Here is a 115,343-nt window from a genome sequence, read left to right on the forward strand (position 1 = left end):
CCGCACCCACCACCAATACCCAATCCCCAACTCGTCTGAGTTGGGGATTTTTTTCGTCCGTTGGTGCGAGTTGCCCCGTGTTGTTGCGGGTTCGTGCGGAAACTTGCGGACTTCGCCCTCTGCGCGGTCAGACCGGTTCTGCGCCTGACTCTCTCTCTTCCGGCCATTTCTCTCAGTACCCCAGGCCCCCGGAAATGGGCCGAAGTCCACAAGGCTCTTTGTCTATGGCCAAGAAGATCAACAACTTACGAGTGGACGAATCGATCGGTTTATTTGCGGCATTGGTAGGTGACCAAAAATCACAACCAAGCGGTTTCGGATGTGGTGGACTGAGAAAGGCAGGAGCCGGCCAGAAGCAGACGCCCACTGACACATTTTTAATGTCGCCTTTGGGTTGGCGGAATGGGTACTTGTGAACGGCCCCGGGTATCAAGGAGGCTGGTTGGCTTAAGTTGATACCTCTGTCGAGGTGCTGGCAGCAGCAAGCTGGCGCCAGTAGTTTGCCTCAGCTTCTGCCGGAGGGATGCCCCCAATCGGCTTGAGCAGTCGGATGTGGTTGAACCAGTGCACCCACTGCAGGTTGGCCAGTTCCACGGATTCCCTGTTTTTCCAGGGTCCCCGGCGGTGAATCAACTCGGCCTTGTACAGCCCGTTGATGGTTTCGGCCAGCGCGTTGTCGTAGGAATCGCCCTTGCTGCCGACCGATGGTTTGATACCGGACTGGTCCAGTCGCTCGGTGTAGCGGATGCTCACGTATTGCGAGCCCCTGTCCGAATGGTGGATCAAATCGTTGGCTGCAGGCTGGCGTTCGTACAAAGCCTGCTCCAGCGCATCCAAAACAAAGTCAGTCTGCATGGTGCGGCTGACTCGCCAGCCCACGATGCGGCGGGCAAACACATCGATGACAAAGGCCACGTACAGCCAGCCCTGCCAAGTACTCACGTAGGTGAAGTCCGACACCCACAGCTGATTGGGTCTGTCGGCCTTGAAGACCCGGTTGACCCGATCGAGCGGGCACGGCACCGAAGCATCCGGTGTCGTGGTCCGCACCGATTTGCCCCTGCGCACGCCTTGCAGCCCCGCCTTGCGCATCAGCCTTTCGACGGTGCAGCGCGCCACCTGGATGCCTTCACGGTTCATTTGCAACCAGACCTTGTCGGCACCATAGACCTGCCAGTTGGCATGCCAGACACGCTGGACGTCAGCCATGAGCTGCTCGTCTCGCTTGGCTCTGGCACTGCGCAACCCAGGATTGCACTTGCGCGCTGCGTGGCGCCAGTAACACGATGGGGCCATCTGCAGCACCTTGCAGATGGTCTCGACCCCGTAGGTGTCACGGTGCAGGTCCACGAATCGTTTCAGTTCTTCAAACGGCGGTCGAGCTCCGCCTGGGCAAAAAACGCACTGGCCAGCTTGAGGATTTCATTGGCCTTGCGCAGCTCGCGATTCTCACGTTCAAGTTCCTTGAGCCGATCTTTGTCTACCGTGGTCGTGCCTTGACGTACCCCGCTGTCAACCTCGTGCTTGCGCATCCATTCGTACAGCGTATGGGGCACACATCCGATCTTGGGTGCCAGCGATTCCACCGCCGCCCACAACGATGGGTATTCCTCTCGGTGCTCCTGCACCATGCGAACGGCCCGCTCGCGGACTTCTGGTGAAAACTTGGGTGACTTGTTCATGGCTCCATTCTCTTAAAGGTTGGAGCCTCCTCGATTCCCGGGGCCGTTCACAGCGCTGTGGAATTGAAACGGCAAGTTTGTTCCACCCGGCACTGTGGCCATGGGACTGGCCCCTTTTTCGGCTTCCTCGGAACTCAGGACAAATCCCCCACCGACCGAGTAGTAGGTCTTCTCAAGTAGTGTGCTTCCGCTAGCATCGAAGGCAGTGAACCTCATTCCATTTGAGTGAAACGCCAGCGTCTGGAGACCACTGAGCATCAGGTCCGCTTCTTCGTCAAGAGCGATTCGATGCGCTCCCTGGAGGAGCAGGGAACTTGAGCCTCGTATGCCCTCCAGAATTGCGGGTACCTGGTCGACATCGACGGTATCGGGCTCGTGACCCGAAAGTCCGAGCAACACCGCCGAGTCAGTGCCATGGCCCTTACCAGTGGCACCCAGCGATCCGAACATCTCGGAAAGGACGCGCGTGACCGAAGTCATAACTCCCTGCTAGGCCAGAGCAAGGGTGAACATGCGTGCCGCGCGCATCGGCCCCACCGTATGTGAACTGGAGGGACCAATACCTACTTTGAAAATTTCGAGAACACTGACTGCCACTTTGATTCCAAGGCTTGAATGACTGCTGACGATCGATCCCGTCGGATCTACACGGACAAGCGCCGAACACCTGTCATGTTCGCCGCCTCGTCGTCAACCATCTGCTGGATGATCTTTGTATCGACCTGATGCCCATCGTTCATCATGCGATGGTGGACTGTTCCTACCAGCTGGCTGCGGATACGCTGATCGTAGGTCAGGGCCATGGCCGCAAGTTGACGCCTCATGTCTTGGGGCCAGACTTGGTCTTGCCGCAAGCGCTCATCGCAGAAAGTGAATTCCGGAGTGTCCGCCCTGGTTCTCTCCCGTCGCCTGGCGGCAGTCGCCACCTCGTCGATCTGGCCATGCTCATCAAAAACAACCGCATAGACCTGACTGGCCCGTTCGGTTGACAGCATCCCGTTGCGGATTTCGCTGGCAATCGCAGCAAGGTCTCGTTCCATCGGGTCACCGAATCCACCGCCCGTCGGGCTTGTGATCTGGATCACATCACCTCGATTGAGTTCGAGCACGGAGATCTTGCCGATGGAACGTTCATCAGGACGGCCTGGGTTCAGGACAGCAGTGCCTTTGACGCCGTGTTCTCCGCCTCTGAAGCCCCAGGCCGAAAAGACAAAGCGATTCATGTTGCGCACAGTCATGACTGCGCGGTGGGCGGTATTTTCAATCTCCATCTGGAGGGCGGCGCCGCTGACATAGCGACCCGCACGCCGGCTGTCGGGAACGATCCGAATGGCCCGCATGATCATCGCAGTCTCCACCTCAATGATTTCCACAGGAACGCTGCGCTGCGAGTACCGGACTGCTGTTCCATCGACGCCGTCGCGACTGCGACGCGCTCCGCCACCGCCATGAATCGTGTTGATGACGTTCACGCGATCACGCCCGGTGCGCGGATCTGGGGCTGCGACGACAATCACGCCCGCATTGCCCGAGTCGGCGGCAGCGAGTCCCTCCGGCAGGGCCTGGTTGATGCACCCCAGGAGAACGTCGTAGGCACGCGTTGCAGATGCCGCGCGGGATCCGCCGGATGCAGGGAAAACGGCATTCAATACCGTACCGCGCGGCGTGTACGAATAGATGGCACGCAGGATTCCGGCGTTGCGTGGGGTTAACGGGTCCATCGTCAGGATGAACGCGTAAAGGCATTGAACAACATAGGGGTGCGTTGATGCGCCGCTCACCAGGTTGTACGCAGCCGGAAGTTGTGGGTCTGTCCCTGAGAAATCGAGGTGGATCTCTCCCTTGCTTACGGTCATCCGCGCCGAGAAGAAAGCAATCTGGCGGTCATTGATTCCCTCCAAGTAGTCGGAGAAGTCGTAGACGCCGTCCGGGATGGATGCAATGGCTGTGCGAGCCTTGGATTCCGCGTAGGAAATGACATCCTGCATCGCCTGCTCAACGGCTTGACCGCCATATCGGCCACACAACTCATTGACTCGACGGTCAATGCTCTTGAGGCCGGAGATCATGGCCTGGATGTCTCCCCATACTTCGCCGGGGATGCGACTGTTGTCGGCAAGAATCGCCTTGACCGTGGTGTTGAGCACGCCGCCCTCATAGAGCTTGACGGGCCTGAGTCTGAGCCCCTCCTGGAATACTTCAGTGAAGGCGGGAGAAATGCTGCCCGGCACGGCTCCGCCGATATCCGACGCATGCACGAAGGCCCAGCCAATGGCAATCAACCGATCATCCCGAAAAATCGGATAAAGCAGCGTGATGTCCATCAGGTGCGTAACCAGGCCGTCTGTTGTGAACGGGTCATTGGTGATCACGATGTCGCCCGGCTTCAGGTTTTCTCGCCCGATGGCGTCAAGGGTCGGCTTCAGAGGCGAGCCGACAAAGACATTCACCCCCGAGAGCATGGGATAGGCAAACATGTCGCCATCGACGGTCGCGACTGCGCACTGATAGTCTTGGACAAGCTTGACGAACGTTGTATGAGCGGTGCGGTACACCGCTGCAGACGCTTCTTCAACAATCGCGTTAAAGCGATTGCTCATAATGGCGGTACGAACTGCATCCATGGGTCAACTCCGGGTCATGAGAATGGTGCCGTAGGCGCCCACGCGGGCCACAAAGCCGGGTGGCACTACGAGGGTGGCGTCAGATTGCTCGATCACGGCGGGACCGGGCACTTCGTCGGAATGGGTGAGGCGAGACCTCTCAAAGACAGGCGCCTCAGGAAAAATCTCTCCCTGGAAACGCATCGACCGCGAGCCCTTGAATGCATCCCCGACGGCCGATGAAGATGGTGCAGCGGGCTCTGGTATCGACATGGCCCCCCGGATCCGGACGCGCAGGTCGACAAATTCAACTGGCGCTTCGGGATCGCAGTGGTTGTAAATTCGCTCGTGCTCCTTATGGAAGATCGCATGCATTGCGCTGAGGTCTGCAGACTCGACCGCAGAATCCGGCAAGCGCACATCGACCTGGAAGGACTGGCCGGTGTAGCGCATCTCGGCCCAGCACTCGAAGCCGGTCGATACCAAGCGCTCAGGCGGTGCCTGCCGGGACAGCCATTCACCTGCCTCCTGGCGAAGTGCTTTGTACTTTTCGGAGAGTGCGGTCCCATCCACACGTTGCCCATGCACCGTTTCCATCACGTCGTGACTGAGTTCGGAGACAAGCCCGCCGAATGCGCAGAATGTTGAAGGGCTTGTGGGCACAAGCACGCGATTGATGCCGAGTTCAGCGGCAAGGAGGGGGCCGTGAATGCCGCCACCGCCGCCGTACACGAGCAGTGTCAGGTCTTCGGGGTCGACCCCCTGGCGCGCCAGGTAGGGAAGCACGCCAGCCACCATGTTTGAACTCGCTACCGCCACGCACATATCGGCCGCGCCGAATACATCAGCCTTCAGCCCACTGGCGACGGGAGCCATCGCACGCTCAGAGGCAGTTCGATCAAGCCCCATCTTCCCGCCCAGGAGAGCTTCAGGAAGATATCCGGCTAGCAGGTAGGCATCAGTCAGCGTGGGTGCCGTTCCGCCGCGAGAAAAACAGGCTGGCCCCGGATACGAACCCGCGCTTTGCGGCCCAATCCGCAGCACACCATCATCGATCATGGCGATGGATCCTCCGCCCGCACCGATAGCCTCGATGCCTGTGACCGGCATCACGACAGGGAAGTCGCCGACCTCGGCGGCATTCGATGTCATGGCTTGGCCATCTCGCAGCAGCGAGATATCGGTACTCGTACCGCCCATGTCCATCGTGAGGATGTTGCGCTCACCAGCCGCTCGGGCTAGGTATTGGACGGCGGTGACGCCAGAGGCCGGACCGGAAAGCAGCGTGTGCACCGGGAAGCGCCGCGCTTCAGCGGCCGCCATGGCGCCGCCGTTGGAGCGCGTGACAAACAACTGCGAACCCGGCAGCCGGCTCTCAACATACCGCTCAACGGCGCCGATGTATTCATTCATGCGCTTTCTAACAAACGCGTTGAGCACGCTCACGATCGCCCGCTCATACTCACCGACACGCGGCCAGATTTCGCTGGAAAGACTGACTTCCGCATCGGCACCCACCACGGTGCGAATGGCTTCTTCGACAGCCCGTTCGTGCGCTGGATTGGCGTAGCTGTGAAGCAGTGCCACCGCGTAACCGTTCGCGCCTGCATCCTTGGCCTGCTTGACCAGTTCCTGAATCGCCTCTTGACGAATTGGGGTTCGAACCGTCCCCCCGTGCAAAAGCCGCTCGTCCACCTCAAAGACCATCGCGCGTTCCACCAGTGGCTTGGTCCGCGTCTCAAAGATGTTCAGCGGATTGCGAACCCCCATTCGCTGTAGCTCCAGCAGGTCGCGGTAGCCTTTGGTCACGATGAAAGCGACCTTCGGCCCCTTGCGCTCGATCACGGCATTCGTGCTCACGGTCGTGCCGTGCATGACGACCGCCGGCTCGCCGTCCTGGGGTCCCAATCGCTCTAGCAATAACTCGAAGCCCTGGCGAAAGCCCTCCTCGAAAGCCGGAGGCGTAGAGGGAACCTTCAAGCTGATGACTTCAGTGCCACTGCCTTCTCGCCACCCACAGAAGTCTGTGAAGGTGCCGCCTATGTCAACGCCGATGCGAATCATTGTAAAAATCCTTTAGTCGTTTCTCAGTGCAGAAGCTCTAACGCCAGGCTACGCAAGGGATCTTTGCCAGGCCGTTGATATCACCGGAACCTGAAGATCTATTGCGGCCATAGCCCATGCTCATGACTCGGTCGTGTTGATGTAGTTCTCCCAGTAAGGAGCGCGATTCACGCCGATCAATCAAGCAGGTCTGATTTTTCCTGCCGCCATCCCATCAAGCAAATCAATATTCAAGACCGGCCAATAAGTCACATTTATTTGCATGACGACCTCTCACTGCGGGAAAGAGACGCAAGCAGACAATCTGCCTACGTTGGTTGAGCAAAGGTGATGAGGTTGCGGCGTCTACGCCCAACAGATCAGCTTAGGAGATTGGCACGACCATGTGCCTGGAAGGCTGCATGCCGCCTGACGCTGCAAGGTGGGCCGGAGGCATTCGCTTGGCCTTCTGGAGCCATCGGCGGCATGCGCCCCAATATCTCCAGAAACCAGCAAGTAGGCTCAAGCTGTGTGATCAGCCTTGCATGCCATGAGCACTTCCGGCTTCACTACACAAACGATCACTCCATGGTCTTTGCCGCGCCTGCGGCATCAACTGCAGCCTTCCAGCGGGCCGACTCGGTCTGGAGGAAAGTGGCAAAGCGCTCCCGCGGCAAATCCATCGGGGTCAGCCCCATCTCAAGCAGACGCTTGCGCACATCTGATTCTTTGACGATAGAGTCCATCGCATTCCTCAGGCGGAAGACGATCTGGTCCGGTGTCTTGGCCGGCACCACCAACAAGATGTAGCCCTGCAGGTTGAAGTCTTTGACGCCTTGCTCCTGGAGAGTCGGAACGTCCGGAAGCGATGGAATCCGCTCGGCTGTACTCACACCCAACGCCTTGATCGTGCCTTCGGCAATCATGCCCCTCACAACGGGCACGGTGTCCGACATGAAGTCGATGACGCCGCCTCGCAGATCAGTGATTGCCGCCGCACCGCCTCGGTAGGGGACGTGTTCGGCCTTGACACCCGTTTGCTTCAGCATTTGGGCCACGATGAGTTGCGGCACCGTTCCCACGCCGGATGAGCCGTAACTCAGTGTGGCGCCGGGCTTCTTGGCGTAGGCCAGAAACTCCTGGAAGTTCTTGACAGGCAGGTCCTTTTTCGCGACGAGCACCTGCGGCGCCCAGGCGATGGCGCCGACCACCACGAAATCGTTAACCGGGTCATACGGGAGGGGTCTCACAGTTGTCCAGGGACCAACACTGAGGGGGCCGGGCGCACCGATGGCCAGGGTGTAACCGTCTGCAGGCTGTTTGGCCGCATAGGCGGTGCCGAGTGTCCCGCTTGCACCCGCACGGTTTTCGACGATCACCGGTTGACCAAGCTGCGCTGCCAGTTTTTCACCGATCAGTCGAGCTGCAACGTCTGAGGAGTTTGCTGCTGGGTAAGGCACCACGATCTTGATGGCGCGATCCGGCCATTGCGCATGTGCGCTAAAGACGGCGCCAACAGCTATGCAAATTCCCAGAAGATTTTTGAGATACCGATTCATTCATTTCTCCGATTCATTTGGACACCCCGCTGATGTCACCCTTTATGCCGCAACCAACTGCTTTTTTGGGGTAATTTCAGTGGACTTGGAAGCCGAATCGATTGTCTTTCGAAACCGTGAAATAAGCCCATCAAAAGATCCGGCCGGTCTATAAGTCCCTTTGATAGGGCAGTCCTGTCTGCCGGCACAGGCTAGTTTTTTAGGCTGACCCGAAGGGATTCGACAAGGGCTTGCGCCGCTCGATTTGGGTGCTGCATCAACGGAACAATGGCTCCGATTTCAAAATTTTGTATGGGATCGAGAGGTAGCGTAATCAGACCTGCCCGTTGATGTTCAGGCAAGCTGATGCTGGTGACGATCGTCACACCCAGGCCAGCACGAACCAGCTCGATGGCAGCCCCCGCATCACCGACCTCAATCACGAACTTTGGACTGACGCCCGCCGTGGCAAACCAGTTTTCGACCATCGGCCGGATCACGCCCCCAGGTTTGATCCCGACGACAGGTATGCCATCAAGGTCAGCGGGCGAGACATTCACTCCGCCATGAAGGAAGCCAGGCGCGGACGCGACACACAGGAGCTCGCTGTCGAATAGCTTCGTCGCAATAGCCCCTTCCATTACCGGCGGCAACGAAAGAATACCCAAATCCGCTTGGGCAGAGCTGATCCGATGCATGATGGTCAGCCGATGGTCCACATCGACATCCAGTTTTAGCCCCGGATGAGCGACTGCAAATTGCCCGATCGCATTCATGATGCGGCCGCTCGCAAGAGCCTGTGTGAGGAGGACGCGAACAGTAGCCCGCTCATGGTTGGCGATCTGTTGCGCGGCAGCCTTGATGCCATCCAGGCCGTCGTAGAGCCTGTTGACCTCTGCCATGAGTTGCAGAGCCTCCGGCGTCGGTGTCAGCTTGCCACCGCGTCGACTGAAAAGCTCGAACCCCACCTCTTTTTCGAGACCACTGATCAGGTAGCTAATAGCGGGTTGCGTGATCGCCATCGCCGAACTGGCGCGCACCATGCTTCCCTCGCGCATGACGGAGCGGAACGCCTCGATTTGTCTCAACTTGAGTACCACGGCATTGCCCCGACAATGAATTCAAATTACGACGCTAGAGACTCGCACACGAGACAGGAGTCCTTCGACGGACGATGATGCGAGTTCCAGATGAACGACCAAATCATTGCCCGCTAGAAAATCCTCTCCAACGATCAGTTCTGCCATGCTGATCATGGCCTGCGTGTAGGGCATATTGACGTTGGCCACACGTCCAAGTGCCAGGAGGAATACGAGCCCATATGGCACGTCTTCCGACAGGTATCGGGTATCGATCCGGGTCGGCCCGGGCGGTCCGCCACGCTTCTTATGCAGCTCGGCGGCTATGTCCTCTAGACGATCCCCTTCGGCCTTGAACGATTGCGAGAAGTGTTTCTTGACGCTGCGCACCTCGATACCGAATGCACCGGCAACGGCCAGGCGTTCAGCGTCGATGGCCTCAATGGCGGAGGACACGCGAGGCGTCATGTAGTGATACTGGGGCCAGTTTTCTGCTCGCTCAATCCTCGTCCAATTGAACAATGCGAGCGGCACGTGTGTGATAGCGCTGGTATTCGCAAGGCTTGAGACAAGCGGGTCTTTTTCCTCGTTGAACCCGTCGCCAAACAGCGCCTCACAAGCAGCGAGCGCCTGAGGTGCGGCCGTCTGTGGCAGACATGAGATCGCGACCTGGCTACGCCGAGTCATGATGTTCACCTGAGTCGGCCCCTTGCGCCGCGCCGTGAGAGCGGTCGTGCCGAAGCTCGCAACACAAAGGTCAATGCCGCGCGCGACGGCGCGCTCATACAAGTACAGCGACGACAACGATCCCATTGAGCTGACAATCACCAGATGTCCGGAACGCAGATTCGGCAACAGTGCGTCCATCACTGCCTTATGGGCATTGAGTGGAACAGCAATCAGGATCACGTCGGCCTGATCCGCCAGCGTCTGCGCGCTATCGGAGACCCCCACGGCAAGCGTCGCTTCCAATGCGCCCGTTGCGCTCAACGGCTCGTTTCGCAGCGCATTTGCGCTACCACTAGGTGCCCACACTGAAACCCCATGACCGCGATGGGCGGCCCAGGCCGCACTCGCCAAGCCAATGCCCCCGGCACCTACAATTCCTACTTTGATCCGATTCACTTTTCTTCCATCTTCGTTTCGCATACGCTCAGCCCTTTCGGCTTTTAGGGATTCACCCACCGAGCGGCACAAGAAAATCCCGAGCCAGCGCCGTGTGCCGTGCCCCGGATGAAAACAGCGGCAGCGGGAGATGATGGGGCCCCCGACTTGCCTGCATCAGTCTGCTGTGATGTTGTTTTGACGGACAACGGCGCCCCAGCGCGCGTTTTCCGACTGGACCAGGCGGTCGAAGTTTTCCATAGTCGTCGGGTCGACATCGCACCCGATATCGGCAAGCTGTTTGATGACCTTCGGGTCCTTCACTGCGGCAGTGAACTCCTCATGGATCTTCTTGGCAATGGCAGGCGGCAGCTTCGCAGGCGCCATCACGCCAATCCAGGTCGTGACCTCGGCGGCAGGAATGCCGGCTTCGGCCATCGTCGGCACGTTGGGCAACAGGGGCGAGCGCTTGGGGCTGGTGATGGCGAGCGCACGAATCTTGCCGGACTGCACATGGGTGGCCATCGTGGCGAAGTTGCCGATCATCATTTGGATCTGGCCGCCAATCAGGTCCATCTCCGATGCCGGAACGCTCTTGTAGGGCACGTGGGTGATCTTGATGCCCGCGCTCGAGCGGAAAAGCTCCGTCGCCACATGCAGGGCTGATCCGTTACCGGAGGAACCATAGTTCAACTCGGTGGGCCGGGCCTTGGCGCGGGCGACCAGTTCGGACACCGAGTTCACCGGCAGGCTCTGCGTCACCCCCAGGAGGTAAGGGCTGGTGCACAGCTTGGCGATGTTGGTGAAATCTTCTGCGGGTTTGTAGGGAAGGCGGGGAAGCACATGGTTGGACATCACGTAGGTCGACATGGTCGCCTGACCCAAGGTGTAACCGTCCGGTGTGGCTTTCGCCGTCGCGTCATTGGCGATCGTCCCGGTGGCCCCCGGACGGTTATCGATGACGATCGGCTGTCCCCAGCGCGCGCTCACCGCATTGGCAACGATGCGGGCGATGGCATCGGCCGCGCCGCCCGCAGCCCCCGGGATGATCCATCGGACGGGCTTTTCAGGGTACGCCGCGTGCACCGTCTGGAGCGTACCGGCGAAGCAAAGTACCAGCAAGGCGCTCTTACGTCGCATGGTCGAGATGTTCAGTCGCATAAATATTTCCTTTACGAATGGTGAGGGACAAGCCCCTCTTGTCTTGATACCCGCCCTGAAGCCTTGGGCCTGTGCAGCAGGCCCTCACTGAGACGACCACGTGGTTTGCCGTGTTCATGCCTATTGCTCGTCCATGTTCAACGTTGCCAGTTCCGCAAGCGTCACCGGCTTGAGCGGCGGCCGGATGCGATAAAACCCCACCTCGGCGACCGTTCGGCCTTGCTCCTGGGCAAGGATGTGCGCGACGGTGTAGCCGCATTGACGGCCTTGGCAGGGTCCCATGCCCGCACGGGTATATGCCTTAAGCTGGTTCGGACCGGGCTGACCGATGGCAGCGGCTTTGCGGATGTCGCCGGCCGTTAGTTCCTCGCACCGGCAGACGATGGTGTCGTCGGTTGGCGTGGCGATGTTTGCGCGCGGTGGGTACAGGGCGTCCAGCATGGGGCGCAGTCGCAATAACTTCTTCAGTTTTTCGCGAAGGGGGGCCGCTTGCACCGACGCTGCCTCTCCCGACAGGCGGCCAGCTCGCTGAGCTACTCCAAGCGCCACCAGCTCCCCGCGTACACAGGCTGCATAGGCGCCGCCAATCCCGGCGCCGTCGCCAGCCACGTAAATGCCTGGCTTGTCGGTTTGCCCCCATTCGTCGAGAACCGGCGCCAGACACGCCTGCTGCGAGCTCCACTCGTGGGCACACCCGAGCGCCTGCGTCATGTGAATCGAAGGCACGACGCCTTCATGGGACAGAAGCAAGCTGGCCGGCACGCGCATGGTTTTGCCATTGGCCTGGATGTATTCAATCTCCTGCAGGCGATCCTGGCCCAGGGCACGGACAGCCGTGACGCCGCGCACGCGCTTGACTCCGGCGGCTTGAATTTCCCGCATCCAGGCCAACCCCTTGAGGAGGTCCTTAGAGCTGGCCATGGCCGCACCGATCCAGGGCAACGCACGGCGCCAGCCGCCAGCGGGCGACGTATCCAACCACCCGGCGATCTTGCCGCCAGCTCGGACCAATTGAGCCATGTAAAGCAGGGGTAGTGGCCCGCTGCCAACGACCCAGACGGGCTCCGAGGGGATTTGTCGCGATGTCTTGAGCAGAATCTGGGCCGATCCGACGGTCATGACACCAGGCAAAGTCCAACCCGGGAATGGCGCGGGTCGCTCCTGCGCGCCCATTGTCAAGATCACGTGGCCGGCGGCCACCGATTCCGCCTGACCGCTGCGGGTCATGTAGACCTTCCATTCGGGCTCAACCTGCCAAACCCTGGTCTCAGGCTCATAGCTGGCGCCACAGGATCGAAAGCGCGAGGTGAGATCAGCACCGGCAAGGTACTCCTTGCCCAACAGGGCGCCAGTTGTTGTCGGTGCCACCGCCTCCACTGCACGCCAGATCTGCCCGCCAGGCGTCGGCTGCTCGTCCACGACCAGAACGGACAGGCCCTGAGCCCGCAGTCCAATCGCTGCGCTCATTCCGGCCGGGCCCGCGCCCACCACCACCGCATTAAAGGATCTCATGACGCCACCTTCGGCCGGCCGAGTTGACGCTCAACGCACATGCCTTCGGCGACCGGGACCAGACAGGTCTGGGTTGACGACGCACCGTCGACGATTGCCAGGCAGTCGAAGCACACGCCCATCATGCAAAACGGTGCACGCGAACTGCCGTGAACGGGCGTGTGGCGGCAGCTGGGATCCGCCTGACGCATCATCACGGATGCCACCGTTTCACCGCGCTCGGCAGTGACTGACTTCCCATCAATGGAGAGCGTCAGCGGTGGTGTGCTGGGGGGACTGATTTTTCGAAACATTGAATCGCTCGAGAGGAAAGGCATTGAGAGTCTGGAGATGACGGCCGCTGGCCAGTGCCTGCGCGTAGGGGCCAGCGTGGAATGACGCGAGCGTCACCCCAGAGTGGCAAGTTGCGATCTCCGCGCCTGGGTACATCTGGGAGCTGGCATAGACGGGGTACCCATCCGGCGTCATCACTCGCAGGCAGGACCATTGGCGCACCAGGCGCGCTTTGCCCAATTCAGGGAGGATGCGAAGTGCTTTTCGGGTCATCCTCACAGCTGCGGCGGAAGTGGTACTTAGGTCATACCCCACGTCCTCCTGAGTCACGCCGATCATCACTGTGCCCTCGCCGGTTTGACGCAGCCCGCTTGCGGGTACAGGCAGAACAGGCGCCAGGCGCTCGGTCACGAGGATCTGTCCTCGCTCGGGATGCAAGGGGACGTCCAGTCCGATCATTCTCCCGAGCGCCACCGACCCAAGGCCGGCAGCGATCACGACACGTTCGGCTCGGGCCGTTTGCTCACTGGTCTTAACCTCAAAGCCGCCGCCTGCCAAGGGCTTGATCGAGGTCACAGGGTGCCCGTTGCGCACCATGCCGCCCCGGCGCTGGAAGGCGGCTTGGAGCGCAGCCAGGAGTCGAAGCGGGTTCGCCTGACCGTCCTGCTCCCCCAGGCTCGCGCCCACGACGTCAGGGCCGAGTCGCATCGTGGGGTAACGACGCGCCAGTTCGCTGCGATCAAGAATCCGCACGGAGGGGGCCAGTTCTGGCGTCTCAGCTTCCCAAGCATCCAGCATCTTGGCGCGAGCAGACAACTCGTCGTCGCTCAGGCAGAACTTCAGACCGGAGCCGGTTTGGTAGTCAAGTGAAATTCCCGTCTCTGCCTCCAGTCCCGCAGCAAACTCCGGCCATGCATCAGCTGCCGCCGCCGACAGCCGGTGGTACTCGGGGTAGCGGTAACCCTTTCCTTGGACCCAGACCAAGCCGAAGTTGGCCTTTGCCGCCCGGTAGTCCCTGTCGGCCCCATCGAGCATCAAGACCCGCTTGTCGTACCCGGCCAGGCCGTATGCAATGGCGGCACCCACGATTCCGGCGCCCGCAACGATCACGTCATATTCACGCTGCATGTTCAAAGACCTTTCTTCTTCGGGGCGATGCGCAGGCTGCGCGCGGTCCCCGCAGTGCCAGAACCACCAGGGTTCAGCAGCGCCGTCAAGTGGATCGCCTGGGGTGAATGGAAATGAGGATTCATTGACCGAGAGGTGAGTTGCGATGGCTGCGAACCGTCTGACGTTTGCTTCAACATAGCCTTCATCGTAAGCAAGATCACCTCAGGTCGCCAGGGTAAAAACCATAGTCAATGTTTTTATGCAATACCTCTTTGCTTCGATGCTAAATCATTGTTTTTATTTAACATTTTATCTAGAAAATGTCATTAAAATAGCATCTTGAAATAAAACCATGTCTAAATACTATGAGCATGAAAATCACGCTGCGCCACTTGGAGGCTTTTCGGGCGGTCATGGTGCGCAGGACCGTCACCGGTGCCGCCGAGATGCTTGGGGTGACTCAACCCGTCGTCACCCGCCTGATTGCCGACCTGGAGCAGCGCATCGCGATTGCGCTGTTTACCCGAGACAAGGGACGCCTCGCTCCAACGCCAGAGGCCACACTGCTTTTTGCCGACGTCAATCAGTCATTGATGGAGATCGAGCGGATCGCGAATGCGGCAAGCGGCATCAAGGCACTGAAGCTGGGCCACCTGGAGATCGCCGCGGCCCCCAACATGGCCTTGTCCTTCCTGCCACGCGCCATCGCCAGCTTCAGCCTGGAGCGTCCAGAGACCTTAATCACAATGCACATGCATAGCTCTTCAACCGTTCTGGATATGGTCCAGAGCGGACGCTGCCATCTGGGATTCGCCATGGTGCCCGTTCATGCGACGAGGCATGGCAATAGTGAGACCCTTGTTTCGGCCAAGATGGTTGGAGTGATTCCTGTCGGGCATCGACTGGCGACCCGCAAGGTCCTGAACCCGGAAGATTTCGAGGGAGAAAGCTTCATCTCCATGGCGCCGCTGATGGAGACACGCATGAAGATCGACTCCTTGATGCTTTCCTACGGCGTGAACAGAAGGATCAATGTCGAAACGCAAATCTCGTCAGTCGTGATCCGATTAGTCGAAGCGGGCGCAGGAATTTCTATCATCGATCCGCTGACGGCCACTGGCTACACCGGTGACCAGGTCAGGTTCATCCCCTTCAAGCCAGATATCGTGACCGATTACTCGATGGTCATCTCACCGAGAAACTCCTCGACCCTGGTTCTCAAGCCTTTCATCGACCACGCGCGGCGTGAGATCCGCAAGATGGTGCCCACGCATCTGATCGTCCGAGGTTGACGAGCCGCACTTCGTGCAATTGCGTGATTTCCAGCTTGCTGAGAGCGGCTTGGCCGTCCGGTCTTCAGGTGCTTTCTCTGGTTGACTACAGCGCGTACCGCTGCACAACGTTCATTGCGAAGACATACCGATTTACGGGCGGGAGGGGGCAGGTCAAACGGGCGAGACCATCAACAAAGTCAGCGACGACATCAGCATTTCCTCGAAAGGGACCACTTACACGAGAACTGGCTCCACGGTGGTCGGTAGCGATGGGAGCTTGTTTACCAGTATGGGAGGTTCAACGAGTTCCGACGGCAGCTTCCGCATGGGAGACTTTGCGACCGGTAGAGGCGCCACTTTCGAAGATGACGACTCGAAATGGTGACTTGAACGGATTCGGAATCCTGCGGACAAATGAGGGTGAGACCTAAACAGGTCCAGACTTCCGCTACTATCCGCAGGACTTGGATGCGTCAGGTAAGGTTTAGCAGGCCTACACTTGCACGGAATTGAACCCGGGTCCGCAGCCACCACCACATACCCGAAGGGTCAAATTCATTTCGAATTTGACCCTTTTTTTGAATCAAGGCAGTAATTTCTCACACCCTGTGCCATTGAACAAACACCTCAATTCATGATGGACATCCGCCGGCAATGAAATAGCTTCTCGTCGCAATAGTTCAAGGCATTTAGCTTGGTAAGGAAACACGGGCTGAGCCCATGCTTGTCCATCGATGAGCGTTTCAAATTCTTCGCGTCCCTCTTGAATGGCTTTTGCATTGGCGATCAAAAACGGCACATAGACACGTCCAATTTCTTGAATCAATTCACCTAGATGAATGCGAAGTTCAGAGCGAGGCAGCCATTGATGACCCTGATGGCCAGACAGATCGTCGGTTCGATCAATCCAAGCACGCAAACGGGGTGAATGCTTTGCCACAAAACGCGCCGGCGTGGGATCGACCCAAACGAGTTGCGTCAATTGACCATAGATAGCAAAGTCGCCGGCTGAAGGGCGAGTTCCCAACACAAAGCCTTGACGCTCAATGATGCGGTCCATGATGCCCACCAAGCGCTCAAAGCTGGACTCAATGATGCGTGCTGTTTGGTGGCTCGAACCCACCACATAAAGCCGAGAAATTTGCCTTGAAGCAAAGGCTTGACTTGAAGCCCTGGCCGGTCCTTCCTCCAGGTGCAGGTTTTGCCAGAATGCCAGCAAAGGACCTGCATTGGCAGCATCTTCGGAGAAATGCCAACGGTAGTGAAACATCGCCTTGGTGACCCACTCATCTGCAAAGTCTTCGATCAAGTGGGTCAGAAAGCGTAGCAAAGGATCGTCGGGCACGACATTTCTGTCGGCATGCTCACGTTCCAATCGCTGAATGATGGGGGTAGAGTCAACGACAGCTTCTTTGCCATTGGCGGTAGGAAAGTAAAACGTCGGTAAAAGCTTGACCTTGGGCGCGGGGTAGTTGGCAAGCGGCTCAAAATGAGACCCCCAAATCATTCGATGGGGTATGCGGCGGTATCGAAGCAGCGCCAGCATCTTGCGGGTGTAGGGAGAGCCTGGCACACCCAGCAGTTCGAGTTCTTGCATGATGCAATCTCCAAGACGGTGGTTACAAGTTTTTCAATTGCGGCTCGAAGCAGTCCAGCAAGTCTGAAGGCGCTTGAGGGGCTTTATTTGAAATGTATTGTCGAACAAAATCAAATGTCTCCACGACCTGCCTGAATCAACAACTCCAAAAACCGCAATGACAAGGGTGAATGCTTCATCTCTTTCAGTAACGTAATGCCAACGGCTCTGCGCACTCGCGCTTGTGGCAGAGGTAAAACGGCAAGCCCCTCACCTGACTCACCCGCCAACATCGATTCACTCATCAAGGAAACCAAATCGGTTTCACGCAATATTTGTCGCATTTGTCCGGCAGCATTGCTTACCTCTAGAGCAATGCGTGGCGCCGGCAATCCCGCTTGTGCCAAACGCGCTTCAACATGGCGTCGGGCCATTACATCGGGTCCCGGCAACATCCATTGAACCTCTTTCAAATCGGCCAATTTCACACGCTTGCCGCTTTGCAGTGGATGACCCTCTCGTGTCACCATGCACAAATCGTCTTGCATCAACTCGATGGTTTGCAAGTCATCAGGCACGACACTGGGCAATGAGCTCAATGTCATGTCCAACTCCCCTTGCCGAAGCAGTCGCCACAGCTCATCATTCAAATGCACGGAAGCACGGACTGTGGCAGCCGGGCGTTGTTGATGCAACTGAACGAAGGCGGGCACAAACAGCTTTTGCGCATAGAGAGGCGACACCCCCACCCGCAGCAAGCCCAAAGCACCCAAGTGCATGTCTGTGGCTTCTTTCACCGCGTCTCGCAACACGCCTCGCAAAACACTGGTGCGCTGGCGAAACTGCTCAGCCACTTTGGTGGGCACCATGCCCTTGACGCTTCGCTCAAATAGCTCAAAGCCCAAAGATTTTTCTAAGCGCTGAAGGGCTTTGGTCACGGCGGGTTGCGAGATGCCCAAACGCTGAGCAGCTTTGCGCACCTGCCCCTCCTCCACCACGGCCAAAAAGTAATCAATGTCGTCTAACTGGATGCCCATATTTTTGCCTTTTATTGAATAACCAAAAGTTATCAAGATAGCCTTTTCGATTATCCAACAGATTGGACAGGGTTCCTATACTGACCTTCGTTCTCAATGGAGAAGACATGAACTTTGGCATTTACACCGCACGCAGTGCCCTGCACTGGCCTGACAAACCCGCTGTCATTTTTCGCGATCAGCGCTTGAGTTTCAGGGAATTGGAAACACAGTCCAACCAAATGGCCCATGCACTTCAAGCCTTGGGCTTGAAGAAAGGTGATCGCGTGGCCATCGTTTCGCCCAACCGTCCCGACATCGTGGTAGCCGAATGCGCGTTTTACAAACTCGGCTTGGTCAAAGTGGCACTGAACTCTCGGCTGTCGGCCCAAGAACTGGAAGACGCACTGACCAATGCAGAGCCTATAGCCTGTCTGGTTGCACCCACGCACCGCACCATGGTTCAAGGCATGCGTCAACGACTGCCCAGCTTGCAACACGCCATTGCATGGGAATGCACGCCAGTCGATCAAGCAGAGGGATGGCTTGATGCCCAAGCACTGCTGGCCAACGCATCCATTGAACACATTCACATCGATCTCACACCAGACGATTTGGCTGTGTTGCATTACACATCGGGTTCAACCGGCAAGCTCAAAGCTGCAATGCAAACCATGGGTAACCGCATGACCTCATTGCGCAAGGTCATCATGGGTCGAATGCAAAGCAACGGCGACGATGTGATGCTTTTAGTCGGGCCCATCACGCACGCCAGTGGTATGTTCATTCAAGCCTTGTTGTACCAAGGTGTGAGTATTTTGTTACTGGACCGATTTCATCCTGCAGAGCTGTTGCAAGCCATCGAGAAGCACCGCGTTACCATGACATTCATGGTGCCCGCCATGATCCATGCGCTGCTGGCCGAACCCAGCTTGAAATCCCGTGACCTCTCTAGTCTTCGCTTAGTGAGTTACGGCGCGGCCCCCATGTCACCGGCTCGCATTCGAGAAGCTTGGGAAGCATTTGGTCCTGTTCTGGCACAAGGTTATGGCGCAGGAGAAACCACGGGTGGCGTGATCAGCCTGTCGATTGCCGACCATGCACGCGCCATCAGCGGCGAGAAACCTGAACTGCTGTCTTCGTGTGGGCGCGTCACATGCGAGTCTGAAGTGCAAGTACTGGACGATCAAGGACAACCCGTGCAAGGCGAGGCCATTGGCGAGATTTGCGTGCGTGGTCCTGATGTGTTTGCAGGCTATTGGCGCGCCCCCGACTTGAGTGCAGCAGCCATCGATTCACAGGGTTGGCTCAGAACAGGCGATCTGGCTCGCATTGACAATGAGGGCTACATCTACATCGTCGATAGAAGAAAAGAGATGTTGGTTTCTGGTGGCTTCAATATCTATCCCAGTGAAATTGAAGCGGTGTTGTCACAACACCCTGCCATTTACGAAGTGTGTGTCATTGGTGTTCCCGATGATCGCTGGGGTGAGGTGGTCAAGGCGGTGGTAGTTTTACGCCAAGGTGCACAAGTTCAAGCGCAAGACATCATTGATTTTTGCAAAGAACGTCTGGCCGATTTCAAAAAACCGCGATCAGTGGACTTTGTGAAAGAACTTCCGAAAAACAGCAACGGCAAACTCTCACGCAAAGAAGTGCGTGAAAGGTATTGGCAAGGCCGTGACAGAAAGGTCAATTGAGCATGAATACCACCACAACACCTAACGCTTTTGAAGGCTCCGACAAAGCCCGCGACTTCATCGCTCGCCTCGATGAATTCATTCAACAAGAACTTCACCCTATGGCGCAAGAGCATGGTATTGATCATGACCATTCACCTTCTAAAGAATTGCTGCAACAAGTTTGGAAACGCTCACAAGCCAAGGGCTTCTACGGCATGACTTTGCCCGAACCCATGGGCGGTGCAGGTTTTTCCGTGCACGACCATGCGTTGGTGAAAGAGTTTATTTATGCCAGTGGCACGCCCTTTGCACCCCATATTCTGGGTGAGCTGACCGGCCCACCTAGACTGGGCGCCTTGGTACGTCAATCTACGCCTGCACAGATGCAGCGCTTCATCTTGCCTGTAGCGCGCGCAGAGAAAGCCGTCTGCTTTGCCATCACTGAACCCGACGCAGGGTCTGATGCGGGGGCATTGCAAACCTCAGCCGTGCAACAAGGTGACAACTTTGTTTTGAATGGCACCAAAAAGTTCATTTCAGGCTCACCTTTCTGTGACTTTGCCGTCATCATTGCCTCGACCAGCGAGGATCCTGCGGTGCGCGAGACCACCGCTTTCTTTGTTGAACGCAACCGACCAGGCTTCTCGATTGAAGGTGGCTACAAAACCATGGCAGGTCAGTCGCACACGGCCAATATTGTGTTGAAAGATTGCGTCATACCCGCCAGCAACCAAATTGGCGAACGTGGCAAAGGCTTAGGTTTGGCCTTGGGCCGCATCACGGTCAACCGCTTATTGCACTGCCCTGCCATGTTGGGCTTGGCACAGTTGGCTTTGCAAGACAGTTTGGACTATGCAAGACAGCGGCAACAGTTTGGCAAACCCATTGGCGCGTTTCAAGCCATTCAACACATGTTGGCCGACATGGCCACAGAATTGGCCGCAGCACGCGCGCTGATGCTGTCTGTGGCACGCAGCCTTGACCTGGGTATTGATGCCCGCGCGCAGGCCTCCATGGCCAAGTTGTATTGCTCTGAAACGGCCTTCCGCATCGCAGACCGTGCCGTTCAAATTCATGGTGGTGAAGGCATTGTGCAAGGACGTCGCGTTGAGTTTTTATTCCGCATGCTTCGCATGTACCGCATCCTCACGGGCACCAGCGAAATTCAACGCAACACGATCGCCAAAGAACTGCTGCAAGCAACTGGCCGTTAACAAACTATTTGGATTCGGAGACAAAAATGAACTCACATCAAATCATTTTGAGCACATTGACACTGGTGTTGTCTTGCTTCGCCTTCAGCGCTCAAGCGCAAGATTACCCAACCCGCGCCATTCGTTGGGTGGTTCCCTACCTTGCCGGCACGGCACCCGACAACACCGTGCGTGTGGTGGCAGACGCCATGAGTGGCATTCTTAAGCAGCCCGTGATCGTTGACAACAAACCTGGTGCAGCCGGCAACTTAGGGGCTCAATTGGTTGCTCGTGCACCTGCAGATGGCTATACCTGGATCTATTCGGCCACGCCCATGGCTGCCAACATGCGCATGTACAAAAAGCCGGGCTTCGATGTGATGAAAGATTTCACACATGTGGGCCGCATTGCCATCTCCGATTTAACCGTCGTGGTGAGTCCAGATTCAGGCTTTAAATCTGTCAAGGACTTAATAGAGCGTGCACGCAAAGAGCCTGGCAAACTGAGTTATGCCTCAGGCGGCGTAGGTTCCCCCGCACACATGGGTGCTGAGTTAATGCTGAGCATGGGCAATGGCAATGCACTGCATGTCCCCTACAAAGGCGCTTCAGAATCATCCACAGCCGTCATTGGTAAACAAGTCGACTTTGCATTGGCCATCAGTTCAGTGGCTATCCCACACATTACTGCGGGTCGTTTGCAAGCATTGGCAGTGACCGGCGCACATCGCAACAGCAGGCTACCCAATACGCCAACGCTGGCAGAGTCTGGCTGGACAGGCTTGCATGTCAGCTCCTTTGGCGGTTTGTCAGTACCTGCGGCCACCCCTGCACCTATCGTCAAACGTTTGTCAGATGCACTGACACAAGCTTTAGGCATGCCCGAAGTTCGTACCAAATTAGAGGCACAAGGCGGCATGGTGGCAACATCGACGTCCGATGAGTATCGTGATACTCTTTTTGCCGAGATTGGCATCACAGAGCGAATGATGAAATCGGCCAAACTTGAAGCCCAATGAGTTCGCTGAACGATCCTGCGTTTTCAGGAAAACACCTGCGCGAGGTCTTGCGCAAGCGACCTGAGCTGTGCGAGGCACCACATTATCAAGACGGCTTGGTGGTGGTGCACGATCCAGGTGTTCAATTGGCATTTGAAGGGGATCACCCCGATGTGCCAGCACAGCTGGCAGCACATGCAAAGCGAATGCGCCAACGCATTTACCGAGCAGGCGAGCGGGTGTACTGCGCAGTTGGATATGCCCTGGCCAATGTGATCATCGTGAAAGGTGATCAGGCCTTGGTGGTATTGGACACGACGGAATCGCACCAAAGTGCCGCGCAAATTTTGCAAGACTTCAGAGTCGCTGTACCAGAGTGCGCCAATTGGCCCATAGAAGCATTGATATACACCCACAATCACAGCGATCACATCAATGGCGCACGCGCGTTTGTGGACGAAGATGAGTTGCACAGTGGCAAGGTTCAAATCATTGCGCACAGCACCTTGATGAAGGCGATCAGTGACAATGCCTCTGTGGTGGCGCCCATTCTGGCCACACGCAGCGCCTACTCTTTTGGTGCATTGCTGCCACAAGGTCCTAAGGGCAGTGTGAATGCGGGAATCGGTCCACGCATCATCAACAGCAGCGTTAGTTTTTTACCTCCCACACTGACTTTTGACAATCAACTCGACATCACCTTGGCTGGTGTGCGTTTTGAACTCAGGCATGCACCCAGCGAGACGGACGATGAGATCATTGCTTGGCTACCCGATGAAAAAACTCTGCTCAGTGCTGAGGTCATTCAAGGCGAATGTTTGGCGAACGTTCACACCATTCGGGGCACCCGATACCGTGATCCAACTCAATGGGTCGACACCTTGGATGAGATGCGACGCAAGCATTCTGCACAAGCTGTTGAATGGCTGGTTCCCGCGCATGGTCGCCCAGTGGGCGGTGCACACGCCATCTCAGAATTGCTAACAGCCTACCGCGATGCAATTGCCTTCATACACGATCAAGCAGTGCGATTCATCAACCATGGTGCCACACCCGATGAATTGGCAGACTGGCTGCCTGCCCTGCCACCGCATTTGGCGCAACATGCTTGGCTGGGAGAATACTACGGCACTGTGAAACACAGTGTTCGTCAAGTCTTTGCGGGATTGCTCGGTTGGTTCGACGGTGACCCAACCACACTCGATCCACTTTCGCCTCGAAAACGGGCTGAACGCTGGGTTCGACTGGCAGGGGGTCGAGAAGTCGTTCTGTCAGAACTTAAAGAATGTGAAGCACGTGCGCAGTCACCAGAAACAGTCACGATTGATGCACTTGATGATTACCGTTGGATAGCTGAATTGGCGGGCCAGTTATTGCGACTGGATTCCAAGGACGAAAAAGCACTGAAATTCAAAGCAAATGCTTTACGACAGCTGGGTTTTCACACATTGAATACCAATTGGCGACATTGGTACCTCAGTTCAGCACTGGAACTTGAAGGTCGCTATGCGAATTTACCCTTCAAAGGCAACGGCTTGGCAGTGCGCGATATTTGGATGGCCGTTGAACCCAAACAATTGCTCAGAAACTTGGGTGTGAGATTGAAAGCTGAATGTTGCCTGTCGACTCACAAAACCCTGACCTTGGAATTGACAGACCGTCAAATGTTTGTAGCCCTTGAAGTCCGTCAGGGTGTCCTTCAAATCTCAATGAGCAGCAGTGTGTTTGAGGGCAATTCAGTAACGATTCACTTGCGGACCAATTGGTCTATCTGGGTACGACAAATGGCCTTGGGTTGGCCGGACATGACGGCTCTTTTAGAACGAGGTGAAATACAGTTATTGAAAGGTCAGTTAACGGAACTGTTCGACTTTCTTGGTTATTTTGAATTGCCTCTTGAATACATGCCGCGATTGGCAACGCGGTAGTTTCAGTTTTATACAGATAAGCTTGACCTTCAATGATGCGACCAACCAAGAAGGTGCTTACAATTTTTTCAATTGTGGCTCGAAGCAGTCCAACAAGTCTGAAGGCGCTTGAGGGGCTTTGCTTGAAATGTATTGTCGAACAAAAGGCGCAGGTCGCCAAGGGTGGGTTTCACCACTCCAAATGGCATTGGGCACAATTTGAGGTGGCTGAACTGTTTGGTCGATAAGCACCACAGCGGGTAGCAAGTCTTTGAATTTGACCTCAACCAAGGTCCAATTCCCCGTCGTGGCCGCTTGGATGACATGCGCTGTTTCGGAAGCCGGCGGACTGTAGTCTCGAATCAATTGCAGCAAAGTTAAAAGCTCAGGTGTCTGTGCATCGACAGACCTGACACGGCTGCAGTTTCGCGTCAGTTTCACCCACTTGTCTTGGGCGACGCCAATGGCATCCACTTCTCGACCGTCCACCATCAGCAGGTAGCCGTTTTCTTTGTGCTCAAGCGAAAAGTGGTTGAGGAAGACACCCAAAGTGACCAGCAACAGCACGTAAATTGAAATTCTTTGGGGCATAGAGATGGTGTGGCGATCTTCTGCAGATAAGTTTGCCATTCTGCTTGTCAGCCAATTACCTTACTGAGGTTCGTGTCTTCGGTCTTTTCTGATAATGGGTTTTTGACGAACTTTGCATCAAATGGACAGTGGACACCTGACCCAAAATGTTCTTGGCAGTGGTGATGGCTCAACTTGGCGGTGGCACCTGAAAAGGAACATCTCCATGGCGCCGTCTCAAATTGCGCGCATTTTTGGGGTCTTGGGCCTGGTGACGCTGCTGATTGGAACCGCCTTCTTTTGGGCGGGCGCCCATTACATCCTGCCTTTTTCGATGGTTGAAATTGCGGCTCTGCTCATCGCATTCATCTACAACGCCATTCATGCCAACGACTACGAGTCCTTGATTTTGTCTGACAACTTTGTTCACATCGAAAGCAAAATAGGACTTCAAACCAAACAAGTTCAGATGGCAAGGTACTTAACCCGTGTGGACACTGACAGTCTCAAAAATGAACTGATTGAGTTGCGGCAAGGCCAACAATCCACGTATTTTGGTCAATTCATTCACGCCAATTTACGGCCTTTGCTGGCCCAACAAATTTCTAGCCGCATGCAATTTCCTCAAACTGTCCATCAAGCGGTGATGTCTGTCTAAGCCTTCCAGTTTCATGCTGGTGGGTGTCAGGCCATTGAAACGCACACTGCCGTTCACTGAACCCAAGACGGCATCCATGCGCGCATCGCCAAACATGCGGCGAAAGTTGTGTTCGTAGTTGGCCATTTCAAGGTCTGGGTCCAGAGACACTTCTAGCGCCACATTCAGGGCTTGGTAAAACAGCTTGCGTTCAACGGTGTTGTCGTTGTACTGCAAGAAAGCACCCACCAACTCCTGCGCGGCATCCAGTTGTTTCAAGGCCAAGTTGATCAGCAGCTTTAGCTCCAGCACCGTCAGCTGACCCCATTCAGTGTTTTCATCAAACTCAATGCCAATGAGCGTGGCAATGTCGGCGTACTCGTCCAGCTCGTTGTTTTCCAAACGGTCTAGCAGCGCAGCCAAGCTTTTGTCGCTCAAGCGGTGCAGGTTCAAAATATCTTCACGAAACAACAAGGCTTTGTTGGTGTTGTCCCAAATCAAATCCTCGATGGGATAGATTTCAGAATACCCTGGCACCAAAATTCGACACGCCATCGAGCCCAGTTGATCATGCACGGTGGTGTAAACCTCTTTGCCCATGCTTTGCAAGATGCCAAACAAGCTGGCAGCTTCGTCGGCATTGGCTGTGGCGCCCTGGCCTGCAAAGTTCCACTCTACAAATTCGTAATCTGGCTTAGCACTAAAGAAGCGCCAAGACACAATGCCGCTAGAGTCGATGAAGTGCTCTACAAAGTTGTAGGGCTCGGTCACGGCATTGCTCTCAAAGGTGGGCGGTGGCAAATCGTTCAAGCCTTCAAAGCTGCGGCCTTGAAGGAGCTCTGTCAGACTGCGCTCCAAGGCCACTTCCATGCTGGGATGTGCGCCAAAGGAGGCAAACACACCGCCTGTGCGAGGGTTCATCAAAGTAACGCACATCACGGGATACACACCGCCCAGTGAGGCGTCTTTCACCAACACGGGAAAGCCTTGCGCTTCAAGGCCTTGAATGCCCGCCATGATGCTGGGATATTTGGCCAGCACTTCAGGGGGCACATCGGGCAAGCAAATTTCGCCTTCCAAAATTTCTTTCTTCACCGCGCGTTCAATAATTTCCGACAAGCATTGCACTTGCGCTTCGGCCAAAGTGTTGCCTGCGCTCATGCCGTTGCTGACAAACAGGTTCTCGACCAAGTTGGATGGGAAGTACACCATTTGCTGGTCTGATTGCCTAACGAAAGGCAGCGAACAAATACCGCGCGCCACATTGCCAGAATTGGTGTCGATCAAGTGCGAGCCCTTGAGTTCGCCATCGGGGTTGTAAATGCTGAGACAGTACGGGTCCAGAATTTCTTTGGGCAGCGCATCCTTCTTACCGGGTTTGAACCATTTCTCGTTCGGGTAATGCACAAACTCTGCATTGGCCAATTCTTCGCCCCAAAAAGCACCCGCGTAAAAATGGTTGTTGTTCAGACGCTCGATGTACTCGCCCAAGGCAGAAGCCAATGCGCTTTCTTTGGTAGCGCCTTTGCCATTGGTAAAGCACATAGGTGAATGCGCATCGCGAATGTGCAACGACCACACATTGGGAATGATGTTGCGCCACGAGGCAATTTCAATCTTGATGCCGAGGTCGGCCAAGACGCCCGACATGTTGGCAATGGTTTGCTCCAAGGGCAGATCTTTGCCCAAAATGAAGGTGCAGCTTTGGGCATCAGGCTTGAGGCTGAGCAAGGCTTGAGCGTCTTCATCCAAGTTGGCCACTTCTTCGATGACAAATTCAGGGCCTTCTTGCACCACTTTTTTAACGGTACAGCGCTCAATGGAATTAAGGATGCCACGTCGGTCTACTTCCGAAATGTCAGGTGGCAGCTGCACCTGAATTTTGAAGATTTGCTTGTAGCGGTTTTCGGGATCAACAATGTTGTTTTGCGAAAGTCGCATGTGCTCAGTGGAAATGTTGCGGGTGTCGCAATACAGCTTCACAAAGTAGGCAGCGCACAAAGCAGAGGAAGCCAGAAAGTAGTCGAACGGGCCAGGTGCTGAGCCATCACCTTTGTAGCGAATGGGCTGGTCGGCGATGACCGTGAAATCATCAAACTTGGCTTCTAGGCGAAGTTTGTCGAGAAAATTGACCTTGATTTCCATGGCGAGAGAGGCGTTGGCAGCATTTGCACTTGTCTGTAAATATGAAGAACAAGAGCGAACTTTCTCCTCCACGCGGACCTTGAGTATAGGCAAAGGGGCCCTGTTGAAGGGGGGAAAAGTCCATTTAATAAGCATGCTTACTATCTTGACAGAAATTAATAAGCACAGTTATTATTTCGGCTGTGGCCTCGACTGGCCAGACAAATTTGCAATTTAGGAGCACCAGAATGCAGTTTTACAAAGATGGTTTCAGAGGCGGCAGCCCCGATATCAAGCAAGCAGCCCCCAACCGCCGAAACCGAGGTGCTAACGAGCCCATGCCGGAAAAAGTCGATGTGCTGATTTCTGGCACCGGCCCTGCAGGCCTCTGCTTGGCCGCCCAACTGGCCCAGTTCCCTGAAATTGACACCATGATTGTGGAGCGCATGCCCGCCAACATCATCAAGGGCAAAGCCGACGGCATCAACACGCGCACCATGGAAATGTTCCAAGCCTTTGGCTTTGCCGACAAGGTCAAGCGCGAAACTTATTGGGTCAATCAGACGGCTTTCTGGATGCCCGACCCTGCCAACCCTGCGCACATCAAGCGCGTAGGGCGCGTGCAAGACGTGGCCGATGACAGCTCGGAAATGCCCCACATCTTGATCAACCAAGCGCGTTTGCACGAGTTGTTTTTAGAAGTGATGCAAAACTCACCCTCTCGCTTGGCGCCCGACTATGGCTGGGAAGTTTTAAGCTTGACCGTAGACCCCACCACAGAAGACCACCCCGTCACGGTTGTGCTGAAAGATTCTACCGGCCTGAATTGGGGCGCCACCAAAACTGTCCGCGCCAACTATGTGGTGGGCTGCGACGGCGCACACTCTTCTGTGCGCAAAGCCATTGGCGGTGTGTTGCATGGCGATGCGGCGCACCAAGCTTGGGGCGTGATGGACATTCTGGCCAATACCGATTTTCCGGACATCCGTCAAAAGTGTTTGATCTCTTCTGCCAACGAAGGCAATATTTTGGTCTTGCCACGCGAAGGTGGCTATGTGTTCCGCATGTATGTAGAGCTCGACAAATTGCGCCCTGACGAAAAAGCAGCGCAGAAAAAATTCACGCAAGACGACATGATTGCTGCGGCCAATCGCATCATCAAGCCTTACTCACTGGACGTGAAAGAAGTGGTGTGGTGGTCAATTTATGACATTGGCCACAGCCTGACCGATAAATTTGACGATGTTGGCGATGACACTGGCCGCAACCCCCACGTGTTTGTGGCGGGTGACGCATGCCACACCCACTCCCCCAAAGCAGGTCAAGGCATGAACGTGTCGATGCAAGACACGTTCAACCTGGGATGGAAACTGATTCATGTGTTGCAGGGCCGTGCGAATCCAAGCTTGTTGCGCAGCTACTCCTATGAACGCATGACCGAAGCCAAGCGCTTGGTCGATACCGATCACAAATGGTCGCGCGTGATGTCGGCGCCCACCACACAAGCCGAACGTGATGGCACGGAAGAGCCACGCATCATTCGCCAGTTCAAGGACAACTTGGAGTTCACAGGCGGCACAGCGGTGAAGTACGACAAGTCATATCTCTTTGCCGACAGCCCGCACCAAGCGCTGGCCACCGGCGAGGAAATTGGCCGTCGCTTTCACTCAGCACCTGTGGTGCGCGTGTCCGATGCCAAGCAAATGCAATTGGGCCACGTGGCGGAAGCCGATGCGCGTTGGCGCATTTACGCGTTTGCAGGCAAGGCAGACACATCCACTGCAGGTTCGGCCATTCACAAATTGTCAGATTGGCTAGAAACCAATCCCAATTCGCCTGTACTGAAGCACACCCGCAAAGGGGAAGACATTGACGCCGTGATTGATTTCCGCGCAGTGTTTCAACAAACCTTTGACCAAATGGCTTACGAAAAGATGCCTTCTTTGCTGAAGCCCAAAACAGGCAAGCTGGGTTTGCAAGACTACGAAAAAGTCTTCTGTGTGGACCACAAAGGACTGGGCGACATCTTTGACATGCGCGGCATCAACCGTGAAAAAGGCTGCATGATTGTGGTGCGGCCTGACCAATATGTGGCGAACGTTTTACCACTCGATGCGTATGACGAGCTGTCGGCCTACTTTGCAGGCATTCTCAGTTAAGTCATTTGCAATCGCACGCTAAACTCTTCGGATGAACACAACACATCCGGAAGTAACTTCAGAGGCACCACAAGCCGTGAGCTTTTGGCAGGCTCTGAGGTTCTGGTTCAAGTTGGGCTTCATCAGCTTTGGCGGGCCAGCAGGCCAAATAGCCATCATGCACGAAGAGCTGGTGGTACGCAGGCGTTGGTTGTCAGAAAAACGCTTTCTGCACGCCCTCAACTACTGCATGGTCCTGCCCGGCCCCGAAGCTCAACAGCTGGCCACCTACATCGGCTGGTTGATGCACAAGACACGCGGTGGCATCGCTGCCGGCGCGTTGTTTGTTTTGCCTTCGCTGTTCATGATGATCGGCTTGTCTTGGCTCTATATTGCGTTTGGCCACGTCACGTGGGTGGCAGGTATGTTCTACGGTATCAAGCCTGCTGTGACGGCCATCGTGGTGCAGGCGGCGCATCGCATTGGTTCAAGAGCCTTGAAAAATAATTTTTTAATTGCCATTGCGGCTGCCAGCTTTGTGGCCATCTTTGCACTGAATGTACCCTTCCCAATCATCGTTTTATTTGCAGCGCTTGTTGGCTTGATCGGCGGTCGCATGTCTCCCACTTCTTTCAGTGCAAGTGGTGGACACGCCACCGTGCAATCATCCTTTGGCCCTGCCTTGATTGACGATGACACGCCCACACCACCACATGCGTTGTTCACTTGGAATCGCCTGATGAAGGTGATGTGGGTCGGTGCTGCGCTGTGGGCATTGCCCATGGCTTTTATGGCGATGCAACACGGTTGGGATCACACCTGGACGCAGATGAGTTGGTTCTTCACCAAAGCCGCCCTGCTGACATTTGGCGGTGCCTATGCAGTACTACCGTATGTGTACCAAGGTGCCGTCGAACAGTTTGGCTGGGTGACTGCCACGCAAATGATGGATGGCTTGGCCTTAGGTGAAACCACCCCGGGGCCGCTCATCATGGTGGTGGCTTTCGTAGGTTTTGTGGGCGGCTATGTCAAAGCAATCTTAGGGCCCGACAGTTTGTTCTTAGCAGGTGCACTGGCCGCAACACTGGTCACATGGTTTACGTTTTTGCCCTCCTTCGTTTTCATTTTGGCGGGTGGCCCTTTTGTGGAAAGTACGCACAACGATTTGAAATTCACCGCACCATTGACGGCCATCACAGCCGCAGTGGTGGGTGTGATCTTGAATTTAGCCTTGTTCTTTGGCTATCACACGTTGTGGCAGCAAGGATTTGCTGGATCACTGGACATTGCTTCTGCGCTCATTGCACTGGTTGCCGCCATTGCGCTTTTTAAATACAAACGCAATGTGATGCATGTCATTGGTGTTTGTGGCCTTCTTGGTATTCTCATCAAACTGTGGTTATAGGATACATCTCCAAGGCGACAGCAAACTCTCGATTCCAGCGTTAATCTCTGCCGTTTTCCCCTACAGGTATCGCATGACCAAAGAATTTGACATCGTGGTGCACGGCGCCACTGGCTTTACAGGCCGCCTCATCGCCGAGTATTTGTTAACCCGCGCTGAAACAGGTCTCACGTGGGCCATGGGCGGTCGCAGTTTAGACAAGCTTCAAGCCGTGCGCGACGAAATTGGCGCACCCGCTTCCACGCCTTTGGTGGTGATTGAAAGCAGCGACGAAGCGTCTTTGAAATCACTGATGTCTCGCACGCGTTTGGTCATCTCTGCTGTCGGCCCCTACCAACTGTATGGCAACGAATTGGTCAAAGCCTGCGCCGAATCGGGGGTGGACTATGTCGACTTGTGCGGCGAGCCTGCATGGATGCGTCACATGATTGACCAGTACCAAGCAGCTGCCGAAAAAAGTGGCGCACGACTGGTCTTCTCTTGCGGCTTCGACTCCAGCCCTTTCGACTTGGGTGTGTTCATGGCGCAAGACGAAATGACCAAACGCTTTGGTAAACCTGCACCGCGTGTGCGCGGCCGTGTTCGCAAAATGAAGGGCACATTCTCCGGCGGTACGGCAGCCAGCTTCAAGGCCACCATGGCTGCTGCTGCCACACAGCCTGGCGTCATTGACTTGCTCAAGAACCCATTCTCACTCACGCCTGGTTTTGAAGGTCCTAAACAACCCACTGGTCACAAGCCTATGTTGGACGAAGTGATGGGCGTATGGGTTGCGCCCTTCATCATGGCCACCATCAACACCCGCAACGTGCACCGCTCCAACTTTTTGTTGAACCATGTGTGGGGCTCCGACTTTGTGTACGACGAAATGATCGTGACGGGCCCTGGCGAAAAAGGCGAAGCCATTGCCAACGCCATTGCGCAAGACAAGAGCATGAGCGAAGACAAACTCAAACCCGGCGAAGGCCCGTCCAAAGCCGAGCGCGAAGCAGGCAGCTACGACGTGTTGTTCATTGCCACCAACGAACAAGGCCAATCGGTGCAGGTTGGCGTGAAAGGCGACCGTGACCCCGGCTACGGTAGCACCTCCAAAATGATTGCTGAGGCCGCCATCTGTTTGTTGAAAGATGCCACTGAAACCAAGGGCGGATTCTGGACGCCCGCATCAGCGATGGGGCACGCACTCATCGCACGTTTGCAGTCGCATGCGGGCCTGACATTTAGCGTGGAATAAGCGCCACACCACAAGGACTTGCGTGATGAGGTCACGCATATTCTGCTTAAGGGTTGAGTTCCATGGCCGAAGGTAAAAATCCCTTCAAGCTGTGAACGCCTGTGGCAAACAAGATGGCATTGACAGTGGCTTGGGCCGTGGCCTCAGCCGCCATCACTGTCAGCAGCATCATGTCGGCGGGACCAGTTTCTGCGCAAGTGGCCATGGCGAACAAGGTGTCGCCATCCAAGGTGGTGTGGGCTGGCCTGATGCTTCGGGCAAAGCCGTCGTGGGCACTCATGGCCAAACGCTTGGCTTGGGCTTTGGTCAACGTGGCATTGGTGGCCACGATGCCAATGCTGGTGTTGGTGCCGGGCATGGGCGTGGCGGCTGTTTGACCCGCCAACAAGGCTTGCTGCGTGTTCAACAAACGGGTGCCATCTGCAGTTCTAGCGCCTGCCAATACTTGTCCTGTTGCAGGATCGATCACATCGCCCACCGCATTGCAGGCCACCATGGCACCCACTTGCCAAGGCCCCACCCGCACCAGCGCATGACCGATGCCGCCTTTCATGGCACGCTGTAATCCAAACAACTTTCCCACTGCTGCGCCCGCGCCCGCGCCCACATTGCCCGACATAGGCGGCACCATGGAACGCATGGCGCTGGCTGTCAAAGGTTTTTGATACAGGGCGTCTTCACAAGCGGCATAGCCTGCCGCCGCATCAGGTCGAATTTTGGCGTTGTCACCTTCGCGCACCATGGGCAAATCGAACAACACCGCAGCCGGCACAATGGGCACACAGCCATGACCCGTTTGAAAGCCCATGTTGCGCTCATCTAGCCAGCGCATGACACCACTGGCTGCGTCCAAACCAAAGGCACTGCCGCCCGACAGCAAGACCGCATGCACTTTGTCGACCAGGTTGCTGGGGTCGAGTAAATCGGTTTCGCGGGTGCCGGGTGCCGCACCGCGCACGTCCACCCCCCCAATGGCACCTTGCGGCGCCAGAACCACGGAACAACCCGTTAAGCGCTGGCCGGAGGTAAAGTGGCCAATGTGCAATCCGGCAATGTCTGCAATGCTGCCGTAATGCGGGTTGGCTCTTTCACTCAAACGGGTGATTACAATGTTCTGAGATGTCATTTGAAACCCTTTTATCAATGCCCCTGTTCTTGCTTGCCGACACGGCAAATGAAACACAGACTCTGAAGACACAAGGATAACGCGTGTCGTCATTTGTGCTCCAACGCTTGCTCAGTTTTTTCGTCACGTTGGCGGTTACCTCGGTCGTGGTGTTCGGGGTGCTGGAATGGTTGCCCGGCAATGCGGCACAGGTCATTTTGGGCGAAACAGCCACCCCCGAATCTTTGGCGGCCATGGAAGAAAAGTTGGGATTGAACCAACCCGCCCTCAACCGCTATCTGCAATGGACAGGCGGTTTGCTGCAAGGCCAATCAGGCATCAGCATTTCCTACGACACACCCACCGCCGTGCTCATGATGGAGCGCATGCACGTCACTTTGCCCTTGGCCGTGATGGCCATGAGCCTGACGGTGCTGATGGCTTTGTGCCTGGGACTTTATGCCGCCTCCAAACAAAACACCGCGGGTGATGTGGGCGTGATGACCCTCAGCCAAATCGGTTTGGCTTTGCCCAATTTTTGGTTGGCCATTTTGCTCATCTTGCTGTTTGCGGTGCAATTGCAATGGGTCAGTGCTGGCGGATTTCCGGGATGGTCGGAAGAAGATGGCGGAGGTTTGTGGGCTGGATTTTCTGCATTGCTTTTGCCCGCCATGGCGCTGGCCGCAGTGCAAACCGCCATTCTGACGCGCGTGACCCGTTCGGCCGTGATTGAGGCCATGTCGGAAGACTATGTCCGCACTGCAAGGGCCAAAGGCTTGTCCAAACAACAAGTTCTGTGGGGCCATGTGCTGCGCAATGCCATGATTCCCGTGGTCACCGTGATGGGTTTGCAGTTTGGCAACCTGATCACCAGCGCCATCGTGATTGAAAACGTGTTTGTGTTGCCAGGTATTGGCCGCTTGATTTTCCAAGCCATTGCCAACCGCGATTTGATTGTGGTGCGCGATGTGGTCATGCTGCTATCGGCCATGGTCATCTTGATCAATTTTTTAATTGACTTGTTGTATGCCTGGATTGATCCGCGTTTGAAGTCAGGCGGGGCTGACGCATGAAGCGTGCATTCAAGCATCCCAGCTTTGTGGCAGGCGCCATTTTGGTCACGCTCTTGGTGACGAGCGCCATCGTTTCTTTGTTCTGGTCGCCCTACCCGGTGGGCGACATCGACATTCCCAACAAATTGGCCAAAGCCAGCGCGCAGCATTGGTTTGGCACAGACAGCTTAGGCCGCGACATCGCTTCGCTGTTGTTGGTGGGCAGTCAAAACTCTTTGTTGGTGGGTTTCATCGCCGTGGGCATTGGCCTGGGTTTTGGCGTTCCACTGGGCCTTTTGGCCTCTGCCAAGCGCGGCTGGACTGAAGAAGTGGTGATGCGCGCTGCCGACTTTACGTTTGCATTTCCCGCCTTGCTTTCGGCCATTTTGCTAACGTCCATTTATGGCCCAGGCTTGGTGGTCAGCATCACAGCCATCGGCATCTTCAACATTCCAGTGTTTGCACGCATCACGCGCGGTGCTGCCAACGCAGTGTGGTCACGCGACTACACCTTGGCCGCTAGAGCCGCCGGCAAAACCAAATGGGCCATCACGTGGGAGCATGTGCTGCCCAATGTGGCCAGCGTGCTGATTGTGCAAGTCACGGTGCAATTTGCCATCGCCATCTTGGCCGAAGCGGCTTTGTCGTATTTGGGTTTGGGCACGCAGCCCCCCAATCCCAGCTGGGGTCGCATGCTGAACGAAGCGCAATCGCAAATGTTCCAAGCCCCCATGTTGGCGGTGTACCCAGGCGTGGCCATTGCCTTGGCCGTGTTGGGTCTGAACTTGATGGGCGACGGTCTGCGTGACCTGCTCGATCCACGTTTGTCGAGGGCGCGATAAGCCATTCACATGAACATGTCTCGCAACGCCCCCCCTTTGCTGTCTGTCCGCGATTTGCGCGTGGCCCTGCAAACCTCGCATGGCCATGTCGAAGCTTTGCGCGGTGTAAATTTTGAAATGCAAAGGGGCGACACGCTCGGTTTGATTGGCGAGAGCGGCTGCGGAAAATCGCTCACCGCCTTGGCGGTGATGGGCTTGTTGCCAGAGCGCGCCAAAGTTTCGGGCGCCATCCATTTGAATGGCACCGACCTCACACAACTGAACGAATCCGACTTGTGCGAAATGCGCGGTGCGCGCATGGCCATGATTTTTCAGGAGCCCATGACAGCGCTCAATCCATTGCATCCCATTTGGAAGCAAATTGCCGAGCCCCTTCAATTACATCAAGGCATGGACTTAAGCCGCGCGAAAGCACGTGCCCTTGAATTGCTAGAACGTGTGCAATTGCCACGCGCCAAAGAGCGGCTCGACGCTTACCCGCACCAACTCTCGGGTGGCCAGCGGCAACGCGTGATGATTTCCATTGCACTCGCATGTCAACCCGATCTCTTGATTGCCGACGAACCCACCACAGCACTTGATGTCACAGTGCAAAAAGAAGTGCTGAATTTGATTCGCCAACTGGTGGCTGAAGACGGTATGGGCTTGCTGTTGATCAGCCACGACTTGGGCCTCATGCGTGATCAAGTGGACCGTGTCATGGTGATGTATGGCGGTGCGGTGGTTGAAAGCGCCAGCACGGAGGCTCTGTTTGAAAAACGTGCGCATCCCTACACGCAAGGTCTGTTTGCAGCACGTCCGCAGCTGGGCTTAAAACGCGGCACAAGGCTTCAAACCATTCCAGGCAATGTGCCTGATATTTTCAATTGGCCGCAAGGCTGTGCATTTGCAGACCGTTGCCCTTATGTGCAAACCAGCTGCCGCCAGTCGTTGCCGCAGCTTGAACAGGTCCCCAACCCAACGCAAGCAGAAGGTTTGCCTGCTGCGTCTGCACACTGGGTGCGCTGCCCCCAATGGCAACACTTGGAGGTGGCCGTATGAGCAACCCGTCATCCTTGTTGTTAGACGTTCAACACGTCAGCCAACAATACACATTGCCCAAGCCTTCTTTGTTTGCCAAAGCGGGCCACATTCAAGCCTTGAACGATGTGAGTTTTCAACTCCGGGCTGGCCAAAGTTTGGGCATTGTGGGCGAGTCGGGTTCTGGCAAATCGACGCTGGCCCGTTTGGTCATGGCCTTGGAAAAACCAACGCAGGGCAAGGTGGTCTTCAAAGGGCAAGATCTGAACGCCTTGAGTGCCGATCAATTGCGCGCAGCGCGCAGTGATTTTCAAATGGTCTTTCAAGACCCCTATGGCTCGCTCGATCCACGTCAAAAGGTTTTGCGCATTGTGTCCGAGCCGCTGCACAGCACCTTGAACAGCGGCTCAGGGAAATCACTGAGCTCGCAAGATTTGAAAGACCGGGCGGCGCAAGCACTGACCGAAGTGGGTTTGCGCGCCTCTGACCTCGACAAATACCCCCATGAATTCTCGGGCGGCCAGCGTCAACGCATTGCCATTGCCCGGGCACTCATCACCAGGCCCTCTTTGATTGTGGCCGACGAACCGGTCAGCGCCTTGGACGTGTCCGTGCAAGCCCAGGTTTTGAACCTCATGATGGACCTGCAAGACCGGCTTGGTTTGAGTTACCTATTTGTCAGCCATGATCTTGCGGTTGTGAACCTGATGTGCGACGATGTGCTCGTTTTGCAGCACGGTCACGTGGTGGAAGCCGGTGCATCCGAAGCCATCTTTCAACATGCACAGCATCCCTACACGCAAGCATTGCTTGCGGCCATCCCTGGCCATGCAGCATCCGCCCATTTGCATTCCGCCTAATTTTTGATGAAGGAGTTTTTCATGACACAAGCACCTCGTTCAACGCGTCGTCAGTTGGGCCAATTTGGCCTGGCCCTGATTGCTGCGGCCAGCATGATTCTCGTCAACCCTGCGGCACAGGCCCAGTCCAAAAAAGACAGCGCCGTGATTGGCATGATTTTGGAGCCCACCAGCCTTGACCCCACCACTGCGCCTGCTGCGGCCATTGGTGAAGTGGTGCACTACAACATCTTGGAAGGCCTCACCAAAATCAATGTCGACGGTTCCGTCACGCCATTACTGGCCGAAAGTTGGACGATGGACGCTGACGGCAAAGCCTTCACCTTCAAATTGCGCAAAGGCGTCAAGTTTCAAGACGGCTCACCCTTTGATTCATCGGCTGTGAAATTCAGCTTTGAGCGCGCCAAAGCCGAAAAGAGCACCAACAAAGCCAAGGGTGCTGTCTTTAACAACATTTCGCACATTTCTACACCCGATGCCCACACGGTAGTGTTAGTTCTCACCAATCCCGATGGCAATTTCTTGTTCCGCATGGGCGAGAATACTGCCGTCATCTTGCACCCCAACTCAGCCGATGCGGCGGCCACCAAGCCCATCGGCACTGGCCCTTACAAATTGGACAACTGGGCCAAGGGCACTGCTGTGACTTTGACCAAGTGGGATGGCTACCGCGATGCGGCCAACGTCAAACTGAAAAAAGTCACCTTCCGTTTCATCAACGATTCGTCTGCACAAGTGGCTGCTTTGTTGGCCGGTGACATCGATGGCATGCCCCGCTTCCAATCGCCCCAAAGCTTGAAGCAGTTCCAAACCGACAAGCGCTTTGTGGTCGAGTTGGGCAGCACGGCCGGCAAGGGCATCATGACCATCAACAACAAAAAGAAACCGTTTGATGATGTGCGTGTTCGTCGCGCCTTGTCACATGCCATCGACAAGAAGGCATTCATTGACGGCGTGTTCGAAGGCTTGGCCAAACCCATTGGCAGCCACATGGCACCCACCGATGCGGGTTATGTGGACCTCACAGGCCAATATGCTTTCGATCCAGAAAAAGCCAAGGCTTTGCTGAAAGAAGCTGGCGTTCAAACGCCTCTGAACGTCACACTCACCCTGCCTCCCCCACCCTACGCCCGTAAAGGCGGCGAAATCTTGGCCGCCCAACTGGCCAAGGTGGGCATCGTGGCCAAAATTGAAAACGTGGAATGGGCACAGTGGCTTGGCGGCACCTTCAAAGGCAACTTTGACCTCACCGTCATCAACCACGTCGAGCCGCTCGATTACATGGCCTATGCCAACCCCAATTACTACTGGGGCTACGACAGCAAGGCCTTCCGTGACTTGGCTGCCAAGCACTCCGCCACCACAGGCGCCAAAGACCGTACCAAGTTGTTTGGCGACATGCAGCGCATGATTGCCAACGACGCTGTCAACGTCTTCTTGTTCAACGCCACCAACACCGCGGTGTACAAAAAAGGCTTGAAGGGCTTGTGGTCCAGCTCGCCTATTTTTGCCAACGACATGGCGGCTGTTTCCTGGAATTGATGCATGAAGATTTTGGTGACGGGTGGCACCGGTTACATTGGCAGCCACACTTGCGTGCAGTTGATCGACAAAGGCTGGCAACCCGTCATCTTGGATTCACTGGTCAATTCCAAAGTCAGTGTCATTGATCGAATTGAAAGCATCACTGGGCATCGCCCGCCCTTCATTCAGGGCGATGTGCGTGATGCTGACTTGCTCGGCAAGCTTCTTTTAGAACACGGCATCGAGGCTGTGATTCACTTCGCTGGTTTGAAAGCCGTTGGTGAATCTGTTGCGCAACCCCTGCGCTATTACGACAACAATGTGCACGGCAGCGTGGTGCTGATGCAAGTCATGCAACAGTGCGGCGTTAAAACGATGGTCTTCAGTTCATCGGCCACGGTCTATGGCCATTCATCTGCGCCACCTTGGAACGAACAAGTGCCCACCTCGCCAGCCAATCCGTATGGCCGAAGCAAACTCATGGTGGACCACATCATGGCCGATGTGGCTGCGGCTGACGCAACATGCGCCATGACTTCTTTACGGTATTTCAATCCAGTAGGGGCCCATCCCAGTGGGCAAATGGGCGAAGACCCGCAAGGTGTTCCCAACAACCTCATGCCCTATTTGTCACAAGTGGCCGTTGGCCGCCGTGAGGCGCTCCAAATTTATGGCAAGGACTACAACACCCCAGATGGCACTGGCGTACGTGATTACATTCACGTGAACGATTTGGCAAAAGGCCATGTGGCAGCCTTGGCCTATTCGCATGAACGCCCTGGCCATCACGTGTTCAACTTGGGCAGTGGCATCGGCCACAGTGTGTTGGACATGTTGCATGCCTTTGGAAAAGCTTGTGGCCGGGATTTGCCTTACAACTTCGCGCCGCGTAGGTCGGGCGACCTCGATGCCTATTGGGCGGACCCGCAACACGCGCTCAACACGCTGGGTTGGCAAGTTGAAAAAACCATCGACGACATGTGCCAAGACACCTGGCGTTGGCAATCACAAAATCCCAACGGTTACCCTTAAAGACAGTCTTGCGGGGCTATGTGCAATGCACTCGCAACAAAGCTTTTTTTCAAACCCGGCAAGTTGAACCTCGAATGATCAAATCGGTGCTGACCACTTCAGAGTCGGAGTGACCTTCGCTGAACACTCGCATGAGGTTTTGCACCAAGGCAGCCCCCGCCAAATCCATCGGCTGACGAATAGTGGTGAGTGGCGGGTAGGTGTGCTCGGCCATGCCAATGTCGTCATAGCCCACCACGCTCACATCTTGCGGAATGCGCAGGCCCGCTTGGGTGAAGGCGCCCATGGCGGTGATCGCCAACAAATCACTGGCTGCGAACAGCGCATCAAAGGCTAATTTCTTTTGCAAGAAAACTTTGATGTCTTCTCTGGCCTCCGCCACTGTGAAGGGGGATGGAATGTAGAGCTCTGGCGCGATGGGCACTTTGTGCGCTTGATGAGCCTGCACATAGCCCGCATAGCGTTGCTGCGTTTCTGTTGCATGTTTGTCGCCCATGAAAACAATTCGTTTGCGGCCCAGACTCAGCAAATGGTTGGCGGCCAAAAAGCCGCCGTTGAAATTGTCGCCACCCACCGTGCAATACAACTGCCTTGGCAACTGACCGCCCCACACCACGAAGGGAATTTGTCGGCGCGCCAGCTCATTGAGTTTTTCGTGTTGGTCCCACTGGCCCACCACAATCAAACCGCCCACGCGGCCTGATTCATAAAGCTGTGCCAAGTCTTCCAAGTGATCTGCTGAAATGCGGGAGAAAAGCAAATCAAAATTTTGCTTGGTCAGTTGGTCCGCCAAATGACCGAGCATGGTCATGAAGAACGGATCGGTCACATCTTGGCGAATTTGGTCTTGGTAAGGAATCACCACACCAATGGTTCGATTCTCGCCAGAGCGTAAATTTTTAGCGCTCAGGTTGATGGTGTAGCTGAGCGACTTGGCCAAGTCGGCAATGCGTTGGCGCGTTTCTTCATTGATCAGTGGGCTGCCATTGAGCGCGCGCGAGACCGTCGAGGTCGACACACCCGCCAATCGGGCAATGTCGACCATCTGAATCTTCTTGTTGTCTGCGTCTGCTTTGGCCATAAAAACTGCAATGACTCCGGTTGCTTGACCCAAGTATAAGAAATGAATGCAAACGTTTGAAAAACTTCAATCGCCATGAAATCGACATGGTTTTTAACGCACCAACCTAGGGAAAGCACCTAAAGAAGGCTTTTTTTCAAAAGATTCAATGACTTAGCTATGCGGAACGGGTCTCGTATGGCGGTCAGTGCCCCAATTTGAGGAAATTCCAATTGCAAACGATTGCAATTTTTCAGAGAATCTAGGCATTCGGGATTGCCAAGAAGTATCCATTCTCGAATTTTATTGAAAATATTCAATAAATTCATACACTTAAGTAATTCAATATTTTTTCTGGAGACTTTCAATGTCCAAACGAATGAATGCAATCGTTCCCAATGCAGTTGCATTGGCCTGCGCCTTAACAGTTGCCCACATGGGCAGCGCATGGGCGCAAACAGCCGCTAACAACGACACTTTGAAGTTGGACGAATTGGTGGTGACTGGCACCGCTTCTGGCGCCAGCAAAATGAAGCAATCCAACTCCATTTCAACCGTGGGTGTGGATCAAATTTTGCAAGCACAGCCCACCAACTCTTCTGACATTCTGCGCACCATTCCTGGTGTTCGCGCTGAATCCAGCGGCGGCGGCGGTAACGCCAACGTGACCGTTCGTGGCTTGCCCATCTCTGCTGGTGGCGCACGCTATGTGCAATTCCAAGAAGACGGTCTGCCCGTTTTGCTGTTCGGCGATGTGGCCTTCGCGACACCCGACATGTTCTTGCGCGCCGATGGCAGCCTGGAGCGGTTGGAAGTGGTTCGTGGTGGCTCTGCCTCCACATTGGGCACCAACGCACCTGGCGGCATCATCAACTTCATCTCCAAAACAGGTGAAGAACCAGGCGGCTCTATGGGTGTGACCACCGGTTTGGGCTACGACGAAAAGCGTTTCGACTTTGACTACAGCGGCAAATTGGGCGAGAAGACTCGCTTCTTCGTGGGCGGTTACGCCAACATGGGCCAAGGTCCCCGCAATGCATCTGCCAACGGCGTGCAAGGTCACCAGATCAAAGCCAACATCACACAAGACGTTGACAATGGTTTTGTTCGCTTGAACTTCAAGACATTGGACGACAAGTCGCCTTTGTTCATGCCCGCACCCGTCAGCATCAAGAACGGCGTGTTGAGCGAGTTGCCTGGCATTGACCCCCGCAAAGCGACTTTCTACTCACCTTACTGGGTGCAAGATGCCACGCTGTCTAAGAACAACACCCTCGTGAACTCCAACGTGAACGATGGTTTGCGCGTGAAGAGCGATTCATTCGGTGTTGAAACCGAATTGAAATTGGCAGGTGGCTGGAAATTGAGCGAAAAGTTCCGCACTTCAGAAAACAGCGGCCGCTTCATCAGCATCTTCCCTGGCGACGATGTGGCCAACGCTGCATCTGGCACCAAGTACGCAACTGGCCCCAAGAAAGGCCAAGCCTACACAGGCAAGTCTTTCACAGCGACCGTGTTCAACACGTCCATGGATGACATGGGTTCAACCACCAACGACGTTAAATTGAGCAAAACATTTGCGCAAGCCGATGGTTCCAAGATCACCACCACAGCTGGTTTGTTTGTGAACGTGCAAAAAGTAGCGCTGACATGGAACTTCAACCAGTACTTGATGGAAGCCACAGACAACAACCCCGCGTTGTTGGCCAATTCCAAAACCAATTCTTATGGCGCCATTGATTTGGGCACCAACGTTTGGGGCGGTTGCTGCACACGTGCCATCGATGGCACCTACCGTACAACATCTCCCTACGCTGTTTTGGGTTGGGAAAAAGGTGCTTTGAGCTTGGACGGTAGCTTGCGCGCCGACCAACAAGTGGCCACAGGTTCTTACAACCAAGCTTCGAACAACCAGTTCAAGCCAGAGAACACACAAGCCATCAACTACACCAAGAACTTCAATTCTTATTCATTCGGTGGTAACTACCAGTTGGACAAAGACACTGCCTTGTTCGCACGTGTCAGCAAAGGTGCTGCCTTCAATGCAGACCGCATCATGTTCGACCCTAAGAAAATGCCTTTGGACGGTTCAGGTGTGGTGCCCATCAACGAAGTTAAACAAGTTGAAGGTGGCGTGAAATTGCGCAACGGCAACTTGAGCACATTCGTGACATTGTTCAACGCTAAAACTGACGAGAGCAACTACGACGCAACCACACAAAAGAGCACATCCAACAAATACGATGCCTCCGGTGTGGAAGTGGAAGCCGGTTACAAAATGGGCGCGTTCCGTATCAACGGTGGCGTGACCGTGACCGATGCCAAAATTGTGGCCACCGGTTTGACACCTAACCGTCAAGCCAAAGTGGTTTACCAATTGAGCCCCTCTTATGTTTTGGGTGACGCCACAATCGGTGCCGCCATCGTTGGAACTTCGAGCTCGAAAGATGCTCAAGGTTCTGGCTATGACGTGACATTGCCTGCCTACACAGTGATCAATGCATTTGCCAACTTCAACATCGGCAAAAACGCAGTGGCATCTTTGGGTGTGAACAACCTGACCAATGTTTTGGGCTACACAGAGAGCAACGACGGCCGCATGGCTGCACGTGCCATCAATGGTCGCTCCATCAAAGCAGGTCTGAAGTACAACTTCTAATCTGAGGTTTGGGCTGCCGACTTCGGTCGGCAGCCTTTTTTTTGGTTTTTTATGTCCCTTACACTGTCCCCGATGCCAACCATGTCAAGCTCAGTCTCTGTGCCAAAAGCTTCAGCTTGGCGCAGGGCATTGATGAATGCATCGCCAGATCGTGCAGACGAATTGGCCAAGCGTATTGCCCAACAACTTCCCATCCTTCAAAACCGTTTAAGTCGCACCTACGGCGAAGGGCATCAAGTCGAAGAACTGACCGAGCAATTGCTTGCAGCAGCAGTCGATATCGCACTGAAACGCTCCCAAGCACTTTGGGATTTGGATTTATCACGTCAATCACAGCCGCATTGGCACCAACAAGGTGCTGTGGGTTACACCGCTTACGTGGATCACTTTGCAGGTAATCTGCGAGGTGTGGTGGATCGCATTGATTACTTGAAGTCACTGGGTGTGACTTACTTGCACCTGTTGCCTTTTTTCAAAGCAGCGGAAGGCCCCAACGATGGTGGCTTTGCAGTGGCCAACTTCGAAGTTGTTGAGCCGCGCTTGGGCACGCAGGCCGATCTGCAATTGTTAACGCAAGCCCTGCGAGCAGCAGGCATCAGTTTGTGCAGCGACTTTGTTTTGAACCATGTGGCACACGACCACGAATGGGCCGTCGAAGCGCGCAATGGCAATCCAGAATTTCAGAATTTTTTCTGCATGGCGCACAGCCAAGCAGAGGTCGATGGCTGGGAAAAAAACCTGCCTCATATTTTTCCTGACACAGCGCCAGGCAATTTCACCTACCAGCCCAGTTTGAAAGCTTGGGTCTGGACCACTTTCTACCCTTACCAATGGGATTTGAACTACGCCAATCCCAAAGTGTTTTTTGAAGTGGTCAGCGCCATGATGCGCGTGGCCAACATGGGGGTTGAGGCATTCCGCTTGGACTCCACGGGCTTCTTGTGGAAACGCGAAGGCACCAACTGTCAAAACCAACCGGAAGTGCATTGGCTTTTGCAGGCCATGCGCGCGCTGATGGAAATTGCCTGCCCAGGCGTGCTCTTGAAGGCCGAGGCCATCATGCCCACGCATCAGCTGCCCCCCTATTTCGGCTTGGGCGAAACGCCAGGACCCGAGTGTCACTTGGCGTATCACTCCAGCATGATGGCCGCCAGTTGGGTGGCCCTGGCAGAAGAGAATGTCAGCATTCTTCAAGCCGTCATGCAAAACACACCCGCCGTACCCCAAGGCAGCTCTTGGTTAACTTATGTGCGATGCCACGACGACATCGGCTGGAACGTCTTGCGTCCCGAAGCGCAAGCACTGGGTGATACCCGCTATCAACGACTGCTAAACGCTTCGCATTTCTTTGCAGGCATTGCGCCTGGCAGTTATGCGCAAGGGGCGTCATTTCAAACCACCGACTTGCAAACCGCACACGGCACCAATGGCATGGCCTCTGCGCTGGTAGGCATGTACTCGGCCTCAACGCCTGCCGATTCCCAGCTCGCACTGGATCGCTTGCTCTTGTTGCAAAGCTTGTCTTATTTCACCGGTGGCTTACCGCTTCTGTACATGGGCGATGAATTGGGCATGGGCAACACCTCCGCAGAGGTACTTGCAGCCCGTCAAGGCCCAGATGGCCGCGAGTTGCACCGCCCCAATTGGCAAGAGGCCCTGGCGCAATTGCGCAAGCAAGAGGGCTCGGTTCAACACCGCATCTTCTCCAAGCTGCAGGCCTTTGCGCAACTGCGAAAGTCACTGACAGCCTTTCATGGTGATGTACCGGTCAATGCCATTGAGTCGAAACATCCCACCGTCTTGGCATTGCAACGCGGTGCAGAATTGAAGGGCTTCTTCAATTTCTCACGCCTGCCTGTTGATCAAGATGTAGGCAATGGTCAAACCCTTGCGATAAAACCCTATGGCTTTGTTTGGCTGCAAAGCAGTTCCAGCGCCCCACTTCGCACATTGATTGACTGACTCGTTTGTCATTGATTGGACAACCCATGAACTTGCTGAAACCACACCTGTCGCTCTGGCAAATCTTGCAAATGAATTTTGGGTTCTTCGGAATTCAATACAGCTTTGGCTTGCAACAAGCCAACATGAGTCCCATCTATCAGTACTTGGGCGCAGATGAAGCCAGCTTGCCTTACCTGTGGCTGGCAGGGCCAATGACAGGTTTGTTGGTCCAGCCTTTGATTGGCGCCATGAGCGATCGAACGCTGAGCAAATGGGGACGCCGAACACCTTACTTCTTGATTGGGGCGTTGCTGTGCAGCATTTGTTTGTTGGTCATGCCCTTCAGCCCTGCACTCTGGTTTGCCGCCAGTCTGCTTTGGATTTTGGACGCTGCCAATAACGTCACGATGGAGCCTTACCGCGCTTACGTGAGCGATCGACTCAACAAGGATCAACATGCATTGGGATTTTTAACGCAAAGTGCTTTCACGGGTCTGGCGCAAACATTTGCCTACCTCACGCCTACGCTGCTGTTCTTGATGGGCATTGACAAAGACGCCGTCAACAGCAGCAACATCCCGCATCTCACCGTCATTGCGTTCATGATTGGCGCTGTGTTCTCCATCAGCACGGTGGCATGGTCCGTGAAATCAACCCCCGAATTGCCTCTGACGGAGGAAGAGATTGCGCACATCAAGTCGCAAAAGACAGGCATCCAAGCAACGCTGGCTGAAATTGTGGATGCGATTCGCAACATGCCAAGCACCATGCGCCAACTTTGGTGGATGAAGCTGTTTCAGTGGTACGCCATGATGTGCTACTGGATTTACATCGTGCCTGCTCTGGCCTTGTCGATCTTTGGCACCCGCGACCCCAATACCAGTGCCTTCAGAGATGCCAGTTTGTTGAATGGCCAAATTGGTGGCTTCTACAATTTCGTGGCCTTCATTGCTGCGTTTGCATTGATGCCCTTGATTCGCAAATGGGGCCCTAAATACGTTCATGCCTTGTGCCTCAGCTTGGCAGGCATCAGCATGATGCTCTTGCCCTCGGTGCAACAAACTTGGCTGCTGTTTGTGCCCATGGTGGGTGTTGGCTTGGCTTGGGCCAGCATCATGGGCAACCCCTACATTTTGCTGGCCGGTAGCATTCCCAAAGAGCGGGCGGGTGTTTACATGGGCATCTTCAACATGTTCATTGTGTTGCCCATGATTTTCCAAATGATCACCTTGCCCTTCATCTACACCCATTGGCTGGACAGCAACCCAACGAATGTCATTGTTTTTGCTGGTGTTTTGCTGTGCATTGCGGCTTTGTTAACGCTTCGAATTCAAGAAGCGGCCGTAGAAAATTCCTGAGCGGCTTTGAAGGAGAAAGGCATCATTGGCAGGCTGCTAGGGCGGCCTGCCATTTTGTCGGCCAACAAATCGGCCGATCCGGCAGCCAAGGTTAGCCCCAGGGTGCCATGCCCGATGTTGGCATACACGTTTTCGCAAACAGTTTGATCAACGATCGGACGCCCCGATGGTGTTGCAGGGCGCAGACCCGCCCAAGTTTGGACTTTGCTGTAGTCCCCTGCCTCAGGAAAATTGTCTTGTGATTGCTTGATCAAAGCCGCAATGCGAGGGGCCTCGATGTCGCGGTTTTCGCGTCCCAAATCAACCATGCCCGCCACCCGCAAGCGATGTCCAAGTTTGGCAAACACAATTTTGTGATGGCTGTCTGTGATGGACACTGACGGTGCGATGCCATGTTCACAATCGAGCGTGATAGAGAACCCTTTGAGCCCCAACAAGGGCGCGCGGGTGCCGAATTTTTGAAGCAACTCGCGGCTGCTGAGACCCGCAGCGACCACAAAAAAATCTGCTTTGTATTCTTCGACTTGCGCAGACGCATCCCCTTCGTCTAGCGCAGCGCTTTGTGATTTGAGTTTCAATGCCACGCAGCGTTGGCCTTCGATCACGGCATCTGTGATGCGTGTGTCGTAGCGCAGCTCACCGCCGCGGGACACAATCAAGCGCTCCAAGTACATGCACAGGCCGTGGCTGTCGACCACATCTTCGGAAGGTGTGTAAATGCCGCCCACCAACTTGCTTTGCATGTCCGCTAACGCAGGTTCTTTGTCGACACACTCGGCTGCCGAAAGGACATACTGCTCGCAGCCCACGTCCAAACTGCGTTGATAGGCCACTTGAGTGCTGGCCGTGGCCAAGGCTGCTGGATCGCGAAACACCACCAACTTGCCATTGGTACGGTAATCCAAACCTGCTGAGGCGGCCCAACTGGCGGGTACATCGGCTAACCACTTTCGCAAGATGCGACGAGACAAATAACCCAGACCCAGCAAATCGCGGGTGGTTTGATGGGCGCGGGCCGTGGTGCAATGCGAAGCAAAACTCAAACCCCAGCGCAAAAACTCAGGCGACAAAGAGGGATGAATTCGCAAGGGGCCGTCTTTTTTCAGCAACCACTTGGGTAAGTTGCTGAGCGCAGAAGGTTCGGCCAATGGGGCCACATAGCTGTAAGAAAGTTGGGCACCATTGGCATAGCTGGTGACCAGGCCAGGTGCAGCGCTTTCTTCAATCACACTGACTTGCCAACCGTCTTGCATCAAGCGCCAAGCCGTGGACAAGCCCACAATGCCAGCACCGATGACACAGACGTGTTTAGTTTGCGGATTCATGACTTGCCATCGTACTGTTTTCCGTGTGCCAATAATTCCGGTGTGCCAATCACTTGATTCAGGTCATCAAAATTGAGCATCTGATAGCGCCAAGGCGTGGTGGTTTGGTGCGCATGCAAACTGCCGTAGTAGCCCTGCAAAGTATGGGCTACTGCGCGTGCCGTACCACCCGGAAAAATCACAATTCTGAAACCACGCTCACCCAATTCATGGGCGCTTTGAATGGGTGTTTGGCCGCCTTCCACCATGTTGGCCAGCAATGGAATGCGGTGCGCAAATTGGGCACAAGCTTGGTCCATTTGTTCGGGGGTGCGCAAAGCTTCAATGAACAATGCATCGACACCGCAAGCCAAATAGGCTTCAGCTCGTTCTAGGGCAGCCTCTAAACCTTCCACAGCCAGTGCATCCGTGCGCGCCAAAATCAAGGTGTTGCTGCTGTGACGTGCGTCCAGTGCCGCTTTCAACTTGCCTTGCATCTCTGACACAAGCACCACACCCTTGCCATCCAAATGACCACAGCGCTTGGGAAAGGTTTGATCTTCAATTTGAATCATTGCAGCACCCGCACGTTCAAAATCTCGCACAGTGCGCTGCGTGTTGAGGGCATTGCCAAAACCCGTATCAGCGTCCACGATCACGGGCACGCGAATGCGATCGGTGATGTGCGCCAAAGTTTGTGCCACTTCGGTTGCCGTGGTGAGCCCAATGTCTGAGCGACCCAAGCGGGTGTAAGCGATGGACGCACCCGACAAATACAAGGCTTCAAAACCAGCTTGCTCTGCAATCAACGCACTGAAGGCATCATAGACACCCGGGGCCAACAAAGCCTTTTGTTGCGTCAGTCTTTGGGCCAAGTTGGCAGGGTGGGTGGCTTTGGACGTCATCTTGTTTTCTCCGAAATGGTTTGTGCAACGGCAAGTGCTGCTATGTGGCCACCTGCAATGGCACTGAGCAGGCCATTGCCTGATAAATAGCCCCACACCTCAGCGCCAGAAACGCCCCGTGCGGCACCACCGGCAGCATACAAATTGGGCAATGGCTCGCCATGGGGTTTCAGCACTTGGCACTGTCCATTGATGTTCAAGCCACCCTGTGTGTGAAACAAGGCACCGGTGACTTTGATGGCATGAAAGGGGGCTTCTAAGGCGCGCTTGAAAGTGCGGCCCCAAGCATCTTTTGCATTGTTTGGATTCACTGCAGACAAGGTGTTTGCCAGGGTCTCAACAGGGCACCCCACAATGGCCGCCAAAGACGCGACATCGGCAGCCGACTTCACGGCACCGGCCGCTTGCGCTGCCACAAAATCTGGAAAGTCTTGCGCAAAACGCAGCAGCTGGTTGTCGAATACATTCCATGCGACACCCTCCGGCTGATTCAAAACTTGAACAGCCGCTTCTGAGTAACCTTGGGTCTCATCGTGAAAACGCTGACCCAAGGCGTTGATCTGCACGCCGCCCTCCATCATCAGGGCCCACGAAATGAGACTGCCTTGCGGAATGGCCCAAGAGCCATGGCCTTGGTAGGCCCCCATGTCGGCCAAGGCAGCGCCCAACTGCAAGCCCCAGGCAACGGCACTCCCGTCGTTGCCCACGTGGCCGGCATACTGCGCATCTTTCATGGCGGGCAAGTGTTGCTTCACCATGTCGGCATTGCCGCCAAATCCGTTGCAAGCCAAGATGACGGCGTCGCAATTTAAGTGGCCGGTCACGCCATCCGGTTGTGAATAGCTGAGGCTGTTGATGCGGCCCGTGTCATCGGCATGCAGCGCCGTCACTTGCGCCTGCGTTAACACGACCACACCGGCCGCATCGGCGGCTGCGCGCAAACGTGTCATCAAACCTTCGCCTGTTTTTTCAGGTACAGCATGCATGCGGTGCACGCTGTGACCAGGGTACAAAAACTGGTCCAGCAATTGCCAAGGGATGTGATGATGCGCCTCCAATGCGTCCATTGCAGGGCCTATGGCCTCGCTGTAGGCCTTGACCAAAACAGGCGCGGCTTGGCCATGGGCTTTGTGTTGAATGTCTTGAGCAAACAATTCAGGCGAGTCTTCAACTTTGGCAGCTTTTTGCACACGAGTTGCGGGTGCAGGCACAAAACCTGAGGACAAGGCGGTCGATCCTGCCGGTACCGCGTCGCGCTCTAGCACCACACATTCAATGCCTTGTCGGTGCAAAGCCAATGCCGCTGTCAGGCCGCAGGCACCTGCTCCCACAATGGCCACAGGTGTGTGGATGGTTTCTTCCATGACGCTCATGCCAGGCTGCTGACAAATTCACGGCAAGTTGTGACTTTGCCAATCGAGGCCAAGTCGGCCAATGAAGCTTGGTGCAAAGCATCGCTGAACGCGGCGCAAGCATCGCTCAACACCACCACGTTGTAATCGCGCAAGTGAGCGTCACGTGCAGTGCTGGCCACACCGCCATTGGTCACAATGCCGCACACCACCACGGTTTCAATACCGGCTTTGCGCAACACCCAATCGAGTTGGGTGTTGAAAAATGCAGAGTAGGCCACTTTGCAAACCACCAAGTCCACGCAATCTTGAAGTTCTGGCACATTGGCTTGACCCACACTGCCAGGTGCAAAGTCGCCTTTGCGCAAGAAGGGTCGCTTTTCCAGCAAATGAGGTGACACCATCGGTTCACCTTTGGCATCGGGCCACAAGGTAAATTGGCTGGCCGCCACATAGCCCCCCTGAGCCTTCAAGGCTTTAGCAACAGGTGCAACACGGGCAGGCAACAACAAGGCTTCTGCACTGACGGTATTGCCACGCGCATAAGCGCCTTGGGGCGACAAAAAGTCGTTTTGCAAATCCACAATGATCAAGGCTGTGCGTGCCGCTGCGATTTTTGAGTGCTGGGTCATGACAAAACTTTCTTCATGGAAGCGTGCGCTGAATTCAAACTTGTGCGGTGACCAGCAGATTGCCCATGTCATCCACTTTGGCTTCAAAGCCTGGCTCCAACCACACGGTGGTGTCGGCCTGTTCCAAAATGGCCGGGCCATTTACCTTGGCGCCAATCGGCAATTCCAAACGGGCATAGCGCTGGGCATTCCACCACTGTCCTTGGTGATACACGCGCTCCACACCCAAAGGCTGCGTACTGCCGGCACCCACAGGCGCTAACACTGACAAGTCAAATTTGGGGCGACGGCCAATTCGGGCATAGCGCAAGTTCATGACGCGAATCACGGGGCCTTCAAGCACACGGCCAAAGGCGTTTTGATACGCTTCAGTGAACGCTTGGCGCAAACCCTCGGCTGACAACTGCGAACGTTGCACGTTCACTTGCAGTGTGTGGGTTTGGCCGGTAAACAGCATGTCGAGCGCAATGTTTTCATCTACCGCGACAAAGCGCACCCCCGCAGAATCAAGGCGAGCTTGGCAAGCCTCTGCCAATTGGTCGATGCGCGCCAGCACCTCTGTGAAGTTCACATCACTCAAAGCTTGGTTCAAAGTTTGCACGGCGTCATGGCGCATGTCGGCCATCACACAACCCAAGGCTGAAGTCACGCCGGGGTAACGTGGCACGATACCGGTGGCCACGCCCACTTCTCGCATCATGGCGCACACATGCAAGCCACCACCGCCACCAAAGGGCATATAAGCAAATTGACGGGGGTCGTGACCTTTTTCAATCGACACCACGCGCACAGCACCGGCCATCTTGGCATTGGCAACCGTCAAAATGGCTTCGGCTGCTTCCAAAGTGCTGAGACCCAAAGGCTCTGCCACATGCTTTTGAATGGCCTGCTCCGACAGGTCCGCACGCAAGGCTTGCAACAAGCCACCACCCAAAGGACGGTCGGCAGCGATGCGGCCCAAGAACACATTGGCATCGGTCACGGTAGGTCGTGTGTTGCCACGGTCGTAGCAAGCCGGGCCTGGCACACTGCCGGCCGACTCGGGACCTACTTGCAACATGCCACTGGCATCTACAGAAGCAATGGAGCCACCGCCTGCGCCAATGGTTTCAATTTGAATCATGGGGGAGCGCACCACCAAGCCAAACTCAATGGACGTCTGCGCTGCCAAGGCTGCCTCGCCTTGCGCCACCAAGGACACATCAAACGAAGTGCCACCCATGTCGCCGGTCATCACATTGGGATAACCGGCTGCGCGCGCAATGGCCGCACAGGCCATGACACCTGCTGCAGGGCCTGACAAGGCTGTGCGAACCGGAACATCACACGCAGTTTGACGCGACATCACGCCGCCATTGCTTTGCACAATCAGCAGTTCACCTTCAAAGCCTTGACCGCGCAAATCAGATTCCAAACGCGTCAAATAACTGCCCACCACGGGCTGTAAAGCCGCATTCAAGGTGGCTGTAGAGCAGCGCTCAAACTCGCGAATTTCGGGCAAGACTTCGCTGGCCGCGGTCACGTGAGGGTTGGGCCACATGGCGCGCACGGCCGCCACGGCGGCTTGTTCATTGGCCATGTTGGCATAGGCATTGATGAAGAATACGCACACCGCTTCGCAACCAGCGTCCAGCAAAGCTTGCGCTTGCGCTCTCACTTGATCGATGTCGACAGGCGTGTGGATTTGACCATCGGCCAACACGCGCTCGTCCACTTCCAAACGCAAAGCACGTGGGACGATGGGCGTGAAGCTGCCGCGCAAACCCCAAGTTTGAGGCCGATCACGGCGTCGCATTTCCAACACATCACGGAAACCGCGTGTGGTGATGATGCCGGTGCGGGCTACTTTGCGTTCTAGCAAAGCATTGGTACCCACCGTGGTGCCATGCACAATGCTGGCCACACCCGAAGCAGAACCATCCTCAGAAATTTTCTGAATGCCATTCATGAAACCACGCGCTTCTTCGCCGCGTGTTGAAGGCACTTTCACAATGCGTGCGGTTCCCGTTTGCTCATCGAGCACAAACAAATCGGTGAACGTGCCGCCCACGTCCACACCGACCACCCAGCGTTTCTGGCTCATGATTTTTCCTTTGAAACGTAGGCTGCTTCAATGTCTTTGGCGCGCGCTTCGGCGCTGCGATCGCTGGGCTTGCCCCAACCGCCGCCGCCGGGCGTTTGCAAACGCACGCGCTCGCCTTTCTTCAAACGAATGCCCAGCATCTTGGAGACCATGGGCGGTGTTTTCCACACGCCCTCGTTTTCGTACTCAAACACATTGGGCAAGGCAGGCTGCCCACCCGCAATGCCTTTGGGCGAGGCTTTGCCGCGCTCACCAAAGATAAAGGCTTCGGCCGATTCTTCTAGCAATTCAATTTCGTAGACGGCTCCCAAACCACCGCGGTGTTGGCCATCGCCACCGGAGTTGGCACGCAAGGCCCATTGCGTAAAGCGCACAGGGTAAGCCGCTTCCAAAATTTCCAAAGGTGGAATGGTGGCTGTCGAAATAGGCGCATTGCTGTGCGACAAACCATCGGCATCAGAGTGACCGCCATGGCCACCGCCAAAGAAACTGAACATCACCCAGCGCTGGCCTTTGCGTTTTTCATCGGTGCGATGGCCTGCAATCGACAACGCATTGATGGTGCCGTAGGCATGCGCCACAGCACGTTTGGGATCGGCCAGTGCCGTGGCACTGAAAATCACATCGATCATGCGCAAGATGGTTTCGGTATAGCCACCCACGGGGCGTGGACGTTCTGCACTGATCACCAAGCGATCGGGAATGATGAAATCGACGGCATCAAGCACACCCGCATTGGCGGGTACATCCGGAAATACGTGCTTCAAGGCCACATAACAAGCCGCTACGGCAGTCGCTTTGGAAATGTTCACAGGGCCGGCACACTGCGCAGACGTGCGAGAAAAATCCAAGGTCAAACGATCACCCTTGACAGTCATGTCCAAGGCAATGGTGAGTGGTGTGTCGACCACACCGTCGTTGTCCAGCAGGTCTTCGAAGCTGTAGCAACCGTCGGGCAAGCTGGCAATGTGCGAGCGCATCAAGCGCACTGCGCGTGAGCGCAACTCCACCATGGCTTGCGCCACTTTGGCGTCGCCATATTCATCGAGCAAACCATTCAAGCGCTTGGCACCCAACTCCAGCGCTGCGAGTTGACCATTCAGGTCGCCCCAGAGGCTGTCGGGCAAACGGGTGTTGGCGCGCAGAATGGCCAATACATCTTCATCCAACACACCAGCCCGCAAAATGCGAACGGGCGGAATTTGCACCGCCTCTTGCCAGCACTCGGTGGCTGCAGGGTTGTAGTTGCCCGGTACAGCGCCGCCCACATCGTGCCAATGCGCCGCTGAAGCCAAGAAGCAAAACAATTGGCCATTGCGGAAAAACGGACGAACCAATTTGAAGTCATTGGCGTGAGTGCCACCTTCATACGGATCGTTGAACAACCAAATGTCGCCGTCTTGCATGCCACCGCGCGTGGCAGCAGCTTTGGCCGCAGCGCGCACTGCAAAGGCCATCGCCCCCACAAACACGGGCAGGCCAGATTTGCCTTGAACCAGTGTGTCGCCAGACACGCCATCATAAATACCGTGACACGCATCATGCGCTTCCGCAATGATAGGGTTGAAGGCGCTGCGGTACAACGTGGCGTCCATCTCGTCGGCCACTTGTTCTAAACGACCTTTTAAAACCGCCAGGGTGACGGGATCAAGGGCCGTTGAATTGGAAAGCTTTCGCTCACTCATTGGATTTCCATTCATTGCGAAAAATTCAGGAGGACAGATGGGCGCTCAATGGCGGCTGAGACTTCAAGGTCATGCGCTGTTTCAACACATTGACCAAGCCGCCCGCCTTCACCATGTCCATCAAAAAGGAAGGCACAGGCGCACAAGCCAACAAGCGCCCTGAAGAGGTCAGTACTTGAGGTGTTGTGCCTTCGTAGGTCAATTGCACGTGTTCGTTTTCTTGCAAACTGTCGGCCTCTGGGCATGTCAACAGCAAGAGACCTAAGTTGAAAGCGTTTCTGAAAAACAAGCCACTGTAAGAAGGGGCAATGACGGCCGCAAGACCCAAGTATTTCAATGCGCCTGCCGCTTGCTCTCTGGAAGAGCCAATGCCGAAGTTGGGACCGGCCACCAAAACATCGCCAGGTTTCACTTCATTTGCAAAATCTGTGCGGTGCACTTCCAAGCAATGGGCGGCAATCACCTCAATGCCGTGCTTCATGTAGGCACCTGGCGCCAAGGCATCGGTGTCGATGTTGGCACCCACGCGCCAAACCTTGTGGCTTGTGATGGCGTTTTGGCTCATGACAACACCTCGCGCACATCAGAGATGTGACCCGTCACTGCCGCAGCAGCCACAGACCAAGGCGAGGCCAAATACACTTGCACACTGGCGGGACCCATGCGACCTTGAAAGTTACGCGCCGTACTGGAAATGACCGTGGCACCTTCCTGAAACGTACCGCCGTAGCCTGCACAGGCACCGCAGGCATTGGGGAGCACACTGGCGCCCGCATCGGTCAAAATTTGCATCACACCTTCGCGTGCTGCTTGCGCTTGATCACGGGCACTGGCGGGGGCGACCAGCAATTGAACACCAGCCGCAACTTTGCGGCCTTTCAAGACTTCAGCGGCGGCACGCAAATCGGCCAACTTGGCGCCAGTGCAGGCGCCGATGTAAGCCACTGTGGGTTTGATGTTGGCAAATGCGGCCACTGGCTTCGTGTTTTCTGGACTGTGCGGCGCGGCCACCTGAGGGCTGAGTTGCGACGCATCAAACTCAAAACGCTGACAGTCGGCATCTTCATCGGTTTGAAAAAAATGACTGGCCTCCAACTGTGCATCTGTCACGCCCACCGACTTCAAGTAGTTTGTGGTCACGTCATCGGCTGCTATCAGGCCCACTTGCGCGCCCATTTCTGCGCTCATGTTGGAAAGGGTCATGCGCTCTTGCATGCCCAAACCTCGCACCGTATCACCGGCAAACTCTACCGCCTGGTAGTTGCCACCGTTCATACCAAACTTGCCAATCATGTGCAGCATCATGTCTTTGGCACAGACGCCTTTTTGCAAAGCACCTGACCACACCATGCGCAGCGTTTGCGGTACTTGCACCCAGATTTCGCCGGTGGCCACCACGCCCAACATTTCGGTTGCACCGATGCCAAACATGTAAGTGCCAAAGGCGCCGCCAGTTGGTGAATGCGAATCGCCGCCCACACAAAAGTAACCAGGTTTCAAATGACCACGCTCTGGCAACACCACATGGCAGATGCCTTCAGAGTCAATCACGTGGGGCAGTTGCCATTCTTTGGCCACGTCACGTGTGACTTGAACAATTTTTTGCGAGTCTGCATCTTGGGCGGGCACATAGTGGTCCAGCACCAAGACCACTTTGTTGCGGTCCCAAATTTGCGCACCGATGTCGGTCAGCATCGGCTTGAGGCGACGAGGCCCAGATGAATCGTGGAACATGGCCAAATCCACTTGGCACGTCAGCACCTCCCCCACACTGACCTGTTCACGACCTGCTGCGCGCGCAATCAACTTTTGCGCCAAAGTGGCGCCAGTCGGCTTGGCAATCAAGCTGGTAGAAATGTTGGCAGCACTCATTCTGGTTTAGCTCCGGCGTACTGCACCACTGCACGCCAGCGCACAATTTCGGCTTCAACAAATTTGGAGAATTCTTGTGGGCTGTTGCCTGCGGGAATGGCGCCTTCAGATTCAATGCGACGCTTCACGTCGGGTGTTTGAATCGCCACGCGTGCTGCATCGCTCAAACGCTTGGCCAAGTCGGGGTTCATGCGACCTGGTGCAAACAAACCAAACCATGCACTCGACTCATAGCCTGGCAGTGTTTCGCCAATGGCCTGCACATCGGGGAAGGCTGGCAAGCGTTTGGGACTGGTCACACCCAACGCACGCAACTTGCCCGCTTTGATGTGCGCTTGCGCGTTGCCCACGGCCGCAAACATCAATTCCACTTGACCCGCCAACACATCTTGAACCGCAGGGGCTGTACCGCGATAAGGAATGTTGACAATGAAGACCCCTGCTTTCATTTTGAACGAGTCGCCTGCCAAGTGAAGAGATGAGCCCAGCGCGCCAATGGCAAAGTTCAGCTGTCCTGGTTTTTCTTTGGCCAACTTCACCAAGTCCGCCACATTCTTCACAGGCAAAGAGGGATGCGCCACCAACACGGAAGGCGAGGTGGAGACCATGGTCAAAGGTGTGAAGTCTTTGATGGGGTCAAAGGGCAAGCTGGGATAGAGTGACGCATTGATGGCGTGGCTGGTGAAACTCATCAACAAGGTATTGCCATCTGGTGCCGCTTTTGCCACCATGTCTGCGGCCAAGTTACCGCCTGCGCCCGGTTTGTTTTCGACCACCACCACGCGGCCCAATTGTTGTCCCATCGCCTGCGCCAAGGTGCGTGCCATGGTGTCGGTGGTGCCGCCTGCAGGTGCGCCCACCAAGATGCGAATGGGTGCCGTAGCAGAGGTTTGCGCATGGGCACTGCCCAAGACCACAGCGCACGCCAACACACAGAATTTCAGTTTCAAGAAAAATTTTTTCATGGGAAAGTCCTGCTCACATGCCCAAGTAGGCTTGTCGCAATGTGTCACTGGCCAACAACTCTGCGGGCTTGCCGCTGAAACGGATCGCACCGTTTTCCATCACATAAGCACGGTCTGCAATCTCAAGCGACTGCCCCACGTTTTGCTCCACCAGCAACACTGCCAAGCCGTTGGCTTTGAGTTGGCCAATCAAGGTGAACATCTCTTCCACCAACAAAGGCGAAAGACCCAAGGAAGGCTCGTCCAAAATCAAGAGTTGCGGCTCGGCCATCAAGCCACGGCCAATGGCCAACATTTGTTGCTCGCCACCGCTCAAAGTACCGGCCAGTTGTTTCACTCGTTCACGAAGGCGCGGAAAGATGCCAAAGATTTTTTCCAAGTTGGCGTCACGTCTTTCACGGCCGCGGGTGAAGGCCCCCAAAGACAAGTTTTCCAACACGCTTAAGTTGGGAAATACTTTGCGTCCTTCTGGCACATGAATCAAACCAGCTTGCACCACTTTGCGAGCATGCCAACCTGTGATGTCTTGGCCTTCAAAGTTCACGTGTCCGCTGCGCGCTTTGACCAAACCACTCAACACGCCATTCAAGGTGGTCTTACCCGCCCCATTGCTGCCCAGCAAGGCAACCGTTTCGCCGGCATTCACCGTCAGGTCAACGCCTCGCAACACCTCAACCGCACCATAGCCAGCGCGCAGTTGTGACACGTTCAAAATTTCACTCATGCTGACACCTCCGCTTGGCGCAAGCGAGCTGCCGTGCCATGGCCCAAATAGGCTTCAATCACTTGCGGATGGCGTGTCACTTCGGCGGGCGAGCCTTCGGCAATCAATTGCCCTTGCGCCAACACCCACACATGCTCAGCCAAACTCATGACGGCTTGCATCACGTGTTCAATCATCAGCACGGTCACACCCGATGCTGCAATGGCGCGCACCACTGGAATCATTTCTGCAATTTCTTGGGGGTTCAAACCCGCCAACACTTCATCGAGGAGCAACAATTGTGGCGCTGTGGCCAAGGCACGTGCTAGCTCTAGGCGTTTGCGTCCCGCTACTGTCAAATCACTGGCCAGCTTGTCGAGTTGATCGGCCAAGCCAACACGCTGCGCCACTTGCTCTGCCGTTGCCAGTGCGTGCTCGCGAGATGCCGTGTGCAAATGCGCGCCAACTGCAATGTTTTCTCGCACTGTTTGTGCGGCAAAGGGTTGCACAATTTGGAAGGTGCGCGTCATGCCCAATTTGGCATTCAAGTGCGGCGCTTGACCCGTAATGTCCTGCCCCTTGAAAATCACACGACCCGTGTCCGGCGTTAAAAAGCCTGACAGCAAAGCAAACAAGGTGGTTTTGCCGGCACCGTTGGGGCCGATCAAGGCCGTCAACGAGCCTTGAGGCACTTGCAGGCTGACGTTTTGAACCGCCTTCAAGCCACCAAAGGAGCGGCTCACGCCCTGCACTTCTAACAAGGCATTTGGCTTAGTCATGACGTCTCCAAGACTTGGGCAAGTACTCGCTCAAACCGGCAATGCCGCGCGGTAAGAACATCACAATCACAATCAACACCGCGCCGTAGATCACCATGTTGATGCCAGGCATCTGGCCAAACAAGTTGCGCGTCACATCGGCCAGCACATGCAAAACCACTGCACCTAAAACAGGGCCCCACAAGGTGCCCATACCGCCCACAATGGCACCCACCAAAGCCTCGACAGACGTGTGCGAGCCAAAGCCAATGCCGGGATCGATGTACTGAAACACTTGAACATAAAAAGCACCCGCTGAGCCCATCAAGGCACCTGACATGACCGTGGCCCAGGTTTTGACATGAAAGGGGTTGACCCCCACAGCCCGCGCTGCATCTTCGTTGTCACGCACGGCCTGCAAATAAGCACCGAACCTCGAGTTGCGCAAATACGCGGTGACGCACAAAGCCAAAGTCACCAAACCCAAAATTAACCAAACAAAACCAGCGCGTGAACCGAATTGCATGTTGGCCCAAGACTCTTGCAAAGGCAACATCAAACCAACACCTGCGCCCGTGAAAGGCACCGACAGCGACACAATGCGAAAGACTTCGGCAAAAGCCAAGGTGATCAAGGCAAAGTAAGAGCCCTTCAAGCCATACCTGAAAGACAGTGCGCCAACCCAGGCGCCCACCAAACCTGCAGCCAACATGGCACAAGGCAAAGCCAACCAAGGGTTCCACCCCCAACTCATTTGTGCAATGGCTTGGAAGTAAGCGCCCGTGCCAAAAAACAAGGCGTGACCAAATGAAAACTGTCCGCCAAAGCCACCCAGCACATTCCAAGCTTGGGCAATCAAACAAGCAAAAAGCGCCATCATCACAAAGTTCAGCGTGACCCCCGATTCAGTCAACACAGGGATCACCGCCACCAGCGCTACAAACAGGGCAATGCTCAACAAGTCTTTGAACAATTGATTCATGGTGTCAACCTCATGTCTTCGCCCCAAACAGACCTTGAGGTCGCAACAACAACACGGCGATGAAGATCACAAAAATACCGACCTGCCCCAAGGACTCGCCCAAGAACAAACCGCCAAAAGACTCCACCACACCAATCAGCAGCCCGCCCAACAAGGCGCCCGCAAAACTGCCCATGCCACCCAACACCACCACCGTAAAGGCCACCAACACAAAGCCGTTGCCGACTTGGGGGTTGACGTAATAAGCGGGCAACAAGAAGCATGCAGCGGCGCCCAAACAGGCCAAGCCCAAACCAAAGCACATGGCATAGACGTGTTCCACATCAATGCCCATCAAACGTGCGCCTTGTTTTTCTTTGGCCACAGCACGTATGGCACGGCCTAAATCCGTGCGCTGCAAAATCACGATCAGCAATGCAGACACCACCAGCGCACCTGCAAAGGCCACCAATTTAGGCAAGGACACCATCACCTGCACAGCCTCCGGCCCAATGGCCACTGTGCTCAAGGTGTAGGCCGTGTCGATGGTGCGCGTGTCTGATTTGAAAAACAACAAGGCCAAGTTTTCCATCACGATGGACAAACCCAAAGTCACCAGCAAGATGTTTTCATCTTTGCCGTGACTGGCCCGGTTGATGATCAAACGCTGCATGCCGTAGCCCAGCACAAACATGGCAGGCACCATGAAAGGCAAAGCCACATAAGGGTCCACACCCCACCTTTCTTTGAGCGCATACACGCCATACAGCGCCATCATGAGCGAGGCCCCGTGCGCAAAGTTAATGATGTGCAACACACCATAGATCAAGGTCAACCCCAGCGCAATCAAAGCATAGACTGCGCCGGTGGTTAAACCGTTGAGCAAAGCGGACAGCAAAATGCTGGCGTCAAACATCATCGTGACCCATTCAAATTAAGGTTCAAGGCGTGGTCTCAAGGCTTAAGCCTTCAAAGGGAAGATCGGTTCCACTTCGCGGTAGTCGCGAGGCACGATCACCTTGATGTCACCCTTGACCACTTGCGTCATCAAAGGTTGTGCACCCATGTTCTGGCCGTTCACAAACTGTGTCGCGCCGTAAGGCATGATGTGATTGGAGAAAGTGCTCTTGCTCAAAGCATCGATGATGGCCGCACGGTCTGTTGACTTGGCGCGCTCAATGGCATCGGCCAACAAAGTCATGGCGGTGTAGGTCATGAACACCTCGTAGCTGAAGAACTGACCTTGCGCTTCCACACGTTTTTTCAATTCCAAAGAACGCTTGTCGCGGGGGTTGAACCAGTGGTTGCAATCGATGATGCCGTTGGCGGCTTCTGGGAATTCTTTGACAAACTTGTAGCTGGAAGCTGCGCCGCCCAAGACCGAGTAAATGGCTTTGGGTGTGATTTTTTGCTGCTGCATCGTGCGAACCAACAAAGCATACTCGTTGTAGTAGTTGGCAGGAATCACGATGTCAGGGTTGACTTGCTTGATGCGCAAGGCAATGTTGTTGAAGTCGCGCGTGGGGTTGGCGTGCTTGATCACTTCTTTCACGTCGTAGCCGTAGCCAGGCAATTCTTTAGACAACAAGTTGGCGGTACCTGTGCCAAACAAAGACTCTTCGTGAATGATCATCACGCTGCGAGCTGGTTTGCCAGCGGCTGTGTTGAGCACGTGCAAATTGGCCACAGCCACTTCCGCACATTTTTTGTAACCAGGACCGAAGCGGAAGGTGTTTTTCAAACCGCGTTCCACAATTTGATCGGCCACACCGACATCCACCACGTGGGGCAAGTTGTACTTGGCCGCTGCTTGCGTTGTCGCCAAGCAAATGGCCGATGCAAAGGCACCCACCACAGCGCTCACGCCTGCTTCGTTCATCTTTTCAATTTCTGCAGTACCGGCTTGTGGGCTCGATTGGGCATCACCCAACACCGCTTCAATTTTGGCGCCGCCCAATGACTTGATGCCGCCCGCTTTGTTGATGTCTTCAATGGCCATCAGTGCGCCCAAACGGCACTGCTGTCCTGAGTACGCCAGTGCACCTGTGACAGGATGCAACACACCCACTTTGACTGTCTTGGCTTGCGCGCCAGCAATCAAAGGGAAGGACATGACAGAAGCCGCTGCAGCGGTCTGGCTCATAAAGTGACGACGTGTGGTCATGGGAAGCTCCTTTAAAAGGTCAAGGGAAAATCAAGGGACGGTCAATGAAAATTCGCCGACAGCTCTTTGTCCACCCAAATTTGGGCGTCAATGCTGCCAACACGGGACAACTGCATTTGGTATTCGTAACGGTCGGGCCGGTACAAGCCCAGCAACCACTGAACAGGTTTGTCTTGCTGGTCATAAATCAAGCGGCGCACGGACAACAAGGCGGATCCTACCGGCACATCCAAGTGGCGCGCCATGTCGGCATCGGCCAGGCGCGCAGAAATGGTTTGCTCAGCGCGGCCCACTTTGACGCCCGCCTCTTCCAACAACACCAAAATGGGTTTTTGAGCCAATTCTCGCTGGCCAAAACCTTGGGCAATCTCAGAAGGTACCCAGGTGGTCATGTGCGACAACGGCCCTTCTCGCGTGCTTCGAACCCGCTCGGCTTTTTGCACCCAGTCTGTGGCTGAAAGTTTGAGTTTGTCTTGGATTTCTTTTGGCGCCAGCAAGGTTTGCACGGACAACACCTTCACGGAGGTGCGCAAACCCATGGTGACCAGGTTTTCCAGCAATCCCGTCAAGCGAGCTTGTTGAGCGCCCTGACCTGATACATCACCACCGAGTTTGGAGGCACTGACTTCATTGCGTTTCACGGGACGCGTGCCGCGACCTGGTTCACGTTTGATGAGTCCTTCTTCAGCCATCTGCTGAAGCGCACGACGCACCGTGACGCGTGCCACAGAAAACTGCTTCATCAGCGCTAACTCGCCAGGCAAACCCTCGTCGAATTTGCCTTCTTGCAATTGCTCGCACAACACCAGATAAATCTGGTGGTACTTGGGCAATGGCAGGTTTTGGTTCATGGGTGATATGTTTCATTACTCCTAATGACCTGTCAATAGGACATTTGTTAGGACAAATGCGCAGTTTCCCCAATGAGTGTGTGACGGTAGAAGTCGTTGAGGTCATTCAATCAGGCAAATCAAATCGATAATCAGTGAATTGAACTTGTTACCAAAGAGGCCAACATTGGCACTGCCATCTCCTGCACCCCGCAAACTGTCACACACTCGAACCGTGGTCTATTCAGGCTTTGAGCGGGAAGATGGCTTGTGGGACATCGAAGCCGCCCTGACCGATGTCAAAACCTACAACTTCGTCATCCCCAGCCAAGGCCCCTTGGAAGCAGGACAGCCGATCCATGGTTTGAACATCCGCTTGACAGTGGACGACCAATTCAAAATTCACGAAGTGATCACCGACATGGCACACATTCCCCATCCAGAATGTGACCGAGCCCCTCTCAACATGCACAAGCTGGTGGGCTGCACCTTGGGTTCTGGTTGGCGCAAAACCATTGAAGCCCATCTGGGGGGCGTTGCAGGCTGCACCCATTTGCGTGAAATGTTGTTCAACATGGCCACTGCGGCTTATCAAACCATCCCTTCGGCACGCCAATTCAGAGCGCAACAAGCAGGACTGCCAGAGCATGTGCCCACCACGCCGCCGCCGCACGTGGGCAAGTGCATGTCATGGGCCTTTGATGGCCCGGTGGTCGAGCGTTACTACCCTATGTTTTACAGAAAATCCGAAGCGACCTGAGCCACATTGCAACAAGCGCCCTTCAGTGGTAACGCTGTTTGCGCTTCAGTCCCTGCGATAATTGGGGGCTAATCCGCCCGTCTGCACGACGCGCACCTTCCATCAGCCCCTGGATATAAACCAGTCACCGCTTGGAGTCTCTTGTGAGCAAAAAAGTATTTATCAAAACCTTCGGTTGCCAAATGAACGAGTACGACTCGGACAAAATGGCCGACGTCATGAAGGCAGCCGAAGGCTACGAACCCACCCAAGACGTCGAAGAAGCCGACCTCATTTTGTTCAACACTTGCTCGGTGCGTGAACGCGCCCAAGAAAAAGTCTTCAGCGATTTAGGTCGCGTCAAGCACCTCAAAGAACGGGGTGTGCTGATTGGCGTAGGCGGCTGTGTGGCCAGCCAAGAAGGCGCCGACATCATCAAACGCGCGCCTTATGTCGACGTGGTGTTTGGCCCGCAAACTTTGCACCGCCTGCCCGAACTTTTGGCGGCACGCAGCGCCAAAAAACGTCCGCAAGTGGACATCACCTTTCCTGAAATTGAAAAGTTCGATCACTTGCCACCCGCCAAGATGGACGGCCCCACCGCTTTCGTGTCCATCATGGAAGGTTGCAGCAAATATTGCAGCTATTGCGTGGTGCCTTACACCCGCGGTGAAGAAGTCAGCCGACCCTTTGAAGACGTGTTGGTCGAAGTCGCCGGCTTGGCTGAGCAAGGCGTGCGCGAAATTACCTTGCTGGGTCAAAACGTCAATGCCTACCGCGGCAAGATGGGCGACACCGCCGAGATTGCCGACTTTGCGCTGCTGATTGAATACGTGGCCGACATTCCCGGCATTGAGCGCATTCGCTACACCACCAGCCATCCCAACGAATTCACACAGCGCCTCATTGATGTGTACGACAAGGTGCCCAAGTTGGTCAGCCATTTGCACCTGCCCGTGCAACACGGCTCTGACAAAATTTTGATGGCCATGAAACGCGGCTACACCGCGATGGAATACAAAAGCACCATTCGCAAACTGCGCGCCATTCGCCCCGACATGGCCATGAGCAGCGACTTCATTGTGGGCTTCCCTGGCGAAACCGAGGAAGACTTCAACAAGATGATGAAGTTGATTGACGATGTAGGCTACGACACCAGTTTCAGTTTCATCTTCAGCCCACGTCCCGGCACACCTGCAGCCAACTTACCTGACGACACCCCGCACGATGTGAAGCTCAAACGTCTGCACCATTTGCAAGCCACCATTGAAGCCAACGTCAAACGCATTGGCGACAGCCGCTTGAACACGGTGCAACGCATTTTGGTCGAGCGCCCTGCGCGCAAAGACGCCACTGAGATGGCGGGACGCACCGAATGCAATCGCGTGGTCAACTTCCCTGCCGGCCCCAATGGCATGCGCTTGGTGGGTCAGATGGTGGATGTGCGCATCAACACGGCGCTGTCACATTCTTTGCGCGGCGACTTGGTGTTGCCTGAATAAAGCCTAAGCTTTTTTGAGTGAGATATGGCGACGAAAGTCGCCATTTTTGATTGGAGGTCTGCCCTCTAAGGACCAGTTGTAGACATAGACTTGCGCGCGCACTGCTTGGGGCGATTCAGTTGCGAGCCAAGTCACATCGGCTGTGACGCGCAAGTACATGGAGTTCGCCATCGATTCAGGATCAACTTCTTCTAGATCGTCCAACCGCTGCCACTGAGACGCTTCAATTTTGTACAACTCCCCCAGCACTGTTCCCAGCGGCGCAGCCCTGTCACCCAGCAACTTCATGGCCGGGTAGTCCCCCAAATCGAACAAAGCACCCTGCATCGTGGCCGGTCCAAGGCAAGTTGCACCTTGCATGTGGTGGTGATTGCTGAGGCCAGACAACAAAGTACCGTAGACAAAAAGCAATTCGTTTTCAGCAAAGGGTGGCTTGCGCGAAATCATTTTCATCCTCTGGTTTTTGCGTTAAAGTGAATTCATGAGAGCAGAACAAAACGAGCGCTTCACGCGCATTGGCCAAGGTACACCCTGTGGCGAAATGCTACGCCATTACTGGCACCCTGTGGCTTTGATGGACGAATTCGACCCCCAACTCGATCCCCGCATGGCCATCCGACCTGTCAAAGCGGTTCGCTTGCTCGGCCAAGACTTGGTCTTGTTCAAAAATGCGCAGGGCCAGTTTGGATTGCTCGATCGCGACTGTCCGCATCGCGGCGCCGACCTGGCCTTTGGTCGCAATGAAGGCGATGGCCTGCGCTGTCCCTTTCACGGCTGGAAATTTGACGTCACGGGCCAATGCCTCGAAACCCCCGCCGAACCCCAAGGCAGTGTTTTGTGCACCCGCATCAAGCAACGCAATTACCCCATTCAAGAACGCAGCGGTATTTTGTTTGCGTGGATGGGGCCTGAGGGCAGCACACCACCGCCACTTCCGGCCATCGATTGTTTTGAAGCGCCTGGCACCCACACCTTTGCCTTCAAAGGTTTGTGGAACTGCAATTGGCTCCAGGCCTTTGAAGTGGGCATCGACCCTGCGCACGCATCTTTCTTGCACCGTTTCTTCAACGACGCCTCCTTGGAAGACACCTACGGCAAACAATTTCGCGGCGCCAGTGCAGGTGAAATCGATGGTGAAAAATGGCCCATGACCCGCGTCATGCGCGAGTTTGACCAACCCGACATTGCCTTCACCGAAAAAGCTTATGGCCTCCAACTGACCACACTCCGGCACATGACAGACAAGCTGACGCATGTGCGCATCACCAATTCGCTGTTCCCCAACACTTTTGTGATTCCTTTGTCAGAAACCATGACCATCACGCAGATGCATGTGCCGGTGGACGACACGCGCACCTACTGGTATGCCGTCTTCACGAGTTTTGCCGATCCTGTCAACAAAGTTGCCATGCGCAATCAACGGCTTGAGGCCGTCAGCTTGCCCGACTACATCCCCAAATCAGGACGTCACAACAACTGGGGCTTCAACCCCGAAGAACAAATGACGCGCACGTTTTTGGGCATGGGCGAGGACGACATCAATGTGCACGATCAATGGGCCTGCGAAAGCATGGGGGCCATTCAAAACAGAACTCGCGAACATTTGGGCACCTCCGACAAAGTGATCATTGCCAATCGCCGCATGTTGGCCAAAGCCATTGACGATGTGGCTGCAGGCGCATTGCCTCCCGGATTTGCCAAGGCCGAAGTTGCAGCCACCCGATTTGGCCCCGATACCGTCGACGGCATTGCGCCCGCCCAAGATTGGTCCACGTGGTCACAGCAAACCATGCAAGCCAAGCGCGATGGCGCGCCGTGGGATGCAGCCACACCCAATTCGCCCTGAGTTCTGCGACATGCGCTCAACAGTCATCCCTTCTTTCGCGGACCAATGCGGCATCAACACCCAGGCCCGACAAGCCGAGGTGCAACGCGTACTGGCCTTGGCGCAAGCCTCTGGCCTGGCGTGGATCCGCTTGGTTTGGTGTGATGTGCACGGCAGCTTGCGCGGCAAAACGTGGGTCACTTCCGAGTTGGCCACTGCCTTTGCGCAAGGCATGGGCATGGTCAGCACCTTGATGCTCAAAGACACTTCAGATCGCACCGTCTACAAGGTGTTTGAAGCCGATGTCAAACATGAATTGCCTGGTTTTGAAGGCGCCAGCAATGTGATGTTGTTGCCCGACCCCAGCACCTTCAAAATTTTGCCTTGGGCCGAAAAAACAGGCTGGCTGATGTGTCAGCCTTGGTTCCCGAATGGCCAAGTTGTAACCTACGACTCGCGTCGTATTTTGCAAACTGCCTTGGAAAAGTTGGCCACCAAAGGCTGGGGCATGCGATGCGGCCTAGAAGTTGAGTTTCACATTTACAAACTCAAAGACGCCGAGCACGGTGACGATGCCGACCCTGCGCAAGCCGCATGGCCAGGACCAGCGCCCGAGGTCAGCATGATTCATCCCGGCTACAACTTGCTCAATGAGTTGTGGTTTGACCGCGCAGAACCTGCGCTGCGCATCGTCAAACAAACAGCCCAAGATTTGGGTTTGCCATTGTTGTCCCTGGAAATTGAACTGGGCCCCAGTCAAGTTGAAGCCGTGTTCAAAGCCACCGATGCCATGACGGCAGCCGACAACATGGTGCTTTTTAGAAGCGCCATCAAACAAGCCTTGAGACGCGCCGGCTATCACGCCACGTTCATGTGCCGACCGCCGTTTGAGAACATCATGAGCAGTGGCTGGCATTTGCATCAATCTCTCTACGACTTGCAAACAGGTCAGAACCTGTTTGCGCGCACCACTGCGCAAGACATTCAAGAGGCGCAATCGCTGCGTGCAGACGATGCCTGTCACGCTCTCTCCAAGATCGGTGCAACGTATCTGGCCGGCTTGTTGGCCCACGGTCAAGGCATGACGTCTTTGTGCACCACCACAGTCAATGGCTTTGGTCGCTTCAAGCCCAACGCTTTGGCACCCCAAAGCATTTTGTGGGGCCGCGACAATCGCGGCGCCATGCTCCGCGTGGTGGGTGGCCCCGGCGATGCTGGCACGCGCATTGAAAACAGAATGGGCGAGCCTGCTGCCAATCCCTACCTGTACATGGCCTCGCAAATTTTGGCGGGCTTGGATGGCATTGAAAACGATCTGACGGCGCCATTCGCCACAGAAGCACCTTACGCAGAAAGTGCCGAGCGTTTGCCCTTGACTTTGGGTGATGCCTTAGCGCGATTGGGCGATGACCCAATTTTGAGCGCGGGTTTGGGCGCTGACTTTGTGCGCTATTACCAGCGCATCAAACAGTCAGAGCAAACGCGTTTCAATGACGCGGAAGACAAGGTGGAATTTCAGCGGCGAGAGTATTTCAGCCGCATTTGATGAATCAGGCCCAAAGGCTGAACCCTTAGCGTTTCATGCCAGGGAAACCGCCACCGCCCATGCCGCCAAAGCCGCCCATGCCCTTCATGGCACCCAAGCGCTTCATCATCTTCATCATGCCGCCGCCGGACATTTTTTTCATCATGTCTTGCATTTGCTCAAACTCTTTGAGCAAGCGGTTCACATCCTGCACTTGAACGCCTGCGCCCATGGCGATGCGGCGCTTGCGCGTGGCTTTGATGAGTTCAGGTTTGCTGCGCTCACGCGGTGTCATGCTGTGAATGATGCCTTGCTTGCGCGCGATGTCTTTTTCGGCTTTGCCCAAATCCATGCTGCCAGCCTTGGCCGCCAACTGCGTGGGCAATTTGTCCATCAAACTGGACAAGCCACCCATTTGCTTCATTTGCTGAATTTGCGCCAAAAAATCATTCAAATCAAAACCGCTGCCGCTCTTGACTTTGGCCGCCAACTTTTGCGCGGCTTCCATGTCCACGCCGGCAGTGACTTGCTCCACCAAGGCCAAGATATCGCCCATGCCCAAGATACGGCCTGCATGTCGCTCGGCATCAAAAACTTCGAGGCCGTCAATTTTTTCGCTGGTACCTGCAAACTTGATGGGCGCACCCGTGATTTGACGCACAGACAAAGCCGCGCCACCTCGGGAGTCGCCATCCATCTTGGTCAGAACAATGCCGGTCAGAGGCAAAGCATCTTTAAAAGCTTTGGCGGTGTTGGCCGCATCCTGACCTTGCATGGCATCAACCACAAACAAAGTTTCCACAGGGTTCAAAGCCGCATGCAACTCCCGAATTTCAGCCATCAGGGCTTCGTCAATGGCCAAACGACCTGCCGTGTCGACCAGCAACACATCAAAGAAATGCTTGCGTGCGTAATCGATGGCAGCACGTGCAATGTCCAAAGGCTTTTGGTCAGGCGAACTGGGGAACCATTCGGCGCCGGCTTGTGCTGTGACGGTTTTCAGCTGCTCAATGGCCGCAGGTCGGTACACGTCGCCCGACACGGTCAGCACTTTTTTCTTGCGCTTTTCAATCAGGTGCTTGGCCAACTTGGCGGTGGTGGTGGTTTTACCGGCACCTTGCAAACCTGCCATCAAAATGACAGCAGGCGGTTGCGCTGCCAAGTTGATATCGGCCACACCTTCGCCCATGGTGGCAGCCAACTCGCGGTTCACGATGGCCACCAAGGCTTGGCCAGGCTTTAAAGAGCCCAGCACCTCTTGCCCCAAGGCTTTTTCTTTCACACGGGCAATGAAATCGCGCACCACCGGCAAGGCCACATCAGCCTCCAGCAAGGCCATGCGAACCTCGCGCAGCATGTCAGTGACATTGGACTCCGTGATCCGCGCTTGACCACTGATTTGCTTAACAAGTTGCGAGAGTTTGTCGGTGAGGGCGGAAGCCATAGGGAAAATTTCTCATAAACCGCTAGGTTTTGCGCCGATTGCCAGATTGCAAGGGCTCAAAACGCTAAACTAGGAAGCATGATTTTAGCCAGTCCATCTGATTTGGCGATGTGGTTGACGCTTTTAACTGCCATCGCTTATGCCATTCCCGCCATCACGGCAGATCGAATGGGCCCCAGCTTGGCACGCCGCTATTTGTGGCTCGCTTGGTTCTTGCATGGCGCCACCATTGGCATTGGTCTCTTGGGTGAAACACCGCGCTTTGGCTTTGCCCCCGCTTTGTCCGTCACGGTCTGGTGGGTCCTGACGGCCTACGCCGTCGAATCCCAATATTTTCCGCAATTGAAAGCGCGTTGGACCATGGCGGCCTTGGGCAGCGCCGCTGTGGCACTGGCTTGGGTGTTTCCTGGTCATGCACTTCAAGTCACCGCCTCCATTTGGCTACCCCTGCACTGGGCTTTGGGCATTGCCTCCTATGGCATGTTTGCCGCGGCCGTCATTCATGCAGCACTCATGACCAGCGCCGAAATTGAAATCCGACAAGGCAATGAAAACCAAAGTGGCTTGCCCTTGCTCACGCTAGAGCGGCTCATGTTCCGATTTGTGATGCTGGGCTTTGTTCTGCTCACCCTCACCCTCATTGCGGGCTTTGCTTTTGGCGAGCAGCTCTATGGTGCAGCGGGCGCGCATTGGAAATGGGACCATAAAACTGTCTTCTCCATCCTGTCCTGGCTCACCTTTGGCGCCTTGCTGCTGGGCAGACATCAATTTGGCTGGCGCGGCCGACGTGCTGTTCGCGTACTTTACTCGGGCGCCGCGCTGCTGCTGTTGGCTTATGCGGGCTCGCGTTTTGTGCTGGAAGTCGTTTTGGGGCGCAGCCTTTGAAAATTCTGCTGTTCCTGCTGACGATTTTGTTTGCGGTTTGGCTGTGGCGCAGAAACCGCTTGAATGCCTTGAACGAGCGCAAGTCCAAGTCCGCCGAAACCCATCCAGCCCCCACTCCCCCCACCTCAGAGCCCAGCCCCATGCAGGCATGCACACAATGCGGTGTGCACATGCCCGCGGCTGACATGGTGCAAGGGCAGCGCGGCATTTACTGCTCTCAGGCGCATTGCCAAGCCGCCTCGGACACCCGGGTCTAAACCGCCCTTCTTCCCTCGCAAGGCCCACACCATGCGCTTCGATCAATGGCAAAACGGCTGGTGCCAAGCGGCTGAGAAATGTGTGTCACCCAACCATGGCGCGCGGCCAGCGCAAGCCCAGATCGATTTGATCGTGGTTCACTCCATCAGCTTGCCACCGGGTGAGTACGGCACACAAGCCGTGCAACAGTTGTTCACCAACCAACTGGATTGGGACGCACACCCTTACTTTCAAAGCATTCGCGGCCTGGAAGTGTCTGCGCATTTCTTCATTGAGCGGCAAGGCAAAGTCTGGCAGTTCGTCAGTTGTGACGACCGTGCATGGCATGCCGGCGCTTCACATTACCGTGGCCGCGGCAACTGCAACGACGACTCCATTGGCATTGAACTGGAGGGCCTGGAAGGTGAAACTTTTGAAGCCGCCCAATACGACAGTTTGACGCAGCTATGCCAAGCCTTGAAACAACAATACCCCATCGCGTATCTGGCCGGTCACGAACACATCGCGCCGGGTCGCAAAAAAGATCCAGGACCTGGATTTGATTGGGCACTGTTGCAAAAAAATGTCGCGTGGCCGCCTCAGTACTTTCCCGAATTTTGAAAATATTTTTGAATATCCAAAAATATTTGGAGTGCCCTTGAGGCACTTTTTTTTGCACCAAGCAGGCGCATGCTTGTCACTTGTGAAATCAGGGGAATTCTCAAATCCTTGAATTTGCAAGGCTTTGCGCAAGCAAATGCAAGCCAAAGCACGCCAGCCCTCATTGGCCATTCAAACAGACTGATTTGATGCGCATTTCAAGGCATCGTTTTGATGCCCCAAATTTGCTCTTTTTTTGTTGGACAAATGCGCTCTCCTTTGTCAAGAAGTTTGTAGGCACCCAAGCTAGCCTGTACACTACCCCTAGTGGCTTGAATTCACCCCAGACCCCAGATATAGTGTCCCAACGCCAAAGACACTGTTCGGTGAAATACCAGAAAACAAACCACTTTGACGACCCCGTTTGACTGCTCAACCAAGCCCCCGCAAGGCTGCAGCCAACCAGAATTTTGAACCGACACTGACCACAGAGAACGCTATGCAAATTGAGCTAAATCCGACATCGAACCCCCAAGGCTTCTTGGGTGCCAACGATGCATCCACCGCATCGGCTGCGGCACCCCATGCTTTGGCCAACTACCAAATCATTCGCCGCAATGGCGCTGTGGTGCCCTTCGAGCCGAACAAAATTGCGGTTGCCTTGATGAAAGCCTTTTTGGCGGTTCACGGTACGCAAGGTGCGGCTTCTGCCAGCGTGCGAGAAGTGGTGGACGGCCTCACCCAAAACGTGGTGCGCGCCCTGATGCGCTCACGTCCTGGTGGCGGCACCTTCCACATTGAAGACGTGCAAGACCAAGTTGAGCTGGGCCTGATGCGCAGCAGCAACCACGAAGTCGCTCGTGCCTATGTGCTCTACCGTGAACGTCGCACCCAAGAACGCGCCCAAGTCAAAGAAGAAAAAGCCGCGGTCAGTGCCCACCCCACCTTGCACGTTTTGGACGGCGGCCAGCGCGTGCCCCTCGACGTCAACTATTTGCAAGGCCTCATCGTCAATGCTTGCCACGGTTTGGGCCAAGACGTCCATCCCGATCCCATCGTGGCCGAAACCATGCGCAACCTCTACGACGGCGTGCCCATGGAAGAGGTTTACAAGGCGTCCATCTTGGCGTCTCGCACCCTGATCGAAAAGGATCCTGACTACACCTACGTCACAGCCCGTCTCTTAATGCACACCATTGCCAAAGAAGTTTTGGGCCAAGAGGTGCTCTTGAAGGACATGGCTTCTCACTATGTGGACTACTTCCCTGGCTACATCAAAAAGGGTGTCGACAACGGCTTGCTCGACGAAAAACTCCTGCAATTTGACCTGCGCAAGCTGGCCACAGCCCTGAAAGCCGAGCGCGATCTGCAGTTCGATTACCTCGGCCTGCAAACTTTGTACGACCGCTACTTCTTGCACGTTCGCAAAACACGCATCGAGTTGCCCCAGTCTTTCTTCATGCGCGTCGCCATGGGCCTGGCCCTGAACGAAGCCGACCGCGAAGCCCGCGCCATCGAGTTCTACGAAGTCCTGTCTTCATTCGACTTCATGTCCAGCACCCCCACACTGTTTAACAGTGCAGGTTTGCGCTCACAGCTGTCCAGCTGCTACCTCACCACGGTGCCCGACGACCTCGACGGCATCTACGAGTCCATCAAAGAAAACGCTTTGCTGTCTAAATTTGCAGGCGGCTTGGGCAATGACTGGACCCGCGTTCGTGCTTTGGGCAGCCACATCAAGGGCACCAACGGCGAATCACAAGGCGTGGTGCCTTTCCTCAAAGTGGTCAACGACACCGCTGTGGCCGTGAACCAAGGCGGCAAGCGGAAAGGTGCGGTCTGTACTTACCTAGAAACTTGGCACCTCGACATTGAAGAGTTCCTGGAACTGCGCAAAAACACCGGCGACGACCGCCGCCGCACGCACGACATGAACACCGCCAACTGGATCCCCGACTTGTTCATGCGCCGCGTGATGGAAAAAGGCACTTGGACTTTGTTCTCGCCCTCCGATTGCCCCGATTTGCACGACAAGTTTGGTGTTGAGTTCGAAAAAGCCTACGTGGCTTACGAGCAAAAAGCCGCAGCCGGCGAAATCAAGCCCAGCCGCACCATTCAGGCCAATGACCTGTGGCGCAAGATGTTGTCCATGCTGTTTGAAACAGGCCATCCTTGGATCACTTTCAAAGATGCTTGCAACGTGCGCTCACCTCAGCAGCACGCCGGTGTGGTTCACTCTTCCAACCTGTGCACTGAAATCACTTTGAACACCAGCGACACCGAAACAGCGGTGTGCAATTTGGGTTCGGTCAACTTGCCACAGCACTTGATGGACGGCCCCAACGGCAAGCAAATCGACCACGCCAAATTGCAGCGCACCATTAAAACGGCCATGCGCATGCTCGACAACGTGATCGACATCAACTACTACGCGGTCAAAAAAGCGCGTGACTCTAATATGCGTCACCGCCCCGTGGGCTTGGGTCTCATGGGCTTCCAAGACGCGCTGTACCAAATGCGTGTGCCTTATGCCTCCCAAGAAGCCGTGCAATTTGCCGACACGTCCATGGAAGCCATCTGCTACTACGCTTACTGGGCTTCTACCGAGTTGGCTGCCGAGCGTGGCAAGTACTCTAGTTACAAAGGTTCTTTGTGGGACCAAGGCATCTTGCCTTTGGACACCCTCAACCTGCTGGAAAAAGCCCGCGGTGGTTACGTTGAAGTCGACCGCAGCAGCACCATGGACTGGGATGCTTTGCGCAAGAAGATTGCCAAAGACGGCATGCGCAACTCCAACTGCGTGGCCATTGCGCCTACCGCCACCATCTCCAACATCATTGGTGTCGACGCTTGTATCGAGCCTTGCTTCGGCAATTTGTCCGTCAAGTCCAACTTGTCTGGCGAGTTCACCATCATCAACAGCTACCTGGTTCGCGATTTGAAGCGCCTCGGTCTGTGGGACGATGTCATGGTCATGGACTTGAAGCACTTCGACGGCTCATTGCGCCCCATCGACCGTGTGCCACAAGAAATCAAGGCCTTGTACGCCACGGCCTTCGAAGTGGAAACCACATGGATTGTGGAAGCTGCTGCACGTCGCCAAAAATGGATTGACCAAGCCCAGTCGCTCAACATCTACATGTCGGGCGCGTCGGGTAAAAAATTGGACGACACCTACAAGCTGGCTTGGTTGCGCGGTCTTAAAACCACTTACTACCTGCGCACCATCAGCGCCACACACGCCGAGAAATCAACTGTGTCAAACAACCAGATGAATGCGGTGTCTTCTGGCTCTTCAACTGGCGGCGTATCTGCATCGAGTGCATCTGCACCCGCACAGTTCTCAGGTGTGCCTGCAACCGATGTGAAGTTCACAGCCATCGACGATGTTGGCTGCGAAGCTTGCCAATAACTTTTCAAGCGTCAGGAAATTCTTTTTCTCAATTTCAAAATCACGACGAAGAAATACAATGCAAAAACGCAACACTTCTTCGCGTGATTTCATTTCATTTCAAAACATTGCTTTGCATTTCGTCCGCAAGCTTTCATAATTCACTCATTGGAAATTTCTATGTTGTCCTGGGACGATTCATCTAAACCTGCGTTGCAACCTGCAATGCCAAGCTTTCCCCCAAGCGGTCCATCTGCCGACCGCTTCGCTGATCTGTCTTCATTCAGCGGCTCACCTGTCAACACAGTAACTGCAGCACCCTCTCCCGTCATGACCGCTGCCACTGGCACTTCAAAGCGCGTCAACGCCGCCGACAAACGTATCATCAATGGCCAGACCGACGTCAACCAGTTGGTGCCTTTCAAATACAAATGGGCTTGGGAAAAATACCTCGCCACTTGCGCCAACCACTGGATGCCGCAAGAAGTCAACATGACACGCGACATCGCTCTCTGGAAAGACCCCAACGGTTTGACCGAAGACGAGCGCCGCTTGGTCAAGCGCAACTTGGGCTTCTTCGTCACGGCCGACTCATTGGCTGCCAACAACATCACGCTGGGCACTTACCGTCACATCACAGCGCCCGAGTGCCGTCAGTTCTTGCTCCGTCAGGCTTTTGAAGAAGCCATTCACACCCACGCCTACCAGTACATCACTGAGTCCTTGGGCCTGGACGAAAGCGAAATCTTCAATGCCTACAACGAAGTTCAGTCCATTCGCGACAAAGACGAGTTCCTGATTCCGTTCATTCACGCCATCATGGACCCCAACTTCAAAACGGGTACGCAGGAAACTGACCAAACCCTCTTGAAGTCGCTCATCGTGTTTGCTTGCCTCATGGAAGGCTTGTTCTTCTACGTGGGCTTTACCCAAATTTTGGCTTTAGGCCGTCAAAACAAGATGACTGGCGCTGCCGAGCAGTACCAGTACATCCTGCGCGACGAATCCATGCACTGCAACTTCGGCATCGACTTGATCAACCAGATCAAACTCGAAAACCCCCAGTTGTGGACGGCCGAATTCAAAGCCGAAATCAATGCTTTGTTCTTGAAAGCTGTTGAATTGGAATATCGTTATGCCGAAGACACCATGCCCCGCGGCGTGCTCGGTCTTAACGCTTCCATGTTCAAAGGTTACTTGCGCTACATCGCCAACCGCCGTGCCACCCAAATTGGCTTGGAAGCCCTCTTCCCCAACGAAGAGAACCCCTTCCCATGGATGAGCGAAATGATTGACTTGAAGAAAGAACGTAATTTCTTCGAGACCCGCGTCATTGAATACCAGTCGGGCGGCGCCCTGTCTTGGGACTGAACCTTTCTACATGACGTTCCTGTTTAAACCTCACACCACGACCGCGCTCAGCGGCGCTGGGGTGAGGTTTTTCCCCATTCAAGGTGTTGAGATTCACTCTCAGCACCTTGAATCGCTTTGCGACTCCAACATTTGCAAAGTGTTTCACCCTGTTGATTTTTCTAATTGATCAAGGAGAAAAAAATCATGGCAACTGCAAAAAAAGCGGCACCAAAAAAAGTCGCAGCAAAAAAAGCAGCCCCTAAAAAGGCCGTAGTGAAAAAAGCCGCTGCTCCCAAAAAGGCAGCTCCTAAGAAGGCAGCAGCTCCTAAAAAAGCAGCTCCTAAGAAGGCCGTAGCGAAAAAGGCAGCAGCTCCTAAAAAGGCAGCTCCTAAGAAGGCCGTAGCAAAAAAGGCAGCAGCTCCTAAAAAAGCAGCTCCTAAAAAAGCCGCAGCTAAAAAAGCAGCTCCTAAAAAAGCAGCAGCTAAAAAAGCAGCTCCTAAAAAAGCCGCTAAAAAAGCCGTTGCTAAGAAAGCTGTAAAGAAAGCTGCTCCTAAAAAAGCAGCTCCCAAAAAAGCTGCTAAAAAAAAAGTAGCTAAGAAAGCAGCGAAAGCACCCGCTGCCCCTGCTCCCGCTTCGACAGCACTGAATCCTCAAGCTGCATGGCCGTTTCCTTCGGCCGCCAAGCCTTGATTCAACGTTGATACGTTAGCGAAAGCAAAAGCCCGATGCTGAAAAGCGTCGGGCTTTTTTCATGGCATGGCCAAATTCAGGGGTAAAAAGTCAGCAAACGGTAACCGACGAAATTGACCTCGGGGTTCACCAAGCTAAGTTGAAGTGACATGGGCAAAATGTCGCCTGCAGCCATGACTGGCGGTCCGCCCCACTGCGACAAATCCAAGACCTTGCGCATCACCGCTTGGTCTTGCGCATCCGTGAGGGTCAGTTCGATCCAAGGCGTTGCCACAGGCACTTTGGCCGAATTCCTCAGGTGAACTTCAAAGGCCCAATGCAAAGAGACTGCCGTGTCCAAGGCATCCAAACTGGAGGACACTTGGTCAATGGCTGCATGATCAATGACCACCGCATCGGCTTGCTTCAGAGGGCCCACTTTGCAATCCGCCCACAAACACAACTGGGCAAGTGCTGGCCGCAAATCAGGTTGATGCGCCGCCAACTCATCTTTGAAAAACAAGCTGGCCTGAAACACCAATCCCAAAACACCCAAGAAGGCCCAGGCGATCAAGCCAGCGTTGGTCATTGCTTAATTGCGTTGCGCTGTCATCAAAATCCAGCCATCTTCGCGATCCGCCACCTTCAAGGTGATGTGGGGCGCATAGGCTTGGATGAGTTCTTCTTCTTGGCGCTCCAAGATACCTGCCAATACCAAATGACCGCCTGCATGCACATGACTGCAAAGCAGAGGGGCGAGCACCTTCAAGGGCGTGGCCAAAATATTGGCCAAAACGGTGTTGTAAGTGCCTTGCGCCAATTCGGGCAAGCCCGCGTTGAGCTGAACGCCGTTGGCTTGCGCATTGAGTTCGGTGGACGTGACAGCGGCCTCATCAATGTCGACTGCATCAATGTGTGACGCGCCAAACTTGGCCGCACCAATGGCCAAAATGCCAGAACCACAACCGTAATCCAAGACCCGCTGCGATGTCACCTCGTGCGTGGCAATCCAACGCAAACACATGCGTGTGGTGGGATGCGTTCCGGTGCCAAAGGCCAGGCCTGGATCGAGGCGAATCACTTCACGCGCTTGGGCGGGAGGCTCATGCCATGTGGGCACGATCCAAAACTCAGGCGTGATTTCGACGGGCGCAAATTGAGACTGTGTGAGGCGAACCCAATCTTGATCGGGCACCGCCGCGATGGACAAGATTTGGCAGGACTCAAAAAAATCTTGCGCTGCCAACAAGACAGCTGCTTCTTGGGCTTGTTCTTCTTTGGCAAACAAGGCCACCATCTTGGAACGCTGCCAACCGTCTTTGGGGGGCGGCATGCCAGGTTCGCCGAACAAAGCTTGTTCGTGCTCGGTTTCCGCGTCGGCGTCTTCCACAGACACACTCAAAGCATCCAATGCATCCAGTGCTTCACTCAAGACATCCACACGTGCCTCGGGGCACAACAAGTTCAGTTCATACATAGGTCAGCTTTTGCGTTGACGCAACCACTCTTCCAAGTAATGGATGTTGGTGCCGCCTGAGACGAATTTGGAATCACGCAAAATTTCTCGGTGCAATGGAATGTTGGTGCTGATGCCCTCCACCACCATTTCACCCAAAGCAGTTTGCATGCGTGCAATGGCTTGTTCGCGCGTGTCGCCATGTGCAATGATTTTGCCAATCATGGAGTCGTAGTTAGGTGGCACAAAGTAATTGTTGTAGACATGCGAGTCCACGCGAATACCAGGACCGCCTGGTGCATGCCAAGTGGTAATTCGGCCAGGAGAAGGCGTGAACTTGAAGGGATCTTCAGCATTCACACGGCATTCGATGGCATGGCCTCGAATTTCAATTTGGCGTTGTGAGAATGGCAACTTCTCACCTGCGGCCACCATAATTTGTGTTTTGACAATGTCGATGCCAGTGATCCACTCGGTCACGGGGTGCTCAACTTGGACGCGGGTGTTCATTTCAATGAAATAGAACTCTCCGTTTTCATACAAAAACTCGAAGGTGCCAGCACCACGGTAATTGATTTTTTTGCAAGCAGCCACACAGCGTTCGCCGATCTTGTCGATCAGTTTGCGGGGAATGCCAGGCGCTGGTGCTTCTTCGACCACTTTTTGGTGACGGCGCTGCATGGAGCAATCGCGCTCACCCAAGTAAACCGCGTTCTTGTGTTTGTCCGCCAAGATTTGAATTTCAATGTGGCGTGGATTCTGCAGGTACTTTTCCATGTACACCGCAGGATTGCCAAACGCAGCGCCCGCTTCGGCCTTGGTCATTTGCACCGCATTGATCAGGGCTGCTTCGGTGTGGACCACACGCATACCGCGCCCACCACCACCACCGGCAGCTTTGATGATGACCGGGTAGCCAATGCTTTTGGCCGTGCGGCGGATGATGACGGGATCATCGGGCAACTCGCCTTCAGAGCCGGGCACACAGGGCACGCCCGCCTTGATCATGGCTTGTTTGGCCGACACTTTGTCACCCATGATGCGGATGGACTCGGGCGTAGGTCCAATGAATTGGAAACCGCTCTTTTCGACACGCTCGGCAAAGTCGGCGTTTTCGCTCAGAAAACCGTAGCCTGGGTGAATGGCTTCAGCATCGGTGACTTCTGCTGCCGAAATGATGGCCGGCATGTTGAGGTAGCTGAGGTTGGACGCGGCGGGCCCAATGCAAACGGCCTCTTCGGCCAGTTTGACGTACTTGGCTTCGCGATCGGCTTCGGAATAAACCATGACAGCTTTGATGCCGAGCTCGCGGCATGCACGCTGAATTCGCAGGGCAATTTCCCCGCGATTGGCAACCAGAATTTTCTTGAACATGAGAATCCCGGTGGTTTATTCGATGATGTACAAAGCTTGGCCGTACTCAACAGCCTGACCGTTTTCACACAAGACTTGCTTCACAACGCCAGACTTGTCAGATTCGATTTCATTCAAAATCTTCATGGCTTCAATGATGCACAGCGTGTCGCCTTCTTTGACGGTGTCGCCCACCTGAACAAATGGGGCAGCACCTGGACTGGACGATCTGTAGAACGTGCCAACCATGGGAGATTTGACAGTATGGCCTGCAGCAGCAGCCTCGGCGGCTACGGCAGCCGCAGTGACAGCGGCAGCTTCTGCAATTTCTGACACCGAAGGCGCAGCGGCGGGAGCAGCAACAGGTGCAGCGGCTGGCACCATGACTTGATGCGTGTGGACAGGTGCGCCAGAAGCGACAGCACCTTTGACAATTCGAACCTTGCCTTCTGCCTCGGTGATTTCCAGTTCTGTGACGTTGGAGTCGGAAACCAAGTCGATCAAGGTTTTCAATTTGCGCAAATCCATGTTACCCCCTGTGTTTGCTGTCGAAAACGTGGAATTTACACTAAAAATCCTCTTAAATAGCTACAAATGCACTCATTTCCAAGCTTAAAGGCCGAAAGAAGCCAGTTTTTAAGGGGCAAGGATGCAGGTCCGCTTTGCAAATGCCGGGCTCAGGCCACTTTTTGCAACCAGCTGTCCAAATCCTTTTGGTCTAATTTGCCGGCTTTTTGCGCTAAAAGCCTACCTTTTGCATCGAAAAGTACGCTGTAGGGCAAAGCGCTTTGCGCGTTGCCAAGGCTAACCCCCAACTCAGTGCCCACCATGCCCGCCAAACCGTTGGGGAACTGCAAAGGCTTTTGCGTCAAGAAGCGTCGAACCTGACTAGGTTGATCCACAGCCAAACCAACAACTTGAAAGGATTTAGATTGATTTGCCTTATAAAAGGCATCAATTAAAGGAAGTTCTTCAATACAAGGCGGACACCAGGTGGCCCAAAAATTCACCAACAGGGGTTTGCCTCGAAACGCCTTCATCTCCAAAGTACCCCCTTCAGGCTTTTCGAAGGTCTGACTCCAGAAATTCTGGACAGCCACATCCATCACACCTTGTGGTTGGTATTTTTGCCAAGCCACAAAAGAACCCGCCAAACCGGCTGCCGCCGCCACACCTGCCGTGATCCAGTGACGGCGCGCCATGCCACTGTCCTGCAAATCTTCGGTGAGAACGGCTTGTTTCTTTAAATTTTCTTGATCTGACATTCTTTTTCCATCAACTTCGTTCATTTAACCGGATCATGCATCAATCAAGCGCTGCACAGCCAAGGCATCACCACGTGGCGAGCGGCCCTGGGAATCAAGCTTCAAGGCACCTCGGACATCGTCGTATTCATTGATCAGCAAGTGCACGCCAATTTCTTCACCCAACTCTTTGCAGTAACTGTGGATGCTCAAGGCTTCCACAGGATCACCATGCAGGCCATTGACCGTTCGCGCTTCAAAGTCAACACCCTGGTTGATGAGCTCAATTTCGCACGATTTCTCATCATCGCAAAACAACTGCAAGTAAATGTCTGACAACCGGGTGGCCGTGCCATGCCACACCGCACCCCCCAAATAGGGTCTGAAATCTTGCAAGCGCTTCATCCACATCAAAGCGTGCTGACGCAATGCCAACAATTCGGCAGCTTGGGTGTCCGCGCAAAACACGGCAATGTATTCATGCACCTGCGCTTCAACTTGATCGTTGTTGGGCAGGGGTGTTCTTGGCGGCAAGCCCAGCATTTTCAAGGCGCGGCGTTTGGCAGGCCCGTACTCCAAGCCCTCCTCCACCACACATTGCGCAGCCGAGGCTGCAATTTCATCTGTTAAATCTGCCATGACGCCATTGTGCACCGCCTAAAATCTCCCTATGCATATACATATATTGGGCATTTGCGGCACCTTCATGGGAGGCTTGGCCGCCTTGGCAAGAGAAGCGGGACATCGCGTCACAGGCTGTGACGCTGGCGTCTATCCCCCCATGAGCGACCAACTGGAAGCCTTGGGCATTGAGTTGATTGAAGGCTTTGGGGCTGAGCAAATGCGCCTTCAACCCGATTTGTACGTGGTCGGCAACGTGGTCAGCCGCAGCCGATTACCCTCGGGCGAGCCCAAGTTTCCCTTGATGGAAGCCATTTTGGAATCTGGCGCTCCCTACACCAGTGGCCCCCAGTGGTTGGCAGAACACGTGCTGCAAGGTCGCCATGTGCTGGCTGTTGCTGGCACCCACGGCAAAACCTCCACCACCTCCATGCTGACATGGATCTTGGAAGCTGCCGGTCTCACGCCAGGCTTCTTGGTGGGTGGCGTGCCCTTGAACTTTGGTGTGTCAGCACGCCTTGGCCAACTGGCCAACGGCCACTCGCGCCCCTACTTCGTGATCGAAGCAGATGAATACGACACAGCTTTTTTCGACAAGCGCAGCAAGTTCGTGCACTACCGTCCTCGCACCGCCATCTTGAACAATTTGGAGTTTGACCACGCCGATATCTTTGACAACCTCCAAGCCATTGAACGTCAGTTTCACCACTTGGTGCGCACGGTGCCAGGTCAAGGTCGCTTGGTGGTCAATGGTCTGGAAGAGAGTTTGACGCGTGTCTTGGCGCAAGGTTGCTGGAGTGAGGTCCGCAGCTTTGGCACGGCCGTCAGTGACTTTTCAGCGCTGGGCGAACCCAGTGATTTTGAAGTCTTGCACCAAGGTCACAAAGTAGCGCACGTGCAATGGTCGCTGGGCGGCGTGCACAACCAGCACAACGCATTGGCCGCCATTGCAGCGGCCGAACATGCAGGTGTCTCACCCGATGTGGCCGCCAAAGCTTTGTCGAGTTTTCAAAATGTGAAGCGCCGCATGGAAGTGCGCGGTACCGTGGCGGGTGTGACGGTCTACGATGACTTTGCGCATCACCCCACCGCCATTCGCACCACCCTCGATGGCTTGCGCCGACAAGTCGGTCAAGCGCGCATCCTGGCCATCTTCGAGCCGCGCAGCAACACCATGAAACTGGGCACCATGAAATCGCAACTGCCTTGGAGCTTGGAACAAGCCGATTTGTCCTTTTGTCACAGCGGTGGCTTGGACTGGGATGCCCACGCGGCCTTGGCCGAGATGGGGGCCAAAGCACAAGTGGCCAGCACCATTGAGGACTTGGTCAAACAAGTGCTTGCCGCTGCGAAACCTGGCGACCATTTGCTGTGCATGAGCAATGGCGGCTTTGGCGGTATTCACGACAAGCTCTTGAAGGCATTGAAGTCTGCATAAAAAAAGCGCCTGAACACAGGCGCTTTTGAAGCATTGGCACGGTCCTTGTCTAAAAGTTCCGCGTCCTTTGCATTTATTTTTGTCGACGTGCCAACACGGCTTTGGACAGCGTCTCCAACACCTTCTCGCTGTCAGGCCAACCAATGCACGCATCGGTGATGCTTTGCGCGTACTTCAATGCGCTGGGGTCGTCTTTGCCAGGCGTGAATTTTTGCGCACCCCCTTCTAAGTGGCTTTCCACCATCACACCAAAAATCTGATGTGAGCCTTTGCTGATTTGCGCTGAAATGTCATTCGTCACATCCACTTGACGCTCATGCTGCTTGCTGCTGTTGGCATGGCTGCAATCGATCATCAAGGTGGGCTTCAGTTTGGCTGCCACCAAGTCTTTGCAAGCTGCATTGACACTGGCTTCATCGTAATTGGGCGCTTTGCCGCCGCGCAAAATCACATGGCAATCGGGATTGCCTTGGGTTTGCACAATCGCCACTTGACCGTTCTTGTGAACCGACAAAAAGTGGTGGCCACGCTCGGCGGCTTGAATGGCGTCGGTGGCAATTTTGATGTTGCCATCGGTGCCATTTTTAAAGCCGATGGGTGCCGACAAACCCGAAGCCAATTCGCGGTGCACTTGGCTTTCGGTGGTGCGTGCGCCGATGGCGCCCCAGCTGATCAAATCGCCAATGTACTGAGGCGAAATCACATCCAAGAACTCACTGCCTGCAGGCAAGCCTTGGCGGTTGATTTCAATCAGCAACTGACGTGCAATGCGCAAACCTTCGTCAATGCGGAAGCTCTCGTCCAAGTAGGGGTCATTGATCAAACCCTTCCAACCCACTGTGGTACGGGGCTTTTCAAAGTAGACACGCATCACAATTTCCAAGGTGTCTTGGTATTTGTCGCGCAAAGGCTTCAGACGACGTGCGTAATCCAAAGCGGCTGCGGGGTCGTGAATCGAGCAAGGACCAATGACCACCAGCAGACGGTCGTCTTTGCCGGCCATGATGTTGTGAATCTTGCGACGCGTTTGTGAAATGAGCGTTTCCACCGCCGTTCCCGTGATCGGGAAAAAGCGCATCAAATGCTCAGGCGGCGGCAACACGGTGATGTCCTTGATGCGTTCGTCATCGGTTTGCCCAGTGCGATCTGTGGGGTTCGCATAACGAGGCTCCGAATTGGCTTTGGCTTTGGTGTTCATCGTGTGCTCCTGTTCAAAAATAAAAATGGTTTCGGTGAGATGCAAAAAAAAACCGCCGGGGGTTGAGTCCGGCGGTTGGTAGAGGGGTTCAGTGACTTATGCGCTGGCCTCTCGTCCGCCTAGGACTGAGAATGCAAAATAAAAGCTAAAAAAGCTCAAGCGCGTATTCATTGGTTTGGAATGTAGCACAAGTTTTTGGCAGTTTTCTGACAAGAAATCTAAGAAAAACCCTCTTAAGCCGTGCCGCCCACGGTCAAACCTTCAATTCGCAAGGTGGGTTGGCCCACGCCAACAGGCACACTTTGACCTTCTTTGCCACACACACCCACACCCGAGTCAAGGCGCATGTCGTTGCCAATCATGCTGACGTGTTTCAGGCATTCGGGGCCACTGCCCACCAAGGTCGCGCCCTTCACAGGGTATTGAATCTTGCCGTTTTCAACCCAATAGGCTTCACTGGCAGAGAACACAAACTTGCCGCTGGTGATGTCCACTTGGCCACCGCCAAAGTTGGTGGCGTACAAGCCTTTCTTGATGCTGGCCACAATTTCTTCAGGCGCTTTGTCGCCACCCAACATGTAGGTGTTGGTCATGCGCGGCATGGGAATGTGCGCATAGCTTTCACGGCGACCGTTGCCTGTAGGCTTCACACCCATCAAGCGCGCGTTCATGGCGTCTTGGATGTAGCCTTTCAAAATGCCGTCTTCGATCAGCACATTGCGCTGGCTAGCGCAGCCTTCATCGTCCACATTCAAAGAGCCACGGCGATCAGAAATGGTGCCATCGTCCAGCACGGTGACGCCTTTGGCTGCCACGCGTTTGCCAATCATGCCACTGAAAGCGCTGGAGCCTTTGCGGTTGAAATCGCCTTCTAAGCCATGACCAATGGCCTCGTGCAACAAGACACCAGGCCAACCTGGGCCCAAGACGACGGTCATCACGCCAGCAGGCGCAGGTCGTGCGTCCAAGTTGGTGAGGGCTGCATGCACGGCATCGTCCACATAAGCATTGACCATGGCATCGTCAAAATAAGCCATGCCAAATCGGCCACCGCCACCGCCACTGCCAACCTCGCGTCGGCCATTTTGTTCAGCAATGACCGTGACCGACAAGCGGACCAAGGGTCGCACATCGGCGGCCAAGGTGCCATCGGCACGCGCCACCATGACCACATCGTATTCACTGGCCAAACCCGCCATGACTTGCACTACGCGGGGGTCTTTGGCACGCGCCAATTGCTCTACTTTTTCTAGCAACTGGACTTTGTCAGTGCTGTTGAGCGAGCTGATGGGGTCAAGAGAGGGGTACAGCGAGCGCATGCCCGCAATTTTGCGCGGGGTCACTTTGGCTTTTTTATTTTGGTTGGCCTGTGCAATGGCACGCACCGTTTGCGCAGCATCCATCAAGGAAGCTTCTGAAATGTCATCAGAGTATGCAAAGGCCGTTTTTTCACCCGCAACGGCGCGAACACCCACGCCTTGGTCGATGCTGAAACTGCCCGTTTTCACAATGCCCTCTTCAAGGCTCCAGCCTTCTGCACGGGTGTATTGGAAATACAAATCGGCGTCGTCAACCTTGTGGGCCTGAATGGCGTTCAAGGCCTTGGCCAAATGGGTTTCGTCCAAGCCAAAAGGCTCGAGCAACAAGGACCTGGCTGTGGCCAGACGTTCAAGAGTGGGTTCACGTGAAATCATGCTGCCATTGTAGGCAAGCTCAGAAGGCCCTGCTGAACACCGGTCAGCTGGCCTTGTGAGTTTCACGCGCTTAGGTTTGAACCAGACGTTTGGCTTTGGCAATGGACATCAAAATGCCCAAGCCCAAACCCAATGTGACCATGGCGGTGCCGCCATAGCTGATGAAAGGCAAAGGCACGCCCACCACAGGCAGGATGCCACTGACCATGCCCATGTTGACAAAGGCATAGGTGAAGAAAATCATGCTGACACTGCCGGCCAACAAACGGGTGAACAAGGTGGGCGCCTCTTTGGCAATGACCAAACCGCGGAACACCAAAAAGAAGAAGCAGATGATTAAAAGGAAGGTGCCGAGCAGGCCAAACTCTTCCGAAAAAGCCGCAAAGATAAAGTCGGTGGTGCGCTCGGGAATGAACTCCAAGTGGGTTTGCGTGCCCTGCATGAACCCCTTGCCCCAAAAGCCGCCCGAACCAATGGCAATCATGCCTTGAATGATGTGAAAGCCTTTGCCCAAGGGGTCTCGCGCTGGGTCGAGCAAGGTGCAAACGCGCTGCCGTTGGTACTCGTGCAAAACCTTCCAATCTACCCCTTCAGCGCACAACTGCGTTTCAAACGCCACCAGCAAACTCAATCCAATCAAGCCCAGCAAGACCGGCGGCAAGATCAAGCGCCAACTCAAACCTGCAAAAAACAGCACGGCCACACCCGTGCTGAGCACCAGCAAAGCAGTTCCCAAATCGGGCTGACGCATGATCAGTCCCACTGGCACCATCAACAACAAAGCTGCCACCAAGAAATCAAGCGGTCGAAGTTGGCCTTCCCGCTTTTGGAACCACCAAGACAGCATCAGGGGCATGGCAATTTTGAGAATTTCGCTGGGCTGAATGACCACACCGACGTTGAGCCAGCGCCGCGCACCCTTCTTGGTGATACCAAAAATGGCCACGGCAATCAACAGCAGCACGCCCGCCGTATAAATGGGCACCGCCAAGGTCATTAGCCGCTGCGGTGGAATTTGCGCCACCACAAACATGATGGTGCCGGCAATCAGCATGTTGCGCCCATGGTCGACAAAACGCGTGCCATGGTCGTAGCCCGAGGAGTACATGATGAGCATGCCCGCGCAGGCCAGCACAAAGACCGCAAAGGCCAATGGCCCGTCAAAACCTTCAAACAAATGAAGGAAGCGAGACGACCAACTGGGTTTTTCGATGACACGGGACATGGCCGAATTATCCTTTGCTTCGGCAGATTTAGGCGCTTTCACCCTAAATTTGAACCACCTCAGGCTTGCCCAAGGGCCTGCGCATGGGACAATTGCGCTCATGTTTTTATTGTTTGAAGAAGCTGGCAAATTTGTTGCCGGACGCGTCTTGTCAGAGGCAGAAGCCTCGGTGCAAGTGGAATTGGACAGCGGCAAGCGGGTCAAAGTCAAAGGCGCCAATGTGCTTTTGAAATTTGACAAGCCAGCACCAGCCCAACTCTTGGCAGACGCTGCCACCATCAGCCAAAGCATTGAGCTTGATTTGGCGTGGGAATTCGCGCCCGACACCGAGTTCGGTTTTGCCGAAGTGGCCCGCGAGTATTTCAATGCAGATGCCACCACCGCGCAGCAGGTGGGGGCCCTCATTCGCCTCTACGAAGCGCCACATTATTTTCGCCGTGCTGGCAAAGGCCGATTCAAAAAGGCCTCTGCCGAAACAGTGCAATTGGCTTTGGCAGGGATAGAGAAGAAAAAACAAATTCAAGCGCAGATTGAAAGTTGGTCGCACGAACTGATGGCGGGTCAATGCCCTGCCCCCATCAAAGAGCAGCTCTACAAAATTTTGTTCCGCCCCGACAAGAATGCACCCGAATACAAAGCGGTGGTCGAGGCCAGTCGTGCCAGCCAAACGGCGCCGCTGACTTTGCTGCAAAACGCCGGTGCCATTGCCAGCGCCTATGACTTTCATTGGCAACGCTTTTTGTTTGACAACTTCCCCAAGGGCACTGGCTTTCCCAAATTGGAGGCGCCTGCCATTGCGCAGGAATTGCCATTGGCCAACGTACAGGCCTACTCCATCGACGATTCACAAACCACTGAAATCGACGATGCCTTGTCTTTGCAAGGGCTGGGCTCCGGCCAAGTGGTGGTGGGCATTCACATTGCCGCCCCTGGCTTGGCCATCGCGCCCAACAGCGCCATCGACAACGTGGGCCGCAACCGTTTGTCCACCGTCTACATGCCGGGCTACAAAATCACCATGCTGCCTGATGAAGTGGTGCAAAGCTACACCTTGGCCGAAGGCCAGGCCTGCCCAGCGGTGTCGCTGTACGTCACGTTGGACGAAGCCACGCTCAGCATTCAACACACCGAAACCAAATTGGAGCGCGTGCCCATCAACGCCAATTTGCGCCACGATCAACTCGATCAATGGGTGACACAAGCTTGGTTAGAGGATGCTGCACCCGCAGCCCGTGAAGGTGAACCCCAACTGCCGATTGCGCACAGCGAATTGGCATTTTTCTGGCGCTTGGCACAACACCTCAAGGCGGGCCGCGAAGTGGTGCGCGGCAAGCCCGAGAATTTCAACCGCCCCGACTACAACTTCCGTTTGGTCCGTGACAACAAAGACACGCCGCCCACAGGTCAAGAGTCGGTGCAGATTTCGGTACGCCAACGCGGCGCGCCCCTCGACTTGATCGTGGCCGAGGCCATGATCTTGGCCAACAGCACATGGGGCCAATGGCTGGCCAGTTTGGGCGTTCCAGCCATCTACCGCAGCCAAGCCAGCATGGCACCCGGCGTCAAAGTGCGCATGGGCACCAAGGCCCTGCCGCATGCTGGCATTGGCGTGCCTGCGTATGCGTGGAGCACTTCACCCTTGCGCCGTTACACCGACTTGGTTAATCAATGGCAAATCATTGCCTGCGCCCAACACGGCGCCACAGCGGCATTGGCCGCCCCCTTCAAACCGAAGGATGCACAACTGTTTGCCATCATCAGTGCCTTTGATGCGGCCTACACCGCTTACAACGGCTACCAATCCGGCATGGAGCGCTTTTGGACATTGCAATACCTGAAGCAAGAAAACATCACGGAAGTGGTGGCCAGTTTGGTCAAAGAAATGGCGGGTGGCAGTTGGTTGGTGCGCGCAGACCACCTGCCACTGATGCTCACTGTCATGGGCGCATCAGGCTTGACGCGGGGTGACAAGGTCAAGGTTCAATTGGGCGCCATCGATGCCATGGCGCTGGACGTCAGTGGCACCGTCATCGAGAAAATCATCAGCGAACATTCTGAAGCCGAGGACAGCGAGGCAAGTTTGGATGAGGCCATGGAAGATCTGGATGAAGCGGCCACAGGCCCCATTGCCATTGCGCTGAACGTCAACGAGGCGCCCGCCGAAGAATAATTCATGTCGACGTCAACCGCACCTTTTTCTGCAAGCACTTCGCACCGCACCTTGGTGTGGGCTTTGGGTGTTTCGGTGCTGGTGCATGCGGCACTGCTCACCTTGAAATGGGTCTCGCCTGCCACCTTTGATCGCATGTTTGAAACCAACACTTTGGAAGTGGTGTTGGTCAATTCACGCAGCACCAACGCGCCCGATGCACCCTTGGCATTGGCGCAGGTCAATTTGGCAGGCGGTGGTCAAGTGCCAGGAACCGCGATCCAAAGCAGCCCTTTCAGTGCCAATGTGCAAGATCAAAACGGCCAAGAGTTGCAGCAAGTTGAGAAAAAAATTGAGACGCTGAAAAACGAACAAGTGCGGCTCATCGAACAACTCAAGCAAGAGTTGTCACAGCTCAGCAACCAAGCGCCAAGCGCGGCCAGTGACGGCAAGACCGATGCCGTGATTGAGCGCAAACACCAGCTCGCCAGCCAGTTGGCGCAAATTGAAAAGCAATCACAAGCTCTGCAAGGCGGTCCCAAAAAACGCTACATTGGCCCTGCCACCCAAGAAGTTTCCTTTGCGCGTTACTACGACAAGATGCGTCGCACCATCGAACTCACAGGGACAGAAAATTTTCCGCAAGCGGGCGGCGAAAAACTCTACGGCAGCCTCACCATGGTCATCACCCTCGATGCCAAAGGCCGTGTGCTTGAAACTGAAATTGCCAGTGCATCTGGCAAACCCCTGCTAGACAAACGCGCGCAAGCCATCGTGCGCGGTGCCTCACCCTTTGATGCATTCACGCCAGAGATGAAACGTCAAGCGGACCAATTGGTGGTGGTGTCACGCTTTCACTTTGCGCGCGATGAAACCCTAGAAACCAACATGTTGGCACCTCAAAACAGTGCCGCTTCAGCTCGCTCAACACCCATTCAACGAACCCCATAAGCGATTGAATTGCATGGACACGTACTGCGTTTTCGGCCACCCCATTGAACACAGCAAATCGCCGTGGATTCACGCACGTTTTGCACAGCTGACCGATCAAAGTATGGTGTATCACAAGACAAAAGCGCCGCTGGACGGATTTGCCAACAGCTTGCATGCCTTCCAACACCAAGGCGGCAAAGGTTGCAACGTCACCTTGCCCTTCAAAACAGAAGCTGCGGCATTGGCCACCCACTGCAGTCCCCGTGTGCTTCTGGCGCAAGCTTGCAACACCTTGAAATTTGACGGACAAACCATCTATGGCGAGAACACCGACGGCTTAGGCTTGGTCACCGACTTGGTCCGCAACGCGGGCTGTCAGCTTCAAGGCAAAAGCGTTTTGTTGATTGGTGCGGGCGGTGCCGCAGCAGGCGTCTTGGGGCCCCTGCTGTGCGAAAAACCGCGCCAACTCTGGGTCACCAATCGAACGGCCGAGAAAGCCACGGAACTGGTGCAACGGCATACCACATTGGCCTCTGAGCAAGGGGTCGAGTGCCAGGCCTTGAGTTTGCAACACGAAGGGCTGTTCAGTCAGTCCTTTGATGTGGTGATCAATGCGTCCAGCAGTAGCTTGCATCAAGGCGAAGTGCCCGTGCCTCACAGCGTTCTCAAACAAGGCGGTATGGCTTGCGATTTGATGTACGGTCCTGCGGCACAAAGCTTCATGCAATGGGCCACTGCACACGGCGCACAAGCGCGTGATGGGCTGGGCATGCTGGTCGAGCAAGCCGCCGAATCCTTCTATGTCTGGCGTGGCGTCCGCCCACCTACAGCACCTGTTTTGGCCGAGCTGCGCGCCTTGTTGGCGCAGTCCTGATCTTCTCTTTCAACAACGTCATTCATGCGCTACGCACTCTACGCATTCAAACAATGGCTTTTGTTGCTATTGGCTGGCTTCGTCTTGTTGCAATTGTTTTTCATTGGACGCGTGGGTTTCATGGCGGTGGTCGATCCCTCCTCTACCGCATTTGAACGTTCACAAGCCTGGCAAATTGTGAGCAGCCAAGGTCGCTTGTTGTGGCGCCAAACTTGGATGCCTTCTGAGCAAATCGCCAAACCGCTCAAACGCGCCGTGCTGGCCTCCGAAGACAGCGCCTTCACCAGCCACAACGGCGTGTGGTGGGATGCTGTGGAAAAAGCGTGGAGCAAAAATGCCAAAGCCCAAGCCAAACTAGAAGCGCAGGCTGCGCAAAAGAAAAATGGCAAAGTGGCGGCCCCCAAAATTGTGGGCGGCTCTACCATCACCCAGCAATTGGCCAAAAATCTATTGCTCAGTGGCGAGCGAACCCTGATTCGCAAAGGCCAAGAATGGGTCATCACGGTGGCCTTGGAAAGCTTCTTGTCCAAAAAGAAAATCCTCACGCTCTACCTGAACCATGTGGAATGGGGCAACGGCGTGTTTGGCGCAGAAGCAGCAGCGCGGCATTATTTTCAAAAGTCTGCCAGCCAGCTCACCGAATGGGAGGCTGCCCGCTTGGCCGTGATGCTGCCGCGACCCCGCTACTTTGAAAAGCTGCCGCAATCGGTCTACCTCAGCGACCGTGCGCAAACCATCATGGCGCGCATGAACGATGTTGCGGTACCCTGAGTCACCTCTCACCCTCTAGCCATCACAATCCACCCATGAGAATTCTTGGCATTGACCCCGGCCTTCAAACCACTGGTTTTGGTGTGATTGATGTGGACGGCTCCAAACTGACCTATGTGGCCAGTGGCGTCATTCGCACGGACAAAGTTCAGCAAGGCAACTTGCCCAATCGCTTGAAGGTGATTTACGACGGCATTGTCGAAATCAACCAGCGCTACCAACCCAACGCAGCCTCGGTCGAAATTGTGTTCGTCAACGTCAATCCGCAAGCCACCTTGCTACTGGGACAAGCGCGCGGTTGTTGCGTCACAGCTTTGGTGACGTGCAATTTGCCTGTGGCCGAGTACACCGCTTTGCAAATGAAAAAGGCCATCACCGGACATGGCCGTGCCGCCAAGTCACAAATTCAAGAGATGGTGAAACGCATGCTGAAGTTGCCTTCGGTGCCGGGTCCCGATGCAGCCGATGCGCTGGGTTTGGCCATCACGCATGCGCATGCCAGTCCGTCCATGAACAAGCTGGCGGCATTGGATGTGCTCAATCGCAAGACCCACGGCATGTACCGTGATGGGCGAAGCCATTAAGCAGCCCAGCCATTCAGCAACTGAACCCATTAGCAGTTGCCTCATTGCGCAAGTCCGCTTGAAGGCTATCTGTCAGAGCTGTTTTACTTGGGCATGACCATGCGGTCGCGCTTGGCCAACTCGGGGAAGAACTTCACTGCAGCCACGGCCACACCCACTGTGGCCAAGCCCCCAAAAATCGCAGAGCCAACGGGCCCCCACATGGCTGCTGTCGTACCCGACTCAAACTCGCCCAACTGATTGGAAGCACCAATGAAAATCGAGTTGACGGCGGCAACACGGCCGCGCATGTCATCGGGTGTTTCCAGTTGCAGCAACGTCAGGCGCGTCACCACGCTGACGTTGTCTGCAGCGCCGGCCACCATCAAAGCCGCCATCGACAACACAAAGTGCGTTGAGATGCCAAATACAAAATTGGCCAAACCAAACACGCCCACGGCAATCAACATCCAACGGCCCACGCGCCGCTCGATGGGCCACTGCGTTAAAACGACCGCCATCAACAAAGCACCCACAGCAGGTGATGAACGCAAGAGTCCTAAGCCTTCAGGGCCTGTGTGCAAAATGTCTTTGGCATAAATGGGCAAGAGCGCTGTGACGCCTCCCAGCAGCACAGCAAATAAATCCAAGGCAATGGCGCCCAACAAGACCTTGTGATGCCACACAAAGTGAGCACCTGCCAACACGCTGCGCAAATCAGCGGCTGCTTTGGAAGGCTTGTGGTCGTAGCGAACGGTCAAGGCCAATAAAAAAGCAATGAACAAACAGGCTGCACATGTGACATACACCGCATTCACATGCATGGCGTACAAAATACCGCCCAGCGCAGGCCCGCCAATGACGGCTGTTTGTACGCCTGTGGAACTCAAGGCCACTGCGCGTTGCAAAAGATGACTGGGCACCAAGTGCGGCGTAAGTGCTTGTTGTGTGGGCATTTGAAAAGAGCGCACCATGCCCAGCACAGCTGAGATGAACAACACCAACTCGCGCGTGACTTGATCGGTGGCGGTGCCCCAAACCAACAAACCGGCTACGGCTGTTTGGACCAGCATGCACGTGGCGTAGATGTGGACCTTGTGAACACGGTCCACAATTTGCCCAGCAGGCAATGTCAAGATCAGCGCGGGCACAAATTGAAACAATCCCACCAAACCCAGGTCCCAGGCACTGCCCGTGATTTCGTACATGTGCCAGGCCAAAGCCACCATCAACATTTGCGTGGCCAAGATACCGGCCAAACGCGCCAGCCAAAAACGCAAGAAGGGTTGGTGCGACAGCAAATCGCGCAAAGAAGACTGGGCAGCCGTGTTCATGCCTTGCAATTACCAAGCACGCACAGGCAAGGCAAATCCTTCGGGTGCTTTTTTGACATCGTCAAAGCTGACGATTTCATAGGCATCGGGTTGATCGAGCAAGGCGCGAAGCAATTGGTTGTTCATGGCATGGCCAGAACGGAAAGCGGTGTAGCTGGCAATGAAAGGTTTGCCAATGATGTACAGGTCCCCCATGGCGTCCAAAATTTTGTGCTTCACGAACTCGTCGTCGTAACGCAAACCATCGCTGTTCAAGACCTTGTAGTCGTCCATCACAATGGCATTGTCCAAGCCACCACCCAAGGCCAAGCCATTGGAGCGCAGCATTTCAACGTCTTTGGTGAAACCAAAAGTGCGGGCCCGTGCAATGTCGCGGGCATAGACATCGCGCCCCATGTCAAACACCACTTGCTGACCTGTGGAGTCGACTGCGGGATGCTTAAATTCAATTTCAAAGCTCAGGCGATAACCGTCGTAGGGTTCTAGTTTGGCCCACTTGACGTTCTCGCCTTGACCTTCACGCACTTCAACGGTTTTGAGCACGCGGATGAATTTTTTCGGTGCTTTTTGAAGTTCGATGCCAGCGCTTTGCAACAAAAACACAAAGGAAGAAGCCGAGCCATCCAAGATGGGCACTTCTTCAGCCGTGATGTCGATGATCAGGTTGTCAATGCCCAAGCCTGCGCAGGCAGACATCAAATGTTCAACCGTGTGCACCTTGGCTTGGCCACTGGAAATGGTGGAGGCCAATCGCGTGTCTGTGACGCTGAGTGCATTGATGTGGATGTCGACAGGTTCGGCCAAATCGACACGCCGAAACACAATGCCGGTGTCGACTGGCGCAGGCCTCAGGGTCAGCTCAACCCGTTGACCGCTGTGCAAACCCACACCCACGGCCTGGGTGAGGGTTTTAAGGGTTCTTTGAGCAAGCATGGGTTGATTTTAAATTCTCAAGCCCAAGCTTGCACAAAGAGGGTTTTGCAGACCCACTCTGACGCGATGCCAATTGAAAATCAGTCAGCTTGCTTGCGCAAGAAGGCTGGAATTTCAATGTCGTCCATGCCAGCAGAGGCCATACCGTCGACTTTGGCAGCAGCCTGCGTGCGGTTGGTGCGCCACACGCTTGGTGTGTTCAAACGGCCATAGTCACCACCCAAGGCGGCGTTTTGACCACCCAGTGTGGGGGACACAGCATCGCCAGTGTCTACAGTGAAAGGCACGTTGTCGGTACCTGTGCGCAAAACTTGCAATGGAGGCGCTGTACGGCGAGCACCTTGGCTTGACAAGCCAGTGGCCACCACGGTCACGCGAATTTCGTCGCCGAGGCTTTCGTCATAAGCTGTACCGTAAATGACGTGTGCGCTTTCAGAAGCATAGGCACGGATGGTGTTCATGGCTTGCTTGGACTCGCTCAATTTGAGGGAGCCTTTGGCCGCACTGATCAACACCAACACGCCTTTGGCGCCAGACAAGTCGATGCCTTCGAGCAATGGGCAAGCCACCGCTTGCTCAGAAGCAATGCGTGCACGGTCTGGGCCACTGGCAGAAGCCGTACCCATCATGGCTTTGCCGGGTTCGCCCATGACAGTGCGCACGTCTTCAAAGTCGACGTTCACGTGGCCAGGTACGTTGATGATTTCTGCAATACCGCCCACCGCATTTTTGAGCACGTCATTGGCGTGCGCAAAAGCTTCGTCTTGGGTCATGTCTTCGCCGCCTGGCAATTCCATCAGCTTTTCATTGAGCACCACGATCAATGAATCGACGTTGGCTTCGAGTTCGGCCAAACCTGCTTCGGCGCTTTGCATGCGGCGACCGCCTTCAAAGTCGAAAGGCTTGGTGACCACACCCACGGTCAGGATGCCCATCTCTTTAGCAACACGTGCGATCACTGGTGCAGCGCCAGTGCCTGTGCCGCCGCCCATACCGGCTGTGATGAACAACATGTGTGCACCTTCGATGGCCGCGCGAATGTCTTCCACAGCCTCTTCTGCTGCATCACGGCCTTTTTCTGGTTTGCTACCTGCACCCAAACCGGTATGACCCAGCTGGATAAAGCGGTGCGCTGCGCTGCGTGCCAATGCTTGTGCATCGGTGTTGGCGCAAATGAATTCAACGCCTTGAACGTTGCGCTCGATCATGTGCTCAACAGCGTTGCCGCCGCCGCCGCCCACGCCGATCACTTTGATTTGCGTTCCTTGATTGAACTCTTCGACTTGGATCATTTCAATGCTCATGGTGCTCTCCTAAAACTGTTGCAGTTGCCTGAATATTTAATTTTGAAAATTTTATTTTTATGGGTTTAAAAGGGTTTCAACATCGCTGATGTGGACTCCCCCTTGCCAAGTAAAGTTTGCGCCAATCCATCAGAAGTTACCCACGATGAAATCTTTGAAGCGAGTGAAGGCGTTGTTCATCGAACCCTTCTTCTGCGAAACTTTGAAGCCACGCAAGCGGGCCAAACGGGCTTCTTCCATCAGGCCCATCACGGTGGCCACGCGGGGCTGGCTGACCATGTCAGACAGCGCGCCGTTGTATTTGGGAACGCCGCGGCGAACGGGCTTCAAGAAAATGTCTTCGCCCAGTTCCACCATGCCGGGCATCACTGCGCTTCCGCCAGTGAGCACAATGCCGGACGACAAGACCTCTTCGTAACCAGATTCGCGAATGACTTGCTGAACCAGCGAGAAGATTTCTTCAACGCGGGGTTCAATCACGCCGGCCAAAGCTTGCTTAGACAACATGCGCGGTGCGCGATCGCCCAAGCCGGGCACTTCCACTTGAGCTTCGGGATCGGCCAACAATTGTTTGGCACAACCGCTTTCGACCTTGATGTCTTCTGCATCTTTGGTAGGGGTGCGCAAAGCCATGGCAATGTCGCTGGTGATCAAATCGCCTGCAATCGGGATCACCGCCGTGTGGCGAATGGCGCCGTTGGTGAAAATGGCCACGTCGGTGGTGCCAGCGCCAATGTCTACGCAGGCCACACCCAACTCACGCTCGTCTTCGGTCAACACCGCCAAGCTGGAAGACAAAGGATTGAGCAGCAACTGGTCCACTTCCAAGCCGCACCGACGCACGCACTTGATGATGTTTTCTGCGGCGCTTTGAGCGCCGGTCACGATGTGCACCTTGGCTTCAAGGCGCATGCCGCTCATGCCAATGGGCTCTTTCACATCTTGGCCATCAATCACAAATTCTTGCGGTGCGACCAACAACAAACGCTGGTCCGTGGAGATGTTGATGGCACGCGCTGTTTCAACCACGCGCGCCACATCGGCTGGCGTTACTTCTTTGTCTTTAACCGCCACCATGCCACTTGAATTCAAACCGCGAATGTGGCTTCCAGTGATGCCGGTGTTGACGCGTGTGATTTTGCAATCCGCCATCAACTCGGCTTCTTTCAAAGCTTGCTGAATACTTTGCACCGTGGCGTCGATGTTGACCACCACGCCGCGTTTCAAACCATTACCTGGGGCCACGCCCATGCCTGCCAGTTTCAATTCTCCACCTGGCATGACCTCGGCCACGACGACCATGACCTTGGACGTGCCAATGTCGAGACCGACCACCAAATCTTTGTATTCTTTTGCCATATGTCCAACCGTTCTTGTCTATATCTTCAATCGATCAAGGTTTTTTCAAACCATCTACCGCCAAAGTGCTGACGCCCCGCAACCTCAAGGCGTAACCACTTTCATAACGCAAATCTGCCGACAACAATGACGTAGTGGTGCGGCCGTAGCGTGACGCCACCTGGGTCAATGTTTTCGAAAACAGTTTCAATCTGTCACCCAACTCTTGTTGCGTGCCTTGCCCCAATTCCAAGCTGGCACCCGACTCAAGTTGCGCAGACCAACTGCCGCGCTGACTGAGCTCCAACTTATCCAGTGGCATGTCCATCTTGGCCATCAAAGGCTTGAGGTACTGGAACATTTCCCACACCGTTTTCGCCTGCGACTCGGGCCCTTTCAGGGTGGGCAATGCATCGCTGTCCACATCGTCGGCATTGACTTCAAACACGGCACCTTCGGCACTTAAAAACTTGCCATCACCTTCAGTGCCCCATTGCGCCACAGGCTGGAATTCATCCAAGGTGACCGACAAACGGTTGGGAAATTCGCGGCGAACCAGTGCCGAACGAATCCAAGGAATTTGCTCAAAGGCTTGACGGGCTTGCAGCAAATTCAAAGTGAAGAAGTTGCCTGTCAGTTGCGGCAACACATTGGCACGCAATGTCACCGCATTGCTGTGTGTCACATTGCCGCGCACCGTGATGCCTTGAATGGAGAAAGCCGGATGGCGCAGCAACCAGCCAATGCCACTGGCCACGCACATGATGAGGGCCAGGGCAAACATCAATCCTGACGTCCATTGCATCAAGCGCACATCCATGGGCAAGACCAGCGGCTTTTTCATGCCAAGCCCCCAGCTGATGAAGAGTGCTCAAGACCCGCATGGGCCAACAAGTGCATGCACAGGCTTTCGTAATCCATGCCCGCAGCTTTGGCTGACATGGGCACCAAAGAGTGACCCGTCATGCCGGGTGAGGTGTTAATTTCTAGCAAATAAGGCTTGCGACTTTGCGCATCGATCATCACATCGACACGGCCCCATCCTTTGCAGCCCAGCACTTGGTAGGCCTTCACCACAAGGGCTTGAATGGCCTTTTCTTCAGATTCGGGCAAACCAGACGGCACCAAGTACTGCGTGTCGTCGGTGAAATATTTGTTTTGGTAATCGTAATTACCGGCGGGCGCCACAATGCGGATCACGGGCAAGGCCTGGGCTGTTTCGCCTTCACCCAACACAGGGCACGTGACCTCATCGCCAGCAATGAACTGCTCGCACAGCACATCGGTATCGCATGCTGCGGCAGCCTTCAGGGCTTGAGGCAATTCGCTGGCCTGCGTAACTTTGGCCACACCAATCGACGAGCCTTCTCTCGCTGGTTTCACGATGAGGGGCAAGCCCAAAGTTTGAATCACATGGGCTTGCGCCTGCTCACCCAAATTGTCTTGCTTGAGCAAGACATAACGAGGGGTGGGAACATCCTCAGACAACCACACGCGTTTGGTCATGGTTTTGTCGATGGCGATGCTAGAGGCCATGACGCCAGAGCCGGTGTAGGGGATGCCCAGCAATTCGAGTGCGCCTTGCACTGTGCCGTCTTCACCGAAGCGGCCATGCAATGCAATGAAGCAGCGCTGGAAACCTTCTTTTTTGAGATCGGCCAAATTGCGTTCGGCAGGGTCGAAAGCATGGGCGTCGACACCGCGACTGCGCAGCGCATTGAGCACACCATTGCCAGACATGAAGGAGACTTCGCGCTCGGCTGATTGACCGCCCATCAGCACGGCCACTTTACCGAAATGGGCTGGTGCGTTGCTCATGCAACACCTCCCATTTTTTGAACTTGGGCAGGCACTGCGCCGATGGAGCCGGCACCCATGCAAATGACGATGTCACCGTCTTTTGCATTGTCAAAAATAGCCTGCGCCATGCCTTCAATTTTATCGACAAAAACGGGTTCAATTTTGCCTGCGATGCGTAAAGCACGAGATAAAGATCGACCGTCCGCTGCAACGATGGGCGCCTCACCTGCTGCATAAACTTCGGACAACAAAACGTGGTCGGCACCGTGGCTGATCACGCGCACAAAATCTTCAAAGCAATCGCGTGTTCGGCTGTAGCGATGCGGCTGAAATGCCAGCACCAAACGACGGCCTGGAAAGGCGCCGCGGGCCGCTGCCAAAGTGGCGGCCATCTCAACTGGATGGTGACCGTAATCGTCGATCAACGTGAAGCTTCCGGCTTGGTTCAACAGCTTCACTTCGCCATAGCGCTGGAAGCGGCGACCCACACCTTTGAAGTGGGCCAAGGCACGCTGAACCGCCGCGTCGTCCACACCCAATTCAACGGCCACCGAGATGGCGGCCAAGGCATTCAGCACATTGTGATCACCCGGCAAGTTCAGCACGATGGGCAAATCGGGCAAAACCACACCGTTGCGGCGTTGGACGGTGAAATGCATTTGACCGTTTTCGGCCCGAACATCCACCGCGCGGACTTGTGCGCCTTCTTTCATGCCGTAGGTGGTCACAGGCCTGGCCAGCTTGTCTTGGATGCTGCGCACGCCAGGGTCATCGCTGCACAAAATGGCCGTGCCGTAGAAGGGCATGCGGTGCAAAAATTCAACAAATGCCGACTTCAATTTTTCAAAGTCGTGGCCGTAGGTCTCCATGTGGTCGGCATCGATGTTGGTCACCACCGCCATCACAGGCAATAAATTCAAGAAAGAAGCGTCCGATTCGTCTGCTTCCACCACGATGTAGTCACCCGTTCCGAGCTTGGCATTGGTGCCCGCACTGTTCAAGCGACCGCCAATCACAAACGTGGGATCGAGTCCGCCTTCTGCCAACACGCTGGCCACCAAGCTGGTGGTGGTGGTTTTGCCGTGGGTGCCCGCAATGGCCACACCTTGCTTCATGCGCATCAACTCAGCGAGCATGACGGCGCGTGGCACCACTGGAATGTGGCGTGCCTTGGCCACCAGCACTTCAGGGTTGTCGGCTTTGACGGCCGTTGAAGTGACCACGGCGTCAGCGCCCTGAACGTTGTCTGCACTGTGGCCTACATGCGTTTGGATGCCCAATGCAGCCAAACGGCGCAAGGTGCTGCTGTCGGACAGATCAGAGCCCGAGATGGTGTAACCCAAATTCAACAATACTTCTGCAATGCCGCTCATACCGGCGCCACCGACGCCTATGAAGTGGATATGACGAATGGCGTGTTTCATGCGGCCAATGCCTCGCAAGCTGCCACCACTTCTTGAGTGGCTTGTGTCTTCTTCAAAGCCCATGCTTTTTCGGCACAGGCCAACAATTCTTCACGTGTCAGGCTGGCCAAACGGGCCGCCAAAGTTTCAGGCGTGAGCTGGGCTTGTGGCATCAGCCAGCCCGCACCCTGTTGAACCAAGAAATTCGCATTGGTCGTTTGGTGATCGTCCACCGCAAATGGGAATGGCACATAAATGGCAGCCGCACCTACCGCCGCAATTTCGGTCACGGTGCTGGCCCCAGAACGGCAAATGACCAGATCGGCATCGGCAAAGGCTTGTGCGGTGTCATCAATGAAAGGCGTCAGTTCTGCTTGCACGCCAGCTTGTTGGTAATGGTTGCGCAAGGCCTCAATTTGTTTGGCCCCACTTTGATGCACCACCACGGGCCGCTGATCTGCAGGCATCAAGGCCAGCGCTTGAGGCACGATTTCATTCAGGGCCTGTGCACCCAAACTGCCACCCACCACCCAAATTTTCAAAGGACCCGTGCGGCCCGCAAATCGGGCTGCAGGTGCAGGTTTGTTCAAGAAATTCTGACGCAAGGGATTGCCCACCCACACGCCTTTTTTCAGCACGTCTGGAAATGCGCAGTAGATGCGATCGGCCACACCGGCCAACACTTTGTTGGCCAAGCCCGCGACCGAGTTTTGCTCATGCAAGACCAAGGGCTTGCCCATCAGAACAGACATCATGCCGCCTGGGAAAGTGATGTAGCCACCCAAGCCCACCACCACGTGGGGCTGCACACGGCGAACCACTTGCAGACTTTGCCAAAATGCCTTGAGCAGACGCATAGGCAGCAATGCCAAACTGAGCAGACCTTTGCCGCGCACACCACCAAATTCAACAGGCTCAAATGCAAAGCCACGTTGCGGTACATATTGACTTTCCATGTTGCCGGGTACGCCCAACCAATGCACGCGCCAACCCGCATCACGCAAAGACTCGGCCACGGCCAAGCCTGGGAAAATATGCCCACCGGTACCGCCAGCCATGATGAGTGCGCAGCGCGTCATGAACGACCCCCTCGCATCATCTGTTTGTTTTCGGCGTCGATGCGAAGCACGATGGCAATGGCCACCATGTTGAGCAAAATGGCCGAGCCGCCATAACTCATCAAGGGCAAAGTCAAACCTTTGGTCGGCAGCGCGCCCAAGTTCACGCCCATGTTGATGAAGGACTGGAATCCAATCCAGATGCCCACACCTTGTGCCACCAAACCTGGGAATGTGCGGTCCAAAGCCAGAGCTTGACGGCCAATCACCATGATGCGGCGGCTGAGCCACAAGAACATGCCAATCACGGCAATCACGCCCACCAGTCCAAACTCTTCGCCAATCACAGCCAACAAGAAATCGGTGTGCGCTTCGGGCAGCCAGTGCAGTTTTTCTACGCTGCCCCCCAATCCCACGCCAAAGATTTCGCCGCGGCCAATGGCAATGAGTGAATGCGACAACTGATAACCTTTGCCCAAGGCATGCGTGGGATCCCAAGGATCGAGGTACGCAAAAATGCGTTCACGGCGCCAGGGCGATGCGGCAATGATCATGGCAAATGCAAACACCAAGATCGCCAAGATCAAGAAGAACATGCGGGCATTCACACCGCCCAAGAACAAAATGCCCATGGCAATGATGGCGATCACCAAGAAAGCGCCCATGTCGGGTTCGGCCAACAAAAATATACCGGCCAAGCCAACAGCAGCGCCCATTGGCAACACCGCGCGGAAGAAGCGCTCTTTCACTTCCATCTTGCGCACCATGTAATCGGATGCGTAAATGATGACGGCCAGCTTGGCAAATTCAGAGGGCTGAAAGTTCATCACCCCCAAGGAAATCCAACGGCGTGCGCCATTCACACCTTTGCCAATGAAAGGCAGCAACACGGCTGCCAGCAAGACCAAAGACAAAATGAACAGAGGCCGCGCATTTTTTTCCCACATTTCCAAAGGCACTTGGAAAGCCAACAAAGCCACACCAAATCCAATCACGATGGAAATGACATGACGGACCAGGAAATGCGTTTGGGAGTAGCGCGCAAACTTGGGGTTGTCTGGCATGGCAATGCTGGCCGAGTACACCATGATCATGCCCCACATCAGCAAGGCCACCACCACCCACACCAAGGCTTGGTCAATGTTCTGAATCTTGCCTTGCGCAGCACCATTTTTGGCGTAGTCATAGCTGCCCAAATTAACTGGCAAGCCGCCATCACCTGCGGCCTGAACGGACGCACCACCGCCGGCGCGGCTGAACAAGCCAGCGCTCCAAGCAGTGAAACGTGCCATCCATTCACTCATTGAGAGGTCTCCACAATTTGGCCGGCTGCCTCTGCAATCTCTGCCACAGCTTGGCAGAAGACTTGCGCGCGGTGAGGGTAGTCACGGAACATGTCAAAACTTGCACAAGCGGGCGACAGCAACACAGCGTCGCCTGCTTGGGCCACCTCTTTGGCTGCGTTGACAGCCTCGGGCAATGTGGCGGCATCGATCAAGGGCACACCACACAGTGACAACGCGTCACGGATAAGGGGAGCATCGCGGCCGATCAAGATCACGGCACGCGTGTAACGAGAGACGGGTTCGGCCAGTGGCGAGAAATCTTGGCCTTTGCCATCGCCACCCAAAATCACCACCACGCGGCGCTCAGAACCCAAGCCCACCAACGCAGCCACGGTGGCGCCCACATTGGTGCCTTTGCTGTCGTCAAAATATTCAATGTCATTGACGATGGCGACTGATTCCACTCGGTGCGGCTCGCCCTTGTATTCACGCAAACCAAACAACATCGAAGCCAAGCTGCTTCCCGTGCTACTGGCCAAAGCCAAAGCAGCCAAAGCATTCACGGCATTGTGACGACCGCGAATGCGCAATGCATCGGCTGGCATCAGGCGTTGAATGTGAATCTCTTCCACTTCCCCTTTGCGCAGGCGACGTGTTTCATCAGATTCCAAAGCCCGCACCAACCAGGTCATGCCGTTGACGGTTTCCAAACCAAAGTCACCTGGCCGCTCGGGCATACCAGCACCGTAGGTGATGTGTTCTCGAACAATGGGTTTTTGCAGCTTAGCGCGGATGGGGTCTGGCAGCATGGCCATGACACGCGCATCGTCGCGGTTCAACAGCATCAAAGACTGTTCACCAAAAATCTTTTCTTTGGCAGCAGCGTAGGCGTCCATGCTGCCGTGCCAATCCAAATGGTCTTGGGTGACGTTCAGCACGGTGGCCGCAGTTGGCTCAAACGGTCCTGCGTTGTCCAATTGGAAACTCGACAACTCGAGCACCCACACTTCAGGCAAGGCGTCGTCCACACATTCACGCAAGGTGTCCAACAAGGTGGGGCCAATGTTGCCGGCCACCTTGACTGTTTTGCCAGCGCGCTCAATCAATTGGCCGGTCAATGCGGTCACCGTGGTTTTGCCGTTGGTGCCCGTGATGGCCAAGACTTTGGGGGTGTAGTCGAGTGTGGCCTTGAGTTTCTCGAGGGCTTGCACAAACAAGGTCAGCTCGCCACCCGTCCACAGCCCCATGGACTTGGCAGCATCCAACACAGGGGCTGTATCGGCAGGTGCCAAACCAGGGCTTGCAAACACAGCACGAATGGCGCTGCCTTCAACCAGACTGGCACTGAAAGGACCCGAAACCCAATGCACTTGGGGCAAATCGCTTTGTAAGATGGCCAAATTGGCCGGTGCTTCACGCGTATCTGCCACGGTGATTTCTGCACCTGCGAACGCGCACCAGCGCGCCATGGCCAGGCCTGAAGCGCCTAGCCCCAAAATCAAAATGTGTTGGCCTTGAAGATAGTTCATGCTTATCTCAGCTTCAAAGTCGACAGACCCACCAAGCACAGCAGCATGGTGATGATCCAAAAACGCACAACCACTTGGGTTTCTTTCCAACCACTCTTTTCAAAGTGATGGTGCAAAGGCGCCATCTTCAAAATGCGACGACCCTCGCCATATTTCTTTTTGGTGTACTTGAAGTAAGTCACTTGCAGCATCACCGACAAAGCTTCCACCACAAAAATACCGCCCATGATGGCCAACACAATTTCTTGACGCACGATGACGGCAATGGTGCCCAATGCACCGCCCAAAGCCAACGCACCGACATCACCCATGAAGACTTGTGCAGGATGGGTGTTGAACCACAAGAAGGCCAAACCTGCACCAGCCATGGCAGCGCAAAAAATCATCAACTCACCTGTGCCTGGGATGTAAGGCAAGAACAAGTACTTGGCATACACAGAGCTGCCGGTCACATAGGCAAACACGCCCAAGGCAGAGCCCACCATCACCACAGGCATGATGGCCAAACCATCCAAACCATCGGTCAAATTCACCGCATTGCTTGAACCCACAATGACCAAATAGGTCATGACCATGAAACCAAACACACCCAAGGGGTAGCTGATCTCTTTGAAGAAAGGCACCAGCAAGCCGGCCTTGGGGGGCAAGTTCACATCAAATCCGGAGATGACCCACTTCACAAACAAATCGAGCACGCGCAAATTGGAGCTCTCAGAAATGCTGAAAACCAAATAGAACGCAGCCAGCAATCCAATCACAGATTGCCAGAAATATTTTTCGCGTGAACGCATGCCTTCAGGATCTTTGTTCACCACCTTGCGCCAATCGTCAACCCAACCAATGGCACCAAATCCCAAAGTGACGACGAGCACAATCCAGACAAAGCGATTGGTCCAGTCGAACCACAACAAGGTACTGATGGCAATCGACAGCAAAATCAGTACACCGCCCATGGTGGGTGTGCCACTTTTGGCCAAGTGACTTTCCATGCCATAGCCGCGCACAGGCTGACCAATTTTCAAAGATGTCAAATGGCGAATCACAGCGGGACCTGCAATCAAGCCAATCAAGAGCGAGGTCAAAGCGGCCATCACCGCCCTGAACGTGATGTACTGAAACACCCGCAAAAAGCCCCACTCAGGGGACAAGGTTTGCAACCACTGCGCCAAATTAAGCAGCATGTAAGGACTCTCTTTCGGTTGCTTGAGCTGACTCGGTCAGCACGCGCAAGCTTTCCACCACGCGCTCCATTTTCATAAATCGGGATCCTTTGATCACCACGCTTTTGCACGCAGGCATGTGCAACACAACTGCCGCTTGCAAAGCTTCCATCGTTTCAAAATGACGCGCACCCACAAAGGCACGGCTGCTGTGCACGCACAAATTGCCCAAGGTGAACAAAGCATCAATGCCGCGCGATTGGGCATAAGCGCCCACCTCGGTATGGAACTCAGGTCCTTGTTGACCCACCTCACCCATGTCCCCCAACACCAACAAGCGCGGTGCGGGCAATTCAGCGAGCACGTCAATGGCAGCACGCACAGAGTCGGGATTGGCGTTGTAGGTGTCATCTACCAAGGTGTAGGCGTGCCCCGCAATTTGCCATTGGCATGATTTAGAGCGACCTTTGACAGGCTCAAAGGACTCAAGTCCTTTGACAATGTCGACCAACTTCATGCCAGCTGCCAAGGCGCATGCCGTAGCGGCCAAAGCGTTGAGGACGTTGTGGCGGCCTGCAATGTTCAAACGACATGGCAAGGACTGAGCCTTGGTCACCAGGGTGAATTGCCAAGCGCCGTGGGTCCAGGCAATGTTGTGGGCTTGAACATCACCGGCTTCAAATCCAAATGTGAGGGTCTGACGGTTGCCAGCCAACTCGCGCCACAAGGGTGTGTAGTCGTCGACAGCGGGAAACACGGCTACACCATGTGCAGGCAAGGCGCGAATCACTTCGCCATTCTCACGCGCAACGGCCTCCACGGTGGCCATGAATTCTTGATGTTCACGCTGCGCGTTGTTGACCAAGCCAACAGTTGGCTGGGCATAACGCGCCAGCACTTCAATTTCACCAGGATGGTTCATGCCCAGTTCAATCACGGCACGCTGATGTGACGCACGCAAGTTGAACAAGGTCAATGGGACGCCGATCTCATTATTCAAGTTACCTTGTGTCGACATCGAAGGGTGTGCGGCATCGGCGCGCAACACAGCCGCAATCATCTGCGTCACTGTGGTTTTGCCATTGCTGCCAGTCACACCAATGAGGGACACGTCAAACTGCCGACGCCACTGCGCAGACAACTCGCCCAAGGCCGCGCGAGCATTCGGCACACAAAAGGCAGGAATGCGAACACCATCCAAGTGCTTTTGGGTCTCGGGACTTTGGACTTGGGCAGCTTCAAACAAAACGGCGACAGCACCCTGCGCTTGCGCTTGCAGCAAGAAAGCTGCGCCATCAAAGTTCTCGCCCTTCAATGCTACAAACAAATCGCCAGCCACCACACTGCGGCTGTCCGTGCGAACTGCTTGAATGCAGACGGATTTCAATTGATCAGCCTTCAAGGTGCCTACTACTGGCACAGCCATGGGCAGCCAAGTTTGCAATTGGGCCAATGTGAAGTTCATGAGCGAACCTCCATAGAAGCCATGGTGTTGGCACGGCTGACCAAGGCTTCGTGCGCATGCAGTCGGTCGTCGAAGGGGTGTTTCACACCCGCAATCTCTTGCGTGTCTTCGTGGCCTTTGCCAGCAATCAAAATGACATCACGCTTGTCCGCATGCATCACCGCGTAGGCAATGGCTTTGGCGCGATCAAGTTCTTGGTAGGCTGCCTGCGGCATCTTCATGCCTTGAAGCATGTCTTGCACAATGGCGGCAGGTGACTCTGTGCGTGGGTTGTCGCTGGTGAGCACCACATGATCGGCCGCAGCTTCTGCGGCAGCCGCCATCAAGGGACGCTTGCTAACATCGCGATCTCCGCCACAACCCAAGACACACCACAGTTTGGTGTTCAAGCTTTGCGTAACGCGCTTCAAATTGGACAAAGTTTGCATCACTGCATCGGGCGTGTGTGCGTAGTCCACCACGGTCAAGGGCAGTTCAATGCCTTCAACACCGACCACTTTTTCCATGCGACCAGGCACAGCTTGCAAACGTGCACAGACCTCGATCACCTGGTTCAAGGGCAATTGCAATGCACGCAACGCAGCCATCACACCCAGCACATTGTCGACGTTGTAGTCACCCATCAAATGGGTTTGCAAATGCACACGCTGCTGATCTTCTTGCACATCAAAGGCCATGCCATGGGCTGTGCGCTCTAAGTTCAAAGCTTGTAAACGCGCTGGTTTACCTTGGCTTGAGCAGGTCCAAAGGTCGAGGTTTTTTTGCGATTGCAGTTGCACGGCTAACTCAGCGCCTTGCGCATCGTCCACATTGACAACGGCCACTTGCAAATCAGGCCAAGCAAACAAGGCTTGTTTGGCTTGCCAATAAGCAGCCATGGTGCCGTGATAGTCCAAATGGTCTTGCGTGAAATTGGTAAAAATGGCCACTTGAATGCGTGTGCCTGCCAAGCGCTGTTCTGCAATGCCAATGGAGCTGGCTTCTATGGCGCAATGGGTCACACCTGCTGCCACAAAATTCCTCAATTGCGCTTGCAACAAGACCGGATCGGGGGTGGTCATGCCCGTCGACATCAACGCAGGTGGCTCGCCAACACCCAAAGTTCCGACCACCGCGCAACGTGCTGTGTTGTTGAGGGCATTCAAAGCTTGTGCCAACCACCAGGTGGTGGAGGTTTTGCCATTGGTGCCGGTCACCGCCATGACTTTCAAGTCTTGGCTGGGTTGTTCGTAATAGGCGTCGGCAATCCAACCGGTGTCTGCTTTCAGACCTGGGTAGGCGGCCATTTTTGTCTGTGTATCAGCATCTGCTTTCAGCCACTCTGCAGTCCATTGCTCACTGCCTTGAGCTTCCACCAAACAAGCCGCAGCACCTTGGGCCAAAGCTGACACCACATAAGCACGACCATCGGTGGCAGCACCGGGCCATGCAATGAAAGCATCACCCGCTTTGACGACACGACTGTCGGTGCACAAAACACCTGACACGTTTTGACGCAACCACTGTGCGGCTTGAGAGGGACTGTGCAAGGTTTGCATCAGAACGTCTCCTCCACACCATTGGCCACAATTTGCGGCTTCACGCTCATGTCCGGTTGCACACCCAACAAGCGCAAACTTTGTTGCACGGTTTGACTGAAAACGGGTGCAGCCACGTCACCGCCGTAATAGCGGCCATTGGTAGGCTCATCAATCATCACTGCCACCACGATACGGGGCTTGTCGATTGGCGCAATGCCAACAAACAAACCGCGGTATTTTTTAGTGGCGTAGCCCTTGCCTTCTTGCTTGTGCGCCGTACCTGTTTTGCCACCTACAGAGTAACCCACTGTTTGAGCTTTTTGCGCTGTACCACCAGGGCCAGCAGCCATGTTCAGCATGTGGCGCATGGCCGCTGCATGTTCTGGACTGATCACGGGAACGCCCACCGGGACTTGGCCATTTTTAATCAGAGTGGCAGGCAGTGATTTGCCATCACTTGCGAAGATGGTGTACGCACGCGCCATTTGGAACAAACTGACCGACACACCATAGCCATAGCTCATGGTGGCTTGCTCAACAGGTCGCCACGTTTTGGCGGCGCGCAGGCGGCCACTGACCACACCAGGGAAAGGCAATTGCGGTTTTTGTCCCAAGCCGACTGCAGTGAACATCTCCCACATTTCACGTGGCTGGGTTTGCATGGCAATTTTGACCGTGCCCACGTTGCTGGACTTTTGAATCACTTCATTCACAGACAAGGCACCGTGAGGATGCGCATCGGTGATGGTGGAGCCCGTGATGTTGATACGGCCTGGGGCTGTTTGAATGATGGTTTCAGGTTTAACCAAACCCCTCTCCAAGGCCAACGCAATGGTGAAAGGCTTCATGGTGGAGCCAGGCTCAAAACTGTCAGTCAACGCGCGATTGCGCAGCTGTTCACCACTCAAATTGACACGCTTATCGGGCGAATAGCTGGGGTAATTGGCCAAAGCCAAAATTTCACCCGACTGTGCATCTAGGACCACCACACTGCCCGCTTTGGCTTTGTTGTCTAGGACCGCTTCGCGTAACTTTTGATACGCAAAAAACTGAACTTTGCTGTCGATGCTCAACTGCAAATCCTCGCCATCAACGGGCAAGGTCATCTGGCCCACATCTTCCACCACACGACCCAAGCGATCTTTGATGACACGACGTGCGCCCGGTTTACCTGACAGTTGATTTTGGAAAATCAACTCAATGCCCTCTTGGCCTTTGTCCTCGACATTGGTAAAGCCCACAATGTGGGCTGCCGCTTCACCTTCGGGGTACAAGCGCTTGTATTCTTTGATGGTGTAGATGCCTTTGATGTTCAAGGCCAAAATTTCCTTCACCACCGACTCGTCCATTTGGCGACGTAGCCACACAAAGGTCTTGTCTTCGTTTTCTAATTTTTTGGCCAACTCGACAGGCGACATTTCCAGCAACTTGCCCAACTGACGCAAACCTTCTGGCGAGCGGTCAATCTCTTCCGGATTGGCCCATACACTGGGCGCTGGCACGCTGGATGCCAAAATCAATCCGTTGCGATCCAAAATACGGCCGCGATTGGCGGGCAATGTCAGTGTGCGTGCAAAGCGAACTTCACCCTGGCGCTTGAAAAATGCATTGTCAAAAACTTGTACATACGATGCACGCACTGCCAAGCCTACAAAGGCCAAGGCCATAGCGGCCACAATCAATTTACTGCGCCATACAGGCGTCTTGCTTGCAAGCAAAGGGCTGGATGAAAGCTGAACACTTCGGCTCATGGCTTTGCCCCCGATGTCTTCTCTTCTGCCTTGGCCGCAGGCACTTGCACATCTGCAGGTTGCTTCACGTATTGCGTGATGCCAGGCGTGACCAAACGCATCTGCAATTGCTGTTTGGCAATTTGCTCAATGCGCAAAGGCGACGCTTGCGCACGTCGCTCAACTTGCAGACGCTCGTGCTCCAACTCAAGGCGTGTCGCTTCTTTGGTCGCAGCTTCCAAGGCCATGAATGAGCGGCGTGCTTCGTAATGGCTGTGCACCAAAAACATGGCCGAGAAAATAATGGCAATGACCAAGAACACATTGAGGCGTGTCATGCAGTCACCTCGGTTCTTTCAGCCACGCGCATGATGGCGCTGCGTGCACGCGGATTGGCTGATACCTCCGCATCACTTGGGCGAATGCGCTCCAAGGATTTCAACTTCATGGCCTGAGGCACTGCAAAAGGTGCGCGGCGGTCATAGACCTCTTTGGAGTGCTTCGCAATGAATTGCTTCACGATGCGATCTTCCAAAGAATGAAAACTGATCACCACCAAACGGCCACCTGGCTTGAGAACTTCCAGGCTGGCTTCTAGCGCTTGTTCAAGCTCCTCAAGCTCGGCGTTGATGAAAATCCGAAGAGCCTGAAATGTCCGCGTTGCAGGGTCCTTGCCCGGCTCGCGGGTTTTGACCGTGTTAGCCACGATCCCGGCCAAATCGGCGGTGGATGAAATTGGGCCCCGCTCTTGTCTGCGAGCCACAATCGCCTTTGCAATCGGAAAAGCAAACCGTTCTTCGCCATAGTCACGCACAACCTCCGTGATCTGATCCACACTGGCAGTGGCCAGCCACTCGGCCACACTCTGACCGCGCGTGGTGTCCATGCGCATGTCTAAGGGGCCATCGAAACGAAAAGAAAAACCCCTGTCGGGGTTGTCAATTTGGGGGGAGCTGATCCCCAGGTCCATCAATACACCGGCAATGCTGCCTGCGGGCAATTCGCCCAGGTTGCGAAAACCTTCATGTCGAATGGAGAAACGTGCATCCTTGATGCTGGCAGCTTCAGCAATGGCTTCGACATCTTTGTCAAAAGCAATCAAGGCCGCACCTTCTGGCAGACGCGACAAAATCAAACGTGAATGACCACCACGACCAAAGGTTGCATCCACATAAATATTTTTTTCGGCGGTTAAGCCTGCATTGCCTAACAATGCATCAACCGCTTCAGTGAGCAAGACGGTGGTGTGTTGCCAAGTAGTCGTCACGCAGGCCTCAGAACGAAAAGTCCTTAAAGACATCGGGCATGTCGCCCTGCATGGCTTTCGCCTCTTGGGTGTCGTAGGCTGTTTTGTCCCACAACTCAAAGTGATTGCCCATACCCAGCAAGATGGTGTCTTTGGCAATGCCCGCGGCAGCTCGCAACTCAGGGGAGATCAACACGCGACCCGTGCCATCCATCTCCACATCCATGGCGTTGCCCAAGAAAATACGTTTCCACCATTGCGCTTCCATGGGCAGTTGGGCAATGCGCTCACGGAATCGCTCCCACTCGGTTCTGGGGAAGACCATCAAACAGCCATGAGGGTGTTTCGTGATGGTCAATTGACCACCCGCTGTGGCGCTCAAAACCTCGCGGTGACGCGTAGGCACCGACAGGCGGCCTTTGGCGTCCAAACTCAACGAAGATGCACCTTGAAACACTTGATTCTCAATTCCTGATCGATACACACGCAATTTGGGCATTTCTCCCACTTAATTGCACTTTTTTGCACTGTATCAGGAATTCACCACCTCGCAAGGGGGTTTTCGAGTTTTTTTCAATGAAATCAAGGGCTTAGAACGCTCTTTGCATCAGAATTTAACAGAAAAAGATGTTGAAAATTAGGCACTTAGAAGTTTGTCTGCAAGTAACTTCTGAGACTTTTCATGCGTCAAAAAAAATTGACATTTTTTTCACTTTTTTTTCTGTCCACTTTGTTTTCTTTCAATTCAAGAAAAAAGGCTCCTGATGGAGCCTTTTTGAAATGAAAAGAAAATGCCTTTTCAATCACCAAACATTTTCTGTTTGAGTTCGCGGCGTTGCTGAGCTTCCAGGGACAAATTGGCTGTGGGGCGCGCCAACAAACGGCCCACACCAATGGGTTCGCCTGTTTCATCGCAATAACCGTAATCGCCCGCATCAATGCGTTGAATGGATTGCTCGATTTTCTTCAATAGCTTGCGTTCACGATCGCGCGTACGCAACTCCAGCGCATGCTCTTCCTCAATGGTGGCGCGGTCTGCGGGATCGGGCACCACCACAGTGTCTTCACGCAAATGTTCAGTGGTTTCGCCAGCGTTGGCCAAGATGCCTTGCTTTAAAGCCACCAATTTGAGGCGGAAAAATGCCATTTGCGCATCGTTCATGTAGTCGTTGTCGGACATGGCCATGACTTCTGCGTCGGTGAGTTGATCAGGCGTCTTCTTTTTCCAGTTATTGGCCAACTTAGGGTCTTTTTTAACGGCAACAAAGGGGGGAGGTGTGAGAACTTGTGAAGGCATGTTTTGGAGATAACTGGCTTTTGCAGCCGTAGAAGCCACCGATTGGGCCATCGATGGCACTGTAATTTGGGCAAGTCGCGCTGAAGGACGAACCGCACGTGCGGGTACATCACCCGTGGCCACAGGCGCAGCAACGGGTGCTGCAGGCGGAGTGACGACTTTTTCAGCTTTTGCAGGCTTGGCCGGCTTTTCTGCTTTGGCAGGGGCGACAGGCTTGGCGACGGGTTTCGTGACAGGTTTAGTGACGGGTTTGGTTTCTGTCTTGGCGACCGGTTTGGCTGAGGCTTTTTCAGGCGCTTTGCTTGCACCTTTGGGTGCGACTTTGGCCGGTGCTTTGACTGGCGCTTTGGCGGCTGCAGATGGCTTGGCCGTTGGCTTGGCAGCCACTTTGGCGGCTGCTTTTGGCGCAACTTTCGGTGTGGGCTTGGCAACTGTTTTGGCCGCACTTTTCACCACGGGTTTTGCAGCAGGTTTGGCCTTTGCAACAGGCTTGGCAGCGGGCTTGGCCACCACTTTAGCGCTGGCTTTGACATTGACTTTAGCAGGGGCTTTGACAGGCGTCTTAGACGCTGTTTTGGCCTTGGTTTGAACCACAGGCTTGGCAGACGCTTTGTTGGTTTTGGTCACGGGTTTGGCTGCAGGCTTGGCCGACGCTTTAGGCGCAGCCTTCTTCACAACAGGTTTGCCCTTGGACACGACTTTGGTGACAGCAGTTTTGACTGCTTTCGCAGGTGCGGGTTTGCTCAGTTTTTTGGCCGGTGCAGCCGATTTGGCTTTGGCACTCGCTGCTGTGCTGGTTTTTTTCACTGCGGTTTTTGAGCTCGTTTTAAGGGGCTTTTTCACGTCCTGTCTCCTAGCCGTGGCGGCTTACGTGCCCCTCAAGGCACCAGCCATTTGCAAATGAATTGTGGTCATCGGCTCATTTGCGTCAAAACCCATATTTTTCGACCTTCTGGGCGCATCGGAACCCCAATTAAGGGACCCCGTCAGGGCGCAGATTGTAGCGACTGAAAGCCCTCAAAACGCTTTCTGGAAAACTAAACCAAGCATTGCTCCAAACCTTGCAACAAAATGTCTTTGGGCAGGTCAATGCCGATGAACACCATTTTGCTGACTTTGGCCTCGTTTTCAGCCCAAAGTGGCCCCAAATCGCTGCCCATCAGCTGGTGAACGCCTTGGAAAATAACTTTCCGCTCGGTGCCCTTCATGTTCAAAACACCCTTGTAACGCAGCATGCGGGGACCGTAAACATTCACGATGGCGCCCAAAAAGTCTTCCAACTTGGCTGGCTCAAAAGCTTTGTCTGATTTGAAGACAAAGCTCTTCACATCATCGTCAAAGTGATGGTGGTGGCCATGCCCCTCCCCTTGATGCGAGGGGTGATTGCAGTGCTCGCCATGTTCGTGGTCATGGTGTTCATGGTGCTCATGGCCATGATCGTGCCCGCAGTGCTCATCGTGCACATGCGGCGCTTCTTCTTTCAAAAAGTCAGGATCAATGTCCAATTTGGCATTCAAGTTGAAACCACGCAAATCAAACACTTCTGCCAATGACACCTCACCAAAATGCACCACCTTCTGAGGCGCACGGGGGTTCATGTGTGCCAAACGGTGCTGCAAAGCCTCAAGTTCAGGCTTGGAAACCAAATCCGCTTTGCTGATGAAGATCTGATCGGCAAAACCCACTTGTCGACGCGCTTCCTGGCGATCGTTCAATTGCTGCGCCGCATGCTTGGCATCCACCAAGGTCAGGATCGAGTCCAACAAAAAGCTTTCCGCAATCTCATCGTCCATGAAAAACGTTTGCGCCACAGGCCCAGGATCAGCCAGCCCCGTGGTCTCAATGACCACGCGCTCAAAGTCGAGCTCACCCTTGCGCTTCTGAGCCGCCAGCGTCTGCAAGGTCGTCCGCAAATCTTCCCGAATCGTGCAGCAAATGCACCCATTGCTCATTTGAATGATTTGCTCATTCGTGTCCGACACCAGAATGTCGTTGTCAATGTTCTCTTCACCAAACTCATTCTCAATGATGGCAATCTTCTGGCCATGCGCCTCCGTCAACACCCGCTTGAGCAGCGTCGTCTTACCCGAACCCAAAAAGCCCGTCAGGATGGTTGCAGGAATCAAAGCCATGGAAATACTCCGAGAGACAGAAAACAAAAGAGGACTGAAGTGTACCCACCCCAGAAAAAACTCAGCAGAAAGAGGTTGGAATCGGCTACCAATGGTCATTCCTGGGCAAGGATGACTTGTGCGGGTAACGATTTCTGGTACCCCAGTATGAGGCACCCGCACAAGGCGTCATTGTCCAGGAAGCGTGTGAAGTGAAGTTCAAATCTTCTTAACCACCACTAAGCCCTTAAGGTACTCCCCCTCAGGAAAATAAACAGTCATAGGATGGTCCGGCGCCCCTTGCAGCCGCTCACTGATGTACCCATCCACCCCTGCATCCGTCCCCGCAGACGCCACAATCTTGTGAAACAAATCGGCGCTGATCCCACCCGAGCAAGAGTAAGTGAACAACTCACCCCCCGGTGCCAACAACTTAAACGCCAAGCGATTGATGTCTTTGTACGCCCGCGCAGCCCGATCGGCATGCGCTGCAGTCGGCGCAAACTTAGGCGGATCCAGCACGATGGCATCAAACTGCACACCTTGTTCAATGAAAGACCGCAGCGACGCATTGACATCCGCATCCATGAACGTGGTGCGCGACAACTCAA

General features: G+C 54.9%; 96 protein-coding genes, 1 pseudogene and 1 other annotated feature (1 of these 98 running past the window's edge). Of the genes and pseudogenes, 34 read left to right on the top strand and 63 right to left on the bottom strand.

The window, feature by feature from the left end:
- Positions 1–447 precede the first annotated feature (447 nt).
- The 11 genes and pseudogenes from B9Z46_RS12375 to B9Z46_RS12425 form a co-directional block, all read right to left on the bottom strand.
- Positions 448–1,682 (bottom strand): IS3 family transposase gene (locus tag B9Z46_RS12375; RefSeq protein ID WP_108256925.1). Its coding sequence is split into 2 segments (ribosomal slippage): positions 448–1,400 and positions 1,400–1,682, totalling 1,236 coding nucleotides; the frame shifts between segments, so codons are not numbered across the junction.
- Positions 1,288–1,404, bottom strand: a sequence feature (AL1L pseudoknot). (Overlaps the previous gene by 117 nt.)
- 12 nt (positions 1,683–1,694) lie before the next feature.
- Positions 1,695–2,279 (bottom strand): annotated as a pseudogene (locus B9Z46_RS12380) (serine dehydratase beta chain).
- A gap of 47 nt (positions 2,280–2,326) precedes the next feature.
- Positions 2,327–4,306: a hydantoinase B/oxoprolinase family protein gene (locus tag B9Z46_RS12385; RefSeq protein ID WP_013518716.1), complete on the bottom strand. Its 1,980-nt coding sequence runs from the start codon at positions 4,304–4,306 to the stop codon at positions 2,327–2,329.
- Between the two features lie 3 nt (positions 4,307–4,309).
- Entirely contained in the window at positions 4,310–6,349 is a 2,040-nt protein-coding gene (locus B9Z46_RS12390; RefSeq protein WP_108256927.1) for a hydantoinase/oxoprolinase family protein, read from the bottom strand.
- 560 nt (positions 6,350–6,909) lie between these two features.
- Positions 6,910–7,887, bottom strand: a complete 978-nt coding sequence (locus tag B9Z46_RS12395) for a tripartite tricarboxylate transporter substrate binding protein (RefSeq protein ID WP_055361506.1) — start codon at positions 7,885–7,887, stop codon at positions 6,910–6,912.
- Positions 7,888–8,078: 191 nt separating this feature from the next.
- Positions 8,079–8,966 carry a LysR family transcriptional regulator gene (locus B9Z46_RS12400; protein ID WP_108256929.1) on the bottom strand — a complete coding sequence of 296 codons (888 nt, stop codon included), beginning with the start codon at positions 8,964–8,966 and terminating at the stop codon, positions 8,079–8,081.
- A 21-nt stretch (positions 8,967–8,987) separates the two neighbouring features.
- Positions 8,988–10,130, bottom strand: a complete 1,143-nt coding sequence (locus tag B9Z46_RS12405) for an NAD/NADP octopine/nopaline dehydrogenase family protein (protein WP_255416935.1) — start codon at positions 10,128–10,130, stop codon at positions 8,988–8,990.
- Positions 10,131–10,226: 96 nt separating this feature from the next.
- The gene (locus B9Z46_RS12410; RefSeq protein WP_108256931.1) at positions 10,227–11,210 is read right to left on the bottom strand and encodes a tripartite tricarboxylate transporter substrate binding protein; all 984 of its coding nucleotides are present in this window, start codon (positions 11,208–11,210) and stop codon (positions 10,227–10,229) included.
- Positions 11,211–11,330: 120 nt separating this feature from the next.
- Positions 11,331–12,722, bottom strand: a complete 1,392-nt coding sequence (locus B9Z46_RS12415; RefSeq protein ID WP_108256933.1) for an NAD(P)/FAD-dependent oxidoreductase — start codon at positions 12,720–12,722, stop codon at positions 11,331–11,333.
- The gene (locus tag B9Z46_RS12420) at positions 12,719–13,039 is read right to left on the bottom strand and encodes a (2Fe-2S)-binding protein (protein WP_308411487.1); all 321 of its coding nucleotides are present in this window, start codon (positions 13,037–13,039) and stop codon (positions 12,719–12,721) included. The genes B9Z46_RS12415 and B9Z46_RS12420 overlap by 4 nt, the downstream gene beginning before the upstream one ends.
- A complete protein-coding gene (locus B9Z46_RS12425; protein ID WP_055361514.1) occupies positions 12,963–14,123 on the bottom strand; it encodes an FAD-binding oxidoreductase in 1,161 nt (386 codons plus the stop codon). The genes B9Z46_RS12420 and B9Z46_RS12425 overlap by 77 nt, the downstream gene beginning before the upstream one ends.
- 353 nt (positions 14,124–14,476) lie before the next feature.
- Here B9Z46_RS12425 and B9Z46_RS12435 point away from each other — a divergent pair, with 353 nt between their 5' ends.
- The gene (locus tag B9Z46_RS12435) at positions 14,477–15,397 is read left to right on the top strand and encodes a LysR substrate-binding domain-containing protein (RefSeq protein WP_233246012.1); all 921 of its coding nucleotides are present in this window, start codon (positions 14,477–14,479) and stop codon (positions 15,395–15,397) included.
- A gap of 565 nt (positions 15,398–15,962) precedes the next feature.
- Here B9Z46_RS12435 and B9Z46_RS12440 read toward each other — a convergent pair.
- Positions 15,963–16,976 carry a glutathione S-transferase family protein gene (locus B9Z46_RS12440; protein ID WP_108256939.1) on the bottom strand — a complete coding sequence of 338 codons (1,014 nt, stop codon included), beginning with the start codon at positions 16,974–16,976 and terminating at the stop codon, positions 15,963–15,965.
- A gap of 110 nt (positions 16,977–17,086) precedes the next feature.
- Positions 17,087–17,992 carry a LysR family transcriptional regulator gene (locus B9Z46_RS12445; RefSeq protein WP_108256941.1) on the bottom strand — a complete coding sequence of 302 codons (906 nt, stop codon included), beginning with the start codon at positions 17,990–17,992 and terminating at the stop codon, positions 17,087–17,089.
- Between the two features lie 107 nt (positions 17,993–18,099).
- Here B9Z46_RS12445 and B9Z46_RS12450 point away from each other — a divergent pair, with 107 nt between their 5' ends.
- Genes B9Z46_RS12450 through B9Z46_RS12465 form a run of 4 tightly spaced genes read left to right on the top strand, consistent with a single transcriptional unit; the run spans position 18,100 to position 23,772 of the window.
- Positions 18,100–19,671, top strand: a complete 1,572-nt coding sequence (locus tag B9Z46_RS12450; RefSeq protein ID WP_108256943.1) for a class I adenylate-forming enzyme family protein — start codon at positions 18,100–18,102, stop codon at positions 19,669–19,671.
- A gap of 2 nt (positions 19,672–19,673) precedes the next feature.
- The gene (locus tag B9Z46_RS12455; protein WP_108256945.1) at positions 19,674–20,867 is read left to right on the top strand and encodes an acyl-CoA dehydrogenase family protein; all 1,194 of its coding nucleotides are present in this window, start codon (positions 19,674–19,676) and stop codon (positions 20,865–20,867) included.
- A gap of 26 nt (positions 20,868–20,893) precedes the next feature.
- Positions 20,894–21,865 (top strand): tripartite tricarboxylate transporter substrate binding protein, encoded by a 972-nt coding sequence (locus B9Z46_RS12460; protein WP_108256947.1) that lies wholly within the window; start codon positions 20,894–20,896, stop codon positions 21,863–21,865.
- The gene (locus B9Z46_RS12465; RefSeq protein ID WP_108256949.1) at positions 21,862–23,772 is read left to right on the top strand and encodes an alkyl sulfatase dimerization domain-containing protein; all 1,911 of its coding nucleotides are present in this window, start codon (positions 21,862–21,864) and stop codon (positions 23,770–23,772) included. The genes B9Z46_RS12460 and B9Z46_RS12465 overlap by 4 nt, the downstream gene beginning before the upstream one ends.
- Positions 23,773–23,829: 57 nt before the next feature.
- On the opposite strand, the gene B9Z46_RS12470 is transcribed toward B9Z46_RS12465, so the two are convergent.
- Positions 23,830–24,381 (bottom strand): hypothetical protein, encoded by a 552-nt coding sequence (locus B9Z46_RS12470; RefSeq protein ID WP_108256951.1) that lies wholly within the window; start codon positions 24,379–24,381, stop codon positions 23,830–23,832.
- Positions 24,382–24,547: 166 nt separating this feature from the next.
- On the opposite strand from B9Z46_RS12470, the gene B9Z46_RS12475 reads away from it, so the two are divergent.
- Positions 24,548–24,979: a DUF2244 domain-containing protein gene (locus B9Z46_RS12475; RefSeq protein ID WP_158268437.1), complete on the top strand. Its 432-nt coding sequence runs from the start codon at positions 24,548–24,550 to the stop codon at positions 24,977–24,979.
- On the opposite strand, the gene B9Z46_RS12480 is transcribed toward B9Z46_RS12475, so the two are convergent.
- Positions 24,899–27,103, bottom strand: a complete 2,205-nt coding sequence (locus B9Z46_RS12480) for an OsmC domain/YcaO domain-containing protein (protein ID WP_108256955.1) — start codon at positions 27,101–27,103, stop codon at positions 24,899–24,901. The genes B9Z46_RS12475 and B9Z46_RS12480 overlap by 81 nt on opposite strands.
- Before the next feature lie 227 nt (positions 27,104–27,330).
- Here B9Z46_RS12480 and B9Z46_RS12490 point away from each other — a divergent pair, with 227 nt between their 5' ends.
- The 3 genes from B9Z46_RS12490 to B9Z46_RS12500 all read left to right on the top strand — a co-directional run bounded on the left by B9Z46_RS12490 (position 27,331) and on the right by B9Z46_RS12500 (position 31,859).
- Positions 27,331–29,241: an FAD-dependent monooxygenase gene (locus tag B9Z46_RS12490; protein ID WP_108256959.1), complete on the top strand. Its 1,911-nt coding sequence runs from the start codon at positions 27,331–27,333 to the stop codon at positions 29,239–29,241.
- A 31-nt stretch (positions 29,242–29,272) separates the two neighbouring features.
- A complete protein-coding gene (chrA, locus tag B9Z46_RS12495) occupies positions 29,273–30,625 on the top strand; it encodes a chromate efflux transporter (protein ID WP_108256961.1) in 1,353 nt (450 codons plus the stop codon).
- A gap of 73 nt (positions 30,626–30,698) precedes the next feature.
- On the top strand, positions 30,699–31,859 hold the full coding sequence (locus tag B9Z46_RS12500; protein ID WP_108256963.1) for a trans-acting enoyl reductase family protein: 1,161 nt from the start codon (positions 30,699–30,701) through the stop codon (positions 31,857–31,859).
- A gap of 46 nt (positions 31,860–31,905) precedes the next feature.
- On the opposite strand, the gene B9Z46_RS12505 is transcribed toward B9Z46_RS12500, so the two are convergent.
- Positions 31,906–32,985, bottom strand: a complete 1,080-nt coding sequence (locus B9Z46_RS12505) for a P1 family peptidase (protein WP_108256965.1) — start codon at positions 32,983–32,985, stop codon at positions 31,906–31,908.
- An 83-nt stretch (positions 32,986–33,068) separates the two neighbouring features.
- On the opposite strand from B9Z46_RS12505, the gene B9Z46_RS12510 reads away from it, so the two are divergent.
- The 6 genes from B9Z46_RS12510 to galE are packed head-to-tail and all read left to right on the top strand — an operon-like array spanning position 33,069 to position 39,294.
- On the top strand, positions 33,069–34,037 hold the full coding sequence (locus B9Z46_RS12510; protein WP_108256967.1) for an ABC transporter permease: 969 nt from the start codon (positions 33,069–33,071) through the stop codon (positions 34,035–34,037).
- Positions 34,034–34,858 carry an ABC transporter permease gene (locus B9Z46_RS12515; RefSeq protein WP_108256969.1) on the top strand — a complete coding sequence of 275 codons (825 nt, stop codon included), beginning with the start codon at positions 34,034–34,036 and terminating at the stop codon, positions 34,856–34,858. Before B9Z46_RS12510 ends, B9Z46_RS12515 begins: the two co-directional genes overlap by 4 nt.
- A 9-nt stretch (positions 34,859–34,867) precedes the next feature.
- Positions 34,868–35,899 (top strand): ABC transporter ATP-binding protein, encoded by a 1,032-nt coding sequence (locus B9Z46_RS12520; RefSeq protein ID WP_369907450.1) that lies wholly within the window; start codon positions 34,868–34,870, stop codon positions 35,897–35,899.
- On the top strand, positions 35,896–36,738 hold the full coding sequence (locus tag B9Z46_RS12525; protein ID WP_199220606.1) for an ATP-binding cassette domain-containing protein: 843 nt from the start codon (positions 35,896–35,898) through the stop codon (positions 36,736–36,738). The genes B9Z46_RS12520 and B9Z46_RS12525 overlap by 4 nt, the downstream gene beginning before the upstream one ends.
- Positions 36,739–36,759: 21 nt before the next feature.
- Positions 36,760–38,280, top strand: coding sequence for an ABC transporter substrate-binding protein (locus B9Z46_RS12530; RefSeq protein ID WP_108257110.1), 1,521 nt, complete (start codon positions 36,760–36,762; stop codon positions 38,278–38,280).
- A gap of 3 nt (positions 38,281–38,283) precedes the next feature.
- Complete coding sequence (gene galE / locus B9Z46_RS12535) at positions 38,284–39,294, top strand: UDP-glucose 4-epimerase GalE (protein WP_108256973.1); 1,011 nt, start codon at positions 38,284–38,286, stop codon at positions 39,292–39,294.
- Positions 39,295–39,343: 49 nt separating this feature from the next.
- Here galE and B9Z46_RS12540 read toward each other — a convergent pair whose 3' ends face one another.
- Entirely contained in the window at positions 39,344–40,375 is a 1,032-nt protein-coding gene (locus tag B9Z46_RS12540; RefSeq protein ID WP_055361577.1) for a LacI family DNA-binding transcriptional regulator, read from the bottom strand.
- A 346-nt stretch (positions 40,376–40,721) separates the two neighbouring features.
- Here B9Z46_RS12540 and B9Z46_RS12550 point away from each other — a divergent pair, with 346 nt between their 5' ends.
- From B9Z46_RS12550 to B9Z46_RS12560, 3 genes are all read left to right on the top strand, one after another.
- The gene (locus B9Z46_RS12550; protein ID WP_233246013.1) at positions 40,722–43,013 is read left to right on the top strand and encodes a TonB-dependent siderophore receptor; all 2,292 of its coding nucleotides are present in this window, start codon (positions 40,722–40,724) and stop codon (positions 43,011–43,013) included.
- A gap of 81 nt (positions 43,014–43,094) precedes the next feature.
- Positions 43,095–44,975: an alpha-amylase family glycosyl hydrolase gene (locus B9Z46_RS12555; protein ID WP_158268438.1), complete on the top strand. Its 1,881-nt coding sequence runs from the start codon at positions 43,095–43,097 to the stop codon at positions 44,973–44,975.
- Positions 44,976–45,001: 26 nt separating this feature from the next.
- The gene (locus B9Z46_RS12560) at positions 45,002–46,315 is read left to right on the top strand and encodes an MFS transporter (protein WP_108256981.1); all 1,314 of its coding nucleotides are present in this window, start codon (positions 45,002–45,004) and stop codon (positions 46,313–46,315) included.
- Here B9Z46_RS12560 and B9Z46_RS12565 read toward each other — a convergent pair.
- The 15 genes from B9Z46_RS12565 to B9Z46_RS12635 are packed head-to-tail and all read right to left on the bottom strand — an operon-like array spanning position 46,288 to position 62,550.
- On the bottom strand, positions 46,288–47,640 hold the full coding sequence (locus B9Z46_RS12565; protein ID WP_108256983.1) for a D-amino acid dehydrogenase: 1,353 nt from the start codon (positions 47,638–47,640) through the stop codon (positions 46,288–46,290). The two genes, B9Z46_RS12560 and B9Z46_RS12565, sit on opposite strands and share 28 nt — an antisense overlap.
- Positions 47,637–48,524: an oxaloacetate decarboxylase gene (locus B9Z46_RS12570; protein WP_108256985.1), complete on the bottom strand. Its 888-nt coding sequence runs from the start codon at positions 48,522–48,524 to the stop codon at positions 47,637–47,639. The genes B9Z46_RS12565 and B9Z46_RS12570 overlap by 4 nt, the downstream gene beginning before the upstream one ends.
- Positions 48,521–49,897 carry an FAD-dependent oxidoreductase gene (locus B9Z46_RS12575; RefSeq protein ID WP_108256987.1) on the bottom strand — a complete coding sequence of 459 codons (1,377 nt, stop codon included), beginning with the start codon at positions 49,895–49,897 and terminating at the stop codon, positions 48,521–48,523. Before B9Z46_RS12575 ends, B9Z46_RS12570 begins: the two co-directional genes overlap by 4 nt.
- The gene (locus tag B9Z46_RS12580; RefSeq protein ID WP_055362063.1) at positions 49,894–50,508 is read right to left on the bottom strand and encodes a cysteine hydrolase family protein; all 615 of its coding nucleotides are present in this window, start codon (positions 50,506–50,508) and stop codon (positions 49,894–49,896) included. Before B9Z46_RS12580 ends, B9Z46_RS12575 begins: the two co-directional genes overlap by 4 nt.
- A 34-nt stretch (positions 50,509–50,542) precedes the next feature.
- On the bottom strand, positions 50,543–52,591 hold the full coding sequence (locus B9Z46_RS12585) for a hydantoinase/oxoprolinase family protein (protein WP_108256989.1): 2,049 nt from the start codon (positions 52,589–52,591) through the stop codon (positions 50,543–50,545).
- On the bottom strand, positions 52,588–54,276 hold the full coding sequence (locus B9Z46_RS12590; protein ID WP_108256991.1) for a hydantoinase B/oxoprolinase family protein: 1,689 nt from the start codon (positions 54,274–54,276) through the stop codon (positions 52,588–52,590). The genes B9Z46_RS12585 and B9Z46_RS12590 overlap by 4 nt, the downstream gene beginning before the upstream one ends.
- A gap of 25 nt (positions 54,277–54,301) precedes the next feature.
- A complete protein-coding gene (locus tag B9Z46_RS12595) occupies positions 54,302–54,841 on the bottom strand; it encodes a 3-isopropylmalate dehydratase (protein ID WP_055361595.1) in 540 nt (179 codons plus the stop codon).
- Positions 54,838–56,148: a 3-isopropylmalate dehydratase large subunit gene (locus tag B9Z46_RS12600; protein WP_108256993.1), complete on the bottom strand. Its 1,311-nt coding sequence runs from the start codon at positions 56,146–56,148 to the stop codon at positions 54,838–54,840. The genes B9Z46_RS12595 and B9Z46_RS12600 overlap by 4 nt, the downstream gene beginning before the upstream one ends.
- On the bottom strand, positions 56,145–57,113 hold the full coding sequence (locus B9Z46_RS12605) for a tripartite tricarboxylate transporter substrate binding protein (protein ID WP_108256995.1): 969 nt from the start codon (positions 57,111–57,113) through the stop codon (positions 56,145–56,147). Before B9Z46_RS12605 ends, B9Z46_RS12600 begins: the two co-directional genes overlap by 4 nt.
- 13 nt (positions 57,114–57,126) lie before the next feature.
- Positions 57,127–57,837, bottom strand: a complete 711-nt coding sequence (locus B9Z46_RS12610; RefSeq protein ID WP_055361601.1) for an ABC transporter ATP-binding protein — start codon at positions 57,835–57,837, stop codon at positions 57,127–57,129.
- On the bottom strand, positions 57,834–58,595 hold the full coding sequence (locus B9Z46_RS12615) for an ABC transporter ATP-binding protein (RefSeq protein ID WP_108256997.1): 762 nt from the start codon (positions 58,593–58,595) through the stop codon (positions 57,834–57,836). The genes B9Z46_RS12610 and B9Z46_RS12615 overlap by 4 nt, the downstream gene beginning before the upstream one ends.
- Entirely contained in the window at positions 58,588–59,556 is a 969-nt protein-coding gene (locus B9Z46_RS12620; RefSeq protein WP_108256999.1) for a branched-chain amino acid ABC transporter permease, read from the bottom strand. The genes B9Z46_RS12615 and B9Z46_RS12620 overlap by 8 nt, the downstream gene beginning before the upstream one ends.
- Before the next feature lie 10 nt (positions 59,557–59,566).
- A complete protein-coding gene (locus tag B9Z46_RS12625) occupies positions 59,567–60,451 on the bottom strand; it encodes a branched-chain amino acid ABC transporter permease (protein WP_055362064.1) in 885 nt (294 codons plus the stop codon).
- A gap of 45 nt (positions 60,452–60,496) precedes the next feature.
- Positions 60,497–61,699 (bottom strand): ABC transporter substrate-binding protein, encoded by a 1,203-nt coding sequence (locus tag B9Z46_RS12630; RefSeq protein ID WP_055361607.1) that lies wholly within the window; start codon positions 61,697–61,699, stop codon positions 60,497–60,499.
- Positions 61,700–61,740: 41 nt separating this feature from the next.
- On the bottom strand, positions 61,741–62,550 hold the full coding sequence (locus B9Z46_RS12635; protein ID WP_199220607.1) for a GntR family transcriptional regulator: 810 nt from the start codon (positions 62,548–62,550) through the stop codon (positions 61,741–61,743).
- Between the two features lie 166 nt (positions 62,551–62,716).
- Here B9Z46_RS12635 and B9Z46_RS12640 point away from each other — a divergent pair, with 166 nt between their 5' ends.
- Together B9Z46_RS12640 and miaB are read left to right on the top strand one after the other, a co-directional pair.
- On the top strand, positions 62,717–63,289 hold the full coding sequence (locus tag B9Z46_RS12640; protein WP_199220608.1) for a DUF2889 domain-containing protein: 573 nt from the start codon (positions 62,717–62,719) through the stop codon (positions 63,287–63,289).
- Positions 63,290–63,432: 143 nt separating this feature from the next.
- Positions 63,433–64,770 carry a tRNA (N6-isopentenyl adenosine(37)-C2)-methylthiotransferase MiaB gene (miaB, locus tag B9Z46_RS12645; protein ID WP_108257001.1) on the top strand — a complete coding sequence of 446 codons (1,338 nt, stop codon included), beginning with the start codon at positions 63,433–63,435 and terminating at the stop codon, positions 64,768–64,770.
- 3 nt (positions 64,771–64,773) lie between these two features.
- Here miaB and B9Z46_RS12650 read toward each other — a convergent pair whose 3' ends face one another.
- Positions 64,774–65,223, bottom strand: a complete 450-nt coding sequence (locus tag B9Z46_RS12650) for a gamma-glutamylcyclotransferase (protein WP_108257003.1) — start codon at positions 65,221–65,223, stop codon at positions 64,774–64,776.
- Between the two features lie 28 nt (positions 65,224–65,251).
- Between B9Z46_RS12650 and B9Z46_RS12655 the strand changes: the two genes are divergently transcribed.
- Entirely contained in the window at positions 65,252–66,616 is a 1,365-nt protein-coding gene (locus tag B9Z46_RS12655; RefSeq protein ID WP_055361615.1) for an aromatic ring-hydroxylating dioxygenase subunit alpha, read from the top strand.
- Positions 66,617–66,626: 10 nt separating this feature from the next.
- Positions 66,627–68,141, top strand: coding sequence for a glutamine synthetase family protein (locus tag B9Z46_RS12660; RefSeq protein ID WP_108257005.1), 1,515 nt, complete (start codon positions 66,627–66,629; stop codon positions 68,139–68,141).
- Positions 68,142–68,166: 25 nt separating this feature from the next.
- On the opposite strand, the gene ffh is transcribed toward B9Z46_RS12660, so the two are convergent.
- Positions 68,167–69,564, bottom strand: a complete 1,398-nt coding sequence (gene ffh / locus B9Z46_RS12665; RefSeq protein ID WP_055361618.1) for a signal recognition particle protein — start codon at positions 69,562–69,564, stop codon at positions 68,167–68,169.
- 78 nt (positions 69,565–69,642) lie between these two features.
- Here ffh and B9Z46_RS12670 point away from each other — a divergent pair, with 78 nt between their 5' ends.
- The 6 genes from B9Z46_RS12670 (at position 69,643) to B9Z46_RS12695 (ending at position 76,720) form a co-directional block, all read left to right on the top strand.
- Entirely contained in the window at positions 69,643–70,449 is an 807-nt protein-coding gene (locus B9Z46_RS12670) for an inner membrane protein YpjD (protein ID WP_108257007.1), read from the top strand.
- The gene (locus B9Z46_RS12675) at positions 70,446–70,706 is read left to right on the top strand and encodes a PP0621 family protein (protein WP_108257009.1); all 261 of its coding nucleotides are present in this window, start codon (positions 70,446–70,448) and stop codon (positions 70,704–70,706) included. Before B9Z46_RS12670 ends, B9Z46_RS12675 begins: the two co-directional genes overlap by 4 nt.
- A gap of 31 nt (positions 70,707–70,737) precedes the next feature.
- A complete protein-coding gene (gene ampD, locus B9Z46_RS12680; RefSeq protein ID WP_108257011.1) occupies positions 70,738–71,307 on the top strand; it encodes a 1,6-anhydro-N-acetylmuramyl-L-alanine amidase AmpD in 570 nt (189 codons plus the stop codon).
- Between the two features lie 478 nt (positions 71,308–71,785).
- Positions 71,786–74,698 carry a ribonucleoside-diphosphate reductase subunit alpha gene (locus B9Z46_RS12685; protein WP_108257013.1) on the top strand — a complete coding sequence of 971 codons (2,913 nt, stop codon included), beginning with the start codon at positions 71,786–71,788 and terminating at the stop codon, positions 74,696–74,698.
- 159 nt (positions 74,699–74,857) lie between these two features.
- Complete coding sequence (locus B9Z46_RS12690; protein ID WP_055361626.1) at positions 74,858–76,048, top strand: ribonucleotide-diphosphate reductase subunit beta; 1,191 nt, start codon at positions 74,858–74,860, stop codon at positions 76,046–76,048.
- A 186-nt stretch (positions 76,049–76,234) separates the two neighbouring features.
- On the top strand, positions 76,235–76,720 hold the full coding sequence (locus B9Z46_RS12695) for a histone H1-like repetitive region-containing protein (RefSeq protein ID WP_055362067.1): 486 nt from the start codon (positions 76,235–76,237) through the stop codon (positions 76,718–76,720).
- Positions 76,721–76,796: 76 nt separating this feature from the next.
- Here B9Z46_RS12695 and B9Z46_RS12700 read toward each other — a convergent pair whose 3' ends face one another.
- The 6 genes from B9Z46_RS12700 to B9Z46_RS12725 all read right to left on the bottom strand — a co-directional run bounded on the left by B9Z46_RS12700 (position 76,797) and on the right by B9Z46_RS12725 (position 81,391).
- On the bottom strand, positions 76,797–77,288 hold the full coding sequence (locus tag B9Z46_RS12700) for a DUF3426 domain-containing protein (RefSeq protein WP_108257015.1): 492 nt from the start codon (positions 77,286–77,288) through the stop codon (positions 76,797–76,799).
- Positions 77,289–77,291: 3 nt separating this feature from the next.
- Positions 77,292–78,176 (bottom strand): 50S ribosomal protein L11 methyltransferase, encoded by an 885-nt coding sequence (gene prmA, locus B9Z46_RS12705; RefSeq protein WP_055361629.1) that lies wholly within the window; start codon positions 78,174–78,176, stop codon positions 77,292–77,294.
- Between the two features lie 3 nt (positions 78,177–78,179).
- Entirely contained in the window at positions 78,180–79,529 is a 1,350-nt protein-coding gene (accC, locus tag B9Z46_RS12710) for an acetyl-CoA carboxylase biotin carboxylase subunit (RefSeq protein ID WP_055361630.1), read from the bottom strand.
- Positions 79,530–79,544: 15 nt separating this feature from the next.
- On the bottom strand, positions 79,545–80,036 hold the full coding sequence (accB, locus tag B9Z46_RS12715) for an acetyl-CoA carboxylase biotin carboxyl carrier protein (RefSeq protein ID WP_108257017.1): 492 nt from the start codon (positions 80,034–80,036) through the stop codon (positions 79,545–79,547).
- Between the two features lie 149 nt (positions 80,037–80,185).
- Positions 80,186–80,773 carry a TlpA disulfide reductase family protein gene (locus tag B9Z46_RS12720; RefSeq protein ID WP_233246014.1) on the bottom strand — a complete coding sequence of 196 codons (588 nt, stop codon included), beginning with the start codon at positions 80,771–80,773 and terminating at the stop codon, positions 80,186–80,188.
- A gap of 33 nt (positions 80,774–80,806) precedes the next feature.
- Positions 80,807–81,391 (bottom strand): hypothetical protein, encoded by a 585-nt coding sequence (locus B9Z46_RS12725; protein WP_108257114.1) that lies wholly within the window; start codon positions 81,389–81,391, stop codon positions 80,807–80,809.
- Between the two features lie 31 nt (positions 81,392–81,422).
- Between B9Z46_RS12725 and mpl the strand changes: the two genes are divergently transcribed.
- Complete coding sequence (mpl, locus tag B9Z46_RS12730) at positions 81,423–82,811, top strand: UDP-N-acetylmuramate:L-alanyl-gamma-D-glutamyl-meso-diaminopimelate ligase (protein ID WP_108257019.1); 1,389 nt, start codon at positions 81,423–81,425, stop codon at positions 82,809–82,811.
- Positions 82,812–82,884: 73 nt separating this feature from the next.
- Here mpl and B9Z46_RS12735 read toward each other — a convergent pair whose 3' ends face one another.
- From B9Z46_RS12735 to rodA, 3 genes are all read right to left on the bottom strand, one after another.
- Positions 82,885–84,009, bottom strand: coding sequence for a 3-deoxy-7-phosphoheptulonate synthase (locus B9Z46_RS12735; RefSeq protein WP_055361633.1), 1,125 nt, complete (start codon positions 84,007–84,009; stop codon positions 82,885–82,887).
- 233 nt (positions 84,010–84,242) lie between these two features.
- A complete protein-coding gene (gene tldD, locus B9Z46_RS12740; protein WP_108257021.1) occupies positions 84,243–85,703 on the bottom strand; it encodes a metalloprotease TldD in 1,461 nt (486 codons plus the stop codon).
- Between the two features lie 70 nt (positions 85,704–85,773).
- A complete protein-coding gene (rodA, locus tag B9Z46_RS12745; protein ID WP_108257023.1) occupies positions 85,774–86,928 on the bottom strand; it encodes a rod shape-determining protein RodA in 1,155 nt (384 codons plus the stop codon).
- Between the two features lie 100 nt (positions 86,929–87,028).
- Between rodA and B9Z46_RS12750 the strand changes: the two genes are divergently transcribed.
- From B9Z46_RS12750 to ruvC, 5 genes are read left to right on the top strand one after another with little or no spacing between them, the layout of a single operon-like run.
- Complete coding sequence (locus B9Z46_RS12750; RefSeq protein ID WP_108257115.1) at positions 87,029–89,098, top strand: ribonuclease catalytic domain-containing protein; 2,070 nt, start codon at positions 87,029–87,031, stop codon at positions 89,096–89,098.
- Between the two features lie 3 nt (positions 89,099–89,101).
- Positions 89,102–90,028 carry a TonB family protein gene (locus tag B9Z46_RS12755; RefSeq protein ID WP_108257025.1) on the top strand — a complete coding sequence of 309 codons (927 nt, stop codon included), beginning with the start codon at positions 89,102–89,104 and terminating at the stop codon, positions 90,026–90,028.
- Positions 90,029–90,041: 13 nt separating this feature from the next.
- Complete coding sequence (gene aroE, locus B9Z46_RS12760; RefSeq protein WP_108257027.1) at positions 90,042–90,884, top strand: shikimate dehydrogenase; 843 nt, start codon at positions 90,042–90,044, stop codon at positions 90,882–90,884.
- Between the two features lie 24 nt (positions 90,885–90,908).
- On the top strand, positions 90,909–91,655 hold the full coding sequence (gene mtgA, locus B9Z46_RS12765) for a monofunctional biosynthetic peptidoglycan transglycosylase (protein ID WP_108257029.1): 747 nt from the start codon (positions 90,909–90,911) through the stop codon (positions 91,653–91,655).
- 35 nt (positions 91,656–91,690) lie between these two features.
- A complete protein-coding gene (ruvC, locus tag B9Z46_RS12770; protein WP_108257031.1) occupies positions 91,691–92,239 on the top strand; it encodes a crossover junction endodeoxyribonuclease RuvC in 549 nt (182 codons plus the stop codon).
- 83 nt (positions 92,240–92,322) lie between these two features.
- On the opposite strand, the gene B9Z46_RS12775 is transcribed toward ruvC, so the two are convergent.
- The 20 genes from B9Z46_RS12775 to B9Z46_RS12880 form a co-directional block, all read right to left on the bottom strand.
- Entirely contained in the window at positions 92,323–93,552 is a 1,230-nt protein-coding gene (locus B9Z46_RS12775) for an MFS transporter (RefSeq protein WP_108257116.1), read from the bottom strand.
- A gap of 9 nt (positions 93,553–93,561) precedes the next feature.
- The gene (lpxC, locus tag B9Z46_RS12780) at positions 93,562–94,485 is read right to left on the bottom strand and encodes a UDP-3-O-acyl-N-acetylglucosamine deacetylase (RefSeq protein WP_055361640.1); all 924 of its coding nucleotides are present in this window, start codon (positions 94,483–94,485) and stop codon (positions 93,562–93,564) included.
- A gap of 80 nt (positions 94,486–94,565) precedes the next feature.
- Positions 94,566–95,789: a cell division protein FtsZ gene (gene ftsZ / locus B9Z46_RS12785; RefSeq protein WP_055361641.1), complete on the bottom strand. Its 1,224-nt coding sequence runs from the start codon at positions 95,787–95,789 to the stop codon at positions 94,566–94,568.
- Positions 95,790–95,918: 129 nt separating this feature from the next.
- Entirely contained in the window at positions 95,919–97,148 is a 1,230-nt protein-coding gene (ftsA, locus tag B9Z46_RS12790) for a cell division protein FtsA (RefSeq protein WP_055361642.1), read from the bottom strand.
- Positions 97,149–97,182: 34 nt separating this feature from the next.
- Positions 97,183–97,971 (bottom strand): cell division protein FtsQ/DivIB, encoded by a 789-nt coding sequence (locus B9Z46_RS12795; RefSeq protein ID WP_108257033.1) that lies wholly within the window; start codon positions 97,969–97,971, stop codon positions 97,183–97,185.
- Positions 97,968–98,945, bottom strand: a complete 978-nt coding sequence (locus tag B9Z46_RS12800; protein WP_108257035.1) for a D-alanine--D-alanine ligase — start codon at positions 98,943–98,945, stop codon at positions 97,968–97,970. The genes B9Z46_RS12795 and B9Z46_RS12800 overlap by 4 nt, the downstream gene beginning before the upstream one ends.
- Positions 98,942–100,351 carry a UDP-N-acetylmuramate--L-alanine ligase gene (gene murC, locus B9Z46_RS12805; RefSeq protein WP_108257117.1) on the bottom strand — a complete coding sequence of 470 codons (1,410 nt, stop codon included), beginning with the start codon at positions 100,349–100,351 and terminating at the stop codon, positions 98,942–98,944. The genes B9Z46_RS12800 and murC overlap by 4 nt, the downstream gene beginning before the upstream one ends.
- A complete protein-coding gene (gene murG / locus B9Z46_RS12810; protein ID WP_055361645.1) occupies positions 100,348–101,409 on the bottom strand; it encodes an undecaprenyldiphospho-muramoylpentapeptide beta-N-acetylglucosaminyltransferase in 1,062 nt (353 codons plus the stop codon). Before murG ends, murC begins: the two co-directional genes overlap by 4 nt.
- Complete coding sequence (gene ftsW / locus B9Z46_RS12815) at positions 101,406–102,680, bottom strand: putative lipid II flippase FtsW (RefSeq protein ID WP_108257118.1); 1,275 nt, start codon at positions 102,678–102,680, stop codon at positions 101,406–101,408. Before ftsW ends, murG begins: the two co-directional genes overlap by 4 nt.
- Before the next feature lie 8 nt (positions 102,681–102,688).
- Positions 102,689–104,203 (bottom strand): UDP-N-acetylmuramoyl-L-alanine--D-glutamate ligase, encoded by a 1,515-nt coding sequence (gene murD / locus B9Z46_RS12820; protein ID WP_108257037.1) that lies wholly within the window; start codon positions 104,201–104,203, stop codon positions 102,689–102,691.
- Between the two features lie 2 nt (positions 104,204–104,205).
- Complete coding sequence (gene mraY, locus B9Z46_RS12825; RefSeq protein ID WP_108257039.1) at positions 104,206–105,384, bottom strand: phospho-N-acetylmuramoyl-pentapeptide-transferase; 1,179 nt, start codon at positions 105,382–105,384, stop codon at positions 104,206–104,208.
- A complete protein-coding gene (gene murF / locus B9Z46_RS12830) occupies positions 105,374–106,828 on the bottom strand; it encodes a UDP-N-acetylmuramoyl-tripeptide--D-alanyl-D-alanine ligase (RefSeq protein WP_108257041.1) in 1,455 nt (484 codons plus the stop codon). Before murF ends, mraY begins: the two co-directional genes overlap by 11 nt.
- Positions 106,825–108,366 (bottom strand): UDP-N-acetylmuramoyl-L-alanyl-D-glutamate--2,6-diaminopimelate ligase, encoded by a 1,542-nt coding sequence (locus B9Z46_RS12835; RefSeq protein ID WP_108257042.1) that lies wholly within the window; start codon positions 108,364–108,366, stop codon positions 106,825–106,827. Before B9Z46_RS12835 ends, murF begins: the two co-directional genes overlap by 4 nt.
- Positions 108,366–110,099 (bottom strand): penicillin-binding protein 2, encoded by a 1,734-nt coding sequence (locus B9Z46_RS12840; protein ID WP_108257043.1) that lies wholly within the window; start codon positions 110,097–110,099, stop codon positions 108,366–108,368. Before B9Z46_RS12840 ends, B9Z46_RS12835 begins: the two co-directional genes overlap by 1 nt.
- Positions 110,096–110,416 (bottom strand): cell division protein FtsL, encoded by a 321-nt coding sequence (ftsL, locus tag B9Z46_RS12845; RefSeq protein ID WP_108257044.1) that lies wholly within the window; start codon positions 110,414–110,416, stop codon positions 110,096–110,098. The genes B9Z46_RS12840 and ftsL overlap by 4 nt, the downstream gene beginning before the upstream one ends.
- The gene (gene rsmH / locus B9Z46_RS12850; RefSeq protein WP_108257045.1) at positions 110,413–111,345 is read right to left on the bottom strand and encodes a 16S rRNA (cytosine(1402)-N(4))-methyltransferase RsmH; all 933 of its coding nucleotides are present in this window, start codon (positions 111,343–111,345) and stop codon (positions 110,413–110,415) included. The genes ftsL and rsmH overlap by 4 nt, the downstream gene beginning before the upstream one ends.
- Before the next feature lie 7 nt (positions 111,346–111,352).
- Entirely contained in the window at positions 111,353–111,781 is a 429-nt protein-coding gene (gene mraZ, locus B9Z46_RS12855; RefSeq protein ID WP_108257119.1) for a division/cell wall cluster transcriptional repressor MraZ, read from the bottom strand.
- Between the two features lie 342 nt (positions 111,782–112,123).
- Positions 112,124–113,464: an RNA polymerase-binding protein DksA gene (gene dksA, locus B9Z46_RS15240; RefSeq protein WP_369907455.1), complete on the bottom strand. Its 1,341-nt coding sequence runs from the start codon at positions 113,462–113,464 to the stop codon at positions 112,124–112,126.
- A gap of 194 nt (positions 113,465–113,658) precedes the next feature.
- Complete coding sequence (locus B9Z46_RS12875) at positions 113,659–114,753, bottom strand: GTP-binding protein (protein ID WP_108257048.1); 1,095 nt, start codon at positions 114,751–114,753, stop codon at positions 113,659–113,661.
- Between the two features lie 198 nt (positions 114,754–114,951).
- Positions 114,952–115,343, bottom strand: partial view of a class I SAM-dependent rRNA methyltransferase gene (locus B9Z46_RS12880; RefSeq protein WP_108257049.1) — the 3' portion only. 793 nt of this gene lie beyond the right edge of the window; 392 of the gene's 1,185 nt are visible here — the last part of the coding sequence; its start codon lies off the right edge, out of view; it ends in the stop codon at positions 114,952–114,954.

It is taken from the genome of Limnohabitans sp. Hippo4, assembly GCF_003063605.1.
GTDB lineage: Bacteria > Pseudomonadota > Gammaproteobacteria > Burkholderiales > Burkholderiaceae_C > Limnohabitans_A.

Excerpts from the sequence above, each read along its gene's own strand:
- B9Z46_RS12410 (WP_108256931.1), bottom strand. The coding sequence starts at position 11,210 with ATGCGACTGAACATCTCGACCATGCGACGTAAGAGCGCCTTGCTGGTA.
- B9Z46_RS12800 (WP_108257035.1), bottom strand. The coding sequence starts at position 98,945 with ATGAGCAACGCACCAGCCCATTTCGGTAAAGTGGCCGTGCTGATGGGC.
- B9Z46_RS12775 (WP_108257116.1), bottom strand. The coding sequence starts at position 93,552 with ATGAACACGGCTGCCCAGTCTTCTTTGCGCGATTTGCTGTCGCACCAA.
- B9Z46_RS12555 (WP_158268438.1), top strand. The coding sequence starts at position 43,095 with ATGTCAAGCTCAGTCTCTGTGCCAAAAGCTTCAGCTTGGCGCAGGGCA.
- ftsA (WP_055361642.1), bottom strand. The coding sequence starts at position 97,148 with ATGGCAAAAGAATACAAAGATTTGGTGGTCGGTCTCGACATTGGCACG.
- B9Z46_RS12500 (WP_108256963.1), top strand. The coding sequence starts at position 30,699 with ATGACCAAAGAATTTGACATCGTGGTGCACGGCGCCACTGGCTTTACA.
- B9Z46_RS12450 (WP_108256943.1), top strand. The coding sequence starts at position 18,100 with ATGAACTTTGGCATTTACACCGCACGCAGTGCCCTGCACTGGCCTGAC.
- B9Z46_RS12575 (WP_108256987.1), bottom strand. The coding sequence starts at position 49,897 with ATGAGCGTCATGGAAGAAACCATCCACACACCTGTGGCCATTGTGGGA.
- B9Z46_RS12560 (WP_108256981.1), top strand. The coding sequence starts at position 45,002 with ATGAACTTGCTGAAACCACACCTGTCGCTCTGGCAAATCTTGCAAATG.
- ruvC (WP_108257031.1), top strand. The coding sequence starts at position 91,691 with ATGAGAATTCTTGGCATTGACCCCGGCCTTCAAACCACTGGTTTTGGT.
- B9Z46_RS12735 (WP_055361633.1), bottom strand. The coding sequence starts at position 84,009 with ATGAACACCAAAGCCAAAGCCAATTCGGAGCCTCGTTATGCGAACCCC.
- B9Z46_RS12875 (WP_108257048.1), bottom strand. The coding sequence starts at position 114,753 with ATGGCTTTGATTCCTGCAACCATCCTGACGGGCTTTTTGGGTTCGGGT.
- B9Z46_RS12670 (WP_108257007.1), top strand. The coding sequence starts at position 69,643 with ATGATTTTAGCCAGTCCATCTGATTTGGCGATGTGGTTGACGCTTTTA.
- B9Z46_RS12630 (WP_055361607.1), bottom strand. The coding sequence starts at position 61,699 with ATGACCACACGTCGTCACTTTATGAGCCAGACCGCTGCAGCGGCTTCT.
- ffh (WP_055361618.1), bottom strand. The coding sequence starts at position 69,564 with ATGGCTTCCGCCCTCACCGACAAACTCTCGCAACTTGTTAAGCAAATC.
- accC (WP_055361630.1), bottom strand. The coding sequence starts at position 79,529 with ATGTTCAAGAAAATTCTGGTTGCCAATCGCGGGGAAATTGCCCTGCGA.
- B9Z46_RS12475 (WP_158268437.1), top strand. The coding sequence starts at position 24,548 with ATGGCGCCGTCTCAAATTGCGCGCATTTTTGGGGTCTTGGGCCTGGTG.
- B9Z46_RS12515 (WP_108256969.1), top strand. The coding sequence starts at position 34,034 with ATGAAGCGTGCATTCAAGCATCCCAGCTTTGTGGCAGGCGCCATTTTG.
- B9Z46_RS12695 (WP_055362067.1), top strand. The coding sequence starts at position 76,235 with ATGGCAACTGCAAAAAAAGCGGCACCAAAAAAAGTCGCAGCAAAAAAA.
- B9Z46_RS12750 (WP_108257115.1), top strand. The coding sequence starts at position 87,029 with ATGTTTTTATTGTTTGAAGAAGCTGGCAAATTTGTTGCCGGACGCGTC.
- B9Z46_RS12625 (WP_055362064.1), bottom strand. The coding sequence starts at position 60,451 with ATGTTTGACGCCAGCATTTTGCTGTCCGCTTTGCTCAACGGTTTAACC.
- B9Z46_RS12690 (WP_055361626.1), top strand. The coding sequence starts at position 74,858 with ATGTTGTCCTGGGACGATTCATCTAAACCTGCGTTGCAACCTGCAATG.
- B9Z46_RS12470 (WP_108256951.1), bottom strand. The coding sequence starts at position 24,381 with ATGGCAAACTTATCTGCAGAAGATCGCCACACCATCTCTATGCCCCAA.
- B9Z46_RS12490 (WP_108256959.1), top strand. The coding sequence starts at position 27,331 with ATGCAGTTTTACAAAGATGGTTTCAGAGGCGGCAGCCCCGATATCAAG.
- B9Z46_RS12610 (WP_055361601.1), bottom strand. The coding sequence starts at position 57,837 with ATGAGTGAAATTTTGAACGTGTCACAACTGCGCGCTGGCTATGGTGCG.
- ftsL (WP_108257044.1), bottom strand. The coding sequence starts at position 110,416 with ATGACACGCCTCAATGTGTTCTTGGTCATTGCCATTATTTTCTCGGCC.
- ampD (WP_108257011.1), top strand. The coding sequence starts at position 70,738 with ATGCGCTTCGATCAATGGCAAAACGGCTGGTGCCAAGCGGCTGAGAAA.
- B9Z46_RS12550 (WP_233246013.1), top strand. The coding sequence starts at position 40,722 with ATGTCCAAACGAATGAATGCAATCGTTCCCAATGCAGTTGCATTGGCC.
- B9Z46_RS12395 (WP_055361506.1), bottom strand. The coding sequence starts at position 7,887 with ATGAATCGGTATCTCAAAAATCTTCTGGGAATTTGCATAGCTGTTGGC.
- B9Z46_RS12755 (WP_108257025.1), top strand. The coding sequence starts at position 89,102 with ATGTCGACGTCAACCGCACCTTTTTCTGCAAGCACTTCGCACCGCACC.
- murC (WP_108257117.1), bottom strand. The coding sequence starts at position 100,351 with ATGAAACACGCCATTCGTCATATCCACTTCATAGGCGTCGGTGGCGCC.
- B9Z46_RS12570 (WP_108256985.1), bottom strand. The coding sequence starts at position 48,524 with ATGACGTCCAAAGCCACCCACCCTGCCAACTTGGCCCAAAGACTGACG.
- B9Z46_RS12585 (WP_108256989.1), bottom strand. The coding sequence starts at position 52,591 with ATGAGCCAGAAACGCTGGGTGGTCGGTGTGGACGTGGGCGGCACGTTC.
- B9Z46_RS12600 (WP_108256993.1), bottom strand. The coding sequence starts at position 56,148 with ATGAGTGCTGCCAACATTTCTACCAGCTTGATTGCCAAGCCGACTGGC.
- B9Z46_RS12445 (WP_108256941.1), bottom strand. The coding sequence starts at position 17,992 with ATGGGCATCCAGTTAGACGACATTGATTACTTTTTGGCCGTGGTGGAG.
- accB (WP_108257017.1), bottom strand. The coding sequence starts at position 80,036 with ATGGATTTGCGCAAATTGAAAACCTTGATCGACTTGGTTTCCGACTCC.
- rodA (WP_108257023.1), bottom strand. The coding sequence starts at position 86,928 with ATGTCCCGTGTCATCGAAAAACCCAGTTGGTCGTCTCGCTTCCTTCAT.
- B9Z46_RS12415 (WP_108256933.1), bottom strand. The coding sequence starts at position 12,722 with ATGAGATCCTTTAATGCGGTGGTGGTGGGCGCGGGCCCGGCCGGAATG.
- B9Z46_RS12390 (WP_108256927.1), bottom strand. The coding sequence starts at position 6,349 with ATGATTCGCATCGGCGTTGACATAGGCGGCACCTTCACAGACTTCTGT.
- B9Z46_RS12465 (WP_108256949.1), top strand. The coding sequence starts at position 21,862 with ATGAGTTCGCTGAACGATCCTGCGTTTTCAGGAAAACACCTGCGCGAG.
- B9Z46_RS12460 (WP_108256947.1), top strand. The coding sequence starts at position 20,894 with ATGAACTCACATCAAATCATTTTGAGCACATTGACACTGGTGTTGTCT.
- B9Z46_RS12455 (WP_108256945.1), top strand. The coding sequence starts at position 19,674 with ATGAATACCACCACAACACCTAACGCTTTTGAAGGCTCCGACAAAGCC.
- B9Z46_RS12615 (WP_108256997.1), bottom strand. The coding sequence starts at position 58,595 with ATGACTAAGCCAAATGCCTTGTTAGAAGTGCAGGGCGTGAGCCGCTCC.
- B9Z46_RS12520 (WP_369907450.1), top strand. The coding sequence starts at position 34,868 with ATGAACATGTCTCGCAACGCCCCCCCTTTGCTGTCTGTCCGCGATTTG.
- B9Z46_RS12655 (WP_055361615.1), top strand. The coding sequence starts at position 65,252 with ATGAGAGCAGAACAAAACGAGCGCTTCACGCGCATTGGCCAAGGTACA.
- B9Z46_RS12840 (WP_108257043.1), bottom strand. The coding sequence starts at position 110,099 with ATGAGCCGAAGTGTTCAGCTTTCATCCAGCCCTTTGCTTGCAAGCAAG.
- B9Z46_RS12565 (WP_108256983.1), bottom strand. The coding sequence starts at position 47,640 with ATGAATCCGCAAACTAAACACGTCTGTGTCATCGGTGCTGGCATTGTG.
- galE (WP_108256973.1), top strand. The coding sequence starts at position 38,284 with ATGAAGATTTTGGTGACGGGTGGCACCGGTTACATTGGCAGCCACACT.
- B9Z46_RS12435 (WP_233246012.1), top strand. The coding sequence starts at position 14,477 with ATGAAAATCACGCTGCGCCACTTGGAGGCTTTTCGGGCGGTCATGGTG.
- B9Z46_RS12635 (WP_199220607.1), bottom strand. The coding sequence starts at position 62,550 with ATGAACCAAAACCTGCCATTGCCCAAGTACCACCAGATTTATCTGGTG.
- mtgA (WP_108257029.1), top strand. The coding sequence starts at position 90,909 with ATGCGCTACGCACTCTACGCATTCAAACAATGGCTTTTGTTGCTATTG.
- B9Z46_RS12540 (WP_055361577.1), bottom strand. The coding sequence starts at position 40,375 with ATGGCCAAAGCAGACGCAGACAACAAGAAGATTCAGATGGTCGACATT.
- B9Z46_RS12795 (WP_108257033.1), bottom strand. The coding sequence starts at position 97,971 with ATGAAAAAGCCGCTGGTCTTGCCCATGGATGTGCGCTTGATGCAATGG.
- B9Z46_RS12425 (WP_055361514.1), bottom strand. The coding sequence starts at position 14,123 with ATGCAGCGTGAATATGACGTGATCGTTGCGGGCGCCGGAATCGTGGGT.
- B9Z46_RS12620 (WP_108256999.1), bottom strand. The coding sequence starts at position 59,556 with ATGAATCAATTGTTCAAAGACTTGTTGAGCATTGCCCTGTTTGTAGCG.
- B9Z46_RS12580 (WP_055362063.1), bottom strand. The coding sequence starts at position 50,508 with ATGACCCAGCACTCAAAAATCGCAGCGGCACGCACAGCCTTGATCATT.
- B9Z46_RS12590 (WP_108256991.1), bottom strand. The coding sequence starts at position 54,276 with ATGAGTGAGCGAAAGCTTTCCAATTCAACGGCCCTTGATCCCGTCACC.
- murG (WP_055361645.1), bottom strand. The coding sequence starts at position 101,409 with ATGACGCGCTGCGCACTCATCATGGCTGGCGGTACCGGTGGGCATATT.
- B9Z46_RS12650 (WP_108257003.1), bottom strand. The coding sequence starts at position 65,223 with ATGAAAATGATTTCGCGCAAGCCACCCTTTGCTGAAAACGAATTGCTT.
- B9Z46_RS12440 (WP_108256939.1), bottom strand. The coding sequence starts at position 16,976 with ATGCAAGAACTCGAACTGCTGGGTGTGCCAGGCTCTCCCTACACCCGC.
- B9Z46_RS12595 (WP_055361595.1), bottom strand. The coding sequence starts at position 54,841 with ATGAGCCAAAACGCCATCACAAGCCACAAGGTTTGGCGCGTGGGTGCC.
- mpl (WP_108257019.1), top strand. The coding sequence starts at position 81,423 with ATGCATATACATATATTGGGCATTTGCGGCACCTTCATGGGAGGCTTG.
- chrA (WP_108256961.1), top strand. The coding sequence starts at position 29,273 with ATGAACACAACACATCCGGAAGTAACTTCAGAGGCACCACAAGCCGTG.
- B9Z46_RS12525 (WP_199220606.1), top strand. The coding sequence starts at position 35,896 with ATGAGCAACCCGTCATCCTTGTTGTTAGACGTTCAACACGTCAGCCAA.
- B9Z46_RS12530 (WP_108257110.1), top strand. The coding sequence starts at position 36,760 with ATGACACAAGCACCTCGTTCAACGCGTCGTCAGTTGGGCCAATTTGGC.
- mraY (WP_108257039.1), bottom strand. The coding sequence starts at position 105,384 with ATGCTGCTTAATTTGGCGCAGTGGTTGCAAACCTTGTCCCCTGAGTGG.
- B9Z46_RS12660 (WP_108257005.1), top strand. The coding sequence starts at position 66,627 with ATGCGCTCAACAGTCATCCCTTCTTTCGCGGACCAATGCGGCATCAAC.
- B9Z46_RS12685 (WP_108257013.1), top strand. The coding sequence starts at position 71,786 with ATGCAAATTGAGCTAAATCCGACATCGAACCCCCAAGGCTTCTTGGGT.
- murD (WP_108257037.1), bottom strand. The coding sequence starts at position 104,203 with ATGAACTATCTTCAAGGCCAACACATTTTGATTTTGGGGCTAGGCGCT.
- murF (WP_108257041.1), bottom strand. The coding sequence starts at position 106,828 with ATGAACTTCACATTGGCCCAATTGCAAACTTGGCTGCCCATGGCTGTG.
- aroE (WP_108257027.1), top strand. The coding sequence starts at position 90,042 with ATGGACACGTACTGCGTTTTCGGCCACCCCATTGAACACAGCAAATCG.
- prmA (WP_055361629.1), bottom strand. The coding sequence starts at position 78,176 with ATGTATGAACTGAACTTGTTGTGCCCCGAGGCACGTGTGGATGTCTTG.
- B9Z46_RS12480 (WP_108256955.1), bottom strand. The coding sequence starts at position 27,103 with ATGGAAATCAAGGTCAATTTTCTCGACAAACTTCGCCTAGAAGCCAAG.
- B9Z46_RS12720 (WP_233246014.1), bottom strand. The coding sequence starts at position 80,773 with ATGTCAGATCAAGAAAATTTAAAGAAACAAGCCGTTCTCACCGAAGAT.
- B9Z46_RS12385 (WP_013518716.1), bottom strand. The coding sequence starts at position 4,306 with ATGGATGCAGTTCGTACCGCCATTATGAGCAATCGCTTTAACGCGATT.
- tldD (WP_108257021.1), bottom strand. The coding sequence starts at position 85,703 with ATGATTTCACGTGAACCCACTCTTGAACGTCTGGCCACAGCCAGGTCC.
- B9Z46_RS12700 (WP_108257015.1), bottom strand. The coding sequence starts at position 77,288 with ATGACCAACGCTGGCTTGATCGCCTGGGCCTTCTTGGGTGTTTTGGGA.
- B9Z46_RS12505 (WP_108256965.1), bottom strand. The coding sequence starts at position 32,985 with ATGACATCTCAGAACATTGTAATCACCCGTTTGAGTGAAAGAGCCAAC.
- B9Z46_RS12835 (WP_108257042.1), bottom strand. The coding sequence starts at position 108,366 with ATGCAAACCTTGCACAGTCCCTCTCAAGCCGCACAGTGGTTGCGTCAA.
- lpxC (WP_055361640.1), bottom strand. The coding sequence starts at position 94,485 with ATGCTTGCTCAAAGAACCCTTAAAACCCTCACCCAGGCCGTGGGTGTG.
- B9Z46_RS12605 (WP_108256995.1), bottom strand. The coding sequence starts at position 57,113 with ATGAAAAAATTTTTCTTGAAACTGAAATTCTGTGTGTTGGCGTGCGCT.
- B9Z46_RS12420 (WP_308411487.1), bottom strand. The coding sequence starts at position 13,039 with ATGCCTTTCCTCTCGAGCGATTCAATGTTTCGAAAAATCAGTCCCCCC.
- ftsZ (WP_055361641.1), bottom strand. The coding sequence starts at position 95,789 with ATGAGCATTGAAATGATCCAAGTCGAAGAGTTCAATCAAGGAACGCAA.
- B9Z46_RS12725 (WP_108257114.1), bottom strand. The coding sequence starts at position 81,391 with ATGGCAGATTTAACAGATGAAATTGCAGCCTCGGCTGCGCAATGTGTG.
- ftsW (WP_108257118.1), bottom strand. The coding sequence starts at position 102,680 with ATGGCACGTTTCACTGCTTGGAGCGCTGGCTTGTTCAGCCGCGCCGGC.